The 115343-nt window shown below is 65.2% G+C and carries 86 protein-coding genes, 1 tRNA gene and 2 pseudogenes (2 of these 89 only partly in view); 28 read left to right on the forward strand and 61 right to left on the reverse strand.

From position 1 onward, the window contains the following. From IPM18_13345 to IPM18_13370, 6 genes are all read right to left on the reverse strand, one after another. Positions 1–631, reverse strand: partial view of a CHASE domain-containing protein gene (locus IPM18_13345; GenBank protein ID MBK9120565.1) — the beginning only. 3533 nt of this gene lie to the left of the window's left edge; 631 of the gene's 4164 nt are visible here — the first part of the coding sequence; the start codon lies at positions 629–631; its stop codon lies off the left edge, out of view. Between the two features lie 182 nt (positions 632–813). Then, positions 814–1200, reverse strand: a complete 387-nt coding sequence (locus tag IPM18_13350) for a DUF2237 domain-containing protein (protein MBK9120566.1) — start codon at positions 1198–1200, stop codon at positions 814–816. 167 nt (positions 1201–1367) lie between these two features. Continuing rightward, positions 1368–2384, reverse strand: coding sequence for a hypothetical protein (locus IPM18_13355; protein MBK9120567.1), 1017 nt, complete (start codon positions 2382–2384; stop codon positions 1368–1370). 77 nt (positions 2385–2461) lie between these two features. Further along, complete coding sequence (locus IPM18_13360; GenBank protein MBK9120568.1) at positions 2462–4360, reverse strand: hypothetical protein; 1899 nt, start codon at positions 4358–4360, stop codon at positions 2462–2464. Positions 4361–4513: 153 nt separating this feature from the next. Further along, positions 4514–4951 carry a manganese-binding transcriptional regulator MntR gene (mntR, locus tag IPM18_13365; GenBank protein ID MBK9120569.1) on the reverse strand — a complete coding sequence of 146 codons (438 nt, stop codon included), beginning with the start codon at positions 4949–4951 and terminating at the stop codon, positions 4514–4516. Positions 4952–5149: 198 nt separating this feature from the next. Further along, positions 5150–6721, reverse strand: a complete 1572-nt coding sequence (locus tag IPM18_13370) for a hypothetical protein (GenBank protein ID MBK9120570.1) — start codon at positions 6719–6721, stop codon at positions 5150–5152. 206 nt (positions 6722–6927) lie between these two features. Here IPM18_13370 and IPM18_13375 point away from each other — a divergent pair, with 206 nt between their 5' ends. Then, positions 6928–7479: a J domain-containing protein gene (locus tag IPM18_13375; GenBank protein ID MBK9120571.1), complete on the forward strand. Its 552-nt coding sequence runs from the start codon at positions 6928–6930 to the stop codon at positions 7477–7479. Between the two features lie 32 nt (positions 7480–7511). Here the strand turns inward: IPM18_13375 and IPM18_13380 are convergent, their stop codons facing one another. After that, positions 7512–9212, reverse strand: coding sequence for an AarF/ABC1/UbiB kinase family protein (locus tag IPM18_13380; protein ID MBK9120572.1), 1701 nt, complete (start codon positions 9210–9212; stop codon positions 7512–7514). Positions 9213–9414: 202 nt separating this feature from the next. Next, on the reverse strand, positions 9415–9768 hold the full coding sequence (locus tag IPM18_13385) for a hypothetical protein (GenBank protein ID MBK9120573.1): 354 nt from the start codon (positions 9766–9768) through the stop codon (positions 9415–9417). 277 nt (positions 9769–10045) lie between these two features. Here IPM18_13385 and IPM18_13390 point away from each other — a divergent pair, with 277 nt between their 5' ends. From IPM18_13390 to IPM18_13400, 3 genes are read left to right on the forward strand one after another with little or no spacing between them, the layout of a single operon-like run. Further along, positions 10046–11539, forward strand: coding sequence for a cytochrome ubiquinol oxidase subunit I (locus tag IPM18_13390; GenBank protein ID MBK9120574.1), 1494 nt, complete (start codon positions 10046–10048; stop codon positions 11537–11539). Positions 11540–11550: 11 nt separating this feature from the next. Next, positions 11551–12591 (forward strand): cytochrome d ubiquinol oxidase subunit II, encoded by a 1041-nt coding sequence (gene cydB / locus IPM18_13395; protein MBK9120575.1) that lies wholly within the window; start codon positions 11551–11553, stop codon positions 12589–12591. Positions 12592–12644: 53 nt separating this feature from the next. Further along, on the forward strand, positions 12645–13250 hold the full coding sequence (locus IPM18_13400) for a pyroglutamyl-peptidase I (protein ID MBK9120576.1): 606 nt from the start codon (positions 12645–12647) through the stop codon (positions 13248–13250). A gap of 24 nt (positions 13251–13274) precedes the next feature. Here the strand turns inward: IPM18_13400 and IPM18_13405 are convergent, their stop codons facing one another. Next, positions 13275–14675: a hypothetical protein gene (locus tag IPM18_13405; GenBank protein MBK9120577.1), complete on the reverse strand. Its 1401-nt coding sequence runs from the start codon at positions 14673–14675 to the stop codon at positions 13275–13277. A gap of 169 nt (positions 14676–14844) precedes the next feature. Between IPM18_13405 and pgmB the strand changes: the two genes are divergently transcribed. Together pgmB and IPM18_13415 are read left to right on the forward strand one after the other, a co-directional pair. Beyond that, complete coding sequence (gene pgmB / locus IPM18_13410) at positions 14845–15507, forward strand: beta-phosphoglucomutase (protein MBK9120578.1); 663 nt, start codon at positions 14845–14847, stop codon at positions 15505–15507. Positions 15508–15690: 183 nt separating this feature from the next. After that, entirely contained in the window at positions 15691–17091 is a 1401-nt protein-coding gene (locus tag IPM18_13415) for a right-handed parallel beta-helix repeat-containing protein (protein ID MBK9120579.1), read from the forward strand. A 153-nt stretch (positions 17092–17244) separates the two neighbouring features. Here IPM18_13415 and IPM18_13420 read toward each other — a convergent pair whose 3' ends face one another. Together IPM18_13420 and IPM18_13425 are read right to left on the reverse strand one after the other, a co-directional pair. Next, positions 17245–18774: a YifB family Mg chelatase-like AAA ATPase gene (locus IPM18_13420; GenBank protein MBK9120580.1), complete on the reverse strand. Its 1530-nt coding sequence runs from the start codon at positions 18772–18774 to the stop codon at positions 17245–17247. 150 nt (positions 18775–18924) lie between these two features. Then, positions 18925–18996, reverse strand: a tRNA-Thr gene (locus IPM18_13425). Between the two features lie 502 nt (positions 18997–19498). On the opposite strand from IPM18_13425, the gene IPM18_13430 reads away from it, so the two are divergent. Further along, positions 19499–21169 (forward strand): amidohydrolase, encoded by a 1671-nt coding sequence (locus IPM18_13430; GenBank protein ID MBK9120581.1) that lies wholly within the window; start codon positions 19499–19501, stop codon positions 21167–21169. A gap of 66 nt (positions 21170–21235) precedes the next feature. After that, positions 21236–22201, forward strand: a complete 966-nt coding sequence (locus IPM18_13435) for an ROK family protein (protein ID MBK9120582.1) — start codon at positions 21236–21238, stop codon at positions 22199–22201. A 95-nt stretch (positions 22202–22296) separates the two neighbouring features. On the opposite strand, the gene carA is transcribed toward IPM18_13435, so the two are convergent. The 18 genes from carA to IPM18_13525 form a co-directional block, all read right to left on the reverse strand. Beyond that, positions 22297–23514, reverse strand: coding sequence for a glutamine-hydrolyzing carbamoyl-phosphate synthase small subunit (carA, locus tag IPM18_13440; GenBank protein ID MBK9120583.1), 1218 nt, complete (start codon positions 23512–23514; stop codon positions 22297–22299). Next, positions 23511–27203: a carbamoyl-phosphate synthase large subunit gene (gene carB / locus IPM18_13445; protein ID MBK9120584.1), complete on the reverse strand. Its 3693-nt coding sequence runs from the start codon at positions 27201–27203 to the stop codon at positions 23511–23513. The genes carA and carB overlap by 4 nt, the downstream gene beginning before the upstream one ends. 47 nt (positions 27204–27250) lie before the next feature. Beyond that, complete coding sequence (argH, locus tag IPM18_13450) at positions 27251–28636, reverse strand: argininosuccinate lyase (GenBank protein MBK9120585.1); 1386 nt, start codon at positions 28634–28636, stop codon at positions 27251–27253. Further along, a complete protein-coding gene (locus tag IPM18_13455) occupies positions 28633–29742 on the reverse strand; it encodes a M20/M25/M40 family metallo-hydrolase (GenBank protein MBK9120586.1) in 1110 nt (369 codons plus the stop codon). The genes argH and IPM18_13455 overlap by 4 nt, the downstream gene beginning before the upstream one ends. Further along, positions 29739–30677 (reverse strand): acetylglutamate kinase, encoded by a 939-nt coding sequence (argB, locus tag IPM18_13460; GenBank protein MBK9120587.1) that lies wholly within the window; start codon positions 30675–30677, stop codon positions 29739–29741. The genes IPM18_13455 and argB overlap by 4 nt, the downstream gene beginning before the upstream one ends. Before the next feature lie 120 nt (positions 30678–30797). Further along, positions 30798–31832, reverse strand: a complete 1035-nt coding sequence (locus IPM18_13465) for an N-acetylornithine carbamoyltransferase (GenBank protein ID MBK9120588.1) — start codon at positions 31830–31832, stop codon at positions 30798–30800. Between the two features lie 71 nt (positions 31833–31903). Further along, positions 31904–32971 (reverse strand): N-acetyl-gamma-glutamyl-phosphate reductase, encoded by a 1068-nt coding sequence (argC, locus tag IPM18_13470; GenBank protein ID MBK9120589.1) that lies wholly within the window; start codon positions 32969–32971, stop codon positions 31904–31906. Next, complete coding sequence (locus IPM18_13475; GenBank protein ID MBK9120590.1) at positions 32968–34020, reverse strand: hypothetical protein; 1053 nt, start codon at positions 34018–34020, stop codon at positions 32968–32970. The genes argC and IPM18_13475 overlap by 4 nt, the downstream gene beginning before the upstream one ends. Further along, a complete protein-coding gene (gene argG, locus IPM18_13480; protein MBK9120591.1) occupies positions 34004–35227 on the reverse strand; it encodes an argininosuccinate synthase in 1224 nt (407 codons plus the stop codon). The genes IPM18_13475 and argG overlap by 17 nt, the downstream gene beginning before the upstream one ends. Before the next feature lie 45 nt (positions 35228–35272). Continuing rightward, positions 35273–35743, reverse strand: a complete 471-nt coding sequence (locus IPM18_13485; GenBank protein ID MBK9120592.1) for an arginine repressor — start codon at positions 35741–35743, stop codon at positions 35273–35275. Positions 35744–35923: 180 nt separating this feature from the next. Next, positions 35924–38029 (reverse strand): ferrous iron transport protein B, encoded by a 2106-nt coding sequence (gene feoB, locus IPM18_13490; GenBank protein ID MBK9120593.1) that lies wholly within the window; start codon positions 38027–38029, stop codon positions 35924–35926. A 130-nt stretch (positions 38030–38159) separates the two neighbouring features. Then, positions 38160–38477 (reverse strand): ferrous iron transport protein A, encoded by a 318-nt coding sequence (locus IPM18_13495; GenBank protein ID MBK9120594.1) that lies wholly within the window; start codon positions 38475–38477, stop codon positions 38160–38162. Positions 38478–38632: 155 nt separating this feature from the next. Continuing rightward, positions 38633–39718, reverse strand: a complete 1086-nt coding sequence (locus IPM18_13500) for a hypothetical protein (protein ID MBK9120595.1) — start codon at positions 39716–39718, stop codon at positions 38633–38635. Between the two features lie 40 nt (positions 39719–39758). Then, positions 39759–40178: a hypothetical protein gene (locus IPM18_13505; GenBank protein ID MBK9120596.1), complete on the reverse strand. Its 420-nt coding sequence runs from the start codon at positions 40176–40178 to the stop codon at positions 39759–39761. Between the two features lie 35 nt (positions 40179–40213). Beyond that, positions 40214–40846, reverse strand: a complete 633-nt coding sequence (locus IPM18_13510; protein ID MBK9120597.1) for an RNA polymerase sigma factor — start codon at positions 40844–40846, stop codon at positions 40214–40216. A gap of 179 nt (positions 40847–41025) precedes the next feature. Continuing rightward, positions 41026–42183: a type II secretion system protein gene (locus IPM18_13515; protein ID MBK9120598.1), complete on the reverse strand. Its 1158-nt coding sequence runs from the start codon at positions 42181–42183 to the stop codon at positions 41026–41028. After that, positions 42134–42487 carry a hypothetical protein gene (locus tag IPM18_13520; GenBank protein MBK9120599.1) on the reverse strand — a complete coding sequence of 118 codons (354 nt, stop codon included), beginning with the start codon at positions 42485–42487 and terminating at the stop codon, positions 42134–42136. Before IPM18_13520 ends, IPM18_13515 begins: the two co-directional genes overlap by 50 nt. Before the next feature lie 109 nt (positions 42488–42596). Further along, the gene (locus tag IPM18_13525; protein ID MBK9120600.1) at positions 42597–43949 is read right to left on the reverse strand and encodes a sigma-54-dependent Fis family transcriptional regulator; all 1353 of its coding nucleotides are present in this window, start codon (positions 43947–43949) and stop codon (positions 42597–42599) included. A 243-nt stretch (positions 43950–44192) separates the two neighbouring features. On the opposite strand from IPM18_13525, the gene IPM18_13530 reads away from it, so the two are divergent. Together IPM18_13530 and IPM18_13535 are read left to right on the forward strand one after the other, a co-directional pair. Continuing rightward, positions 44193–44717 carry a hypothetical protein gene (locus tag IPM18_13530; protein ID MBK9120601.1) on the forward strand — a complete coding sequence of 175 codons (525 nt, stop codon included), beginning with the start codon at positions 44193–44195 and terminating at the stop codon, positions 44715–44717. A 95-nt stretch (positions 44718–44812) separates the two neighbouring features. Further along, positions 44813–45637, forward strand: coding sequence for a prepilin-type N-terminal cleavage/methylation domain-containing protein (locus IPM18_13535; GenBank protein ID MBK9120602.1), 825 nt, complete (start codon positions 44813–44815; stop codon positions 45635–45637). Positions 45638–45741: 104 nt separating this feature from the next. Here the strand turns inward: IPM18_13535 and IPM18_13540 are convergent, their stop codons facing one another. Further along, positions 45742–46221, reverse strand: a complete 480-nt coding sequence (locus tag IPM18_13540) for a hypothetical protein (protein MBK9120603.1) — start codon at positions 46219–46221, stop codon at positions 45742–45744. A 404-nt stretch (positions 46222–46625) separates the two neighbouring features. Here IPM18_13540 and IPM18_13545 point away from each other — a divergent pair, with 404 nt between their 5' ends. Continuing rightward, positions 46626–48779 carry a hypothetical protein gene (locus tag IPM18_13545; protein ID MBK9120604.1) on the forward strand — a complete coding sequence of 718 codons (2154 nt, stop codon included), beginning with the start codon at positions 46626–46628 and terminating at the stop codon, positions 48777–48779. 424 nt (positions 48780–49203) lie between these two features. Then, positions 49204–49983, forward strand: coding sequence for an isoprenylcysteine carboxylmethyltransferase family protein (locus IPM18_13550; GenBank protein MBK9120605.1), 780 nt, complete (start codon positions 49204–49206; stop codon positions 49981–49983). Between the two features lie 373 nt (positions 49984–50356). On the opposite strand, the gene elbB is transcribed toward IPM18_13550, so the two are convergent. Both elbB and IPM18_13560 read right to left on the reverse strand, forming a co-directional pair. Next, positions 50357–51013, reverse strand: coding sequence for an isoprenoid biosynthesis glyoxalase ElbB (gene elbB / locus IPM18_13555; protein ID MBK9120606.1), 657 nt, complete (start codon positions 51011–51013; stop codon positions 50357–50359). Positions 51014–51179: 166 nt separating this feature from the next. Beyond that, positions 51180–53402: a hypothetical protein gene (locus IPM18_13560; protein MBK9120607.1), complete on the reverse strand. Its 2223-nt coding sequence runs from the start codon at positions 53400–53402 to the stop codon at positions 51180–51182. A gap of 219 nt (positions 53403–53621) precedes the next feature. Between IPM18_13560 and IPM18_13565 the strand changes: the two genes are divergently transcribed. From IPM18_13565 to IPM18_13575, 3 genes are all read left to right on the forward strand, one after another. After that, positions 53622–54449, forward strand: coding sequence for a menaquinone biosynthesis protein (locus IPM18_13565; protein ID MBK9120608.1), 828 nt, complete (start codon positions 53622–53624; stop codon positions 54447–54449). Further along, complete coding sequence (mqnC, locus tag IPM18_13570) at positions 54446–55645, forward strand: dehypoxanthine futalosine cyclase (GenBank protein ID MBK9120609.1); 1200 nt, start codon at positions 54446–54448, stop codon at positions 55643–55645. The genes IPM18_13565 and mqnC overlap by 4 nt, the downstream gene beginning before the upstream one ends. 119 nt (positions 55646–55764) lie before the next feature. Then, positions 55765–57666, forward strand: coding sequence for a hypothetical protein (locus IPM18_13575; protein ID MBK9120610.1), 1902 nt, complete (start codon positions 55765–55767; stop codon positions 57664–57666). Between the two features lie 81 nt (positions 57667–57747). Here the strand turns inward: IPM18_13575 and lysF are convergent, their stop codons facing one another. The 6 genes and pseudogenes from lysF to IPM18_13605 form a co-directional block, all read right to left on the reverse strand. After that, positions 57748–59712 (reverse strand): homoaconitase, encoded by a 1965-nt coding sequence (gene lysF / locus IPM18_13580; protein MBK9120611.1) that lies wholly within the window; start codon positions 59710–59712, stop codon positions 57748–57750. Between the two features lie 101 nt (positions 59713–59813). Further along, positions 59814–60998, reverse strand: a complete 1185-nt coding sequence (locus IPM18_13585; GenBank protein MBK9120612.1) for an isocitrate/isopropylmalate dehydrogenase family protein — start codon at positions 60996–60998, stop codon at positions 59814–59816. Positions 60999–61202: 204 nt separating this feature from the next. After that, the gene (locus tag IPM18_13590; GenBank protein MBK9120613.1) at positions 61203–61565 is read right to left on the reverse strand and encodes an endonuclease domain-containing protein; all 363 of its coding nucleotides are present in this window, start codon (positions 61563–61565) and stop codon (positions 61203–61205) included. Between the two features lie 215 nt (positions 61566–61780). Next, positions 61781–63242: pseudogene (locus IPM18_13595) on the reverse strand (RtcB family protein). A 247-nt stretch (positions 63243–63489) separates the two neighbouring features. After that, positions 63490–63909, reverse strand: a complete 420-nt coding sequence (locus IPM18_13600; protein MBK9120614.1) for an archease — start codon at positions 63907–63909, stop codon at positions 63490–63492. A gap of 28 nt (positions 63910–63937) precedes the next feature. Continuing rightward, the gene (locus tag IPM18_13605) at positions 63938–64948 is read right to left on the reverse strand and encodes a DinB family protein (protein ID MBK9120615.1); all 1011 of its coding nucleotides are present in this window, start codon (positions 64946–64948) and stop codon (positions 63938–63940) included. 189 nt (positions 64949–65137) lie between these two features. On the opposite strand from IPM18_13605, the gene IPM18_13610 reads away from it, so the two are divergent. Beyond that, positions 65138–66148 carry an FAD-dependent oxidoreductase gene (locus IPM18_13610; protein ID MBK9120616.1) on the forward strand — a complete coding sequence of 337 codons (1011 nt, stop codon included), beginning with the start codon at positions 65138–65140 and terminating at the stop codon, positions 66146–66148. Between the two features lie 17 nt (positions 66149–66165). On the opposite strand, the gene IPM18_13615 is transcribed toward IPM18_13610, so the two are convergent. From IPM18_13615 to IPM18_13635, 5 genes are read right to left on the reverse strand one after another with little or no spacing between them, the layout of a single operon-like run. Continuing rightward, positions 66166–67359: a hypothetical protein gene (locus IPM18_13615; GenBank protein ID MBK9120617.1), complete on the reverse strand. Its 1194-nt coding sequence runs from the start codon at positions 67357–67359 to the stop codon at positions 66166–66168. Next, entirely contained in the window at positions 67356–68771 is a 1416-nt protein-coding gene (locus IPM18_13620) for a glycosyltransferase family 4 protein (GenBank protein MBK9120618.1), read from the reverse strand. The genes IPM18_13615 and IPM18_13620 overlap by 4 nt, the downstream gene beginning before the upstream one ends. Beyond that, complete coding sequence (locus IPM18_13625; GenBank protein ID MBK9120619.1) at positions 68768–69721, reverse strand: glycosyltransferase; 954 nt, start codon at positions 69719–69721, stop codon at positions 68768–68770. Before IPM18_13625 ends, IPM18_13620 begins: the two co-directional genes overlap by 4 nt. Beyond that, positions 69718–70644 carry a glycosyltransferase gene (locus tag IPM18_13630; GenBank protein MBK9120620.1) on the reverse strand — a complete coding sequence of 309 codons (927 nt, stop codon included), beginning with the start codon at positions 70642–70644 and terminating at the stop codon, positions 69718–69720. Before IPM18_13630 ends, IPM18_13625 begins: the two co-directional genes overlap by 4 nt. Further along, positions 70641–71513 (reverse strand): FkbM family methyltransferase, encoded by an 873-nt coding sequence (locus IPM18_13635; GenBank protein ID MBK9120621.1) that lies wholly within the window; start codon positions 71511–71513, stop codon positions 70641–70643. Before IPM18_13635 ends, IPM18_13630 begins: the two co-directional genes overlap by 4 nt. A 182-nt stretch (positions 71514–71695) precedes the next feature. Between IPM18_13635 and asnB the strand changes: the two genes are divergently transcribed. Continuing rightward, on the forward strand, positions 71696–73651 hold the full coding sequence (gene asnB, locus IPM18_13640) for an asparagine synthase (glutamine-hydrolyzing) (GenBank protein MBK9120622.1): 1956 nt from the start codon (positions 71696–71698) through the stop codon (positions 73649–73651). Here asnB and glgP read toward each other — a convergent pair. Together glgP and glmM are read right to left on the reverse strand one after the other, a co-directional pair. Beyond that, positions 73627–76182, reverse strand: coding sequence for an alpha-glucan family phosphorylase (glgP, locus tag IPM18_13645; protein ID MBK9120623.1), 2556 nt, complete (start codon positions 76180–76182; stop codon positions 73627–73629). The genes asnB and glgP overlap by 25 nt on opposite strands. Positions 76183–76325: 143 nt before the next feature. Next, entirely contained in the window at positions 76326–77672 is a 1347-nt protein-coding gene (glmM, locus tag IPM18_13650) for a phosphoglucosamine mutase (protein ID MBK9120624.1), read from the reverse strand. Between the two features lie 201 nt (positions 77673–77873). Here glmM and IPM18_13655 point away from each other — a divergent pair, with 201 nt between their 5' ends. The 4 genes from IPM18_13655 (at position 77874) to IPM18_13670 (ending at position 81201) form a co-directional block, all read left to right on the forward strand. Beyond that, on the forward strand, positions 77874–78365 hold the full coding sequence (locus IPM18_13655) for a hypothetical protein (protein ID MBK9120625.1): 492 nt from the start codon (positions 77874–77876) through the stop codon (positions 78363–78365). Between the two features lie 290 nt (positions 78366–78655). Then, positions 78656–79321: an isochorismatase family protein gene (locus IPM18_13660; protein ID MBK9120626.1), complete on the forward strand. Its 666-nt coding sequence runs from the start codon at positions 78656–78658 to the stop codon at positions 79319–79321. A 198-nt stretch (positions 79322–79519) separates the two neighbouring features. After that, positions 79520–80116: a dual specificity protein phosphatase family protein gene (locus IPM18_13665; protein ID MBK9120627.1), complete on the forward strand. Its 597-nt coding sequence runs from the start codon at positions 79520–79522 to the stop codon at positions 80114–80116. A 62-nt stretch (positions 80117–80178) separates the two neighbouring features. Next, complete coding sequence (locus tag IPM18_13670) at positions 80179–81201, forward strand: DMT family transporter (protein ID MBK9120628.1); 1023 nt, start codon at positions 80179–80181, stop codon at positions 81199–81201. A 67-nt stretch (positions 81202–81268) separates the two neighbouring features. On the opposite strand, the gene IPM18_13675 is transcribed toward IPM18_13670, so the two are convergent. The 5 genes from IPM18_13675 to IPM18_13695 form a co-directional block, all read right to left on the reverse strand. Continuing rightward, positions 81269–82039: a hypothetical protein gene (locus IPM18_13675; GenBank protein ID MBK9120629.1), complete on the reverse strand. Its 771-nt coding sequence runs from the start codon at positions 82037–82039 to the stop codon at positions 81269–81271. A gap of 138 nt (positions 82040–82177) precedes the next feature. Continuing rightward, entirely contained in the window at positions 82178–83974 is a 1797-nt protein-coding gene (locus IPM18_13680; protein MBK9120630.1) for a PAS domain S-box protein, read from the reverse strand. 315 nt (positions 83975–84289) lie between these two features. Continuing rightward, positions 84290–84865: a GTP cyclohydrolase I FolE gene (gene folE, locus IPM18_13685; GenBank protein MBK9120631.1), complete on the reverse strand. Its 576-nt coding sequence runs from the start codon at positions 84863–84865 to the stop codon at positions 84290–84292. Positions 84866–84917: 52 nt separating this feature from the next. Further along, positions 84918–86420, reverse strand: a complete 1503-nt coding sequence (locus IPM18_13690; protein ID MBK9120632.1) for a leucyl aminopeptidase family protein — start codon at positions 86418–86420, stop codon at positions 84918–84920. A 155-nt stretch (positions 86421–86575) separates the two neighbouring features. Further along, positions 86576–88174: a sodium:proton antiporter gene (locus IPM18_13695; protein MBK9120633.1), complete on the reverse strand. Its 1599-nt coding sequence runs from the start codon at positions 88172–88174 to the stop codon at positions 86576–86578. A 218-nt stretch (positions 88175–88392) separates the two neighbouring features. On the opposite strand from IPM18_13695, the gene IPM18_13700 reads away from it, so the two are divergent. Beyond that, a complete protein-coding gene (locus tag IPM18_13700; GenBank protein ID MBK9120634.1) occupies positions 88393–89346 on the forward strand; it encodes a calcium/sodium antiporter in 954 nt (317 codons plus the stop codon). Between the two features lie 10 nt (positions 89347–89356). Here the strand turns inward: IPM18_13700 and IPM18_13705 are convergent, their stop codons facing one another. From IPM18_13705 to IPM18_13725, 5 genes are all read right to left on the reverse strand, one after another. Further along, complete coding sequence (locus IPM18_13705; GenBank protein ID MBK9120635.1) at positions 89357–91597, reverse strand: GreA/GreB family elongation factor; 2241 nt, start codon at positions 91595–91597, stop codon at positions 89357–89359. Between the two features lie 189 nt (positions 91598–91786). Next, a complete protein-coding gene (locus tag IPM18_13710) occupies positions 91787–94816 on the reverse strand; it encodes a VWA domain-containing protein (GenBank protein MBK9120636.1) in 3030 nt (1009 codons plus the stop codon). Between the two features lie 130 nt (positions 94817–94946). Next, positions 94947–95876: a hypothetical protein gene (locus tag IPM18_13715; GenBank protein MBK9120637.1), complete on the reverse strand. Its 930-nt coding sequence runs from the start codon at positions 95874–95876 to the stop codon at positions 94947–94949. 90 nt (positions 95877–95966) lie between these two features. Next, positions 95967–96425: a thioredoxin family protein gene (locus IPM18_13720; protein MBK9120638.1), complete on the reverse strand. Its 459-nt coding sequence runs from the start codon at positions 96423–96425 to the stop codon at positions 95967–95969. A 251-nt stretch (positions 96426–96676) separates the two neighbouring features. Continuing rightward, positions 96677–97306 (reverse strand): redoxin domain-containing protein, encoded by a 630-nt coding sequence (locus IPM18_13725; protein ID MBK9120639.1) that lies wholly within the window; start codon positions 97304–97306, stop codon positions 96677–96679. A gap of 109 nt (positions 97307–97415) precedes the next feature. On the opposite strand from IPM18_13725, the gene IPM18_13730 reads away from it, so the two are divergent. From IPM18_13730 to IPM18_13740, 3 genes are all read left to right on the forward strand, one after another. Further along, positions 97416–98327 (forward strand): GNAT family N-acetyltransferase, encoded by a 912-nt coding sequence (locus tag IPM18_13730; GenBank protein ID MBK9120640.1) that lies wholly within the window; start codon positions 97416–97418, stop codon positions 98325–98327. A gap of 278 nt (positions 98328–98605) precedes the next feature. Next, positions 98606–100003, forward strand: coding sequence for a chromosomal replication initiator protein DnaA (dnaA, locus tag IPM18_13735; GenBank protein ID MBK9120641.1), 1398 nt, complete (start codon positions 98606–98608; stop codon positions 100001–100003). Between the two features lie 204 nt (positions 100004–100207). Next, entirely contained in the window at positions 100208–101839 is a 1632-nt protein-coding gene (locus IPM18_13740) for a SpoIIE family protein phosphatase (GenBank protein ID MBK9120642.1), read from the forward strand. Positions 101840–101927: 88 nt separating this feature from the next. Here the strand turns inward: IPM18_13740 and IPM18_13745 are convergent, their stop codons facing one another. From IPM18_13745 to IPM18_13760, 4 genes and pseudogenes are all read right to left on the reverse strand, one after another. Next, positions 101928–102227, reverse strand: a complete 300-nt coding sequence (locus tag IPM18_13745) for a hypothetical protein (protein ID MBK9120643.1) — start codon at positions 102225–102227, stop codon at positions 101928–101930. Positions 102228–102369: 142 nt separating this feature from the next. Then, positions 102370–103062, reverse strand: a complete 693-nt coding sequence (locus tag IPM18_13750; protein ID MBK9120644.1) for a hypothetical protein — start codon at positions 103060–103062, stop codon at positions 102370–102372. Positions 103063–103133: 71 nt separating this feature from the next. Further along, positions 103134–104087 carry a hypothetical protein gene (locus IPM18_13755; protein ID MBK9120645.1) on the reverse strand — a complete coding sequence of 318 codons (954 nt, stop codon included), beginning with the start codon at positions 104085–104087 and terminating at the stop codon, positions 103134–103136. Positions 104088–104762: 675 nt separating this feature from the next. Then, a pseudogene (locus IPM18_13760) lies at positions 104763–105410 on the reverse strand (peptide MFS transporter). A 101-nt stretch (positions 105411–105511) separates the two neighbouring features. Between IPM18_13760 and IPM18_13765 the strand changes: the two are divergent. Next, a complete protein-coding gene (locus IPM18_13765; GenBank protein ID MBK9120646.1) occupies positions 105512–106390 on the forward strand; it encodes a 4-hydroxy-tetrahydrodipicolinate synthase in 879 nt (292 codons plus the stop codon). A gap of 100 nt (positions 106391–106490) precedes the next feature. Here the strand turns inward: IPM18_13765 and IPM18_13770 are convergent, their stop codons facing one another. Continuing rightward, positions 106491–107633: an exo-alpha-sialidase gene (locus tag IPM18_13770; GenBank protein MBK9120647.1), complete on the reverse strand. Its 1143-nt coding sequence runs from the start codon at positions 107631–107633 to the stop codon at positions 106491–106493. Positions 107634–107788: 155 nt separating this feature from the next. Here IPM18_13770 and IPM18_13775 point away from each other — a divergent pair, with 155 nt between their 5' ends. Beyond that, positions 107789–110758 carry an OPT/YSL family transporter gene (locus tag IPM18_13775; protein ID MBK9120648.1) on the forward strand — a complete coding sequence of 990 codons (2970 nt, stop codon included), beginning with the start codon at positions 107789–107791 and terminating at the stop codon, positions 110756–110758. A 91-nt stretch (positions 110759–110849) separates the two neighbouring features. Here the strand turns inward: IPM18_13775 and IPM18_13780 are convergent, their stop codons facing one another. Then, positions 110850–112256: a flagellin gene (locus tag IPM18_13780; GenBank protein MBK9120649.1), complete on the reverse strand. Its 1407-nt coding sequence runs from the start codon at positions 112254–112256 to the stop codon at positions 110850–110852. 376 nt (positions 112257–112632) lie between these two features. Here IPM18_13780 and IPM18_13785 point away from each other — a divergent pair, with 376 nt between their 5' ends. Beyond that, on the forward strand, positions 112633–115343 hold the 5' portion of the coding sequence (locus tag IPM18_13785; protein MBK9120650.1) for an alpha-mannosidase. It continues 415 nt past the right edge of the window; only the first 2711 of its 3126 coding nucleotides appear in the window; its start codon is at positions 112633–112635; the stop codon falls past the right edge of the window.

The raw sequence follows: 115343 nt of genomic DNA on the forward strand, positions 1-115343 counted from the left end.
TGGCCAGGATCGCAAGCAGCGCGAAGACGCACACAAGCCCACCCAGGCGTTCGCGCCAGAGAACCGCCGCCCAGCCGGCCGCCTCCACATCAATGCCGACGGCGAGGAGGATCTTGCCACAGTCTGGATCCCGCACGGACGCAATGGCCGACACGAAGTCGCCGTATTCGTCCGCGAAAGGCCCTTCCGTAAATCCGCAACCCGTTCGAAAGATCGCGCGAACTTCCCGCGATGGTTGTTGATAGATTGTACCCGGCGCGGACGCATGCGGATCGTCCCGCGGATAGGATTCCGGCCCGAATACCAGCTCACCATCGCGTTCCGCCAGTGTCCAGATGCCCCGGTAGCCCAACAAGGCCCGGTAACTCGCCATCTGCTCACAGAAACGTTCATAGACAGGGTTCGTGAGATCATCCGGCCCGAACGTAAGCGCGCGCGCGAACTCCGGATTGATCGTACGTGCGAGCGCCTCGGCCTGGTACAGAAGCACCGCCCGCCGATCTTCGTCCAATTGCGTCACACGCTGTTCGACCAGTACCCCGCCACCCACCGCCACCGCAACAAGGACAATGGGGATGCCCCAGCGTCTGAGTGCACCCTCCCGACCACCGGAATGCTTTGGGGTGCGCATACGAGGTACCGTGCTCCTCGGTCAGCGCACGCCATTCCCATGTGTAACAGCGACTCACTGGGCCCACAGTGCGAAGACCATAGGCGTCATCGACACGATGCGCAGCAGCGCACAGTTACACCTTCGGACTCGCCCCATAATCTCTGTGCTGTCCCCCCTGCTTTCCAAAGAAAAGAGTCCGATCAGTCCGCGTCTTCGGTCACCACCGCATGCGTGCGCAGGTCATCGATATTGACGTATTCCAATGCGGCCATGTGCGTCGCCGTGAGAACCACGGGCGGTGGACAGCCCCCTTCGAGCGCCTCCTGCCAGCGCTGGGCGCACAGGCACCAGCGGTCGCCCGGTTCGAGACCCGGGAAGCCGAATTCCGGCCGCGGTGTGGAAAGGTCGTTACCGCGTTCACGGGAAAAGGCGAGGAACTCGGCCGTCATCTCCGCACAGACCACGTGCACACCGAGGTCGCCGGGTCCAGTATGGCAATACCCGTTGCGATAGAATCCGGTCAAAGGTGCCGTACAGCAGGCCTGCAATTCACTGCCAAGCACATTGCGAGCGGGTCGCTTCTTCATCAGGTTCGTTCCAGTGTGGTTTCGCGGGTGAATTCGGCCAGTGTCCGTCTTGTTCAGGCGGCAACCGCACCAGGCGACTGCAGCGTTGTCTGCAATGCCTCTCAGGGGGAGTATAGACCTGTAGGAGCCGTACGGGCGTGTGTGGACCAATCCCCCCGTTTGTCGTCTCAACGACCGCCGTTGTTACGGAGCCAGTTCTCGAGTACCGGGCGCGGGAAACGGTACGTGCCCGGCTTGGCGTAGCCCTTCTGTACGAGCGGGTTGTCGGTGCCGAGGAAAACCGGGATCAACTCGTCACCCCGGCCGGAACCGAAGAAACCCTCGCGCCGCGCCGGCGGCACGGTGCCCGCACCGGGGTTGAGCGGCAGGGCATCACGCACGACGCTGCGGAACTCGTTCTGCGAGAACTGCGTGCTGAGGTTGATCAGCACGCTCGACCCACCCTGCGGATTCAATACGCGTAGGCCGCTGTTTTGGAGCGCGTTGAACGCCACTTCAATATCGCCTTGCCCGAAGATATCAGGCACCGGCACGTTCAGCCGCCGCGGTGCCGCATCCAGCCAGCGCGCCATCGTCTCATCGACACGCTCGCCCGGCAGTACGCTCCGCTCCACGTTGAGCTGCTTGCTGAACGCGTCCACGAGTCCGTCTTCGAGGAGGAAAATATCGAAGCGGTCCGTGCCGCGCTCGTAAAACAGGCCGAAGTTCCACGTACCGCGCTTGGAAAGCGTGGCCACCGGGCTATCGACCGTAAAGTCGCTCTTCAGCGTTCCTTCCGCCACACCCGCCCGCACCTGCCCATAGCCAACCTCGAGTCGGACACGCTTCGTGTCGGCGGTGCGCAGCAGCTCGCTGAGGTGTACACGACTGGCCGGCTCGACGATGACGGCCGTGTAGGTGTCATCCTCGCCGATCCGCAGCTTCACGGAGGAGCGCACGCCCGTGAGGATCTGCGTCTCGGGGGGATAGGTGTCGCCGACCTGGCACGGCTGCCACTGTGTCGAATCCAGCGGTGCGTGTTTGCTATCGCCGCGTACCTCGAGCACGCGCGCCAGCAACACGCCGTCCGCCGGTTGCGTCGCGGCCGGTGCAGCCGCGTCAGGGGCCGGTGGCGGAGACTCTTGTGCAGCGGCCATCGTGGACAGCAGCAACCAAGCCGCAACGAAGCTCATCCGGTAGTTCACGGCCGTATCTCCCTTTCCGATGGGCACGGGCCCGACAGGCACCCTCCGCAGGAGTATTCCCCGCGGAACTGCCCCGGTCAACTACCGGAGGTGGACGAATCCTTCTCTGCAGCACCCGAATGGGGGCTCCCGGAATCGCTTCCGGAAGCAGTTTCTGAACCACCCGAGAGCGGTGAAGCCGTGTCGGGCTCCGAGGTCGTGCCGAGGATCGGGGCGTAGGGGTCGTCCATCTCCTCGTAGTAGATTTCCTCGTAGTCAGTCGCGTCGACGTCGCGCCGCAACTGGAAGTACATGAGTGTCGCCCCTGTGAAGTAATAGCTTACCGCGAACGCGCCCAGCAGACTCACCGCGACAAACACCCAGCACATCATCAGGAATTGCCCCACGCCCTCAAGCGCGCCAAGCGGCCCGCCGGGGAACGTGCCCCACACTTCGGCGGCCTGTGTACCCGGGAGCAGCGCGAGGTCGGACCAGGCGGGCATGGTCCAGAGTGCGTCAAGGTTCATGGTGCCCCGTAACTGCCCGCTTGGGACCTGGTTCATCCCGAGGCCCGACAGCTTGTGCGAAAACTTCAGCGTCAACAGGACCACGAACCGCACGGCGAGGTAGGAGAACGCGCCGTAAACCAGCAGTGTCACGCTGTAGACAAGCAGATTCCAGAAGCGTCCAAAGACATAACTGGCGGCGTGCGAGAGCGCATCGTTGCCATCGGAACCCTCAACTGCGATGCTCGGCCACATCAGCGGAAAGCCGAAAACCAACAGGAACAGCGCCAGCGCTGCGACCAGGCCCCCGACCAGGGAGAGGACCCACAGCAGCCCGACGAAGACCTCGCCTAGCCCCCACGGTATCACGGCCCCCAGTAGTCCACCCATGAACATCAACACGGCGGACACCGCGATCACACCGATGGGCACCAGCGGCGCAATCAGAAAGCCGCTGTAACGCTCCCCGACGAACTTCAAGCTGGCGTTGACAGACTCACTGTCTTCGCGCGCGGCATGGACCGCAGCGCTCCGGCAGATCGCGCCACCAAACAGGGCAAAAACCACCAGTGCGAACAGTCCGAGCCACAACGTGAAGAACGGACGCTGCGTGCCGATCCACAGCACCCCCTGTACGGCTGACCCCATGCTCGCGGCCATGGAGGGCGTGGTGCTGTACGCACCGCCGCTGAATCCCAGTCGCCCGTTCACCGCGCCCTGGATCGCTGCAGCGAAACAGTGCTGCTGATGCTCCAGGAAGGAAATGAATGGGCCACGCGGCCGCCATTGCTGATACTCCACTACTGCCGTCGTCCGCTTCAGGACGGTGCGCAGATCGGCCAGTGGCTCCACCCCGGATTCCGCCGGCACCGCCGCAGCAATCCGCTCGAGCGCCTCATCGAGCCGGCCGGCCGCCGCAGCTCCGGGAGGTGTGGACATGTGTAGCGCCCGCTTCACAGTGTCCGCCGCCTGGTGCAGCGCGCGCGTGCGGCGGGCGCGTTCAGTGCGTGACAGCTCGCGGTTGTTCTTCAGGACCTGCACCCCGTCCTGTACACGCGAGTTCAACGCGGCGATCTGGGCGCGGATCTGCTCACGGGTCGGCCCGTCGAGCACCAGCGCCCGGAAGCCCTGGCTTTCGTAGGCCGCGCGGGCTTCATCCGGATCGGCAAAGAGACCAAGTCGCAACAGGGCTGCCGTGGCGAGCACACCAGGCGCCTCGCGCGCCTCGCGTACCCAGGCGACAAATTCGGCCTGCGGTAGGCGCGCAAACTGCTGAACTTCGCTCGAAATTGTGCCACGTTCCACTGCGACGACCACGCCCGGCCAGACTGCATCCAACAACCGCCCGGCGAAGTACACCAGCAGTACACACGCCAGCCCCAGCAGCATGCGCTTCGGCCCCAGGGCCATCCGCGTTGTGCGAAAGAGCCGGACGATCGGAAACGCGTCACTCCAGACGATCTGCCGCACCTCGGATCCCTGCTCTGGCATGTTCGGCTCCCAAACGAACCGCGGCACCACCCCCGGCCGCAGACTCCGTGTTCCGTGTCACGCGCGTGTAAAAGATTCAACTATCCTGCAGGCGGCCATTATAGGAACCGGTCCCGCCGCGACAAGGAACCCCCCCCCGCAACAACACTGCACTTACTTCCGAGCGTCGCACGATCGGCCACGCGCGTCTACGTATTGCTGGATTGCACGGATAGTCGCCTCGCTGACGTGGTGCTCCATCCCTTCGGCATCGGCTTCGGCGTCCGTGGGATTGACGCCCAGATCTCGCAGGAACCGGACCAGCAATTCGTGTCGTGCCGCAGCCCGTTTCGCGAGCGTCTGTCCCTCAGCGGTCAGAAAAATTGCGCGGTACGGCTCAGATCGCACCAATCCCTCTTTGCGCAGGCGGGCAATCGTCTTTGTCACCGTCACGTGTGATACACCCAGCCGTCGGGCGATATCAACCGTGCGCGCTTCGCCTTCCTCCCGTATGAGCTGTGATACCAGCTCAACATAGTCCTCGGCGATCTCACCGGCATGATCCTGCCGGGTGCGTGAGAACCTCGCGGCCTGTTTTTTCGCCGCGGCCACCTTGTCCGGCGTCCCCCCCCCGCGCGCCGCGTGCTCGGCACTGCGCGGCACCGTGGTGGTCTCCGAACGGGCTTTGCTCTGTTTCGCTCGCGGGCTCACGCAAGCTGCTCCTTTGCCACCAGTACCTCACCATTACCAATTTGCGAGTGTAACAACCTGCCAAGTAGCGCCCAAGCGCTGCCTCCGGAATCCACCAACTCAACTCGGGGCGGGTGCCGGCTCCGGTCGCCCCACGCGCGCCCACCGCAGCGCCAGAGCCAAACCAAAACCGGCCGTTATCAGCGCCACAGTCACGATTGCATCCCGACTGCGGCCGGTGAGCGCCGCCCCATGCAGGGCCGCCACCGGCAACAATCCCCCCAGACAGGCATCCACTAACCAGTCCGTGGCCGGGCGCCGCCCCGTCGGCCCGACGCGCGCCGCCAAGCCCACTGCGACGAGCGCGATTAGCACACCAATCGAGACGTGCGCACCGAATTCCTCCAGTACTTCCTCGGCCGGCACGACCACCGCGACCGCAACCATTACCGCCGCGGCGGTCGCAAGCACCGAATTGCGGTCCACCGCCAATCGCACCAACATCGAGGCGAATCCAAGCAACGCAAGCAGCGCAAGGTATGCGGTCCAGCGCGGCGGTCCCGCTGCAATCTCACCAATCATCACCCAACCGGAAGCGAGTAGCGCAACCGCACCGGCAGCGCAACTACCCAGCAACCGGGTCGCAGGAATAAGGGCACCCGCCGTGGTCCAAGGACGCTCGTTGTCAAGTTGCTGCCCCCAGAACCGGCCAAGCCAGAGCCACCACATGCCGGCGACCGCCGCACCGAGTAGGGCGTTCGCCGGCGACGCAGGCAACCAGGCGGTCGGTACGGTCGCGAGTGCCAGACCCGCCAGTGCCAAGCCGATACCCCCGCACAGCACCGAACCGAGCCGATGCCCAGCGTTCAAGCAGGCCCAGGATGCCAGCGCAACCGCGAGTGGCGTCAACGGAGCACTCGTCCATACCATGCCACCAAGGCCGGTTAGCGCGGCCAAGAGCACCACGGTACCGTTGAGAAGCGGACGACGGGGTTCGGGCCGTAACAGGTCTTCGGGGTTGTTCATCCAGGCGTTGCGACGCAGCTTCCACGTCCGCCAGCCCCCTGCAAGCACGACCAGCAGTGCCAGCGCACCGAGGACCGTGAGGATTCCCGAGACGGTCCAACCCGCGCTACGCCACGGTAGCCACAAATCAGCCGTCCCCGCCAGTAGCGCGCCCGCCGCTGCCGCCATCTGTCCGACGCGCGCCAGTGGATGGCGCCACGCCCACCAGGCGGCAATCGCGAAGAGCCAGAGCAACAGGAAGATCGTCAGTGCCATCGTGGGCGGCGGCGAAACGCCCCGCCAGAAGAGCGCCGGCACCGCCAGGAGCGCGCAGCTCACCGCCACATACTGCGCCAAGCCGATGCGCACTCCCCGTGCGGCTGATGGGGCCTCACCAGGCGGTCCTGCCCGGGCGGCGCCACGCTCTACCCATGTGGCCACGACGAGCCACATCCACGCCAGCCCCACCAAACTCGCGCTCAACAGGATGGCTTTGCCGCGCGCCGCCGAGACTGCGGCATAGTTATGCAATAGCAGACTGGTGAGCCCGGCGACAAAGAGCCCCTCCGACACTCCCACCGGGAGTCGCCAGCGCACCAGGAACGCCAGCAACAGTGCTCCAGGCCCGAGCAGCCACGAGACCGGCAGCCCCGAAAGGTCTGCGAGCACGCCTGCGCCGGGGGACACAAGCGGCCCTATCCCCGCCACGCAGTGCGCGACTTCGCTGGCATGCGGTGCAGAAATCAAGAGTGGTGGTCCTTCATGCCTGACAGCCGGCTTCCGGTGCTTAGAAAGAAGTGCCGCGGCGACACGGGAGATGATATAAAGATAGAGCCGCGAGCGTACGACTGCTTTCGAAAGAATTTCGCGGCAGGTGCCCCGCAGGAACCAAGATGCCCACGGACAAACGATCCGAAGATGAAGCGTTTCGTCGATTCTTGCGCCGGGTGTGGCAGGACGATGTCGGCCCCCTGCTACGCGATCGCCAAGCCGCTCAGCGCCGCCGCACTGCTCGTTGGGGCGGAAAATTCGCGGCCGCCGCCGGGCTGGCCGTTGATGGGCTCCTGCACCTCCGCGGGCGCCCGTTCACACGGATGCTGACCGTCATGGGTGCCACGGTAGGCGCGCTATTGCCCGATGCCTGGGATTGGGAATGGCTGCGCACTGCCGATTGTGCGGATCGTAACACCGTGGGCGCGCGTGTCGCGGCCCAGGCAGCGGCCCTTTCATGGGGTGACGCACTGGCGCTCTTTGGCCTGACCGAGCAAGCCACAGAAACACAACTCAAGCACGCCTGGCGCGAGATCTCCCAGCGCTGGCACCCGGATAAGGCCCGCGATGATGCTACCCGTGCCGAATACCATGTGCGTTTCGTGGCCTACCAACAGGCCTACGAGCACCTCCGCACGGCCTATGGCAGCGGACACCTCCCACGAGCCGTCTGACATTTCGTCCGAGAGCGACCACCCCGGCAGCCCTACAGCCGCCCGTGTCTCAGGATCGAAACCAGCAGGATTAACCCCATCGCTCCGGCCCCGAAATACCCAACCAGTCCGATGACCGGAACACCGTTCCACATCGGCGGGATGCGGGCATGCACCAGCAGGGACGACCCGACAATCAGGGCCGCAGCGACGATCGCGAACGACACCCGGTTCGCAACGCGTTCGTGGGCATCGAGCAGGCGCTCGAGCCCGCGATGCTCGAAGCGAATTTGCAGGTCACCGCGTTTTGCGGATCGCAGGACATCACGCAAGCCACCGGGGATGTCGCGCAGGAGGCCGAGCAAATCACCGCTTGTCAGCCACATTTCGCGCCAGAGGCGGCCCGGCTTCCAGCGGTCGAATTGCAAGGCGCGCAAGTATGGAGTCGCACCACCGATGACGTCGAGCTCCGGATCGAGACGTGTCATCAGCTTCTCGACCGTCACGGCGGCCTTGAGCATCATCACCAGATCCGGCGGGATGAACAGCCGGTGGCGTGCCACGAGATCCAGCAAGTCACGCAGCAGCTTGGCGAAATTCAGCTCGCTGAGACGCTGGGGCACATTGAGGTCAATGAACTCCGCCACATCCCGCTCGATCTGAGGGACATCCGGATCGTGCTGCGGCTCGTGCTGGGTCACGCGCAGCAGCGCAACGGCGACGGCCTTCGAATCGCGCCGCGCAATTGCATGAATCAGGTCGGCGAAGCTCTCCCGGGCTTCGCGGCTGAGCCGCCCCATCATGCCAAAGTCGAGCAGGCAGATCACGTTGCCCGGCAACACAAATACGTTGCCCGGATGCGGGTCCGCGTGGAAGAAACCGTGCACGAAAAGCTGCTTAAGTGTCAGGTCCATGCCACGCGCGGCAATGATCCGCGGATCGAGCCCCGCGGAACGTAGCGCGGCTACGTCTCGCACCGGGATCACATCGACAAACTCCATCGTGAGCACCCGTTGCGTCGTCAGGGCGCGGTACACCTTCGGCACGTAGATGGTGTCGTCATCGAGGAACTGGTTCGCGAACCGTTCCAGGTGAGTGGCCTCGGTCTGAAAGTCCAGCTCCCGCGAAACAGTACGGCTGAACTCCTCCACGATGCGGCTCGGGCGATATACCTGCCAGCCCTCCACGTGCCGCTCGAACAGCATCGCGAGGTGCAGCAGGATTTCGAGGTCGACGTCGAGCACTTCCTCGATACCCGGCCGCTGCACCTTGACCACAACCTCTTCGCCGGTGTGCAGGGTGGCGCGGTGCACCTGCGCGATGGAGGCCGCCGCGAGCGGCTGATCCTCGAAACGCGCGAAGAGCTCCTCCACGGGGTGTTTCAGCTCCGCCGCCAGGATCGTCCGCACCTGTTCGCGCGGAATCGGAACCCCCTCCTGCTGCAACTTGGTCAACTCCTCCACAAACACCGGCGGGATCAGGTCTGGCCGCGTCGAAAGCACCTGTCCCAGCTTGACGAAAGTCGGCCCCAACTCCTCGATCGCCATCCGCACACGCTGGGCATCACTCAGCCGCTCCACATGCTCGGCCTTCTCACGCGCGATCAACTGCCAGCCGATCTCGAGGTACTGGCTGATGCGCAGACTGTCGACCAGGTGTCCGAAACCGTACCGAATCAGCACCGTCAGTACCTGCCGGTAACGGTTCACGTGCCGATACGTACGGGAAACGATGCCGAGTTTGCGTATGGTCATCCTGCCTACTTCACAGGCCGGTCCGGCATCCCACGCGTCGCTGGGCAACTCGCTCGTGCCGCCGGCATTGCGGCTCAGAACCCAGGATGCACTCCCGGGCGCCCCTCCCTCATGGGAGGGGTTGGGGGAGGGTCGAGAAACCACTGGTGAACGCCCTACTCTCTACCTCTCCCCGCTGGAGAAAGGGGCATGGGGAGCACTTCTAGATCGAAGGAGTAGGCGGCTCCGTGCCAGCCGGCGGCGGCTTGGCCGCGGGTGGCGTCAGGCCTGCGGCCTGCTCAAGGCGAACTATGCGCGCCTGTAGTTCGTCGATCTCCACGCGGGTCGCCAGGTGCATCCGTTGCAGGATATCGGTGACGATGCGCTCCACACCTGATTCAAATTCGGCTCGGCCGCGCTTAGCGCGTGCCACGGCCTCGTCGACCAGTTCCTGGCCGCGTTCCTGTGAGAGTTTGGCGGATTCCGCAAACTCCCGGGCGGCTTCTTCGACCTTGTCCTTCGTCATCAGCGTCATGCCGATCACGGTCAGGAACCCCTGCTTGACGGTCTCAAACACAGTGATCCTCCTTATGGACCCCGCCGAGAGCGGCCGGGTCGCGCATTACCACTGAGAACGCACCACTGGAAGTGTAGCCGATCGGCCCCGGAATGACCCTCTGGCCCCTACCGCCGAGATGGGGGCGCTTGGCCGCAGCCACTTTTCGATCATTTCTGTCACTCGCTGAACTTCCGCCCCCACCAGACCTCGCTACCATGACCGCCAGTTTCGCCGGACGTGCCGTGCGGCGGCGGCCGGTTGCCGGCTGCCGCGCGACCGAACCCAGGTGCCTGCCATGGACGAAACCGCACTGCTTCTCTCGCGCATCCAGTTCGCGTTCACGATCGGTTTCCACTACCTGTTTCCACCGCTGACGATCGGGCTGGGCCTGCTGATGGTCATCATGGAGGGTCTCTTCCTCTGGACGAAAGAGCACCAGTACGAAGCGATGGCCAAGTTCTGGACGAAAATCTTCGCGCTGATCTTCGCGATGGGTGTCGCCTCGGGCATCGTGATGGAATTCCAGTTCGGCACGAACTGGTCGTACTATTCCCGCTTCGTCGGCGACGTCTTTGGCTCCGCTCTCGCGGCCGAAGGCATCTTTGCCTTCTTCCTCGAATCGGGCTTCCTCGCCATTCTCGTCTTTGGCTGGGACAAGGTCCGCCCGCCAATGCACTTCTTCTCCACCCTGATGGTCTCGCTCGGCTCAATCTTTTCAGCCGTGTGGATCATCATCGCGAATTCGTGGCAACAGACACCGGCCGGCCACCACCTCGTGACTTCCGCGTCAGGGTTCACGCGTGCGGAAATCGTCGATTTCTGGCAGCTCGTCTTCAACCCGTCCACCATCGAGCGGCTTACGCACACCCTGGTCGGCGCGTTCATTGCCGGCGCCTTCCTCGTCCTGAGTGTTTCCGCCTTTTACCTCCTGCGGAACCGGCATCAGGATTTCGCCCGCCGCAGCATCGCCATCGCGTTGCCTTTCGCGGCCGTGTTCTCGCTCCTGGCACTGCTTACCGGCCACTCCAACGGCGTCATGATTGCCAAGCACCAGCCCGGCAAGCTGGCGGCTTTTGAAGGCCACTTCACGACCCAGGAGGGCGGTACGCCCCTGTACCTCGTCGGTGTGCCCAACGTGGCGGAGCGGCGTGTCGACTACGGCCTCGCTATCCCCGGCGCACTCAGTTTCCTCGTGCATGGTGACTGGACGACCCCCGTGACCGCCCTTGACGACCCGGCCATCGTGCCGGGCGGTCTGCCCGCGGGCGAGGCGATCGAGGACTACTGGCCCCCGATCCACCTGAGTTTCCAGTCCTACCACATCATGGTCGGCCTGGGGATGTTCTTCATCGCACTGACGCTGTTCAGTCTGCTCCAATGGTGGCGCGGCAAGCTGTTCGAACAGCGCTGGCTGCTGTGGATCTTCGTCTTCGGCATCGCCGGACCACTCATCGCCAACCAGCTCGGCTGGATCGCCGCCGAGGTCGGGCGCCAACCGTGGATCGTCTGGGGGCTGTTGAAAACCCGCGACGGTATCAGCCCCACGGTCAGCGCCATCGATGTGGGCATTTCGATCGGCCTTTTCGGGCTGATTTACCTCCTGCTGCTGGCGGTCTGGCTGTTTGTGCTGGATAGCAAGATCCGCCACGGCCCCGAGGATCCTGCCGATCTCGAGCGCGAGTTCAAGGCCCGCCGTGGCTGGATTCTCGCGGCCGCCGCCGTGCGAACCGACCCTTCCCAGTCCTCGTACACCGATGCGCATGGGCCTAAGCCCGGTGACCCCCGCTAGGAGCCGCCTTCATGGACCTGCACCTGTTCTGGTTCGTCACGCTCGGCGTGCTGCTGGTCGGCTACGCCATCCTGGACGGCTTCGACCTCGGTGTCGGCATCCTGCACCTGGGTGCCAAGTCCGACACCGAACGGCGCATCTTCATGAACTCCATCGGGCCGCTCTGGGACGGCAACGAGGTGTGGCTCGTGACCTTCGGAGGCGCGCTCTTCGCCGCGTTTCCGCATGTATATGCGACGGCTTTCTCCGGCTTCTACCTCGCGTTCATGCTTTTGCTGTTCGCACTCATCTTTCGGGCCGTTTCGATGGAGTTTCGCAGCAAGCGCGAGGGAGTCCTCTGGCGGCGAAGCTTCGACGTGGCGTTCTGCGCCGCCAGTACGCTCGCGACACTCCTATTCGGCGTGGCCGTGGGCAATACGATCAAGGGCATGCCGATCGGGGCGGACATGGAGTATGCCGGTACCTTCCTGGATTTGCTCGGCCCGTACCCGCTCGTAGTCGGCATTTTCGCCGTGGCAATGTTCGCCATGCACGGCTCAATCTACCTGTACCTCAAGACCACCGGCGACTTGCAGGAGCGCATTCACGGCTGGATGTGGCACACGTTCGGCTTCTTCCTCGTAATGTACATCTTTACGACGATCTTCACGCTCGTAGAGGTGCCCCAAGCCACCCGCAACTTCCGCGACTACCCCTGGGCCTGGCTGGTCGTGTTCCTCAACGTGCTGGCGATCGCAAATATCCCGCGGGCGATCTACCTGCGCAAGCCGGGCTATGCGTTCCTCTCGTCCTGCTGCTCGATCGCGGCGTTCGTGTTCCTCTTCGGCATCGCCCTGTACCCGTACCTGCTCGTCTCCAGTCTGGACGTGGCCCCCGGGATGACGTTCAATCCGGTCTTCTCGCTGGACATCTACAACTCCGCCTCGTCGGAGAAGACGCTGCAGATCATGGCGATCATCGCGTTCCTTGGCATGCCGTTCGTGCTGACGTACACGGCGATCATCTACTGGACTTTCCGCGGTAAAGTTGAGTTGGGCAAGTTCAGCTACTGAACGGTCGTGGACGCACCCTTCCGGAGTCCGCCGTGTCGCAAGCGGTTCGACGCATCCTCCTCACCGGCTTCGAACCCTTTGGCGGGGAGAAGCACAATGCCACCATGGCCATCCTCGAACATGTGACCGCAACCGGCGTGGCCGGTGTCGATCTCGACTCCGCAGTACTACCGGTTAGAGACGGGCACGCCGACGATCATCTTTGCGACCTGCTCGACGCACTGCGGCCGCACGCGGTTGTCTGCCTGGGCCAAAGCCGCCGTGCCGCACTCGCGCTGGAACGCGTTTTCCTCAACCTGAAGGACTACCGCATACCCGATAACGGTGGTGCCCAGCCCCGCGACCTGCCGGTCGTACCGGAAGGCCCTCCCGCGTACTACGCGACACTCCCCCTGCACGCACTCCTCGCTGCGATCCGCGCCGCGGGTACTCCGGCAACGCTCTCGCGCGATGCCGGTGCGTTCCTCTGCAACCAGGTCGGCTACGCTTTGATGCATCACCTCGCAGAGCGTGGGCACGACATTCCGGCCGGCTTCATTCATGTGCCACCCCTTCCCGAGCAGATCGCGGCGCAGGAAGATCCCCCTCCCAGTATGAGCGCCGAGACTGCGGCGCGCGGCCTCGGCGCCGCACTCACACTGCTCGCGCAACGCTGTTGAAGCGCCCAGCGGCAACGCCTGCTTTCACCACTCCGACAGCAATAGATTCCGCACTACCATGAGTTCAGGCAGCCCACCACGCACCACCGCCGTGGCAGCGGCATAGTCCTGGCGCCGCGTATCGTGGTTCGGCAGCGCTACCGCGCAGCCGATACCCGCCGCACGCAACGAAATGCACCCCGGCTCCGTGTCCTCAAGCCCTACCACGAACGGGTACTCCGCCCGCGGCACCGACATCTGAAAAAGCGACAGGGCGTACAAATCACGGTGCGGTTTCAGGCGCGCCTCCCACGCATCGCTCGCGCACACGAAGCCATCGAATACAGTGCGGTAGTCGGCAAGCGCTGCACCGAGGCGGTCTTTCACCTCATCCGGCACCTGCCAGGACTGCACGTCCTGCGCGAGTACGGCGATGACTTCGCGCATGCACGCATGCGCCTCGTACGCAATCGACGCCGTTACGAGTGCGAGCTTTGCCGGTCGCTGCCGGAAACGCTCCGCCAGTTTGGCCAGCCGCGGACGGCAGGCATCGAGCTCGGCCGCCGTGTGGCCCAACTCCGGCTGCGCCAGCAGGTTCGCTCGCAGGGGCTCCCACAGTGCCTCGATTTCGGGTCCTAGCCAACCCTTGATCAACGGCACGAATACCTCGTACCCGGGCATCGGCTCGACCAGTCGGCGTCCACCCGCACCGAGCAGTTCCGCCGCCAGGCGGTCGCCGCGGCCGGCTTCGAGCTCCTGCAGTATGGCGTGGTAGCGCAGGTAATAGATGTCAAGTGCTGCCGCGACGCGCTCCGCCTCATGCCCCGGACGAAAGGCCGCTCCGAACCGTGCCACCAGTGGGCGCACGTACTCGGCGACATTGTCGGCGGTAACTCCGCCGGCCTTGACGAGTTGCCGGAAGTCCTGCTGTGAGAGCAGTTCCGCCAAGCCGCAGTTCCGTGCATTCTGCTCGACATCACGGCGGCGCTGGGTATCGGTCATGCACGCCAGCGTCCACGTCAGGGCCTCGAAGAAGGCCTGTGTGAACGCCGCCTGATCCAGCGCCGCACCATAACGCTGCAGGAGAAACTCCGTGTGGCGGAAATTGCTGTTGCCGATGACGTGCGGCAGATCGGCTTGCTCATCGAGCCCGGGCCAGTCCGCCGGCGTGAGGCGGCCTGTGATGCGTCGCACCATGTATTCAAGCGCGTGGAGCGCCAGTGGCTCGGTCGTCGTGCTGGTGCCGTCCATATCGACCGCGAATGCCGTGATGTGGTCGAGCGGCAACGTGGCGCGCGGCGCGAGCGGGTAGAGCTCGAATGGCGCAAACACGTAATCGAGATTGCGGACCTGGGCGAACTCCGTCACGCCCAGACCGGCTGCCATCTCCTGCAACCGCGCCGCGGCGGCGGCCACGTCGGGATAGTGTGCCAGCTTACCACTCATGCAACACTCCGCATCAGGGCTCGGGGAAAAGGGATCCGGGACCCGGGAGCAAGTCTCCGGGAGCGCGGTAAACGGGGCAGTCTCGCAGCGCCGCGCGTCTCTGGCAAGGCCCGCGGCGGGCGGCTACCCTGCCCGCTTTGTCCCTGGCTCAACCCCACTGGGAGCGCGCATGATTCGCGGCGTGATCTTCGACCTCGACGGTGTGCTCGTCAGCACCGATTCCCTTCACTATGTCTCGTGGAAAGAGGTCGCCGACCAGGAGGGGATCCCCTTCAACGAGCAGATCAATGCCCGACTGCGCGGGGTCAGCCGCATGGAAAGTCTCGCCATCATCCTCGAACGTGCTGCGCGGCCATACTCTGCGAAGGAGCGCGAGCAACTCGCCATCCGCAAGAATGACCGCTATCGAGAACTGCTCGCGACACTCGGTCCCGGGGACCTGCTCCCTGGCGCGACAGAAATCGTAAGTGCGCTGCGCCGTCGTGGAATCAAGACCGCCATCGGCTCGTCGAGCCGCAATACGCCGATGATTGTTGACCGACTGGGCATTCGTGACCTGTTCGACGCCATCGCCGATGGGAATGACATTCGCCACTCGAAGCCCGACCCGGAAGTGTTTCTGCTCGCAGCTAACCGCCTTGGCCTGCCGGCGACGGCGTGCCTCGTCGTCGAGGATGCCGCGGCCGGGCTGGAAGCGGCCAGGAGGGCGGGCATGGCGGTACTTGCGGTGGGTGCGGCCGCGGAGTTGCCGGGGGCCGACGCGCAGGCGCAATCGCTTGCGGAAACCTCGGTGGACCAATTGCTCAGTCTGCGACCCCGCGCGACCGAATAGCAGAGGACTCGCACAGGTAGTGTATAATCGGAGGACGCGCAGACGCTCCCGGGCACCGCTCCCGGCTATCGGACGTTCGCGGTTTGAAAATCCGCATGGAAAACACAGAAGTTGGCGCAAACGACCCTCCCGTGGTAGAATGAAACGGTTAATCCAATCCGTCCCGGCTTTCGGAAGGTATCAATGTCCGCAACAGCCCCACTCAAACCCACCATCGTTCCCACCGACGGCATGATTCTTCGCGAGGATACCCGTCTAGAACCCGGCGTCTATTACCTGCCCGCTGGCATACGCATCGCCGCGGATCATGTTACCCTTGACGGCAATGGGGCGGTCATCATCGGTGACAGCCGCACCGGGACCGGCGTCTCGGTGGACGGTCATGATCACGTCACGATCCGCAACGTACGCATCCGTGACTTCTACCACGGCATCATCGTCCGCGAATGCAAGCACCCGACGCTGGACGGCAACCAGATTTCGTCGACGGCCGAAGTGCCCGCGAACACAATCTTCCTGAACATCTGGCTGCCCGCAGATGAGGCCTATGGCGGGGGTATTCTGCTGGACCGCGTGGAAGGGGGTGAGATCGTCGGCAACGACCTGCAGCACCAGATGAACGGGCTGCTTTGTTACGGCTGTCGCCAAATCCACGTGCGGCGTAACAACGCCAGCTATTGCAGCGGCTACGGCATTCACCTCTTTGAGACTTCTGACTCGGTCTTCGAAGAAAACTGGGCCGACTACTGCAACCGTTACCAGCCCCGCGATATCAGCGATGCGAACCCGAACGGCATCGTCGGTCAAGGGAGCATCGGCCACATGGGGGCGGACGCGACCGGTTTCCTCATCCTCCAGAACTCGTGCCGCAACGTTTTCCGGCGCAACTTTGCCCGCTGCGGCGGCGACGGCTTCTTCCTCGCGGGTCGCAGCCCCGATGGCGAAGACGTCGGCTGCAACGACAACCTGTTTGAGTTCAACGACGGCTCTCTCAGCCCGAACATCGCGTTCGAAGCCACCTTCAGCTCTGGCAACATCTTCCGAAACAACTGGGCTGACCGGTGCAATTACGGTTTCTGGCTCGGCTACTCCAGCCGCAACGTCCTTGAGAACAACCGCATGCTTTACAACCGGCAGGCCGGCATCGCGGTGGAACACGGCGTGGACTTCGAGGTGCGCGGCAATGATTTCCAGGAGAACGGGCACGGTATCCTGATCTGGACCCGTCTCATTCCATCGTTCCTGGACGATGCCCGAAACAACGGCACTTCGCAGCGCTGGCTCATCGAGCGCAATCGCTTCTTCCGCAATGGCTATGGGATCGCGATCCGCGCTGATCGGGACCACGGGATCCGCCCCGTTGAACCCGAGATCGCCGGCCGTGTTGAGCTGCGGCCCGTCGATCACACGCTGCGTGAGAACGACATTCAGGACAACCGCATCGGCATTCACCTGCACAAGTGCGACCGCACCCGGATTGAGCGAAACAAGATCAACAAAAACGTTGAAGCGGACATTCGCGCCGAGGATGACGCGGACACCGTCATTGGTCACAACCTGGGCCTGCGTGGTGCTTACTTGTAAAGCGGCACTGCCCCAGCCGAGCTAGCGCGGACGCCGGAGTTGTGGGAACTGTGACCACGACACCGGCCAAGGTCAGCGGAACGGATTGGCTCTTGATCCGCAGCGGCAAGAGTCTCCCTTTGTGGGCCGCCTCTCACCACCCGCCGCTGAGCCCTACATTGTCCGATCCAGTCGCCGATACTGGATCGCCTCGGCCAGATGACGCGCTTCGATCTGCGCCGCGCCCGCGAGGTCGGCGATCGTGCGCGCCACCCTCAGCACCTTGTCATGAGCCCGCGCACTCAAGCCCATCTCGCTCACCGCTTGCCGCAGTAAACGCTCACCAGGACCGTCGATCACCGCGAACTTCCGCAACTCGCGCGACGTCATGCTGCCGTTCCGCGTCGTGCTCTCCGCGCCGAAACGTCCGCGCTGGATGTCCAGCGCTCCAACCACCTGCGCCCGCATCGCCTCGCTGCACGTGCCCCCTTGCAGGGAGCGCAACTGATCGATCGGAACGGCCGGCACGTCAATGTGAATGTCGATGCGCTCCAGCAGCGGGCCGGAAATCCGCGCCAGGTAGCGCTCGATCTGCGGCACCGAGCACTTGCACGGTTTTCGCGGGTCGGTCGCGTACCCACAGGGGCATGGGTTCATCGCCGCCACCAACATGAAATCCGCCGGAAACTCCACCGCGCTGTGCGCCCGGCTGATCGTAACCACCCGGTCCTCGATCACCTGCCGCATCGACTCCAGCACTGGCCGAGTGAACTCAGGAAACTCGTCGAGAAACAGCACGCCATGGTGTGCAAGCGACACCTCCCCCGCGGTCGGGATCGTTCCCCCCCCGACCAGGGCCGCTGTGCTGACCGAATGGTGCGGCTGACGTACCGGTCGTGTTGCCAACAGACTTGTTTGCCCGGAAAGCTTGCCCGAGGTGGAGTAGATGCGCGTCGTCTCCAGTGCCTCCTGCAACGACATCGGCGGGAGTATCGTGGGCAAGCGCTTCGCGAGCATGGTCTTGCCCGTACCCGGTGGCCCGATCATCAGCACATTGTGCCGCCCGGCGGCCGCAATCAGGAGTGCCCGTTTCGCATGCTCTTGTCCGCGCACGTCGGCGAAATCGACGTCGTATTGTGCCGCACGTCGAAACAGCGCCTCACGGTCCACCGTCACGGGCTCGAGTTCGAGCTGTCCCCCGAGCAGGTTCACGGCCTGGCTGAGATGCTCGACACCATAGACCTCAACATCATCCACCACACCGGCCTCTTCTGCATTCTCGCGCGGCACAATCAGGGCCCGAAAACCACGTGCGCGGCACAGCAGCGCCATCGACAGCGCCCCCTTCACCGACCGTACCCGGCCGTCCAGCGCCAATTCCCCTGCGATGAGATACTCGGCCTGTTGCTCAGTACGGAGCTGGTCGTCGGCGAGCAGCAGTCCGAGCGCGATAGGCAGGTCAAACGCCGGACCCTCCTTGCGGATGTCGGCCGGTGCGAGATTGACTGTAGTGCGCGTCTTCGGCAGCGCAAAGCCGGAGTTGAAGAGCGCGCTGCGGATGCGGTCGACGCTCTCCTTGACGGCGTTATCGGGCAGCCCCACGAGCGTCGGTACCCCAAACCCGACGCCGCTGACATCCACCTCGACTTCGCACGGATGGGCCTCGATTCCAGCCAAGGCCACGCTGTGCAGGCGGGCGAACATGGTCCGAATTGTAGAGGCCCCCCTGCGCTCCTGTCACGCGACCCCGGAAGCGCGCCCAATTCCACGGCAGGCCCTGGGGGGCATTCCGCAGGTCACCCGCTTACGTGGAGACGCTGGGGGCACCCTCCCCAGATTACAAAGTAGGGGAACAGCCGATGGTGGGAGTTGAACCCACAACCCCGGCTTTACGAAAGCCGTGCTCTGCCATTGAGCTACATCGGCGCTGTGACCGGCGGTGCCCGGCCACACGTAGCGGTAGCTTATGATGCCTTTGGCATTGAATCAAGCGGCTGACAAACAGAGTGCATACACATACGAACGTGCGCGCGCCACCCGACTCGAACCAGGGCGCAGGGAAGCACCTGAGGCCAACTGAGCGGCCAGGTTGTGGGGCTTGCCGCAATGACTGTGGGAGATTTCCCACACTTCTGGGGCATGTAACCCGCTGAAGTCCACCGTAATCGGACCACCACCTGCGAAGATCGTGTTAGAATCGCATTTTCTGGAATGCAACGAACTGGCACACTGTTTGCAACGTATGTAAGGCATAAAACTTGGAGCAGGCACAAAGCGGCGGCCTCCCCCCTCCCTTCGGCCCGAACACCCCGGTCGTCGCAGCCTGCTCCGGTTTTATTTTTTTATGCGCCCACCCCGACATCCCGGATTTCCATGCTCTCGCCTTGTAGTCTCGCCGACTTGATCGACCCGAGCTAAGCTGCTCGGCATGACCACCCCACCACCGCTCGTTGACCGGATCGTCCTCGCCGATCGCATTCATCAGGAATTCACCCCTCCTCCCACCTCCACGACGGGAAACCACCGCAAGCGACGCGTGCGCACGAAGCCACTCCCAAACGCCGTCGCATTCTCTGCCGACCGGGTGGTTGCGGTCGGGACAAAGGCCGACATCCTCGAGTTGCGCACACGAGGTACCGACGTGCTGCAACTCCGAGGCGCCACGCTCACACCGGGGTTGGTCGATAGCCATACGCACTTCTTCTACTGGGCACTCGGCGAGAGTCTGCTGATAGACGTATCCCCATGCACGTCCCTCGACAGCACGCTGCGAAAAATCGCCACCCGTGCCCAGCATCGCCGTATCGGTCCCTGGGTCGTAGCACATGGTTTCGACCATAACCGGTGGAAAAGTCCTCCACCGCAGGCCGCGGACCTCGACCGAATCCTCCCCGACATTCCCGTGCTCGTTCACAGCCGCGACCACCATACGGTATGGCTCAACTCCGCCGGTCTGCGGGCGGCCCGGCTTGACCGGAACACACCCGATCCCCCCGGTGGCAATCTCGAGAGGAACGCCGCTGGTGAGCTGACCGGCCTGATCCGTGAAACTGCGATCGAACTCTTGCCGGATCCCGTACGGCTGTTGGCGGGCGAGAATACCCCGGCAGCCCACCGGGTCATCGACCGGGCCCTGTACAGGGCCTACGAACGCGCCTGGGCACACGGGATCACCGCGGTCCATAGCATGGACGACGGCCTTTCGCTCACGCACCTCCAGCGACACCACGCGCGCGGCGCACTCGGCCTGCGAGTCGTGCATGCAATCCCCTTGGCGGAGCTGCCGGCCGCGCGGCGTCTCGGCTTGCGGAGCGGACTGGGTGACCGGTGGCTGCGCCTGGGCGGCGTAAAGATTTTCTCTGACGGCGCACTGGGCTCCCAGACCGCCTACATGTTCGAGGCGTACCCCGGGCGGCCGGGCTACTGCGGCGTACCGGTCATCTCCGGCGATACACTGCGAGCCGCAGTGGCCGAGGCCGTCGCCGCAGGCTGGTGCGTGTGGATTCACGCCATCGGCGACCGGGCCGTCAAAGAAACCGTCGATGCGCTGGTTTCCGCTCGCAGGGACAGTGGCGCTTCACTCCCGATGCCCCATCGGATCGAGCACGCCCAATGCGTACGCCCGGCAGACGCCCGGCGCATGGCCCGCGCGGGCATCATCGCGTCAGTCCAGCCCTGCCACATCCCGGGCGACATCGCGACCGCGCAACGCCACTGGCCGCGCGCTCAGAGGAATGCTTACCCCTTTCGCCGCCTGCTCGATGCGGGGGCGATCCTCGCGGCCGGCTCGGACATACCCGTAGAGTCCATTGACCCACGCCGCTCTTTACATGGGGCCGTGTGCCGCACAGACGAGTCCGGTCAACCCGCGGGGGGTTGGGTCGCGACCGAGCGGCTTAGCATATCAGAGACCCTCTGGGCATTCACCCGCGGCGCAGCCGCATCGGTGGGACTTTCCGAGCCCGCTGGAACGTTGCGGCCCGGCGCAGCGGCCGATGCCACTGTCTGGGACGACGACCCATTGGCCGCTGCGCCGGGGGAACTCCTGCAACTTGGGCTGCGCGGCACCATCGTGGCGGGGTCCGTGCACATCAAGTAAGCACGCGCGGCGCGCCGCGGTAATATGCGCAGCAAGTCGGGAATCACCCTCCACGGAGCAGTCACTGTGAGTGCCAGTCTGGCCATCGGCATCGACCTGGGCGGAACCTACATCAAGGGCGGCGTGTGCGATGCCACCGGTCGCCTGCTGCACAAGCAATCGCTCACCACCGAAGCCGAGCAGGGCTACAAGCACGTGCTGGGGCGCATGGCGCTGCTCGTGCATGAATTGCGGGCGCGGGTCGGAAAGGCAGACTCCCCGACCGTCGTCGGTGTCGGCGCCCCCGGGCCAATGTCACACAGCGCCGGCATGATCTACAAGGCGCCCAACCTCCCGGGGTTCGACCGCGTGCCGCTGCGCGACGACCTTGCCCGGCAGACCGGTTTGCCAGTGACGCTGGAGAATGACGCCAACGCCGCGGCTTACGGCGAGTTCGTTGCCGGCGCCGGCGCCGCGGTCTCCAGCATGGTGATGCTTACGCTTGGCACCGGCATCGGCGGTGGTGTCGTGCTCGACGGCAAGCTGTGGCGCGGTGCTTTCGACAACGCCGGCGAGGTTGGCCACATGGTCATCGTACCCGGCGGGCGCGACTGCCCCTGCAGCCAGGCCGGCTGCCTCGAGCGCTACGCTTCGGCCAACGCGGTGGCGGAGCGCCTGGCGGAGGCCGTCGCCGCTGGCGCGGCGTCCATCCTGGCACCGCGCGTGCATGCCCAACAGGATTTCGACGCGCGCGATGTTCTCGTCGCGGCTGAGTCCGGTGACGCTCTCGCGCAGCGCATCTGGGAGGAGGCCTGCCTGTACCTCGCCCTGGGCATTGTGAACCTTCAACACGTGTTGAATCCGCAGCTCGTAGTGCTTGCCGGCGGCCTCATCAATGCCGGCGACAAACTGCTGAAACCTGTGCAGGCGCACTTCAACCGCTTGAGTTGGACGATTGCCCCTGACCACCCGCAAATTTCGCTTGCCACCCTGGGCACCGATGCCGGAACAATCGGCGCAGCCATGCTCGCGATGCAGGAGGTGGCCGGCTGACGCCGCCGGATTGTTGACTGTGCACAGCCCCGCAGCGACGCGTCCCGTTGGATCACCAACCCTCACACGGGCGCGCTGCACCCGGTACCCGGCTGCTAACTTGTGCTTGCGAACACACTCGCATCGATCGGTTTACCGGCCGCCACGTAGTCGGCGAAACGTCGAAAGACGTAACTCGAGTCGTGCGGGCCGGGACTCGCCTCCGGATGGAACTGCAGCGCGCACACCTGGTTGTCGGGATGCACGTAGCCCTCCAGACTCTGGTCGTTCAGGTTGGTGTGGGTGGCGACGCCTCCCACGCGCGCCAGCGACTTCGGGTCCACCGCGAAGCCGTGATTCTGGCTCGTGATCTCAACGCGCGCCCCGGGTTCGTTGAGCACCGGCATGTTCGCCCCATGGTGCCCGAACGGCAGCTTGAAGGTCTTGGCACCCAGCGCGAGCGCCAGCATCTGGTGACCGAGGCAGATCCCGAAAATCGGGAACTCCCCAAGCAGCGCCTGCAGCGTCACAATCGTGCCTTCCACCGCGGCTGGATCACCCGGGCCATTACTGATCAGCAGGCCATCGGGTTGCAGGGCCCGGATCTCCGCAGCCGAGGCACTCGCCGGCACCCCAGTCACGCGACAGCCGCTATCCACCAGGTGCCGCAGGATGTTGTACTTGGCACCACAGTCAACGGCGACGATGTGGCAACGTGGTGCCCGCTCCGGTGGCGCGGCTACGGCGACCGCCGGTTGGTGGCCGGCAGCGCTGCCCTCGGCCGCCCGGGCGAGTTGCGGCCGCAACTCCGTCAAGCGGAGCAGCGACTCCGACCAGGGCTGCACCTCCGCCGGGGCCACCCGTGTGACGAGGTTCGCGCCAGCCATTTCATCGGCCGCGCGGGCCTGCTGTACAAGCGCCAGGTCGTCAAGCAGTTCGGTCGAGAGGACTCCGCGCAGGGCACCATGGATACGTAATCGCCGTGTCAGGGCGCGCGTGTCCACTCCGGCGATGCCCAACACGCCGTGAACGCGTAGAAACTCGGGCAGTGCCATCGTCGCACGAAAATTGCTCGGCCGGCGCGGCACCTCGCGGACCACAACACCGGAGAGATGGACCGTCGCCGACTCGAAATCCTCGGGATTGAGCCCGTAGTTGCCCATGAGCGGGAAGGTCATCGTGACGATCTGTCCGCAATAGGACGGATCCGAGAAGACTTCCTGGTAGCCGGTCATGGCCGTGTTGAACACGACCTCGCCAGTGCGCGTGCCGGTGGCGCCCAGGGCCTGGCCGGTAAATATCGTACCGTCTTCGAGGGCCAGCTTCGCAATCATCGCACACCTCCGGCAGCGAGGTAATCCTGCAAGGCGCCCGCCTGCATGCCACCGGAACGCAGCGCGCGAATGGCACCGACCGCGGCCCGGGCCCCTGCGAGCGTGGTAATCAACGGTATCCCCAGTTGGATCGAAGCCACCCGCCAACGCCCTTCCTCGGTGGCGCTGCCCGTGTGGATGGGCGTGTTGATCAGCAGGTCGAGCTGCCGGGCGCGGATCATATCGAGCAGGAAGGGATGCCCGGCGCCGTCATGCTTGGACACGATCTGCGATGGCACGCCATGGCTCGCCAGCGTTTCATGCGTTCTGATGGTTGAGAAGATCTCGAACCCCAGGTCGTGCAGCGCCCGTGCAATCGTCACCACCCGTGGCTTGTCAGGGTCGCAGACACTCACCAGCACACGCCCGCTGGTGGGCAGCTTCAGCCCGGCGCCGGCCAGCGCCTTCGCGAAAGCCAGCGGATAAGTCGCGTCAATTCCCATGACCTCACCAGTGCTGCGCATCTCCGGGCCGAGCACGAAGTCCACGGTGCCCAGCTTCTTGAACGGGAAAACGGGGGCCTTCACCGACACATGCCGCGGTGTGGGGACATCGCGCAGTCCGAGGTCACCCAGCGCCTCGTCCAGCGCCTTGCCCAGCATCACCTGCGTCGCCACCTTCGCCCACGGTACGCCGGTCGCTTTGCTCACGAACGGAATCGTCCGCGAGGCGCGCGGGTTGACCTCGATCAGGTAGACCACGTGGCCCTGAATTGCGAATTGCACGTTCATCAGCCCGCAGACACCGAGTCGCCGCGCCAACAGCTTCACCTGGTACTTGATCTCGTCGACCAGCGCCGGTGACAGTGAGTAGGGTGGAAGTACGCAGCAACTGTCCCCGCTGTGGATACCGGCTTCCTCGATGTGCTCCATGATCCCGCAGATGTCGCAGCGCCCCTCGGCCGCGTCGCGCCCCGGGTAGCCGTGATCACTGATCGCGTCGACGTCCACCTCGATCGCGTCCAGCAGGAACTTCTCGATCAGGATCGGATGCTGTTCATCGATGTTCATCTCGCGGTCGGTGGCCCGCAGTGCTCCGTCGATGTAGCGCACCAGGTCGGCCGCGTTATTGCACACCTGCATGCCGCGTCCGCCCAGCACGTATGACGGCCGCACGAGCACTGGATAGCCCAGCCGGTCGGCGACTTCGGCCGCCTGTGCACGCGAAAAGGCCACGCCGTTGGGGGGCTGGCGCAAGCCCAGCTCCTGCACGACCTGCTGAAAGCGCTCGCGATCCTCAGCGGTGTGGATGCTGCCGGGAGACGTCCCCAGGATCGGCACACCGGCATCGCTCAATCCCTGGGCGAGGTTCAGCGGGGTCTGGCCGCCATACTGGACGATGACACCGCGCACGAAACCCGCGTTCTTGCCGTTGACGCCGAACGCCCGGCCGTTGAGCCGTTCACAGATGTTCAGCACGTCCTCCTGCGTCAGCGGCTCAAAAAACAGCAGGTCACTCACGTCGTAGTCGGTACTGACCGTCTCCGGATTGGAATTGACCATCACCGTTTCGTAACCCATGTCGCGCGCCGCCATCGCGGCATGCACACAGCAGTAGTCAAACTCGATCCCCTGACCGATCCGGTTCGGTCCGCCACCGAGAATGATCACCTTCGGACGGCTGGAGACGCGTAATTCGTCATCATGTGACTCGACCAGCACGTGCTCCGCGTCCAGCGCCCGGTAACGATAGGGCGCATCCACACCAAGTTGCCGCAAAGCTTCCCCCACCGCGGTCTTGCTGCGGGTGGCCTGCCGCTCACGCAGCTCCTCAACGGCCGCCGGACTGCGCACCACGTGCGCCAGCGGCCGCTCGTGTGTTGAGTAGTAATAGGGCGTGTAGGCCTCGAACTCCGCTGCACAGGTATCCACCAGCTTGAACTTCGGGCGGTCAAGCTGCACCTTGAGCGCACGGTAACTGGCCGCATCGAGCCGCCAGACGTGCCGCAGCTGCACATCGCTGTAGCCGGCGGCCTTCGCTTCGAAGAACAGCTCCGCAATCTCCGGCGTGGCGCGCACGGGAGCATGGTTGCCCAGCGGCGCCCGCAACAGCCGCGCCTCCAGGTCCACCAGCTCCGCCAACTGGTCGAGGAACCAGATATCGATGTGCGACAGCTCGTGCAGCTTCTCCACCGACCACCCCAGCTTCAGCGCGTACCGGAGGTAATACAGTCTCCCCTGGCATGGCGTGCTGATCTTCTTCACCAGCACCGCTTCGGGGATCGGCCACGCGCCCCACGCCTCTTCGTACACGTCGCCGGGCGCCTCGCCGAGCGTCGTCCCGCCGAATACCGGCGGCTTGCCCGGGGCCTCTTCGCCGAAAGGATCGAGATAGACCGTGTCAGGATCCTCATCCGCCGCGAGTGCCTCGTGTTGCCGCGCCTCCCACCACTTGTCCTGCGGATGCAGTCCATACCCAGGCCGCTTGATCTCCATCGAGCGGATGCACTTCTGAAAGGCCTCTTTGAAGGTACGGCCGATCGCCATGGCCTCGCCGACCGATTTCATCGAGGTCGTCAGCGTCTCATCCGCCTCGGGGAATTTCTCGAACGCGAAACGCGGCATCTTCACCACGCAGTAGTCAATCGACGGCTCAAAGCAGGCCGACGTGACACGCGTGATGTCGTTGCGTAGTTCATCGAGTGTGTAGCCGATCGCAAGCTTGGTCGCGATTTTCGCGATCGGGAAGCCGGTTGCCTTCGACGCCAGGGCCGATGACCGCGATACGCGCGGGTTCATCTCGATGACGACCAGGTGACCATCCCGCGGGTTGACCGCGAACTGGATGTTCGAACCGCCCGTGTCCACGCCCACCGCCCTCATGATCGCGATGGCCGCGTCGCGCATGCGCTGGTATTCCTTGTCGGTCAGGGTCAGCGCCGGGGCAACCGTGATCGAGTCGCCGGTGTGGACGCCCATCGGGTCGAAGTTCTCGATGGAGCAGACCACGACAACGTTGTCGTTGCGGTCACGCATCATCTCCAGCTCGAATTCCTTCCAGCCGGTGAGATCCTCCTCAATCAGAACCTGCCGCACGGGCGACTGGTCCAGCCCGTTGCACACGATCGCTTGAAACTCCTCCAGGTTCCGGGCGCGCCCCCCACCCGTTCCTCCCAGTGTAAATGCCGGGCGAATCACAACCGGCAGCGGCACCGTCTCCAGCAGTTGCTGCGCTTCCTCCCAGGTCGTCACCGTTCCGGAGCGCGGCACATCCACTCCGACCTTGACGACAGTGCGCTTGAAGATCTCGCGATCCTCAGCTCGCCGGATGGTGTCCACGTCCGCCCCAATCAGACGTACGCCGTGTTTGGCGAGGATGCCGCCCTCGTGGGCCGCCATTGCGCAATTCAAACCGGTCTGCCCGCCAAGCGTCGGGAGGATCGAATCGACCGGCGCACCGCGCTCCGCTTCGAGCCGCAGGATCTCGTCGAGCACCTGCGGCGTGATCGGCTCGAGGTATGTCCGGTCGGCCAGTTCGGGATCGGTCATGATGGTCGCCGGGTTGCTGTTCAGCAGTACGACCTCGATCCCTTCCTCACGCAGTGCTCGACAGGCCTGCGTGCCGGAATAGTCAAACTCGCAGGCCTGACCGATGATGATCGGGCCGCTGCCGATGATCAGAACACGCTGAATATCCGGTGACTTGGGCATAAATCCTCTGCCTGGGTCGCGCTGCGCGTACCCGCTCTCCGGCCACGTTATGCGTGGCCGGGCAACTCCTCCAACTCCGCACTGCGCCGAAAGATCGCTGCCGGTACCGCCGCCTGCTGTTCCGCCCCCACCGCCGCCGCACGCAGTTCCTGGACTTCGTCCTGTAGCGCCACCCCATCGGCCGGCGCTACCCGGGCGGCCGCCTCGGCAGTCGCTCGCCACGGCGCTGCATCAAAAGTCCCGCGGCGCACTTCCTCCGCCACCCGCCGGTATGCCTCGCGGAACGGAACACCCTGCTGCACCAGCCCGTAGGCCGCCTGCGTCGCGTACAGTTCCGGCCGCAGTGCCGCCGCGAGTGCCGCACGCTCGAACCGCACGCCGGCAAGGGTGCGCGCGGCCACCGCCAGCGATTCACGCACCTCGACCGCCGTCCGCAGCGCCGGCTCCTTGGTAAGCTGGAGGTCACGGTGGTAGCTCGAGGTGAGCTTCGCTGAAATCCATTCCAGTTCAACCGCCCGCGCCCCACTCCGCGCCGCGCGCGCCCGCAGCAGTTCCAGCACGTCCGGATTCCGTTTCTGCGGCATGATCGACGAGCCCGTCGTGAGTGCCTCCGGCAATGTCACAAAGCCGAATTCCGCCGTATTGAACAAGATCAGGTCAGCCGCCAGTCGCGCGAGTGCCGCGGCAATGTCGCTCCCGACTCGTACAAAGTACTTCTCCAGCCGTCCGCGGCTGTTCTGCACATCGATCGGGCTGCGCTGCGGACGTGAGAACCCGAGCAAACGGGCCGTCAGCGCCCGATCCAATGGCAAGCCGACGCCAAACCCGGCGCCCGTGCCGAGCGGGCAACTGTCCAAGCGACCGAGCAGTTCGACCGCAGCGCGGCCTTGCTCCAGCACAGACTCCAGGTGGGCGTGCAGCCATTGGCCCACGCTGGAGGGCATCGCGGGCTGCAGGTGGGTATAGCCCGGCATCGGAACCGCGCCGTCCGCAGACAGTCGCGCTGCGAGCTCGTCGGCCAATTCCGCCAACCCCCGCAGCCACTCGGCCGTCGCATGCCGCAGATACAGGCGCATCGCCGCCGCAACCTGGTCGTTGCGTGAACGGCCGGTATGAATCTTCCGACCGGCCTCCCCACATCGTTCCGTCAGCGCAACCTCGATCGCCGTATGGCAGTCCTCCTGCTCTGGCGGAATCGGAAAGCTGCCCACCAGCGCAGCACGGTCGATGTCAGCCAGCGCCGCCAGCAGCGCATCACACTCGGCATCCGCCAGCAGACCTGCGGCGTGCAAGGTGCGCGCGTGCGCTGCCGAGCCGACGCAGTCCCAGTGCAGCAGATGCAGATCCCAGACCGGATCGTCTCCGACGGTGAAACGATGCACGAGCGCATCCAGATCGCCACCCTTGTCCCAGAGCCGGGTCGGTGTGCTCATGCCACTGCTCCTGGTGTTGCGCGCAGCGCCGGGCCCGCGCTGCCGGTCCGTGCGAAGTAAGCCCGCGCAATGCGCTCGTAGGCCGCGGCCCCGGCCGTCAGCTCGTCCACGGTGAGATACTCGTTCGGCGTATGGGACCGCCGCGTGTCACCGGGACCGATCTTGACGGCCGGCACGTCCGGGAGGAAGACCATGTCGCTCATCGCCGGGCTGCCGGCCGGGCGGACGCCGGGCAGAGCAGCACAGGCGGCCTGCACAATGTCGGCCGCCGCCGGCGTCTCGACCGGCCCGAGCCGTTCACTATGCACATGCACCGCGCTGCGCAGCGCGGCGCGCAACCGTGTAGTCAGCGCCTGGTGGCTCTCCGCAGGCGTTGTACGAATGTCGAGGAAGAACTCGCACTCGTCCGGTATCACGTTGCGTGCTACGCCCCCTTGCAGCATGGTCACGTGCCCATGGCACCGTCCCAGCAACGGATGCGTCGGACCCCAATCGAAAGTACGTAACCGCTGCACATCTTCGACCGCGTGCACAATCGCATTGTCGGCCGCCGCCGGCTCCGTGTTGGCCGGATGAGCCGTCGTGCCGCGCGCCACGCACCGCAGTATCAGGAGCCCGCGCTGCGCAGTCAGCGGCAGCAGCGCGGTCGGCTCCCCCACCAGCGCTGCATCCAGCGGAGCGAGGGCGTCCCGAATCGTGCCGAGCCCCGCGCCGCTGGTTTCCTCCTCCGCGGTCAGCGCGAGGACGACCGTGCCGCCCAGCGCAGCACCGGCCCGCAACGCCCGGTACAGCGCCAGAAACGCCTCCAGCAGGGCCACGACACAACCCTTCGCATCGTTCGCACCCAAGCCGCTCAGCCGCCCGCCCTCGAGCTGTGGCTCCCACGGATCATGTCGCCAACCTGCGCCCGGCGGCACCGTATCGAGGTGCGAATTCAACAGCAGCCGCGGCCGCGGAGCATCGCCGACCGCACACCACACATTATTGCCACGCCGCTCCGCGCGCAGGCCCTCGGCCGCCAGGTCGGCGCAGATCGCATCCGCCAGCGCGTCCTCGGCGCGCGACAAGCTGCGAATCGCGACGTAGCGGACGAGTCGCGCGATCATGGGGCGGTTGTCCCCGTCACCGGCGCACCGCCGTTGGCCGTACGCTGCGCCACGATCAGTGTGCCACAGCCCTCGTTGGTAAACACCTCGCTCAGCAGCGCATCGGGAGTGGTGCCGTTAATAATATGCACACGCGGAACCCCGCCACGCAGTGCATCCATGCAGGCCGCCAGCTTCGGCAGCATACCGCCGCTGATGGCGCCGGATTCGACGAGCTGGTTCAACTCGTCCACATCCAGGTACGATTGCAACGTGCTCGCATCGCGCGGATCGCGCATGACTCCGTCCACGTTCGTCAACAGGAAGTACTTGGCCGCACCGATCGCCGCCGCGAGGCGCGAGGCGATTGTGTCCGCGTTCACATTCAGGATCTGCCCTTCCTCGTCCGCTGCCAGCGAGCACACCACCGGTACGCAGTCCCCCGCCAGCAGATGCCGGAGGATGTCCACCGACACGCTTACGAGGTCTCCCACGAAACCAAAGTCGACTTCGCGCGTCTCGCCAGTGGCCGGATCCGATGCTCGCTGCACCGGGCGCTTCGTCGCAATGAGCAGCCCGCCGTCGATCCCGCTGATACCGATCGCCGGCACTTCCGCCCGGCGAAACGCGGCGATCAGGTTCGTGTTGATCGTGCCGGCGAACGCCATTTTCACCACTTCGAGCGTCTGGCCATCCGTGATGCGCCGTCCGCCGAAAAGGTTCGGCTGTAAACCCAGACGCAGGCCGAGGGCCGACGCCTGTTCCCCGCCGCCATGCACGACCACCAGCTTGATCCCCAACCGGTGCAGCAGCACGAGCTGGTCGATGATGTTATCGAGGTGCCGGCCGGGGTCGCACAGTTGCCCACCGAGTTTCACGATGAACACGCGCCCCCGGTACGCCTGAATGTACGGAACCGCCGTACGCAGTGCTTTCAAATTGCTTTGCAGATGCATGGCGCCTTCATTCGTTTGCAGTCCGACCCGAATCGGACACGGTTCTCAAGGTCATTCGTCCACACGGGCCTGCGCGGCCCTTCCTGTGCGGCATGCCCGTTTACACCGGGCACCGCACGCTTATGAGGTTGCCGGAACCGGTTCGTCCGGCTCTCCAGGCAGCAGGTGGCTCAGGATCGCCGCTTGCGCCCACATGCGATTTTCGGCCTGGTCGACCACGATGCAGCGCGGATCATCCAGCGCCGCAGCCCGAATCACCACGTTCCGTCGCACCGGCAGGCAATGCATCAGGTACGACCGCGCTCCAAGGTGCTCCGTGCCTACCTGCCAATCCGCATGGGCTCGAAAACTCTCGGTCTGGGCCGCCACATCGCCGTAGAACTGCGCCGCACCCCAGCTCTTCACGTACACGATGTCCGCACTGCGTGTCGCTGCGGGTTGCTCAGACGTGATTTTCAGGCCGGTCCCGGCCGCCGCACACCAGGCCCGGGCCTGCGCCAGCACGCCCTCATCCAGTTCGTAACCCGGCGGGTGGGCAATCGTCACCTCCATCCCCGCCGCGGCCGCCGCCAGCACCGCCGAATGCGGCACCGCCCGCGGCAGCCCCTTCTTCTGCGGCGCCCAGGTCAGCGTGAATTTCCGGCCGGTCGTCGCCCCAAGCTTTTCCGCCATCGTCAACCAGTCTGCAAGCCCCTGGCACGGATGCTCGATCGCAGACTCCATGTTGATCACCGGAACCGAGGCATACCGGCCGAAGCCCCGCAGTACCGGCTCGGTTGCATCCGCCGCTGCATCCTCCAGCGCCGCAAAGGTCCGCACGGCGAGGAGGTCGCCATAGCGGCACAGCACCGGTACCGCCTCGCGCAGGTGCTCGGCCGCGTCACCGTCCATCACCACGCCGTCACGATGTTCCAGCTTCCACGTATCACCGCCGACGCTAAGGCAGATGGCATGCCCGCCGAACCGCAACATCGCCGCCTCGAAGCTCGTCCGCGTCCGTAATGATGGGTTGAAGAACACCATCACGAGAATACGGCGCCGAATTCGCTCCGCCGCGGAACCCGCCTTGCCTGCTTTGAAGCGCTGCGCGAGCGCAATCAACTCAGCAAGTTCACCGGGGGTGTAGTCTTGAAAACTCAGCCAGTGTCGCATCATGTCTCTCCGCCGCGCAGCCCGTCGCGGTGCGACCTGCGCTCACGTAGTCCCGCAACCCGTTCGGCCCTGCTCTACACCGGCCGCAGCGCCGCACTCCATAGCCCCGTGCACTCGGACAGGCCGCACAGCAGGTTCATGTTCTGCACGGCAACGCCCGCCATGCCTTTGACGAGGTTGTCGAGCGCCGCCAGCGCAACAACCTGCCGGCCGCGCGCGGTCACGCTGACGTCGCAGAAGTTCGAACCGACCACGTCTTGCAGGGTGGGTGAATCCGTGACGACCCGCACGAAGGGGCTTTCCGCGTAGAAGTCCGTATAGCGCGCCCGGAGTTCGGCCGTTGTGGTCGGTGCCGCCAGGGTCGCGTGCGCTGTGACAAAGATTCCACGCGAGACCGGCAGACTCTGTGCCACGAAACTGGTCTCCACCCGCGTGCCACGCGCATCCCCCAGCGCCTGCCGGATCTCCGGTTCATGCTGGTGTGCCAGCACTTTGTACGCCCGGAAGTCGGCGTGCCGGGTTGGGTGGTGTGTGGTCTCGCGGAGCTGCCGCCCGGAGCCCGAAGAGCCGGTCTTGGCATCCAGCGCCAAGGGACCGCGCAGGTCTGCCGCCAGCGGGGCGACAGCGAGTATCGCCCCGGATGCAAGGCAACCGGGATTCGCGATGTGCCGCGCGTTCCGAACGGCCGGGCGGAACAGTTCCGGCAGACCATAGGTGAACTGTGCCCGGCGCGCAGCCAGCCACGGCGATTCCGGATAATGCGCAGTGTGCAGATCCTCATCCTGCAGGCGGAAGTCACCCGAGAGGTCGATCACCCGCAATTCGCCTTCTACTGTCCGCTCCGCCTCCGCAATACTGAGCAGACCCTCCAGCGCCGTGGCACTCGCCCCATGAGGCAGTGCGGAAAAGACGATCGCCGACCCGCGCCCGCGCAGCCGCGCCAGGTCCAGCTCGCGCTCCAGTCGCAGATGGTCGTAGAACCCCCGCAAATGCGGATGCACATCACCGACCCGCGCGCCCGCCTGCGACGTGGTCGTCAGCGCCACGACCTCGGCCGACGGATGCTGCGCCAGCAAACGCAGCAATTCCCCCGCGCCGTACCCGGTCGCGCCAAGAATCGCGACGCGAATCGCCGCACTCACGATGACACCCGCGTCGCGATGCGATTCGCCACGAATTCGCCTAATTGCGCCCCGTGGGTACGGGCGTTGATGGCCTCCACGCCAAGCTGCTCGCGCACATAGCTAGTGCCAATCGCGTTGTCCGTCGCTGGTCCACTGATCACGTCGATCTTCAGCCCGAAGCGTGCCTGCATCAGCTCCTTCGCACCCCACGTGCCGACCGGATCATTTGCACACATGACTACGACCGCCGCACGCTCCTTCAGCAATGGGTCGGAGAGAATCTCCGCCACCCCGTAGGCACCGAGAATCCCGTCGCCCAGTTCCGCCACCACCACCTCCGCCCCCGCGTTGCCGAGGTAGCGGATCAGGGTCTGGGCCACGGGGACGGCGTTCTCGCGCGTCGTCGAGACCACGCCCGCATCCGTGAATGACACCGCCCACATCGCACCGTAGTCGCGCATCTGCAGCGTATCGCGCCGCAGAGACACCCCCGTCAGCTTGCAGGCCCCGACCGCCAGGCCACGCTTGCCGAGTTGCCGGGTCAACTGGCACGCCGCCGCCGTTTTACCGGCGTTCATGCACGTGCCGGCCACGTACACCACGGGGACATCCGGCAGCGCGGTGCCCTCGGCGGTGATCGCGTTCATCCCGATGTGCGCCGGCACCCCTGAGCGGTTCTCGAAATCCGGAAAAACCTGCACGCTGCCAAGGATCTCCACGTCGAACGGCTTGCCGACATCGGGATTCACCGACGTACACCGCCCAATCACGCCGCCCAGATTCAGCATCTGGAGCCGGTCGCCGATCATGATCTCGCTCGGCACGTAGCCCGAGTAGCCGTGCAACGCATTGCGCTGCCCCAGCACGCCCACCACGATGTCACCATCGTGCAGCGTCACCATGCGACCGTGAATGTCCTCGAGCTGGTTGTAGGTGTTCTTCTCCCCGTGAATGCGACCGGCCACAATGTGCCCTTCGCGCGCCACGATCTCCGGCGCCAACCGAACATCGCGCCGCAGCGGTACGTTCACGGTCGCCGAAGCGATCTTGTCAACCCAGATGCGCATCGGCGGCTCCTTCCTGCCCCGGCGCCGCCTGTGCGGCGAGCCAGTCACCCAGCCCGTACAGCTTTGCAAATGCCGCCGCCTCCGCCCCGGTCCAGAGCCGGGTCCCCTCCCCGTAGGTCGCCTGCCGGCCGAGCAGCGCATGGGGGCTCGTCGCTCCCAGAACCGTGGCCTGACCCTGGAAAAGCTGCACCCGCACGACGCCGGTCACGCGCTGCTGAGAGGACCGCAGGAACGCTTCGATGTCCCGCATCAACGGGTCAAAGAAGCGCGCTTCGTGCAGCCCACCGCTGTAGACATCACCCAGCGTGCGTTTCCACTGCATTTGCTGGCGCGACTGCACCAGCTTCTCCAACTCGCGGTGCGCCTGCACGAGGACCAGCGCCGCGGGCGCTTCGAACGCGACCCGCCCCTTGATCCCGAGAATCGTGTCACCGACATGCATACCCCGGCCGACTCCATGCCGCCCCGCCCGCGCGTCCAGTGCGGCGATCAAGCGCACCGGGTCGAGCGGGGCACCGTCGAGCGCTGTCGGCACCCCCCGCTCAAACGTCAGCTCCAACGTTTCCGCACTGCTCGGCCGCTGCGCCAGCCCGGCCGTAAGGATGTAGGCCTCTTCGGGCAGGACGCCGTCGCTGCGGTGGGTCTCGGCACCGCCGATCGTCACACCCCAGAGCCCGCGGTTAATCGAGTACGTAGTGGTCTTGCGTGGTACCGGGACGCCGTGCCGCTCGAGATAGGCGGTCTCCTGCTCACGGGAAAGCGCCTGGTCGCGAATGGGCGTCAGAATCTCCAGTTGCGGCGCAAAAATGCGAAACGCGACATCAAATCGCACCTGGTCGTTTCCGGCGCCGGTCGAGCCGTGCGACAGGGCCTGGGCCCCTAGCGCGACAGCGTGCAGCGCGGTTCGCCGCGCCTGGGCCATGCGCTCCGCCGAAACGCAGAGCGGATACACCTCGCCGCGAAGCGCGTTCGCGAAGATCAGGTACCGCAGATAGTCGTCGAACAACTCTCGCCGCGCGTCGATGTTCGTGTGACTCGCGACTCCCAGCGCCTGCGCGCGTGCGGTCAACTCCGCGCTGGCATCCGTGTCGGGGGGGTCCGTCAGCACGGTGACCGTGTGGACCTCGTAGCCCTGCTCCCGTAACCAGACGGCGCAGTAGCTCGTATCCAGACCGCCAGAGAAAGCCAGCACGACTTTGGAGGGCATGCGCAGAATCTCCAACCGCGAGAGGCACTTCGCCGGGGCGACGGCTCAGGAGGTCGCCGCGCCCAACTCCGGCCGCACCATGCGACGCAGGAGGGAAACCACGCGGCCCTGGGCGCTGCGGCTGCGGACCGCAACAAAAATCGTGTCGTCACCCGCGAGTGTGCCGACCACATCCTTCGTCAGGCGGCGGTCGAGATCCACCGCGACGGCGCTGGCCGCCCCTACGGCCGTGCGCACTACAACCAGGTTAGCGCCGGCCGAGGCCACGTTGGTGATTAATTCATTCGCAGGCCCATCACTGCCGGGCCGCGCCTGCGGCCCCACCAGGGCCCCGGTCGGAATGTAGTGTCCGTCAACCTTGATCAGCCCAAGCTCACGCACATCGCGGCTGATACTGGCCTGAGTAGATGGAAATCCGCACTTTTTCAGCAGCGCCACCATTTCGTTCTGGTTGGACAGCTCACGCTCGCGCAGCAGTTCGAGCAGGGCAGCTTGTCTCCGGCGCTTCTCATTCATGGAGCCGTCTCTTTGGCTAAGTTGCAATTTGGTGAATAATATACATCACGCCCTCCGTGTCAAGAGCCCCGGCCCACCGCTCCCCGAAAAAACTCGTTTTGTCGCCCGCACCCCTTTCGGACGGCACCATACCACGACCCGCCCCCTGATGCCACACTCTCCCCCAACCTGCGCGCCCCGTTACCAGCCCAATGCCGTCGCTCCCGCCGCCGTGGCCCACGCGGCGCAGTACGCGATGGTCGTCATCCCGATGAACGAGATCACCGGCCAGGCGAACGAACGCAACTCGCGTCCCATCGTCACCAGCGTTGCCCCGCATTGCGCGCACAGCGCGAAGAATACCATGATCGAAAGGGCAACCGGCAGCGTGAACAGCGGGCGGTCGGAGTCCTCCCACGTCACGCGCGCCAGCAGTTCACGCAGGGCCACCGCTTCCTCGTCCTGCTCCGCTCCCAGGTTAAACACCGTTCCCAAGGTCGCAATGATCACCTCCCGGGCCGGAAACGAGGCGATCACTCCGACACCGATGCGCCAATCCCAGCCCAGCGGCGCCAGGGCCGGCTCAATCGCCCGCCCCATGCGTCCCAGGTAGCTCTCCCGCAGAAACGCGCCGCTCAGCGCTGCGTCGGTCTCGTCTTCGTCCCACCCCTCAGCCACCGCCACTCCACGCACCGCCGCCTCCGTCTGCGTGTGACGGGGAAAATAACCCAGCGTCCACACGAGCAGGTTGACCAGCAGGATGATGCTGCCCGCGCGCAGCACGAAGCCCCGCCCGGCGGTGTACACCCGCTGCCACAGGGTACGCAACCGCGGCCACTTGTAGCTCGGCAACTCCATCAGGAAACCATGCGCCGGGCCGCGAAAAACGAGCTTGCGCAACACCAGCGCCAGGGGAACCGCCACGACGACACCCACCAGGTACATCCCCAGCAGCACCAACGCGTCGAGCCGTAGCCATCCACCGGCCACCATCTCCTTCGGCACCAGTGCGCTGGTCAGAAGCACATAGACCGGTAGCCGTGCCGAACAACTCATGAAGGGTGCCAGCAGCACAGTGATGAAGCGTTCCCGCCGGTCTCCGATGGCGCGCGTTCCCATGATCGCGGGGATAGCACACGCAAAGGACGACAACAGCGGAATGAACGCCCGCCCGCTCAGGCCCAGCGGCCGCATCAGCCGGTCCACCATGAAGGCCGCGCGCGACAGGTAGCCGCAATCCTCCAGCATGGCGATGAACAGGAACAGGATCAGGATCTGCGGCAGAAAGACGAGGACCCCCCCGACACCGGCAATCAACCCATCTACCACAAGACTTTGCAGGAAACCCTCCGGCAACCAACTGCCCACCAGCACACCCACAGCTCCGAAAAATCGTTCGATGGCCTCCATCGGAATATCCGCAAACGTGTAGATCGCATGGAACAAGCCATAGAGCAGCGCCAGGAGGATCAGCGCCCCACCGAACCGATGTGTGAGCACGGCGTCCAGATGGTTCGTCCAGGTGCGCGCGTTGGGCAGCATCCGCTCGATCACACCGTCGAGCACCTGCGCAACCCACGCATACCGCGCCCGCACCTCGGCTGGTCCTGGCAACACGTTCAGCGCTGCGAGCCGGTGCCGTGCAGCCGTCAATGCCGCCGCTTGTCCGTGCCGCGCCAGAAAGGCCCGTTCTGCGTGCCCATCCCCATCCACCAATACTCGCAATGCTTCCGCCGGACCCAGTTCGATCCCGCCGTGTTCGCTCAGCCAGACGGCCTGCGCGCTCAGCGGCTCGGGAAGCGACGGCCGATTGCGCGGCGGCACCTGGTGCAACACCGCATCCAGCGCCACAACCAGCGGCGCAACTGTTTCGTCCCGCGTGGCCGTGACCGGCACCACCGGAACTCCCAGTCGCTTGGACAGCAAGGCGGTATCGATTCGCAGCCCCCGTCGCTGCGCAATGTCCATCATGTTCAGGGCGACGACGACCGGCAGCCCCAACTCGAGCACCTGGCTTACCAGGTAGAGGTTGCGCATCAGGTTGGTGGCGTCCACGACGACGAGTATTGCGGCAGGTGGCCCGGCCCCCATGCGTCCGTGGAGTGCATCGCACAAAATCTGCTCATCCGGTGAGACCGCAGCCAGACTGTACGCGCCGGGCAGGTCGAGCAGTTCAATCGGTGTTTGGGTTCCCCGTACCGGGCCCCGCCCCACGTCGACCGTTACCCCGGGATAGTTCGCCACGTGCCGGCGAAAGCCGGTCAGCGCATTAAACAGCGCACTCTTACCCGTGTTCGGGTTTCCCACCAGTGCAACTACAGCCGGTGTGCCGGCTACACCGCACGAGCGGGAACCGGAATGCGCAGCAGACCGGGGCGAGGAAGGTCCGGACAAAATCAGAGTGTGCTCGTTTCCAGGAAGGATTCAAGGGGGTGCGTCACGCGGCGGAGGACATCCGCGGCGACCGGGATTCCGCAGCGGACACATCGATCAGTGCCGCCTCGGTCGAGCGTAGTGACAGCTCGTAATCTCCCACGCGTACCTGCAACGGATCCCCCAACGGAGCCCGCCGCAGCACTTGCACCTCCGCGCCTTCAAGCAAGCCCATCTCCATCAGACGGCAGGCCAGTACATCGTCGCTTCGAATACTCGCGATCCGAAAACTCGCGCCCAAAGGAACGGAATCAAGCGTCATGCAAAGCTCTCCGCTTGGCACATCATGCAGGTGCTGCCACCATGAGCACCTGTTTGGCATACTATACAAAAGGTCGTCGTGGCCAGCAAGTCACTTGAGATATTTATAGATAAAATTATCCCCTACAAAGCGCTCGGCCACCCGCTAAGTTACTTGCTCATTCATTATGGGATGACCCATAGGACTCAACCACACCTAGTGCAGTCCGTAATGCTCTACGGCCGGGTTTCGCGGCGTCCCGGGCGCTCACGCTGTGGCTCACCTTCCCACGGGGGCGGTGGTAGACCGCCCTGAGGCCCCGTCCGGTCCGGACCGCCACGCCAACCGCCACTCGGAGGATGAGGGGGTCCGGGAGGCCGCTCCAGCCAGCGGCGGTTCCGCTCAAAGCGGTGCTCAATGGCTACTTCCAGATAGGTGCGTGCATCCTGAGCACGGCGCCGCAGCATTTCCACTTCGCCGCGCAGGTGATGTGATACCGCCGCATGCAGTTGTGCTCTCAGTACTTCGGCATCCGTCCCCTCCGCTGCACGTATCTCGGCCACCAGCGCTCGTATCGCAGGCGGCTTGTCCTCCAGAAATACCTCATCGCTCAGCAGAGCATGGACGCGCTCTTCCACATTCCGCTCAAACCGCTCTTCGAGCTGCCCAGCCAATGCGTCGAGCGCATCGAGTTCGATCGTCATCATCTCCGCGAGCAGAGGCCGTAAACGCACCACCTCCCGTTCATACGCGGGGCGATCGACCGCCCGCAATTCGCCCAACTCACGCCGCAACTGTTCCAGATCAAACATCGTGCGCGCATGACGCTCCAGCAATTCACCCAGGCGCGGACTCAGTTCATAAACCCGCTTCAGGTGCCGCAAGCGCGGCGCGGCCTGCTCCAAGCGAAAACGGAAGCGGTCCGGGCTCCGCTCACGCAGCCCCACCATCGCACGGTAAATGCGCGGTGCCCGCTCTCGCGCGAACTCCAGCAATGCGTCGGCTTCTCCAGCCCGTAGCGGACCACGATCCTCCGGGCTCGGTAAAAAGACGCGCCCCGCCAAGCGCTCTATGCCGACCCACCCTTCCCACGCACCCGGCCCGACCGGACCAGGACCCGGCCCCCACGGCGGCGACCCCGGCTCGCGCGGCTCACCGGGCATTCGGCCACTACGTCCATCCCCACGGTGTGGGCCCGTGGTCGGGGGCTCAGCCCACGCAAGCGCTGCGCCGAGTGCGAGCAGCAGCACATAAGCGCCGCCAAGAGCGTTGCGTCGGGTAGGAACGCAGCCGGCCCACTCATGCCCCAATCGCTTGCTCATCATGACCTTCTTTGGCTCTGGGGCGTTATCCGCCACACCCTCAGAGCGGGTTCAAAGCGTCGAAAGATTGTTCCAGTGTCCAGAACAGCAAATCAAACTCATCATCCAGTTCCGCCGCAACGTAACCCTCGCCGTTGGTCGCAACCTCATTGAGCCACACACCGGATGCGTCGAACGCAAGACCCCAGGCGTCCAGCACGGCTTCTGTTTCGGCCGCCGTCATGCGCGCCGCACCCGGACCCAATCCCCAGCCGATTGCCAGCACCAGCGCCGCGGCCACACCCACCCATTGCCGAAATGCATACCACCGGAGGGTCGCCTGCCGCCGTAACGCTGCGGCCCGTACGGCTTGGCGCGTACGTTCCACAGCGGCCGGACTCGGACGTGCCGTCGGCAGCGCACGCAGGATCTGCAGCTCGCTTTCGACGTTCTGCTCCAGCTTGTTCAGATCTTTATGCATCACGTCCATCCCACGGTACCCCTTCAGGTACCGTCTTACTCATCATTCATCACAACCCTGAGTCGCTGCAGAGCACGATGCGCCCTCGCAAGCGCCGTTCCCAGCGGAATCCTCAAGTGCTCTGCAATCTCACGGAACGATAGCTCCGCATAATGCCTCAGCAGCAGGATTTCTCGATCCATTGCTGAAAGTTCAGCCATCCGCGCCGCCAACCGCTCTCCCAATTCCTGAGACACCACCACATCGCCAGGATCGGCCGGCGCGTCCCGACCGGCATGATGCAACGGGACCGCACCCGGCGGGGCCTCGCCGAGCGAACTCGCCACTCCGCGCCGCCGTCGCATCCGCCCCGCATCGCGCGCCAGGTTGGCGGCGATCCTGAACAACCATGCTTCAAAACGCCCGGTGTGCTCATAACTCTCAATCGTTCGAACCAACCGCAGGAACGTATCCTGCATCAAATCCTCGGCCAAATCGCGCGACCCGGTCAGTCGAAACAACAGACCAAACACGCGGTCGCTGTAACGGTCCACCAACTCGGCCAGCGCATCAGGATCCCGGACTGCCGCGCGCCGGAGCAGGTCGTCCAAGGCCGCATCGCTCACAGCTTCCTCATCCCACAGGTAGAACGTCTCAGCCGCCGGCCGATTGCATGGTTTTGTCGCCACAACGACCGATAATGTAGCGTTATGATTGTCGTTGGAAGTGTCGACGCCAGTCGTTTCCACCCCATTGGAATGTCCGTGCCACCTCCGTTTAGGCGGCAGCAAGGAAAATCAAGGGCTCACGCTGCCGCCCAGTGTGCGGCTGGCGCCGGACCGTCTTACAACCACTCGAGGCACCCGAACTACTGGATCAAGTCGTTGGGGCGAACGTCGGAGTTCATTCCTTCAGCCGTCCGCACCCGCGCGCCCTTCGGGTACCAGAACTGCGGATTGCGCGAAGCCCGGTCTGTCAGCCGCAGAACCGAACCATCAAAAAACATCGCGTTGATCGTTCCGCGGTTGTCGGGGCCGGCTCCCGAGGTCGAAACCCGCGCACCGCCATGCCGGTAGCTCAAGGGAAGATTCGCACCGTTCGAAGGACTTGCGCGTGTCACGGTCCGGCCGTCGTAGGTGCGGGTCCCGGCGCGCACGCCGTACGATGTGTCACCGAACCACCAGGCCCCAGAACTCCCGAATGCACCGAAGAAATAGGGTTCCGGGCTCGGGTCGAAGTCATTCAACCCCCCGGCGTCGAGGTAGCGGTGACCGTCGGCCGCCGCGATCTTGCGGGCCGGGTTACCAATCCGGTTAAGTTGCGACTTGTAGGTCTCGTGCTGAACTTCCCAGGAATTGGGCGGTGCCGTGAGCGCCAGGATGTGGAAGGCGGTGTTGCGCTCATGACGTGCCAGCGTAATTCCGTTGGTCGGGCTCATGGAGTTGGAATCGTTATAACGCGTGCCCCAGTATTGGAAATGGGACGGCATCAGGTAGCTGCACGCCGACCAATCATTCGGCGTCGCTACGAAATCGGCGCGATCCTGCGACGCGGCGAGACCGGCAGGATAGAACACCGTCCGCACGGTCTTCTGCGAAGGACAGCGGAAGGTATTGAACATCTCGCGGAAGCGATCGGCACGCTTCGCGGGCAGCTCGAGACTGTTGGCCATCGACGGCGTCATCCAGTCCCAGCTCTGCACCGGGAGCTTGGAGTCATTGAAGGCGCCCGGGACGCCGATCTTCGCGCGGATCGCCACACCGGAGGTGTTGATCCCGGGAATCCAGTCTTTGTTTTCGGCAAAATAGGCCGCCATGCCGGTGCCGAGGTCGCGCAACCGCTGACCACACACCACCGCCCGGGCCTGTTCCCGCGCCATGCCCAAGCTCGGCAACAGGATGGACATGAGCAGCGCAATGATCGCCACCACGACCAGCAGTTCGATCAGCGTGAACGCTGACTGCCGCGACGGGGCGCTAAGGTTGCCGCGGTTCCTTGAGCACTTCGAACGTGTTGGGGTCGACATACTTGTTCACCTTGGCGACTTCGGGATCCCTGAGGAGATGGTACGCGTGCCGGCGAGCCGCCCGCAGTACCCCGTTATCGTCTTCGACCGGAAGCAGGGTCCGCTCTCCGGTCGCCGGATTCTCACCTGGAAGGATGGTGGGAATCCGCTCGTATGCAATCTGGACGATCTTGCCCGTGGAGATGTCCACGTAGCGGATGCTTGACGGTAACAGTGACGGCTGGCGTACGAAGAAAAAATAGACCGCCGCAGCCCCTGTCAGGAGGACGATTGCCAGCACCAGTTTGCCTGTCTGAGGGCTCATCTCGCGCTCTCGTCCCTTCGGACCACCATCGATCAGAAGAACGGTGCAGACGATGCAAGTGCCTGGCGAATCAAAGCAGTGCGGCGTTCGTTCCCTCACTGCACCGCTACTATAGTCCATACTCCCGGATTTTTCGATACAAGGTGCGCGTCCCAATGTCGAGCATTTTGGCCGCCTGCTCCCGGTTGCCGTTCGTCGCCTGCAGGGTCCGCTCGATCATCATCCGCTCCACCTGCGCCATCGTCAACCCGACCATGCCGGTTGCCTGCACCGGGACGATGTCTCGCGAGCCACGAATACGTTCCGGCAGGTCATCCAGCTCGATCGGCCGGTCCCGCACCTCCACGACGAGTGTCTCGACTAAGCTGCGCAGCTCACGGATATTCCCGGGCCAGTAATGTTTTGTGAGTGCCGCTAACGCATCGCTTGCAATTCCCTCACAATCGGTGCCATGTTCTGCATTGGCAGCACGACGAAAGTGCTCTGCCAGTAACGGGATATCCTCCCGACGCTCCCGCAAGGGCGGGACACGAATCTCGGCCTGATTCAGCCGGTAGAGCAGATCCTGCCGGAACTGCTGCACCTCGACGCGTTGATACAGATCCACGTTGGTCGCGGCCACCAGCCGCACATCCACCCGCCGCACCTCGGTCGAGCCGATGGGTGTCACTTCCCGGCGGTCGAGCACGCGCAGGAGCTTCACCTGCATGTGCAGCGGCATTTCCCCGATTTCATCCAGGAACAAGGTGCCGCCATCCGCCGCCACAAAAAACCCTTTGTGGTCACGCACCGCATCGGTGAATGCTCCGCGGACATGCCCAAAGAGCTGGCTTTCCAGCAGCGTTTCCGGAAACGCGGCGCAGTTGAGCGCGATGAACGGCTTATTCTTTCGGTCCGAGCGTCGGTGAAGCGCCTCCGCGACCAGTTCCTTGCCCGTCCCGGTCTCACCCAGGATCAGCACCGTAAGCTTGCTAGGTGCAACTTTCTCGATCCGCCCAAAGATCGTGCGCATCGAGCGCGCCGCCCCGATCAGTCCTTCGAACGGCGCTGCATCCTGTCCGGCCAGGGTCTCCTGCAGCAACCGCGATTCCCGCCGGCTGATCGCCTTCCGCGCCAGCTCGTCGATGGTGCGCAGTTTCTCCTCGAGGGGCGCGCTCGCCGGCAGGTGAGCGACCGGTATCCGGGCACTCCACCCGGCCGGGGACTCCCCCACGATCAGCAGCGCAGCATCTCTGGCCACACCGTCGAGCAACCCTGCGAGCGGTTCGCCAGCGGGCTCGCCTCCCACGGTTGCGCGCGTCACGACGACATCCGGTGCCCGGGTCCGAATCGATTCCAACGCCGCGGGGACGCTTCCGACGACGCTCGCGAGGTGTCCGCTACGACTGCGCAGCGCCTCTCGCAGGCGGTTGCCCGCGTCTTCGTCTTCCGTCACCAGCAGGATAAAAGCCGTTTGAGCCATACTTCGCTGTTGCACTCGGCCCCCGGCGGGCACCAACCAGAATACTACGCGACCCGCAGGATCGGCAAACCGAGTCCGGCTTGCAACCCCCGCACCCCCACGGGCCTGCCCCCCGATCCGGACGGCCGGTATTATGCCGCAACCGTAACAACCGAGCCGCGGTGCCCTACACTCGAAATATCGTAGCCGGCTGAGCGAATCCATGTGGAGCGGCCCGTGTCGAGGGTCGGAGGAGACGGACCCGTGCCCCACTTATGCCTCTTTGGCGGAACCGTCAGCCGCCTCGATACCCAATCCAGCACGTACTTCACCGTCTTCGGCGGCACGGAAGTATTCCGTCCCCCCACTGCTCGACTGCTCGCGGACAAACGCAAGGCCGGATCGGCTCCCCGCGCCCGCCACCTGTTTATCACTTTTTGCGGCGGCACCGATCTGAATTGGCCCACCCTCGCCGAGGAGTACATCGCCCTGCGTGATACCCTCCAATCGGGCGCGCTCACCATCCATGACTGGGACCGATTGATCGGCGAAGTAGGCGGTGACGGAGGTATGCAACTCTCATCCTTGACACTCATGGGCGCCTTCGAATCCGATACGATCCCCAGCGAATCCGCGGAACTCGATGCACTCTCGCTGCAGCGTCACCTGGGCCACATCCCCGACGCCGCTGTGGATGTCCTGATCCTCGCGATCGGCTCCAAGGGCATTCAGCGACTTGCGGCCGTGCGCAGCGCCATCGGCACCACGCTCAGCACCGTTCGCCGCTGAGCCCTCAACCCTTCCTGAAAAGCAGGTTTTCACTACGCGAGACGGATGGCGCGCGTTATCATGCCGCCCGGCCGGCCCGCTGGAGTCCGAATGTGTTGTGGTACCACGCCCGCCGGCGCCGGGCGTTTACTTTGATCGAGCTGCTTGTCGTCGTGGCGATCATCGCCCTGCTTGCGGCTCTGCTCCTACCCGCGCTGCGTGGGGCGCGCGATGTCAGCCGCCTCACTGTCTGCGGCAGCAACCTGCGACAGCTCGGGTACGGCATCCTGCTCTACGCCCAAGCCGAACGCGGATTCATCCCCCGCGGACCCGACCCGCAGCACGAATTCGATTTCACCGGGCACTCCATCGCCACCAATCAACTCTGGATCGGCGCCGGCCCGTACGATCCTGTGCCGAATCAACGCCGCTACCACGGTGCGGCCGCGATGATGCCTGCCGCACTGACGGAAACCAAGACGTACTTCTGCCCCGCCGATGACAGCTATAATCTTGCCAACACCGCGCCCCGCATCGGTACCCACGAGCCCGCTTACGGCTCGTACGTGTATCGTCAACTCGACCAGCTCCCCCGCGCTGCTGCCGCTGGTAAACTCGACAACCTCGGCGTGAACATCGTCGCGGGTGTGCGCGTCTCAGTGGAAGTGCTTCTGCTCGACACCAACAGTCTCGGGCCGCAGCCCGGCTACTACCACACCAACCACGGCGGCCGCACGGCCAATCTCCTGTTCCGCGACGCCTCGGTGCGGCGCTACCGGAATCGCGACCATGCCCTCGCGATCCCACCGGCCGTCTTCGCCGCACTGCCCAACCCGGCACCGCTGACGCGCGCCTTGGACCAGTTGCTGGTGAATGCGGACTATGCCTACCACGCCGGCCCCCCGGAAACGGCCCCGCGCCTCACCGATGACGCGCACTGAATTCCGGCAATGCCTCTGGCTTCAGCCCCCACCCAATGCAAGGCGGCCGGGCATTTCTGCCCGACCGCCCGGCGAAGCTTCTGAGTTGGGGTGCAGGGAACCGCCTACGGACAGGTGCTCACACAGGGCGGCGGCGGCGCCTTGATCAAGGCGATGAACGGCGAAATATCGGAGAAGTTCACCACGCCATCACCGTTCGTATCGCTGTTCAGGTACGGCCCGAAGCCACCGGCGAGATTGCAGGTCCACGCGCCTGCGTTCCCCGCTTTGATCGCCGCGATGAACGGCGAAATATCGGCGAAGTTGACGAGCCCATCCCCGTTCGCATCGCCCACACACGTCACCGGCGGAGCAGCCGCCCCAATGGCCCAGAAGCCCCCCACGAGTTCGTAAGACCCGCCTGTCATGGCCGCACCGGCATCGGGCTGGCCAATCGTCCCGGAAAGCTCGTACGCGCCACCCATGGTGAACATCGCCCCACCGCCATCCACGGTCCACCAGTTGATGTCATATTGGGCTGCAGCGGTCCCGACCACGACCATTGTCAGCCATCCAGCCAGCACAGCGCGAAATGCGGTTGGCATTGTCGCCTCCTTCATCAGTAGTTCATCTTCGAATTGGCCTTCGGTCCTATCTATCAGTGTAAACGTGAAATGACGGCCCCAACAACCAAAATTTCTTCGGATTTCTTCCTATTCCCAACCTGCGGTGTGATTCCCGGACAGGGAATGGCTCCGGGGGTGGCCATCCGGGGCCGCGGTTCACCCTGGCTGTTGGCGTGCACCAAGCAGGCCCCCTGCGACGACCGAGGGGGTACTGTCCCGGTTGGCAGAGCGCGCACGATTCCGGTGCCGCGGCAGAACCCGGGCGCAACAACCCGCTGGCACACTCCCCGCACCCGCACCCCCGCCACCGCTTCCGTGTACAATTTCGACGACGGTGGCCGGGGGACCGTGCGCCGTGGGATCTCATGGGTGGAGGAACAACAATGCGCGGTGCAAAGCGTTTGGGAACCCGGCTGGTCTGCCTGTACGTTACGAGTATCCTGACGGCTGCGGTCACCGGACAAACCTCGCCGCCCGCCGCGGCCCAGGGGACCGAGCCGCAACAGGCCGCTCTGGACGTGCGCCGCATCGCACTCTTTTCCAGTGGCGTCGGCTACTTCGAGCGCGGGGCGACCGTGCATGGCAACGCCGTCGCCGACCTGAACTTCCGTACCGCGCAGATCAACGACATCCTCAAGTCCATGCTGGTGCTCGACCGTGACGGCGGCACCGTCGGCACCATCGGGTACGCCTCACAAGACCCGATTGAGCGCACCCTGCGCAGTTTCGCCGTCGATCTCACTGGCAAGCCCACCCTCGGCCAATTGCTCGACCAGCTTCGAGGTGAGCCCGTCGAGATTACTGGCGCCCGTGCGCTGCGGGGCACCATCGTCGGCGTCGAGACCGTCCAGAGTCGCACACCCGACGGCGACGCCGTACAGACCGTCGAACGCCTCACACTGCTTACCGAGAATGGCCTCCAGCAACTCGACCTCCACACGCTGGGCGGTGTGCAGCTCCTCAGCGCGCGGATCAGCGATGAGCTGCGTCGCGCCCTCGCCACGCTGGCCGGCGCACGTGACGCCGACCGCAAGACCGTCCGGGTGCACTTCGACGGCACCGGCGAACGCCGTGTCCACGTGGCCTACCTGCTCGAAGCGCCAATCTGGAAGACCAGTTACCGGCTAGTGCTCTCCGACGACGAAGCCCCACTTCTTCAGGGCTGGGCCACGGTCGAGAACGCCACCGAAGAGGATTGGAACGACGTCCGCCTTTCGCTCATCTCCGGCCGGCCGATCTCCTTCCGCATGGATCTCTACACCCCGCTCTACGTCCCGCGGCCAATCGAGCAGCTTGAACTGTACGCATCGCTCCGGCCCCCGACCTTTGAGGGTGACCTGGCCGGTCTCGCGGTCAAGGAAGGTGCCGCGCTTGAAAGCCGGGCGCGCATTGCTGCTCGTCGTCCCGCCCCCCCGCCCGCAGCCGCACCTCGGGAGCAAGGAACCCACGCATTCGACGCCGGTCCTGGTGGGGGCGGGCTCGGTTACAACAGCACAAATAGCTCAATGGAGTTCGAAGGAATTCCCTGGGACGTCGCCATGAGTGGCCTCGCGACCCCGAGCGTCGCCGAGGCCGCGGCCGCGGGCGAACTCTTCGCATACCACATTGCAACGCCGGTCACGATCCCACGGCAACACGCGGCCATGCTCTCGATCGCGCAGGAGCGGATCGAGGGCCACAAGGTCAGCATCTTTAATCAGGGGGTACATCCCAAGCACCCCCTCAACGGGCTCGAGATGAAGAACACCTCTGCTCTGCACCTGATGCAGGGACCGGTTACGGTCTTTGACGGCAACACTTACGCCGGCGATGCGAAGCTGCCCGACCTCAAGCCGAACGAAACGCGTTTGATCGCCTACGCACTTGACCTCGGCACCGAGGTGGCCGTGGAGGACCAGCCCGTCCCCGAGCAGCTTGTCTCGCTGCGGATCGCCAAGGGCACGCTGATTCGGACGCTGCGCTATGCCGCGACCCGCAAGTACACCGCCCGCAACCGCGGGGAGCGCCCCCGCACGCTCGTGCTGGAGCACCCCAACCGAACCGAATGGGAGTTGGTCGAGCCCAAGGAGCCCTATGAGCGGACCCGCGACGTCCTGCGCTTCAAGCTCGACATCCCGGCCGACGGGACGATGACGCAAGTCGTGCGTCAGGAGCGTACCGCCGAGAATACGGTCTATCTAAGCAACATCGATAACGACACGATTCTCTTCTTCCAAAGCAGCACCGTGACGTCGCCGCGCCTCCGTGAAGCACTCGAGCGGGTGATCGTACTGCGTGCTGCGCGCGACAGGGCCAGCGAAGAGGTGCAGCGGCTCACGCAGACCCGCACCGAAGCGGAGGCCGCCCACGCCCGCATCCTCCGGAGTCTCGAAACGCTGGACCGCTCCACCGATGCTTACCAGCGGCAGCTCCGCAATTTCGATGAAGTGGATGCCAAGCTGGCCGAACTCACCGCGACCATCGCGACGGCGCGCGACACCGAGGTCCGCCTGCGAGCTGAGCTGGACAACTATCTACTGAACCTAGAAGTCGAGTAACCCGCCAACACCCGAAGCCCCTGGCCGGCGGTTGTCCCCGACCCGCAAGGTCTCCCGGCCGCGCACGGCGTAATCGTCGGCCGGAGCGCGGCACGTGCGCAGGTACGCACTTCACAACCAGCTCGAAACCGGGCACGGGACACGTCGCTCGAAAAATCCTGCAGAAATCCTGAGCGTGCCCCACCCTGCTACTGTTTCTCTCCTGGAACAGTTGCACGAGTCTGTGCCGACCGCCGAAGGGTCGCCACAACGGGGCCGCTTTTTTTCATCGGCCAACACACACAACCTGATACGACACCGGTTGCTTGCGCACCCCATTGCAGCAGCCAACCATACACCGGCCGTCGACTGAATCGGGGCTAACCGCGGAACCTGTGCCGCGACCCGCCGTACGGCAGCAGCTATTACCCACTGGAGACCAGACATGCACCGTATCGCCGCTTTTGTCTACGGGGTTTTCTGCTATCTCGTGTTCTTCGGAACCTTCCTCTATGCGATCGGCTTCGTCGGCAACCTCTGGGTGCCGCGGTCCATCGACGTTGGACCGGCGGCCCCGCTCTGGCTCGGTCTGCTCATCAACGCCGGCCTGTTGGCAATTTTTGCGCTCCAGCACAGCATCATGGCGCGACCTGCCTTCAAGCGCTGGTGGACCCGCTGGATTCCCGAGCCCGTCGAGCGCAGTACCTACACCCTGCTCAGCAGTCTCGCGCTCCTGCTGCTCTTCACGCAGTGGCGACCGCTCGGCGGCGTGCTCTGGGACGTGCAGCACCCGACCGGGCGCGTCATTCTGTACACGCTCTTCGGGGCGGGATGGCTCGTGGTGCTCATCAGCACCTTTCTCATCAATCACTTCGACCTGTTCGGACTGCGACAGGTCTGGTTGTATCTGCGTGGCCGCGCATACCGCCCTCTGAAATTCACGATGCCCGGACCTTATCGTTATGTTCGGCACCCCATGTACATCGGCTGGCTGCTTGCCTTCTGGATGACACCGACGATGACCGCGGCACACCTGCTCTTCGCTCTGCTCACCACCGCGTACATCCTGGTCGCGATCCAGTTTGAAGAGCGCGATCTTGTCCGGCACCATGGCCGTACGTACGCCGAGTACCGGCGCCGCGTGCCGATGCTGGTGCCGCGCCTGTCGCCGGTCGATCCGACCCACCTCGACGATGAGGCGCGGACCGCAACCACGACCGCCTGAGCGCAGGTCGAATCCGCGCGGCGCGCGAAAAGATTTTCGCGGAAAACTCTTGCACAAGTGCGGCGGGTTCGCGCAAGATAATCGTGCGTGCGGTGCAGTCGATGATTCGCCGCCGCAAACGATCGCAAAAAGTCGACTCCTGCGGGAGTCGCAATCGCAGATGGAAGGTTTCAGGCGCGCCACGGCTAGACCTTCCATCTCTTTTTTTATCTCCGTTGTGGTGCGCTTTTCCCCCGCAGAAATCCCCGCAATACTAGCTTTTTTTGCTTGCCAACTCCCGCGTCGCGCAGCTCGGCGGCCGCCCACTGCGCAGTTGCTGTCGCAGCGCTGCGCGGGCGGCCGCCCAGCTTGTCTCTGCCGCGCCTGTCGATGGTCACACCATCGCGAGCACCTGCTCCACCAGCTTGCGGATGCCCTCGCCCACCGCGGCCGGACCCGGACCGAGCATGTACGCCGGCGTACTGACGATGCGGTGATCGGAATCAATCGTGATCCCCGTCACCGGCTGGTTCTCGTGGAAACAGCCCATCGCGACGATCGCGGCGGCTGTACCCGCGTCGTGTCCGATCGTTACCTTGGCCTGCACCTTGTGGTTGGCCGCGATCCGGGCGAGCGTCGCCGGCGCGATGCAGATGGCGCCGATCGGCTTTCGCGCCTTGAGGCAGTCGACGACCAGGCGCTCGACATCGGGCTGCACCTGGCACTCGGCGCCTGCCAGCGCGAAGTTGCTCAGGTTCTTCGCGGCACCGAAACCGCCGGGCAGGATCAAAGCGTCAAGTTCCGACGCCTGCACTGTGGCGACATCCCGAATCTTCCCACGGGCGATGCGGGCGGCCTCACGCAGGACGTTCCGCCGGGCCCCGGTCGGTTCACCCGTGAGATGGTCGATCTCGGGCGCGTCCACATTCGGCGCACAACACACCACTTCGGCCTTTAGCACATCAAGTGCGTGGAGCGTGAGGACCGCCTCCTGAATCTCCGCTCCGTCGTACACGCCGCACCCCGCCAGCAGCACTCCAACTTTCGGCATGGCACACCTCCGTGGTTGGTGGTTTCCTGATTCTTAGCAGCCCATGGACGAATCGCCGCGAAATCCGCGCCGCGTTCCGACCTTGCGACAACGCTCCATCATCGTCGCCGCGACCGACGGACCATCAGCGTCTTGCGCATTCAGATTCCGCAGCAAATCAGGCGGGCTACATGCCCTCGCCGCGCGGCGCAGGACGTGACGGCGGTGGTGGCAGATACACCTGCAATTCAGTGGGAAAATCCTGCCCGCGTCCGAGTCGGAGATACGTGTCACGCACCGCGGCCGCAAAGTCCGGCAAGGCCATCCAACTGACATGGCCATCGACGAAAAGCACCCATGTGCCCTCGTTGCCGAACACCTTCTCATACCCGAGCACGGTCTGCGAATCGCCGCGCAAGTCGACGCCCGGCACGAGCACGTAACCCATTGGCCCACCGCTCGGGTCGCGCGGCGACTTCAGTGTGCTCGAAGTGATGTAGCCCTTTTCCACCAGCTCCTCGAGCGATGCCGGGGTGACACCGTCGCGCTCGTTGGCAAAGACCATGTACGCGAGCCCGATCTGACGCAGATTCGTCGCTGACGCAACCTGCTTGGCACTCTCTCGCGCGCGCGTCAACGACGGAATGGCCACACCCATCCCGGTACCCAGCCCCACGCTCAATCCGGCGAGGACCTCTGTTCCCGCCCCCGAACCCACCACCAAGACGCCGTCCGCATCCTCTGCCGTCACCAGCACCAGGTTTGTCAGATCCGGAAACGCCTCCGCTAGCACCGGCCACAGCGCCAAGTCGAGCTCGGCACCCGCCCGCCCAGCCATCGACACACCGAGCGTATACCCCCAGGTCACCAACGGGTAAAGCAGACGCACCAGTGACTGTGAGTTCACGTACAACAGTCCGGTTTGCTGCGCGGGCAGCCGTGGCGCCGCCAACTGCCACTCGGGGTGCTCCAGCAGACTCCCTGACCGTGTCGCGGGATCGACCTGCCGCGCCGCCGCCGCCACAGTCTGCGGATGCAGCGCGAAGATCAGGCGATCTGCGACAACTGTCCACGCCGGGGCTACCGGTGACGGCACGCCCGCCAACAGCAGGTAGTCGATGATGCGGTCGCCGTCACGCAGCTCCAGATGCTTGAGCTCGAACGCATCTTCGTCAAAGGTTCCGGCCCGGACGAGCTGTACCACCGACTTCAGCATCTCGCGCATCCGTTCCGCATCGCGCAGCTCCACGATCAGCGTCACACCCGTCCCGAGTAAACCACCGTGCGCCGGCGCATCCACCAGAATCCACGTGTCTCCCAGGGCCGGCAGAAAGTCCGTCGTGAGCGAGAACCCGAGCATGGTCGACGCCATCGCGAGCGCTCCGCGCGTCGGCGGCAGCGCCTCCGGCGCCGCTGCGTTCATGATCCGCTCCACTTCTTCCCATAATGCTTCCAGGTCCAGGTTGCCCGCGTAGGCCCAATAGGCGTCCTTCGGGATGAGCTGCAAGTCCGCCGGCGTCAGTGGCTCCTGCGCCCACAACTGCCACAACCCCTTCCGCGGTCCACTCGTATCGACGTGGGCGAACGCCCGCAGTTCCGGCCGCCCGCCCACCTTGCGATAGTGTGCGTACTTCGCCTTGAACTGCGTCAAGCCGAGCTCCTCCAGCCAGCGCGTTACCTCCGGCGGGACTACACCTTCTTCCTGCGTCCACAACTCGAGGACACGCGTCCGCACCCGGTCCACATGTATGAATGCGTCGAAGAATTCCCCTTCGTGATTCGGCTGAACCTTGCGCCGCGTCGTCACCAGCGCCGCCTGGTCCGCCAAGGTACGCCCCTCTCCGTCGAGACACGCGAGGACGCGCTCGGCCGTTCCTACACCCGACGCGAATACGAACCACTCCTTGTGAACCCCCCAAGTGAATGGAAACGTGTCCGCGGCCGTCGCATTGCGCATGGGCGTGCCACGCACCGTGACCGTCGAGGCGTTTTGCAAGAACGGTACGCGCTCCAGTGCGGCGGTGAATTTCGCACCGGCTTCGGCCGTGGTCACCAGTGCGAACTGCACGTCGGGAGTACCGTTCGCTTTTTCGACGTTGATCAGCCCTACCGCCGTCGGCGCGTAGCGGAGCGCATTCGCCGCACCGAGCACGGGCGCGATCCACTGCAATTCTTCCGATCCCGGCATGGACGAACCCACGATCCTCAGCATGGCCTCCTGCAAGCGCCGCTCGGCCGCGGCCTTGGCGGCATCCTCCAAGGGGCGGAAGTGCCAGCCGAAGTAAATGGCCGTGTCCTCTGGCAACCAGCGGGCCGGGTCCGTTGCTCCGGTCCACGGTGGCACCGCCACCACGAGAGCAACCGCAAGCCAGCAGAACCGTTTGCGAAAGCATCGCTGAGTGGACAGCATCTCAAGCTCCCTCATTTTCACAGGGGCCCTGCGAATGCGGGTGCACCGGCCCCACGACCGCACCACGACCGCGCAACCTTAGCACCAGCGCGACATTCCATTTGAAAGTTCAGAAGAGATTGACCACGTTGTAGGTCCCGTCACACGGCGTCATTATACTTGGATGTTGCGCCGCGGACAGACCGCGGCCCTTGCCGCCCTCCTGGGAGCGTACACGGCGTGTTTCGACTCGGTGTGGTTTCCTTCCTCAACTCGCGTCCACTGATTGCCGGTCTCGCCGCCCAGCGTGACGTCCAACTTCGGTACGCCGTTCCGGCGGCCTTGCCTCAATGGCTCGACACGGCCGCGGTCGACGTCGCCCTAGTCCCGGTCGTTGATGTGCTGCGCAGCGGGGGGGCCTACCAGGCGGTTTCCGATGCCGGTATCGCCTGCGACGGTGAGACGATGACCGTGCGGATTTTCTCCCAGCAACCACCCGACCGCATCGACACCCTGTGGGTAGACAATGATTCCCACACGTCTGTCGTCCTCGCCCGCGTCTTGTGGCGTGAACTCTACGGCCGGGCGCTCCAGATCCGCCGGTTTGACGCCACCTCTGGCGCGGCAGCCGAATACCCGTCCATCCTGCTGATCGGCGACAAGGTGGTCGACCCCAAGCGCGGCAGCTTCGCTTTTGAGGTTGACCTTGGGGGCGCCTGGCGCCAACACACCGGGCTTCCTTTCGTCTTTGCATTGTGGGCTGCGCGGCCCGCGCTCACGCCTGCGGATGCACTGGCCGAGTTGGCCGAGCGGCTCTCCGCGGCCCGTGACCGCGGTGTCAGTCAGATCACCGAAATTGCCGCCAACGACGGCGCCCGGGCCGGGTGGCCCGTGGCACTCGCTGAACGCTACCTCGGGCGTTGTCTGCGTTACCGTCTTACCGCGCGCTACCGGGCCGGGATGGAGCACTTCGCAGCCCTCGCCGCCGCGGCGGACCTTGTTCCCGCTGATGCCCAGGTGGCGTGGGCGGCCGGTGGTGAACTCACAACGGAGGCCTGCTTCCCATGAGCGCCGGAAGTACGAGTCCCCTGCCCCGCACCGCCCCCTCCGCCACCCGGCTCAGCGATGCTGACGCCCTCGCGATGTACCGCGAACTCTCGATCCACGAACTCGGCCGCCGGGCCTTTGCGCGCTGCGCGGAACTCCACCCCGAGCCCTACCGCACCTACGTCGTGGACCGGAATATCAACTACTCCAACGTCTGCACGGCGAAGTGCATCTTCTGCAACTTCTACCGCAAACCCGGCCACGACGAGGCCTACATCCTCAGCTTCGAGGAGATCGGGCGGAAGATCGAAGAACTGCTCGACATCGGCGGCACGCAGATCCTGATGCAAGGCGGGCTCGTACCGGACAAGACGCACGCCTCCGGCCACGGCCTGCCGTTCTCCTGGTACCTCGACCTGCTGCGGTTCATCCGGACGAACTACCCGACCATTCACATTCACGCCTTCAGCCCACCGGAGATCTGGGCTTTCCATCGCATTTATCAGATGCCGCTGCGCGATGTTCTCCTCCGCCTTCAGGACGCCGGCCTCGCGACGATCCCGGGCGGTGGCGGGGAGATTCTCGTTGACCGGGTCCGTGCGACCATCGGACAGGGCAAATCGCTCGCTGATGAATGGCTGGCCGTCATGCGCGCGGCACACCTTGTCGGCATGCAGACCAGTTGCACGATGATGTTCGGCCACATTGAAACCATCCCCGAGCGCATCGAACATCTCCGGCGACTGCGCGACCTGCAGGACGAGACCGGGGGGTTCACGGCCTTCATTCTCTGGACCTTCCAACCTGAGAACACTCCCCTCGGCCGCTGGAAGCGCCCACCGCAAGACTACGTCGGTGAACCCGACGGCCAGCGACTTTTCCTCGCCGACGCCCATGACTATCTGCGGATGCTCGCGTTATCGCGGCTTTACCTCGACAACATCCCCAACATGCAGTCGAGCTGGGTCACGATGGGGCCCAAGGTCGGCCAGCTCGCGCTCTTCTATGGCGCAAACGACATGGGCTCGGTGATGATGGAAGAGAACGTCGTGTCGGCCGCCGGTACCACCTTTCGGCTGGACGAGGCCGAAATCCGGCGCGTCATCACCGACTCGGGCTGGACCCCCCAGCAGCGCGACCAGTATTACCGTCCGGTCGATTCCCGCCGCCGCCGCACGCTGCTGCCAATGCTGCCGGCGGCGCGTCACGCCACCTGAGATTGGCGGCCCCCTGCGGTGGAACGCGTGCGAGTCGTGCGCTCGTCTGACGTAAAGAACTGTATGACCGATCCCGGAGGCGCCTGTTCGAATTGAGTCCGCGCGCCTGCCGATCTACCATGATGGTGGTCGGTGCCGGAGTACCCGGCCCCGCCATTCATGAAGGTGAAGCCATGTCGCGGCTGGAGCAACAGGTTCGGACAGCGCAAAAGCGCCTCACGGGCAATCTCTTCTTTGAGCGTCTCGCGGTCACTGTCCTGCTCTCCGGGGGGGCCTGGTGTACGGCCATCCTTGTCGTGCGCCTGCTGGGCAGCGATCTGATCCTTTGGCATGGTGCCTGGATCACGCCTGTGCTGGCGATGCTGATCGCGGTCTTCTGGACCGTGGCACAGAGGCCGGCCCCGCTTGTAGCCGCGCTCACACTCGACCGCGCTGCAGGGACGAAGGAGCGTCTCAGTACGGCCTTCGAGTTGTTGCGGTTGCGCTCTGCGGACGACTTCGCCCGGGCGGCTGTCGCCGACGCCGAGCGCACCGCTGCCAAGCTGAGCGTGCCCGCGCACATTCGGCGCGTGCCTCCGCCGCTCTGGCCGTGGTCCGCGGCGGTGCTCGTCGCCGGTCTCATCCTGGCACAGTTCCTGCCCGCCTTCGATCTTTTCGGCCAACAGGCCGCCGCAGCCGAGCAGACCGACGCCACCCTTGTGCGACAGGAGCGCGAATCCATCAGCAACCTGCTCACCGAACAACTCGGCCGGATGCAGGAACGGGCCGAGGAGAACCCCCATCTCAGGGATCTCGTGAACCAGATCGAGCCGCTGGAGTTGCCCGATCACCCCGGCCAGACGCCAGAGGATGTCCGTCGTGAAGCGGTCAAGAAGATTGACGAAATCGGCGCCAAGCTCGAACAGGAACTCGCCCAGGCCCGCGACAATCCCGCCAACGACCTGAAGCGCATGCTGGCGCAGCTCAACACGGCGGGGTCTTCGCAGCAGAAGAAAAGCGAACTCGAACAGGCCCTCGCCGCCGGCGATCTGCAGCAAGCCCGCAATGAGCTCGAGCGGATGAAGGAAGAAATGCAGGAGGCCGCGAAGAACGCCGAGGATCCCGCGGCCCAGCAGCGCCTCGATCAGCTCGCTCAGCAGCTTGAGGAGTTGGCCCGCCGACTCGAGAACATGGATACGGCCCTGCACCTGCAGAAGGAGCTTGAGAACCGCGCCGGCCTCTCGGCCGAGGAAGCCCAGAAGCTGCTCGAAGAGGCCGCGAAAGCCGACCCCAAGGAACTGGAGAAGGCCCTGCAGCAGCAACTCGGCGACAAGCTCAGCGCGGAACAACTCCAGCAGATTGCGAAGAAGATCCAACAGAACCAGCAGGCCCAGAAACAGCTTCAGCAGCTCGCCCAGCAGCTCTCCCAGGCCTCGCAGGCCTGCCAGCAGTGCCAGGGCGGCGGCGAGTCCGGCCAGAACGCTGCGCAACAAGGCGGCAATGCCCTTGGTCAGGCCATGGGTATGCTTTCTGACCTCGAACTGTCCGAACAACTCATGAACGAGCTCTCCGCCCAGCTCTCCGACCTGGATCAAATGCGCAACCGCATCTCACAGGGGGAGCAGGGGCGTAACCCTCTGCAGCGGCCCTCCGATGCGGAGATGGGTTCCATCGGTGAGCAAGGTCCGAACGAAGGGCTTGGCTATGGTGAGCGCATCGGCAAGGAAACCGTCCCCTACCGCGCTGACCCCACCAAGGCCCAGACCCGCTTTGACAGCGGCACCGTCATTGGCCAATTGCTCTTTGACGGCCCGCAAGTCGCCGGCGAAGCCCGCGCCGAAGTCCTGGGCGCCGCGGCCTCTGACGTCCGCGTCGGCCTCGATGCGATCGAGCGGCAGTCGATTCCGCGGCAGTACCATGCCGCGCTGCGCACCTACTTCGAACGATACGCCGGTCTCGTAGCGGAGCGTGGCGGCACGCTCGATCTCCCCCCGCCGCCAACCTCGGAAAGCGGCACGAACGACTCCTCCCCACGGGATTAACCCGAATGATCCGCCCGTCTGCCCAGGGGGATGTGCGGTGGCGGACGTGTAGGGCTGGCCGGGCTCGCGGAGCGGGCGGACCTAGGAAAGGGTCCGCCGCAACACGGCCTCAAATCCACCCGCCACGATCAGCTCCTGGGCCACGATCCCCAACGGTGGGTAGCGAAACACCTGCGCGCCGGCGGCCGTCACGACACTCACTGCGGAGGCCCCGAAATCGACCGTCGCCTGCCAGCCCGTGCGGAGGGTGCGCTCGTTCCGGACACCGAACGCCTGGCGGAGTGAATCGACGAGCGCCGGACACTCCAGACAAATGAAGCCGTTGTTGAACGCGTTCCGGCTGAACGTCTGTGAGAACGAACCCGCCAGCACCAGGCCGATGCCGCGAAATTTCAGGGCGGTTGCCCCCTGTTCGCGCGACGAACCACAGCCGAAGTTGTATCCGCCCACCAGCAGGTCGCCGGCCTGCGCTAGTTCCTGGAACTCCGGGTCGTAGTTGCGCATGACCACCGCGGCCATCTCCTCCGGTGGCAGTGTCTTGTAGGTGAACTCCTTGCCGTAGATGCCGTCCGTGTTGAGGTTGTCTTTGGGCACCCACAGCAATTCGCCCCGGATCACCCCCGGAAAGCCCGCCAGCAATTCTACACGCTGCGCCGGCTGGGCCGGCCGCGGCACGCTACAGATGCGGGGCGTGAGCTCGTCGCTGGTCGATACGCTGTTTCCCGCCCACTGCGGTGCGGCGATGTACCCTGCTGCTGCCGACGCCGCCACCACGGCCGGACTCGCCAGGTACACCTGGCTTTTGCGCGAGCCCATGCGGCCGTCGAAGTTCCGGTTGGTCGCGGAGATGCCCACCTCACCATCCGTCAGCACCCCCGCTCCGAGGCCGATGCAGGCCCCGCACCCGGCCGGGAGAAACTTCGCCCCGGCCTCAGCCAGCACCTGCCAGTCCCCGCGCCGCCGGGCCTCCTGCTCAACCTCGCTCGAAGCCGCAGCCACGAACAACTGGACGTGCGGCGCCACCTGCCGACCACGCAGCTCCGCCGCGGCGGCCGCGAAGTCGTCGGTCCGGCCGTTCACACAACTCATCAGGAACGCCTTGTCTACCCGGATGCGCTCTGCCGCGAGCTCCGCCACGCTGCGTGTTGACTTGACCTCATTCGGGCCGGCGACGCGCGGCCGCACCAGCGCCAGATCGAGCGCGAGCACCTTCGCATAGTGCGCATCGGGATCGGCACACAGGGGTGTGGCCGCCAGCTCAGTCAGCACCTGCGGCGCGAGGCGCTGTGGGCGCGGGCTGCGCTGCTCCAATACCTGGACCCGCGTGCGCAGGTAGGCCAATGTGACCTCGTCGCACGGAAACACCCCGGCCAGCGCACCCCACTCGGTGGTCATATTGGCGATGGTCATCCGCTCCTCCATCGCCAGTGCTGCGACCCCCGGACCCGCGAACTCGATGCACGCGTTGAGCACCTCGTCGCGGCAATAGAGTCCGATCAGCGTGATGATGACATCCTTGCCGGTCACGCCGGGGCCGAGTCGCCCTTCCAGGTACACCTGCACAATCTCGGGCACCTGCCACCACGTCCGCCCGGTGGCCCAGATCGCGGCCGCGTCGGTCCGGACGATGGGCGTACCGAGCGCACCGATGGCGCCGTACATGTTCGCATGCGAATCGGAAGCCACGACCAGCGTGCCGGGCAGCACGTAGCCCTCTTCGATCAGCACCTGGTGGCCGATGCCGCGGCCAGCCGGGTAGAAGTCGATGCCCTGTTCGCGCGCGAACGCCTCGATCGTGGCGTACGTCGCAAGGTTCTCCGGCGCGGTGTTCTGGATGTCGTGATCCAGGCAGAAAACCGGCTGGCGGGGATTCGCAATGCGCGTCGCGCCCATCGATCGGAACTTGGGAATCACGGCGGCCGTATTGTCGTGTGTCATGCAGTGCGCCGGCTGTATGGACAGGAAATCCCCGGCTCGGACGCGGTGTCCGGGGGGCTGGCCGACCGCGTAGCGCTGGGCGATCTTTTCGATCAGCGTCTGGGACATGGTTGGATTCCTCTGCGGTCCGCGACGAAGTCGCGCGCCTGGCGGTGTCGATCACGAGGGGCCGACGCCACGGCGTGGTTGCTGCAACGGATCACCGCGTGCTACAACCGCGCGATGATCGCATCCGTCATCTGCGTGGTCGTGGCCGCGCCTTGCGAGATCACCTTCGGCCCGCCGGTGAGTCGCAGCATGTCGTAGGTTCGCACACGTCCCTCGGCCACCACCGTCGCAATGGCCGTCCGGATGCGTTCCGCGCGGTCCACCTCGCCGATGTGATCGAGCAGCATGCAGGCCGACAGGATCATCGCGATCGGGTTTACGATCGGCGGATCGAGCTCCGCGTACTTCGGGGCCGACCCGTGGGTCGGCTCGAACACGGCCACCTCGTCACCGATGTTCGCGCTGCACGCAAATCCCAACCCCCCGACCAGTCCCGCGAACGCGTCCGACACGATGTCGCCGAACATGTTGCTGCACACGACGACCCCGTAGTCCTCGGGGTTCTTGGTGAGCCACATCATCTGCGCGTCAATGTTCGTGTCCCACAGCGCGATCCCGGCGAAGTCGGCAGCCACGCGCCGGGCTTCGGCCATGAACAGCCCACTGGTCTCGCGCAGCACGTTCGGCTTCTCGCACACGGTCACCGAACGGAACCCGAAGCGCCGCGCGTATTCGAAGGCCGCCCGCATGATGCGGTGGGTTGCGTTCCGCGTGATGATCCGCAGCGAAATCGCCAGGTCCTCCCCCGGTACGGCGCGGAACGCCGCCATCTTCTTGTGTGTCTCCAGCGCTTTCCGCACTTCGGCCGGCGGGTTCGTCCACTCCACCCCGGCGTACAACCCCTCCGTGTTCTGCCGGAATACCGCCACATTCACCGCCGGCTCCTCGAACCCCCCGTCCGGGCGGCGGCGGATGAAGTTCAGTGGATTACCCGCGTACGAGCGGCACGGTCGGATGCACACATCCAGGTTGAAGTGCTGGCGCAGCGACACGATCGGGCTGAAGTACACGAGTCCGCGGTCGCGCAGCGCCGGCGCGAGCTCCGCCGCCGCCTGCTCCTTGGGCTTCGAGGTGATGGCCCCGAACAGCCCGAGCTTGTGCTCGGCGAGGAGCTGCACGGTCCGCTCCGGCAGCGCGTTGCCCTCCCGCACCCAGCAGTCCCACCCGATCTCCGCAGCGATCGTCCGGGCCTCGAAGCCGGCCGCCCGCAGCACGCGCAGCGCCTCCGGCAGAACGACTTTGCCAATTCCGTCACCGGGCATCGTGATGATGGTCCGTGCACCCATCGCGGTCTCCTGCACACCGGGTCGACGTGCCACTGCACTGCCCCACGGCCGCGCCGGGGGCACGCAGCGGATAAGTACCTCCTAATTTACCCGCCCGCGCGCATCCGTGCCAAGGGAAGGCTGGTGCGCTGGGAGAATGCCGATCAGGGAATTCCGAGAACCTCCCCTCCCTTGCAGGGAGGGGTTGGGGGAGGGTTCGTCCGGCTAGGTCTCGAGCCCGCACTCGCAGGCAATGCGAGAGACGACTCCCTCCACGTTCTGAATGACGTCATCGTCAGTGAATCGAACGACGCGCAGGCCCTGCGACTCAATAAAGCGCGTCCGCTCCGCGTCGTACTCTTCACGATCATCGTGACTCATTCCGTCCAATTCAATCACGAGCCCAGCGGCGGCGCAGTAAAAGTCTGCAATATACCGGCCGATCGGATGCTGTCGGCGGAACTTCAACCCTCCGACTTGTTTGGCGCGCAGGCGGTTCCATAACAGGCGCTCCGGAAACGGTGCTGCGCGTCGAAGACATCGGGCACGTGCTGTAAGTTCCGGGTCGATTCGATAGGATCGGGCCATACGGAAGAACCCTCCCCAAACCCCTCCCTGCAAGCAGGGCGGGGGGTTAGGTTGTCCTGATTTATGCGGTGCGGATCGCGTGTATAAAGCGGCGTTGCGCATGGGATCACGGCGGCCGACGGAGGAGCGGCTTTCGAGTCGCCCCCACCCCCCGGCAGTGCAACTACCGACTGCCGCAGGACTACCTCCCGGATGTCGCCACACTTCGCCGCGCTCTACCCCTTGATCACCCCGATCGGCCGCAGCCGCGCCACTTTCGCCGCCAGACCCGCCGCGTGCACTGCGGCCGCCACCTGGCTCACGTCCTTGTACGCGTCCGGCTGCTCCTCGGCCAGCCCCGTCCAGCCGCGCGCCTTCGCCACCACCCCCCGCGCCAGCAACTCCTCGTCGATCCGCCGGCCCTGCGCCGCCCGCACCGCGGCCGAGCGCGACATCATCCGCCCGGCCCCATGACAGCAACTCCCGAACGTCTCCTCCATCGCCCCCGGCCGCCCCACCAGCACCCAACTGCTTCGCCCCATGTCACCCGGCACCAGTACGGGCTGCCCAACCTCCCGATACGCCTTCGGCACTTCCGGGTGGCCGGCGGGAAACGCCCGCGTCGCCCCCTTCCGGTGGACGCACAGCTCACGCATCCGACCGCCCACCTCGTACTCCTCCATCTTCGCGATGTTGTGCGCCACGTCGTACACCAGGCGCAAACCAAGCTTCTCCGGCCGCTGACCAAAGACCTTGCTGAACACGCGCCGCGCCAGGTGCATCATGATCTGCCGGTTCGCCCAGGCGAAGTTCGCGGCCGACCGCATCGCCCCGAGGTATTTCTGCCCTTCGGACGACTCCACCGGGGCGCACACCAGTTGCTTGTCCGGCAGTTCGATCCCGTACTTCACCGGTACGTGCCGCAGGTCGCGCAGCGCATCCTCGCACACCTGGTACCCCAGCCCGCGCGACCCCGAGTGGATCATCACCACCACTTGCCCCGTGTGCAGCCCGAATGCCGCGGCCGCCGCCTCGTCGTGAATCTCCTCCACCACCTGCACTTCCAGGAAGTGATTTCCACCCCCCAGCGTGCCGCACTGGTCCCGGCCGCGCTTCAGGGGCGCTTTCCCTCACCAGCGACGGATCGGCGTCCGGCAGTCGGCCACGGGCCTCGGTCGTCTCCAGGTCGTCATCCCAGCCGAAACCTTCGTCGATGACGTAGCGCGAACCCTGCGACATCAGCCGCCGCAGTTGCTTAGGCTCGAACTTCACTTCCCCGCCGTGCCCCGGCCCGGTCGGGATCGCCTCGAACAGCCGCTTCACCAGTTCGTGGATCTGCGGCTCCACCTCCGTCCGCGTCAGGTCCGTCCGCATCAGCCGCACGCCGCAATTGATGTCGTAGCCCACGCCGCCCGGACTGATCACGCCCCCGGCGGCCGGATCGGTCGCGGCTACACCCCCGATGCAGAAACCGTACCCCCAGTGGATGTCCGGCATCGCGAGCGAGTAGCGCACGATCCCCGGCAGGCAGGCGACGTTCGCGACCTGGTCCGGGGCCTTGTCGTCCCGGATCGATGCGATGAGATCCTCATTCGCGTAGATCAGCCCGTCGACGCGCATCCACGGTTTGTAGCTCTTCGGAATGCGCCAACGGCACGCATCGACGCGTTCCAGTGGGATTTCCTGTCGTTCAGCCATGCACTGCTCGCACTTCGCGCTTTGGCTCCGCACCCGCGCGCCAGCCATAGTGGCGCGTCCCTCCCGATCGTAACCCTTCTGCCGATCGCTCTCAAATCGGGGCATGCGAGCGAGGTAGAACCGTTCCAGAGGCGTGGTTCATGCGACCTGGCGCAGCCCGACAGGAATCGGTATGGGGCCAAGGCTCCGGCAGCGCGCCCGGCCGATCGTCGTCACCGCCACCCGCCGCTGCTCCTCAACGCACCGCTCAGATGTCCACAATATAACGAAACTCGCACTGCGCGGGCGCGATCCATAGCTCCAGTTCGTGGTACGTCACGGCCTTCACCTCCCGCAGCAGCACGCTAAGCTCACGATCGAGCGGCCGCTGCACAACGGAAACCCGCAAGTCCGCCCCGTCGAACTGTACAACCTCAACATCCGTCAGCACGCACGCCTCGGTTTCCAAGCGTAGCAGCGCATCCGCGAGGAAGTCCCGCAGCAGCAGTGCCGCCTCCCCGCCACCATAGCTCAACTCGACCCGTGGCCCCTGCTCCCCCGGCACCACCTCACCCAATGCCGCGTACAACCCCGCCAGGGCCGGCCGCAACAACCCCGCCGGGGTCGCCGCCCAGACGCGCACACCAAGATCGGCTGTGTGGTCAAAAAGTTCGAAGCCGTCCGCCATGCTCAACTCCGCGCCCTCCGGCCCAGCGTCAGCCACGGGTCGCCGTCCACCAGGTCACCCCATCGAGCGCCGGGGGTTTCGCGCCGCTCCGTCGCAGGATGTTCACCGCCTGCGCTCGGTGGTGCGTGCCGTGCGTACAGAGCTGGATGGCACTCACCCCCAGGGGGAACGTCTTCAACACCTCCGGCGCGACGCGCGCCGCCACCGGCCGCAGCAGATCTTCCGGCCCAAGGCCACCCAGATGTGCCCCGCACGCCGCCCACGTGGCGCGCATGGCCTCGATCAGCACTGCGAACGGCGTATCGGCCGGTAAATCGGGATACGGCTCCTCCGGTCCCAGCGTCCAGTTGTTGACCCACCACTGCTCCGCGAAGCGCAGATGCAGCAGCGTCGCGCGCAGCGTGCCCAGCCCGATCGGCCAGCGGACATCCAACGCCGAAGACGGTAAAGCGGCTGCAGCGGCCAGCACCTGCTCGGTCGCCCATTGGCCGTATTCAAAGTAAGTGCGCAGCGCAGGAAGCTCCGGTACGACCGGGTGGCCAGCCTCGAGCTTCCAATACAAGTAATCCAGCCCGGGCTGCGGCACTTCCCCGCCCGCGCACCGCAGCATGTGCAACGCCTGCGCGCGGTGGTGCACACCGTGATTGCAGACGTGCAGCATCAGTACTCCCAGCGGACGTTCGAACCGCGTGCCGTCCAGCCGTTGATACACCACCGGTCGCAGCAAGCCCGCCTCACCCACTCCTGCCAGCAATTCATCACGCCGCGCCGCCAGGTCGCGATACGTATCCCATAACGGCCGCATGTCGCGCCGGACCGTACCCTCCTCGAAGGCCCCTGGCGACCGCCCGCACCAGCGCTCCAGCCAGATCCATTCGGCATCGTAGAGGTGGCTCAACGTCGCGCGCAAGGATCCCGGACCGACATCGAACGGACGATCGAGCTCGGCAGCCGAGAGCTGGGCGGCCGGCGCAAAGAGCCGATCGCGTCCCCAGTCGTTGTAACGGAAGAGTTCTCGCAGCAGTTCGTAACCAGGCACACCGCCCTCCAATCGCGGACTGTGTTGTCACCGCGTTCTGCGAGTATATCCACGCACTAAGGCCGCTGAAAATGCTGAGCCATCTGGCACCAAGCACCCGCGACCCTACGATGGGTGTATCGAACACAAGAAGCGGTAAGCCCGCGTGGCTGGAGTGCTGGCGTGACTCCACAACACAGTAAGGCAACTATCGACAAACGGCGGGCCGACAGCAGGCCCATCGGTGTCATCGGCGCCGGAATCGCAGGCCTCGCAGCCGCACGGCTGCTTCACCAACAAGGTTGGTCGGTGGAGGTGTTCGACAAGGGCCGGGGTGTCGGCGGGCGCTGCGCCACCCGGCGAACACCCGACGGCTCACAGTTCGACCACGGCGCGCAGTATATCACTGTGCGCAGCGCCGCGTTCGCGGCCTGTGTCGAATCCTGGCGTTCGGCCGCGGCCGCGGCACCGTGGGAGGCCCGCATCGTCGCGCTGGCCGATGGCCAGATGACGCCCACCACCAGCACGCTACTGCGCTACGTCGGGGTGCCCGGGATGAGCGCCCTTGCACAGCAGCTTGCCGTGGGTTTGCAGGTTCACTGCGGCGTGCACATCGCAGCGATCATCCCGGAAAAGCAACGCTACCTGCTGCGCACCATGACCGAAAATCTGCTGGGACCGTTTGACGGGGTCCTCGTCTCGGCCCCCGCACCCCAAGCCGCAGCACTACTCGCAGCCGCCCCGCACCTCGCGGAATCGGCGGCCACCGTCTCGTATACCCCCTGCTGGGCGGTGCTCGTCGCGTGGGACCAACCGCTCGAAATCCCCTTCGAGGGCGCCTTTGTGCATGGTTCGCCCCTCGCCTGGATGGCACGCGACAGCGACAAACCAGGCCGGCCGAGTGGCGACTGCTGGGTGCTGCACGCGACACCCGCCTGGTCGCGGGAACACGTCGACGACAAACCGGATGCCGTCGCCACCTTGTTATGCGAGGCCCTGCACGCTGCCCTGCCGCGCGAAGTTGCCACCCCGATGTCCGCGCCACGACTCCTGCGCGCGCACCGCTGGCGATTCGCACAACCCACGACGACCACACCCGAACCCTGCCTGTTCGATGAGGACCGTTGCCTGGCGGCCGCCGGCGACTGGTGCGGCGGGCCGCGCGTCGAAGGGGCGTATCTCAGCGGGTGCGCGGCAGCCGAGCGTTTCCTCGCACTTTGAACACCGTGTGCACGTTCTCAATCCCCCGGCAGCAGCACCCAGAGGTCCGGGCGACCCGCGTTGCAGTGCACGGCGCGACTGAGCAGGCCGCCGCATACCCAAGACAAGGGCAGCGCCATGCGGGCCGCATGCCACGCACCGAACGAACCATCGGCGAAAGGTGGGCTGACAGCGCTGGTGGTGGCCATCGTCCGGGTCTGGGTTAGCGTTGCCAGTCGCCGCTGGACGGCTGGCACGGGGTGAAAGATCGCTTCAATCCATGCCGGTCGCGCGGGCTCGTCCTCTTGCCAGCGATCGAGCGTCTGGATCACGGCCGCCACGCCTTCCGGATGGGCGACATGCTCCTTCGCAAAGCGATCCGCCTCGATGACTGCTGAACGGCACAGCGAAGGCAGGATCAGCAGCCCGAGAAATGACCACAGCACAAATCCGCACATCAGGGTAACCAGTGAGGCGGCCGTGACCGCATCCGCCCCAGTCACCAGCCCACTGACCACGACACCCGCGGCATTCCAAGCGATCGCGATCAGCAGGCCGCGCGTGCGGCTGCCGGTCTGAAGCACGCCGGCACGCCGGACAAGCTGGGCACGAAGCTCCGTCGGCGACAGCTCTCGCAACCAACGCACGGGCACGACGACGGTCTCCCACCCGGGAAGACCGGTGATCCCACCAACGAAGCCCTCGTCCCGATGCGTCAATACACGAATGCGGAGGCCCTCAAGCCGCTCGCCGCGGAGTGCGGCCTCCAGCACGTCGTGCCCCTCCCGAGTGACGGCCTGTCCGCCGACAAGTTGCGCGAGTTGCCGCTGGAAGCCCGCGATAACCGCCATCAACGCCGCGGCCGTGAGCGCAGCACCCTCGATGTCGTATGTCCGAGCCGCCCAGATCAACACAACCCCGGCGAGCGACATCACTGCCACCTGTACGGCCACCCCGCGTACCCAACGAAGCAGGTACGTAAACAGCGGGGGCGTTGTGCGACCGAAACGGTGCGGCAGGACTACCCCCCCCAGCAGGTCAAAGGGCAGACTCACAATCACGTACGCACCAAGCACAGTCAGCAGGCGCAGCCACTCCCTGACAAACCCGGTTGGTTCATTTGGGAGTAGTGCCTGGGGCCAGCCACCTGCGAGCGCCGCAGACGCGAGCACGACGAACGTTCCTACAGTGCTGATTCCGAGCCACAACCTCGCCCGCGCGTACGTCATCAAGCGCTTGCCGCCTCTCCACCAGCCCCGCATAGTTGTGCGGATTCTAGCACAGTCGTGTGCGCCCGGTACTGCACCCCCCCTGTCCCCCGTTGCGCCGGGAACTGTTCAAATGGTCCGATCGTGCTCTCCCGAGTCAAACGGCGCGTGTCCCGCGCATGCGGCCGCTTCCGGGTCACGGAGTCGTGGAACACGGGACACGACCTCCACGGGTGAGTACACTTGTGCGCGTATGGCTTCGCAGCGCCCCCGCCGATTCGATCGGATACACCGCATCGGAACGTGTCGTCAGGAGGCGCAGCGCACACTCCGCGTACCGCGCCCAGGTGAAGTTCCGCGCCGGCGAACCCGGCGGCGTTCTCGCCCAGGCGGGCCCTTACAGCGCTGTTCCCGAGTACCGCCCAGAGCGCCTGCCCCATGCCCTCCCGGTCACCGCGGCGGTACGTTCCACCCAGCGCGAAGTCCTCGACATGTTCGGCCAACGGACTCAGGACCGCGCCTGGCTCATTTTTCGGAACCACCACCGGTAAACCCGCACAGAGCGCCTCCGCGATGGCCTGGCCAAAAGTTTCGTGCCGACTCGCGGCCACGAGCACATCCGCGGCCGCGTACCAATCCGCCACGCGGTCCACGCCGACAAACAGGGTTCGGTCGGCCATGCCCCCATCTCGGAGCGCAGCGCGAATCGCCCGCCCGCCGGGTCCCTCACCGATGATCGCCCACCACCAATCCGGGCCGGCATGCCGCGCCAGCGCTTGGGCGATCAGGTGCTGCCCCTTGTTCTCATTCACCAGACCCACAGTAATGAGCAGTTTCGCCCCGACCGGAACGCCGAGTTGCGCGCGGGTCCGGACCGCACCCAGCGCGTGGCAGGGATCGATGCCGGGCAAGGCGATGCCGAAGGGACCACGCTGCCGACCATAGAGCCGCACGACGACCTCCCGCACGGCGGTACTGCGCACAAGGACCGCATCGGCGGCGTGCAGCGCGCGACACTCGAGCCACTGGTAAAGGGTTGGCCACCGGTGTGGATGCTCGACACGATCAAGAACGGCCGGAGCATAGACCAGCGGCAGGCGGGGGCGGGTCCAAGCGGTCGCAAGTGCAGGAGCGGGCGACAAAGCGACAACAGCATCCACATCAGAGGTGCAGCGGCGCACGGCACCGCACCAGTCTCCGAGCGCACCGACCTGTCCAAGTCGCCAGAGCAGGCGCCGCGGCCGCACACGGCAGACATGCCATGCAGCATAGCACGCAGGGCCAGACGCGGCCGCAACGCCTGTACACAACACGGTCGTACGAATCCCGAGTTCAGCGAAGCCGCGCGCGAGGTTACGCGCATGGCGCGGCCCGCCACCCGGAGCGTCGGCGGGCGCTGCGAGCTGAATCTGGACTGTGCGGATGCGGTCGGTCATCCCTTGGTTCTCGCGGATGAGCCGCTCCCAGTCAGAGCCGCAATTGCTGCTTGCCCGAACGCTGCGGCTGTGCGTCCCCATTCCCAGGCGGGGCGCCCGGGGGCGTGCCAGAGCACTTGTACCCCGTAGCCCGCCGCCGTGGAAAAGCTCCCGGAGCGGTAATGCAGGTCACGTGCCGTCGCGAGCCGTCGTACCAGCCCGCGGTGCCAGGCCATGCAGTGGGGTGGTGTTGTCATGGAAACGCGTAGCAGGTGATGGGCGTGCAGCTTGGCGTCCATCATTGCAACCAAGTCGCACGAGAGCCGTTCATGCGTTCCGATCGTGTACTCGGCCAGTACAGCGTCGAGGATAACGCCGGGCCCGCAAGTGGCCACACGCCCCCACATTTCATAGTCCTCCGCCCTTCGCAGGCCATGGCGAAACGGCCCCACGCGTTCGACTGCCGCCCGACGGATCATCACCGTCGGTACGCATACGAAGTTGTCTTCCATCAGGTGTGGGACAAAGTCAAACGGTGCCTCGAGCGGAACCCCCGCCAGCGGACGCGGCCGCAATTCGCCCTCCGACGTGCGATCCAACGCGCGGCCAGCGATGATCACAGCCATCGGCCAGCGCGCGAAGGCCACAAGTCGCCGCTCGACCGAATCGGGCATGAGCAGGTCGTCGTCGTCGAGAAAGGCGATGAATTCGCTGGTCGTCGCGGCGATGCCCGCATTGCGCGCCGCGGCCAGACCGGCGTTGGCCTGGCGCACATAGCGGATGCGATCGCCGTAGCGGGCCGCGACCTTGGGTGTGTCATCCGAGCTGCCATCATCCACGACGATGATGTCACACTGAGCTACCGCGGTCTGTGCCAGCGCGCTGTCCACGGCGCGCGGCAGTAACCCGGCGCGGTTGAACGTCGGAATGACCACGGCCACTCGACCGGCACTGCAGGGAGCTGCGCTCATGGCACAAGCCCTCGGGGTGAAGATGCAAAGAGCGCCCGCAGCCCCGCATCGAGCAAGCGTCCCCACTCCCAGCGCGCCCGTCCGCGCGGCGCCGCCACGATCGACTCGAGGGCATAGCGGGCTGCGGCCGCGAAACGGTGCTCACGAAAGGCGCGATCGCGGAGCACGTTGAGGTAGCGGACCAGCCCGCGTCGCCAGGCCGGGCGGCAATCCGGACGATGCCGCAATTCGGCCCGCGCAAAGCGCAACGCACGCAACGCGGCGCTGAGCTGGGCCCCCGACGAACTGGACAGACTTTCCTGGGCCCCGAGTGCGTACTCCGCAACGAGTCGGCCTTGCAGGATACCCGGCGCCCGGCAGGCCATCCGCAGCCACAGATCATAATCCTGCGCCCAGCGCAGGCAGGTGCGGAACAGGCCCGTCCGCGCGAGCAGGGCGCGGCGTACGAACATCGCGGGGGTCGCGAATGGGTTGCGTTCAAACAGAAGCGGTCCGAGATCGAGCGGCACATCGCGCCGCAGGCCCACCCAATCGCGTGGCACGATCGTGCCATCCGGCCGCACGCCCCGGGCTTCGCCGGCGACGAAACCGGCCTCGGGGAAACGCGCCAGGGCATCGAGTTGTGATTCGACCTTCTCGGGTAGCCAGCGGTCATCGGAATCGAGGAAGGCCACGAATTCGTGGTGACATGCTCGAATGGCGGCGTTACGGGCGGCACCCGCACCCCGGTTGCGCTGCCGGAGACAGGTCACCCGCGAACCATAAGCCGCGAGCACCTGGGGCGTGTCATCTGTGCTGCCGTCGTCGACTACGAAGATGTCGCACAGGTCGGCCTGGGTCTGCTGTAGCACGCTGTCCAGTGCCCGCGGTAGCAGCGCGGCGCGATTGTACGTGGGAATGATGACGCTGATGCGTCCCTTCATGCGCGGGCTCCGGCACTTTCGGTGGGAGGTACGGCCAACAGGTTGCAGTTTTCCAGCGGTGGCTCCGCAGTGGGTGTGAGCATTCCGCGCGGGCCGATCCGCTGCAGTGTGTAGCCGGCTTCCTGTAGGAGCGCAAACAACTCGGCGGCACTGGCGCCCAGTTCCCGCAGGTACTGGTCGTTCATCTCGCTCACGATGAATGGTCGATCGCGCTCCACAAGTCTGCGCATGCCGCGCAGCACGCGCACCTCCGCGCCCTCGACATCCAGCTTCACCAGGCGGACCGGCGGCAGCCGATCCAGCAAGGCATCCAGCGGCAGGGTCGGGACGCGATAGGTTCCGGAGGCGTCTGCGATCTTGCGCAGCGAGGACAACCCGGTATGCGTCGGGGGTGCCGCATGAAATTCCGCCTCACCGTGTTCGTCGCTGACTGCGACCCCGTGGATCTCGACCGGTGCCGACCCGTTCAGCGCGGCGTTCGCGCGCAGCGCCGGCAGCATGTACGGTGATGCCTCGAAGGCCGTGACACGGCCGTCCGGGCCGACCAGATGCGCGGCGGCAAAGGTAAAGTAGCCGATATTCGCGCCGACATCGACCACGTGATCGCCGGGGCGGAGGAGCCGTACGAACTGCCGCGAGATGCGCTCGCGCGGGTCAAAACCGTGGAGATAGACAAAGCGGCCGTTCTCGTCGCGCGGATCAACGCGCAGACGCAGGTCCCCCGCAAAACGGATCGTGCGCGGTGGCAGGTCAGAGAAATCAACGGCATGCTCTTGGACCCAACGCACCAGGCGCCAGCGCCCGGGAAGGCGGTGGAAGTTACGCGTGGTCCAGCACGCCGCTTGCAGCGGGAGGGTCGAAATCGGCACCGGTAACTCCATTGCGTGGCAGACGGCGGGCACCGCAGCGCGCGGCGCCCCTGGAAGTCTTATCGGGGGTGTGCCGTGGTTTCCGCACCTGCGAAAGCTCTTCGGGGAAGCGGCGACGACGGCGCCACCTCATCTCCAGCAACCGGCCGCAATCACCCGATACCGAACCCACGGAGGCGCGCATGTGCGGGATCGCCGGGATCGTCAGGTGGCAGGGCGCACGGCCCGCCCCGGACGAGATTGAACGGATGACGGCGGCCCTCGCGCACCGCGGGCCGGATGGGGCCGGGACGCTCCTGCGCGGTCCGATCGCCCTGGGGCACCGGCGCTTGTCCATCATCGACCTGGCCACCGGTTGCCAACCCATGGGCAATGAAGATGGTCAGGTCCAGATCACCTTCAACGGCGAGATCTACAACTATCGTGAGCTCACGCAGATCTTGCGCGAGCGTGGCCACACCTTTCGTACAACCAGCGACACGGAGGTGATCCTCCACGCGTACGAAGAATGGGGTGACGCCTGCGTCGAGCGGCTCCGCGGGATGTTCGCATTCGGACTGGTGGACTTCCCGCGGCGGCGTCTGCTGCTGGCGCGCGATCCGGTCGGCATCAAGCCGCTCTACTACCGGCGCGGCACGGACTACTTCGCCTTCGGGTCGGAACTGTCGGCGCTGCGCGCTGTCGATGCACCCCCGCCGCACGGACGGCTCGATGCGGTGGAGATGTTCCTGCGTTTCCAGTACATCCCCGCGCCGGCGACGATCTTTGAGGATGTCTGGAAGCTGCCGCCGGGACACCGGCTGGCGGTGAGCTTTGACGGGCAGGTGAGCGCTCCGGTGCGCTACTGGGAACCCGATTTCTCGCCGACACGCGGGGTCAGCGAGGCCGAGTGGCTGGAGCGCTTTGATGCAGCGCTGGCCGAAACGGTCACGGCCCAGCTTGTCGCTGACGTGCCTTTTGGGGTGTTGCTGTCAGGGGGGATCGACTCGACGCTTGTGGCACTCGCCCTCAGCCGCCAGCACGGGCCCGGGTTGCAGGGCTTCACGATCGGGTTCGAAGAAGAGGAATTCTCCGAACTACCCTACGCCCGGGAAGTCGCAGAGGCGTGCGGCTTCGAACTGGTCCACGAGACGGTGCGGGATGACTTCTGGGAGTCCCTGCCGGAACTGGTGCAGCACTACGGCGAGCCGTTCGGGGACAGTTCCGCGATTCCGACTTGGGCCGTGGCCCGGCTTGCGCGTCGGCACGTGCCCATGGTTTTCTCAGGCGACGGCGGCGATGAGGCCTTCGGCGGCTATCGCAGCTACCAGTACTGGTGTCGGCCGGATTTGCGACCCTACCTGCGGCGTCTGCGCTACACGCGGACACGCGCAGCGCTGGCAACCCTCCTGTGGGCCGGCGTCCGTCGTTGGGTGAACCGCGGCGTGGGGGATGGACGCGAGTGGGAACGGCTGCAGTACTGGTGCGGCGAATCGCTGCGGCAAAGTCTGTGGCGGCCGGATTGGCGATTCCTCGTCCAGGTACCCAGCGTGGGATTCCACAGCGCGCACGCACGGGCCCCCCGGCACGACGCTCTTGCTTACGCGCAGCAACTCGACTTTCAGACCTACCTGCCACAGTGCATTCTGACGAAGGTGGATGTGGCCAGCATGTTCCATGGGTTGGAAGTGCGTCCGCCCTTGCTCGACCGGCAGATCGTGGAGTTGGCGGCCACCCTACCGGCGAAGCTTCGTCTGCGATCCGCGCCGACCGGACCGGTCGGAAAGTACCTGCTGAAGCAGACACTCTGGCGGGAGTTCCCCACCGAGTTCGTCCACCGTCGCAAGCAGGGCTTCTGCATCCCCCAGGCGCGCTGGCTGCGCCCGGGTACGCGTGGCGCCGAAGTGCTCCGCGCACTGCTGTTAGGCACCGACTCTCCGCTGCACACCTGGTTTGAGCCGGCGGTGCTGCGCGATCTCTACGGGCAACACGCCGCCGGGCGCAACAAGTCCGCCCCCCTGTGGCTGCTGCTGATCCTGGGGCTCTGGCTACAGCAAAATCCGGACATCCGCTTCAGCCGCGCGCCCGCCGCACCGCGTTCGAACGCCCGCGTACACCGCGTCCGGGCGAACCCTCAACCCCAAACGACCAGTCCCTGATCGTACCGATCCCCGAGTTGGGGGTGGTTGGGTACGACCCGGATCGCGTAGCCGTTGCGGCCGCTACGGGCACACGGCAAAGCCCCCTTGAACCAGTGGTCGCCATTCGTACCCGAGTGGGAGAAGGCGAGTCCAACCGCGACACCGTGGTGAATGTCGCCGTCCGAGGTCAGCGCCCCGTGGTACACCTCGACATGCACATCCTCCGGCCGGATCGGGCCGAGATGCACATGGGCCTGCAGTTCGAGCGCATCGCCGACCTTGAGGACCTGGTGGGTATCGGCGATCACCTCGCCGACGCGGACCTCGTGCCAGTGCCGGCGGAGCTGATCCTTCCAGGCCGCGAGGTTCTTCGCCACCGCGAAGTCATTGGCCGCCAGTTGCTGCATCCGCTTGATCGAGGGCAGATACATCTTTTCAGCGTATTCGCGCACCATGCGGTAGGTGCTGTACTGCGGAACGATGGTCTTGATGGACTCCTTCATGCGCGAGATCCACTTGCGCGGCACATCGTCCATCGTGCGTTCGTAAAAGAGGGGGATCAGTTCGCGCTCGAGCAGGTTGTAGAGCGACTCCGCCTCGACGTGATCCTGGTAGCCCAGATCCTCGTACACGCGGCCGTCGCCGATCGCCCAGCCATTCCGGCCGTTGTACGCCTCGGGCCACCAGCCGTCGAGACAAGACAGGTTGAGACCACCATTGGCAGGAACTTTCATCCCGCTGGTGCCGCTCGCTTCGTGCAGGCGGAGCGGGTTATTGAGCCAGACGTCAACGCCCTGCACCAGCACGCGGGCCAGTGACATGTCATAGTTCTCGATGAAGACGAGGCGGCGGCGCAGCTCCGGGCGGTTGCATACCAGGGCGATCTGCTTGATGAGCTCCTTGCCGGCACCATCATTGGGATGGGCCTTGCCCGCGAAGACAAACTGCACGGGACAACTGCGGTTGTCGAGCAGCGCGCGGAGACGCTCCATGTTACGGAAGAGCAGCGTGGCGCGCTTGTACGGCGCAAACCGGCGGGCGAAGCCGATCGTCAGGGCCTCGGGATCCAGCACCTCTTCGGCGGCCTTGATCTCGGCAGGGGGCGCGCCGCGGCCCTTGTACTGGTCGCGGAGTCGGCGGCGCAAGGCCGCAATCATCCACTCCCGGCGGCGCTCGTGCACGCGCCAGAGCTCAGCGTCGGGGATCTCGTCCACCCGCTGCCAGATGGGATCACGTTCGTCCGCCTCAGCCCAGCCGGGGGTGAGGTACTGATCGAACAGATCGGTCATCGCCGGGCTGGTCCAGGTGCGCGTGTGAATGCCGTTCGTGATGTGGATGATGGGCACTTCTTCCTGCGGGATGCCCGGCCAGTAGCCACGCCACATCCCGCGTGCCACGTCCGCATGCAGCTTGCTGACGCCGTTGCTGCGGTAGGAGAGGCGCAGCGCCAGCAACGGCATGCAGAATTCCTCGTCCAGGCGGTCCTCGTGCTCACGCCCCAGGGCGAGCATCTCACGCATGCTCACACCGAGAGTCTGCGGCATCCACGCCAGGTGCTGCTCCACAAGCTTGGGATCGAAGCGGTCGATGCCCGCCGGCACCGGTGTATGCGTCGTGAAGAGATTGCCGCCGAGCACGGCCTCGCGCGCCTCGCGGTACGTGACGCCATAACGCTCCATCGTGAGCCGAACCCGCTCCAGTGCGAGAAACGCCGCGTGCCCCTCGTTCATGTGACAGGCCGTCGGCTCGATTCCCATGGCGTGCAGGGCACGCAGGCCACAGATGCCGAGCAGAATCTCCTGCCGAATGCGCATCAGACTGTCGCCGCCGTACAGCCGGGCGGTGACAGCGCGGAATTCCGGCGGGTTCTCCGGCAGGTCCGCATCGAGCAGGAAGAGAGTGACACGACCCACCTGCACCCGCCAGACGGCCGCCCGGATCTCCTGCATCCCGTAATGCACACCAATCTTGAGTTGCTCATCCGGCCCGGCTTGCACCGGGGTCGCACACCACTGGTGAAAATCGTGGGCCGGGTAGCTCTCGAGCTGCCAGCCGTCTTCGGTCAACTGCTGCGTAAAATAGCCCTGACGATAGGCCAATCCCACGCCCACGAGCGGCAACCCCAAATCCGACGCCGACTTCAAATGGTCGCCCGCCAGCACACCCAGTCCGCCGGAGTAGATCGGCATGCTCTCATGCAGCCCGAACTCGGCCGAGAAGTACGCGACGGTTGCGTCACCCACACTGCCATGATGCTCCTGGAACCAGGTGCGACTGTTCATGTAAACGTAAAAACTGTCCATGACCCGGCAGACCTGCGCAATGTACGCATCGTCGCGGGCCGCCTGTTGCAAACGCTCCTGGCTTACCCGCCAAAGCAGGGCAACCGGGTTGTGTCCAACTTGCCGCCAAAGATCCACATCCAGTCGGCGAAAGAGGTCGGTCGCGGCCGGATTCCATGTCCACCACAGGTTGTAGGCGAGCTGCCGCAGTGGCTCGAGCACTTCGGGCAGGGAGGGTACGATGACGAAGCTACGCACGTGTTTCATATGCTCACCTTCCGCGAGGGGCATTCTCGCGGCGATAACTTTGATTTTATCGGCGCCGCCCAGCGGCTACATAGCCCCCTCCAGCGGGGCCACCTGCAACCTATCGACGATCACCGCCGTCGGGGTGCAACCGCACATCGAATTCAAATCGGCTGCAATCCGGCGGCCACGCGGACTTCCGTAAGCAGCTTGTCTGCGTCGGCTGGGGTTCGGCCCTCGACGATGATCCGAAGGAGCGGCTCCGTATTCGAAGCCCGCAGGTGAATCCAGCCAGCTTCGAAATCCACTCGGACGCCGTCCGACGTGTTGGGCCGGCGGTCAGAAAAGGCCCTGGTGACGGCCGTGATCGCCGGCTCCGCCTGGCTGCGATCGGGCAGATCGAGCTTCTGCTTGATCGAGGCATACTGCGGCAGTTCCGCCACGAGCCCGCTGAGCGACTTGCCGGTGGCCGCCAGCAGTTGCAGCACCAGACTCATCGCGGACAAACTGTCCCGCACGTAACAGATCCGGGGATCGATCACACCGCCGTTGCCCTCGCCACCGATGATGCACACATTCGCGAGCATCGCACGGGCCACATGCGACTCGCCCACCGGTGTGCGGAAAACCCGTGCACCATAACGATTCGCAACCTCGTCGACCATGCGCGAGGTGCTCAGGTTGGCAGCCACCGGGCCGACGCGGCGTGACAGAACCGACCAAACCGCCAAAGCCAGAGTGTACTCTTCGCCGATGTAGGTGCCATGTTCGTCCACGATGGCAAGACGGTCGGCATCAGGATCCTGCGCAAAGCCGACGTGGGCACGGTGTTCGCGAACAGCGGCGCAGAGGTCGCCGAGGTTCTCCCGGATGGGTTCGGGACGATGGGCGAAGCGACCGGTGGGCTCGCCATTGAGGTGGATCACCTCACACCCGAACGAGCGTAGCAGTGCGGGCGTGTCGGCGCACCCCGCGCCGTTGATGCTGTCGAGCACGACCCGCAGGCCCCGCAACCCAGCCCGCTCGACCTCCACCGCGCCGAGCACCGCGTCGACGTGGCTGCGGCCGGCGCGGTCGTCGGTTCGTGGCGCATGAAACCCCGTCTTGATCTGCTGGAACTGCTTGGATTCCCGCAGCTCGACAATCTGCCGAGCTTTCTGCGGATCGGGCGCCACGCCCAGATCATCGAGGAACTTCAGGCCGTTCCATTCTTCCGGGTTGTGGCTGGCGGTGATGATCATCCCACCGTTCATCTGGCCGTCCTGGATTGCACGACCGACCGTTGGGGTCATCGCCACGCCAAGCTGAGTTACCTCGCAGCCCGCTGCGAGCAGACCGGCGAGTGCAGCCGCCTCATACAGCGGACCGCTCGGTCGGGTGTCGCGGGCGAGTGCCACACGGCCGCCATCCAGTAACGTTCCATAAGATTGTGCAAACTCGAGCGCCACGGCCGGCGTAAGCGACTGGCCCACCAATCCGCGAATTCCGGATACGCTGATCATCAAGGACATCGCACCAACCTCGTCGGCCGCAGCCGGTCTTTGTCAATTGAGCGCCGCCGGTAGTCCGAGTACACTGCAGATAACGGGTTCCGGTGGCGTCTCGGCCGGAGAGTATTGGGCACCACCGCGGGTCCCGCAAGCGGCTCACCACGGACCGCGTGTGCGGCCCTTGGTCGTGGCAGCAAGATTTCGGATGCCAAGAGGTGAAGCATGATGCGCAGGATGCGCTGGACCGCCCTGTTCGGGTTGCTGCTTGGGCTGGCGGGTTGCGACGGCCTGACGATCACACTGCCGGATGGATTCGGGGATGGAACGTTCACGCCGACACCAACACCTCGCAGTGTACGGGTGGTGGTTATCAATGATACGAACCTGATCGTGGATCCGGGCATCCGGTACGACGCGGAACGCCGGGGCTTTTTCTCGTTCCTGCAGCCGGCGCGGACCCTGACGACTGGTGACCTGGAGCCGGGTGACTCGATCGAGTTCAACTTCGCGTGTGATCGGCTCGGCATCATCTTCAGCGATCGGGCCGCGCAGTACTTCTTTGGCGACGAGGAGCCGGCCGCGATAGCGCGCACCACCCTGGTGCTCGTCCGCAGTGAAGACTTCGACTGCGGTGATACACTGGTGTTCCAGTTTCTTGGCGATGGGTTGGCCTTTGGCGTGGTGGTTTCGGTGAATAACCTCGTCGTCGATTGAAGTTCCGCAGGAAAGGGGAGGCGGGGGGGACGCGGAGGACGCACGCCGCCGGTGAGGGGGTTCCTATAACTATGTAAGCTCGTGCTAGCGCGGATTTTACGTTGCTTTCTCCTGGAATGCGGGGCTAGAATCCGCCGCGGAGGAGGAGGAAAGTGGTTCGCACGTCTGCTGGACCCAACTGGTCGTAATCATGTCGCGGATTCATAGCGGCGCACCCTAGCGCTGCGAATCGGCATTTCCACTGGCATCGGCGACATGCGGCAGCAGCTCACTCTCGGAGGGACGAGGCCGTGCGAAGTGCGCAGATGCAGGACGTCTTCGTAGACGTCTGCTCGCAGCGAGATTACCTGTGTGTGGGCGGGGCGATGACGTGTGCGAATGCAGCACGTGTCGCGCCCAACTTGAAGCGGCTGATGGCGTTCGCGCGCTGGGCCCATGTTCCCACGCTCTCATGTGTCGATGCCCGCCGTCCGAATGATGTGCGCGGCGTCTATCGCGCCAGTTGCGTCCAGGGCAGTCCCGGTCAGCGCAAGCTGACCTGCACGCTCCTGCCGGATCGCGTCTGGGTGGATTCGGACAATTGCCTGTGCGTGTCGCTCGATCTGCTCAACCAGCATCAACAGGCAATTTTCGCGAAGGACCATCGCGACCCGTTCACGAATCCCAAACTCGACCGACTGCTGACCGAGGTGCCCGCCCGCCGTTTTGTTCTCTTCGGTGCTCTGCTCGAAGAATGTGTGCGTTTGCTCGCACTTGGGTTGCTGCTGCGGCACCGCCAGGTGACGGTCGTGCAGGATGCCTGCGCCTGGCAGGACACCGAAGCCGGGGATATGACCCTCCGCCAGCTTTCCGCCAAGGGCTGCGAAATGGTCGCTACCTCTCAGCTCATCGCCGCGTGCCTGGCCGAACGCGGCCGGGGCCGCCTCCGGGCCTTGCATCGGCTTTCGGTGGCGTGATCGGCCGGGGGGAGCGGGCAGCGCCAGCGGATGACGTTTCGCCCGGGTCTTGGGGGGGGAACTGCGACGGATCTCCCAAGTGAACTGCCCAACTGCGGGCCCAGGGCACACGCACCCGGACGCGGTTGGCCAGGACACAGGCGCACGGCTACGATCCGCCGTACAGTGCGCGGAGCGCGCTGCTGGAGGGCTCTGCGGATGCAAACATGGCGCGTTGGGATCATCGTGGTCACACTGGCACTCGTCATGCCACTGGGCGGGTGCGGACTCGGCGAGGCGGACGACTTCGCACCGCTCACGCCTTTTGACAACTTTCGGGTCGTCAGCCCCGGTGCGGTGTACCGTTCCGCCCAGCTTGACCCGACGACCTTCGACCTCCTCTTCCGAACGTACGAAATTCGCACGGTGATCAACCTGCGCGGGCCCAACCCCGGCGAAGTCTGGTACGACCGCGAGCGCGCGGCCACGCAGGCCGCGGGCGTGACACTGATCGATATCCCGATGAGCGCCAGCCGCATGCCCTCGCGCGAAGTCCTGCTGTTGCTCTTTGACGCGCTGGAAAACGCTGAACGGCCGGTACTGCTGCACTGCCAGTCCGGCGCCGACCGCTCCGGCGCGGCCGCCGCGATGTGGCGCATGATGCAAGGTGCGACACGCGACGAAGCGCTGCAGGAATTGACGCTGCTCCAGGGACATTTCGCGGGCGCGCGGCCGGCGATGACCCGCCTGATCGCGATCTTCGAACCCCGGCGCGAGTGGATCGAGCACACCTACGGCGCCGGCACCGCACCCTGATGTTCTTCCGCAACCCGGCTGCGGCCTGACCGTCAACCGCCATCGCAATCTGAGGTCCTCGCATGCCGGGCGTGCTGGTCGCAGCCACCGAGTTCAACCATCTGATCGGCCAGTCATCGGCACTGATGGCCGCCGTCACCTGGGCGACGGCGCTGGTCCTCTTCAAACGTAGCGGCGAACATATCGAGCCCATCGCCCTCAACCTTTTCAAGAACGCGATCGCGCTCGTCTGCCTGACGGCCACCCTCGCGGTCGGCCTGGTCTGGGCCCCCGCCGGTGCGCTGGTGTGGCAGGGACCTGCGGAAAGTGCCCCGGAACCACTCCAGAATGGTGAGATTGCACTGCTGCTGCTTAGCGGTATCGTGGGGATTGCACTGGCCGACACCCTTGTCTTCGCCGCACTGCGGTTGACGGGCGTGGGACTGCTGACGATTGCCGAGTGTACCTACACACCATTCATGGTGCTCTTTTCGTGGGTGCTGTTGTCGGAGCAGCTCGGGTGGGTGCAGGGCGCCGGCGTCGTGCTGATTCTACTAGCCGTTCTGGTCGCCTCACGTCATCGCCCCCCCACCGACCGCACCCCGACGCAGATTGCGCTTGGCATTGTGCTGGGAATCGTGGCCATGGGCACGATGGCCTGGGCGATTGTGGTCGTCACGCCGCTCATCCGTCGCTACCCACTCGTTCCCATCACCACGCTGCGCATGGCCGCCGGATTGGGGGGGCTCGTCCTCTTCATGCTGCTTTCCGGCTCGCTGCGCACACACCTCGGGGTGTTCCGCCCAACGCGCGTCTGGCGTACGGCCGTACCCGCCGCCCTGCTCGGGACCTACTTCTCCATTCTGTTCTGGACGGCTGGGTTCAAGTACACCTACACCTCCGTTGCAGCGGTGCTCAACCAGACTTCGGCCATCATGGCCTGCGTTCTGGCGGCCATCTTCCTGCACGAACGGTTGCTGCTGCGCCACTACCTTGCCTTGGCGGCCGCCATCTGTGGCGTGCTGCTGGTGCAATTCGTGGACCCCGCCCAGCAGGCGGCTTGGCAGCAAGCGCTGCAAACCATGCTGCGACCTGAACAGCCGTAGACTTGCGGCTGGGTGCAGACATGCTGGCAGGCACCGGCCGCAGCGAGTGGTTGCCGTTTGGCATATCTCAACGTCGCCGACACCATGTGGCCAACCACACGCTGCCCCACAGCAGCCAAGCGGAGGACGGTTCTGGAACAACCGTGGCGGCCGTGTCGCGGGCGTCGATATACAGCCGCAGCCGCTCCGAGGGGTTGTTGCCGCTGAGGGCCGACAAGGACGGTCGCACCGCGCCGCTCAGGGTCCAATTCACCGAAGAGAGGTCAAAGTCCGCCAGCACGAGCGCCGACCGCAACTCGGTCGCAGTTCCGACGGGCGAACTGACGTCCAGGTCACTGAAGCTCCCCAGGATGGGAATGGCCCCTGCTGTAAGGGACAGGTTGCGGACATCGAGATCATACCCAGCCGACGCCGTGGAGGTCGCCCGCGCTTCCAGGTTCAGCGTGTTGAACGAGCCCGGCAGGGTGCCGCTCCAGTTCACCAGTTGCTGGCTACCCGTGCCGGTGTTGACGAGCGCGAACGAGAAGCCGCTGCCAACGTGGTAGTCCAGTGTGAAATTGAACCAGGTGGAATGCATGCCACTGTTGTTGCCCAAGTGCAGGGTGCCGAGATCGTTGCCGTTACCCGGTGTGCGATCTCGGTCCAGCAGCGCGTCCCAGTTGTTGTGGTCCACCCGATAGCGGGCATGCGCGGCGAGCACGCCACTGAGGGGGTCCCCGGTGACCTTGTCGGCAGCCGGGTTGACCCAGATAACGTCCCCACATGCCACGGTGGACAAGAAACCAGCGACGGCTAGGAGCAACCAGCCGGAGGTTGAACGCGTGAATGTGTGCTGCATCGTGCTCCTCCGTGGACGTTGTGACTGCGGCTGCACTGTCCGCCAGAGGAAGTATGGCAATGATCGACATTACCTCGCGCCTGAACACAACGAAACCACCCGGCTTTGAGCCCATGCAGGGAATCGGGACTGCTGTGCTTATCGGGCTGGTTGCTGAACCAACCGCCGGTCGAGGATTTCCCGGACACTCTGGAGAAGCACGCGGGGCACAAACGGCTTTTCGAGAAACCTGGCGTTGTGGTCACCGAGCGCTCCGGCGGCCAGGATATCGGAGGTGTAGCCCGATACATAGAGCACCGCGAGTTCCCTGCGAGTCGCCCGCATCCGCTCCGCCACCTCGCGCCCATTCATTCCCGGCAACACGACATCCGTCACCAGCAGGTCGATCGTGCCCCGGTGAGCCGCAGCACGGGCCAACAACTCCTCCCCATGCTTCGCGTCAATCACGTGGTAACCGTGACCCAGCAGCGCTCGACAGGTCAGGGTACGCACCGAGTCGTCATCCTCGCACACGGCGATCGTCTCCGTGCCATGGAGCACCTCGCTGGGGACCGGTCCCGCCGCACCCACCGGCTGGTCCTTCGGCAGCGCCGGCAGGTAGATCCTGAACGTCGAACCCTTGCCCGGCTCGCTGTTGACCGAGATCTGTCCCCCGCTCTGCTCGACGATGCTGAGTACCGTCGGCAGTCCCAGGCCAGTGCCGTGCCCGGCCCCCTTGGTGGTGAAGAACGGCTCAAAAATGCGGTCCCTGGTGGCCGCATCCATCCCGATCCCGTTGTCCGTGATCGCCAGGCAGACATACATCCCGGGTTGCAGCGGGGCCAGGTTGACGACATCCGCGGCTGCCAGCGTCTCGTTGCGGGTCTCGATGATGAGGCGGCCGCCACCGGGCATGGCATCGCGGGCGTTGATGGAAAGGTTCAGCAGGATCTGCTCGAGCTGGGTCGCGTCGGCGCGCACGGACCAGATTTCCGGGGCGAGTTGCTGGATCAGCGCCACGTTCTCCGGGATCAGCCGTCGGAGCATGGGGGCGAGGTTCTCGATCACCCGATTGGGCGACAGCACTTCCGCGCGCACGACTTGCCGGCGACTGAAGGCGAGCAACTGCCGCGTCAGCAGGGCCGCGCGCTCCGTCGCGGTCATGATGTTGTCCACATCCGTGCAGGCCGCCGCGGTCACCGGGACGCCCGGGCGGAGGTCGGCCTTGAGCAGCTCCGCGTAGCACATGATCGCCGTCAGGATGTTGTTGAAATCGTGCGCCACACCTCCGGCCAGTTGTCCCATCGCCTCCATCTTCTGCGATTGCCGCAGCCGCTCCCCGAGTTCACGCCGCTCGGTCACGTCTTCCGCGACCACCAGCAACTCGGTTACCCCGACCTCCTGGCTCTGCACGCGGTTGACCGTCCAGCGCATCCAGCGCCGACCATCGTCGCGCGTGCGCGCCTGGCAGTCTGTCCCCATGACATTTTCACCCTGCTGCGCCATACGCAGGCGGCGCTCCGCATCGCTGCGCGCCGCGGCGGGTATCAGCAGCTCCAGGAATTCCTGCCCGCGCGCTTCCGCCGCCGGCCAGCCGAAAAGCTCTTCCGCCGCACGGCTCCACTGCACGATCCGCAGGTCTTCATCGAGCGTGATGACTGCGTTGGGGCTGGCTTCGATGATACGTCGCAGCCGCGCTTCACTCTCACGTACGCGGCGGTGGGAACGTTCCAGCGCGTTCGAACTCCGGGCGATCAGGTAGTAGGTGAGCACAGCGGTCAGCGCTACAAACAGAATCCCCTTCAGCGTCTGCAGCGGTGCCGGCCCACCGGTCACAAGCTGATCCGATACGATGATGTAGACCGTGGCGAGGACGAAGTACAACACGGCGGACCGCAGAGCGGGCTGCTGCGAAACGGTCCACGTGCGTGCATCCGGCGCCGAAGATTGGGCCATGGCATCACTCTCGAGCGTGGGGCAGCCATGACACCGCCCCGTGCAGCACGTTCAGCAAGGCGGATTGCAGCGGTGTGTCGCCACATCAAGACGCCAAGCGCGCCCGTGCGGTGCGACATTGGTATCGGCTTCGAACACCCTGTCATGGTAGGTGGGTCCGCTCCGACTGTCCAGCCAATCCCTTTCGCGCAGACCTTGTGCGGGGGCCACATGGCCAAAGTAACCCATGAACTCAGGGGAGGCGGCCCCCCGCCCCATCCTCCGGGTCATGGCGTGCGCTACTCACCCCTGTACCGCAGGACCAGGCGGACCCAGTCAGCGCTTATGCAGCAGCGAGAGGACCTCCGCCCGGGTCGCCTCGTTCGTGTGCATCATCCCACGCAGTGCCGATGTGATCATCACACTACCCGACTTTTTCACCCCCCGGCATGTCATACAGGTATGTACGGCCTCGAGCACCACCGCACAGCCCCGCACGTTGAGCCGCTCTGCCAGCACATCCGCAATCTGCGACGTCAGCCGTTCCTGCACCTGCGGCCGCAGTGCAAAAACATCCACGATCCGCGCCAGCTTGGAGAGGCCAAGCACCTTGCCGCCGGGGATGTACGCAATGTGGGCCTTGCCCTCGAACGGCATGAGGTGGTGTTCGCACATGCTGTTGAAGGCGATATCCCGCAGGACGACCATCTCGTGGTGGTCTTCGTCGAAGACCGCCTGCAAATGCTCGTCGGGGGATTGTCGCAAGCCGGCGAACAACTCCGCATACATGCGCGCGACGCGCGCGGGTGTATCCCGTAGTCCCTCGCGCGCGGGATCCTCGCCGACTGCTGCAAGGATTTCACGCACCGCCCGCTCAATGCGCGGCAGATCCATCTCCGATCCGGTCTTCATCGCACTCGGCTCCCTCTCGGCAGCGCCGGCAGCGCGCCTTCCAAGCGACCATCTAGACGCTGCGGCGCCGCAGGTACTCGATCAGCAGGCGCACACCGAAGCCCGTTGCCACCTTTCCGCGGCCGTTCTCCTCCGTCGAGACCGCGGCGATATCGAGGTGGGCCCACGGGACGCTCGGCCGCACGAATTCCTTCAGAAACATGCCGCCTACGATGGCATGCGCATCACGCTTGCCGGCGGAATTCTTGATGTCCGCCTCGCTGCTCTTGATCAGTTCGCGGTAATCGTTCCACAGCGGTAGGCGCCAGAGACGCTCGTGCGTGCGGCGCCCGGCCTCGCCGAGATCGGCGGCGAGCTCATCGTCGTTGCTCATGAGGCCGGCCGCCGCCTTGCCCAGCGCAATGCCGACACCGCCCGTCAGCGTTGCCAGATCAATCAGCACGGTCGGTCGTAGTTTCTCCTGCGCATACGTCAGCGCATCCGCGAGCACCAGGCGTCCCTCGGCATCGGTGCTGATGACTTCCACGGTCTTGCCACTCATCATGCGCAGGATGTCACCCGGCCGATAGGCCCGGTCGGAGATGGCATTCTCAGCCGCGGCGATGAGCCCAACGAGCTGGCACTTCAGTCCAAGGTCCGCGGCGGCCTTGAGGATGCCCAGCACAGTCGTGCCGCCGCACTTGTCGAACTTCAGCCCTTCGAGTCCCTGCGCCGGCTTGATCGAGTAGCCGCCGGTATCAAAGGTAATGGCCTTACCCACCAGGACGGTCCGCGCCCGGATATTCGCTGCGCCACGATACTCGAGCTGGATCAGGCATGGAGGTGGCTGCGCCCCCGCACCCACGGCCAGCAGGCCCCCCATCCCCATGCGCTTGAGCTGGTCGCGATGGAAAACCGTACAACGAATCCGCGGGTGCTTAGCCAACTTCCGGGCCTCGGCCGCAAGTGTCTCCGGGTTCAGCACGTTGGCCGGCTCGTGGGCGAGCCGCCGCGCATAGTTCACGGCTTGCGCGAGCGTCACGCCCGCCTTCATCTCCGGCAGTACTCGGGCCGCATGCCCCGCCTCGCCCGAGCGCACTTCGAGCGTGATCGTGTCCGGAGTTTTTCCATCACTCTCCTGGTACAAGTTGAAGCGGAAGCCCGCCAGCACCATGCCCTGCGCCCATTCACCGGCGTACGGCTCCGATCCCGCGGTCGACAGCGCATCCACCCAGAGTGACGCCGTGCGGATGCCTTCGGCCATCAGCCAGCGTGCTGCACTGGCCGCGGCCCGGCGCACCTCGGCGGCCGAGAGGTTGGCAACGTCCCCGAGACTGACGAGCAGTACGCGCCGCAGCGCGGCTCCGGTAGTCGCGTGCGCGACGTGGCCCACTTCGTCATGCAACGCATGCACCGCAATGAGCTCCGCCACCGCTCCACCGCAATAGCGGTCCAGCGCCGTGACCATCTGCATCGGCGGCTGCGGTTGCACCAGCAACGGCACGACGAGCACCTCGCCCCTGGGCGCCCCTTTGCCCCCGCTCTGGAAGATGAAATCCGTTCCGGGTGACGGCATGCGTATCCTCAGCTTTCCCTAGTTCGCGCCCTACCGCCGGACCTCCCGGCCACGGACGCCGCCGGGGCGTTGAACCATACCGGGAGCGTACCACGAATGGCGCACGCCGTCAGCGCGGCCGCGGACCTGCGGAGCGCGCCAGACGAGGTGCCGCTTTAGAGGAAGAAGAGCACCGTGAGGAGAATGAACAGGGGGATGAGGGTCAGCCCCGAAAAGAGCATGTACCCGAAGAAGCTGGGCATCTTCACGCCGGCCTGCTCCGCAATCGCCTTCACCATGAAGTTCGGACCGTTACCGATGTACGTGTTGGCGCCCATGAACACCGCCCCGAGACTGATGGCTTGCAACAGCAGCTCCGGCAGGTTGCGATTACCGGGCAAATGCACGATGGCGTCACCCGGCAGGCCGGCCAGCGTCTGTTCCAACGGGAGGGCCACAGCCGTCTCAAAGTAGACGACGTAGGTGGGGGCATTGTCGAGGAAGCTGCTCAGCACACCGGTGGCCCAGAAGAACTGCCACGGTTGCGTGAGTCCCAGGGCGGCGCCCTGCGCATTCAGAATCTCGATCGGCACCTGCATCGTAATGAAGATCCCGATGAACAGGCAGGCCACCTCGCCGATGGCCACATAGTTGAACTGGTTCTCGATCCGCAGGGCCTTCGCGGTCAGAAGCAGCGAGAGACCCACCATCGCCAGTTGCACCATTTCCCGCAGGTACGGAAACGCCCGCAGCGGCCGACCCAACAGCATTTCCGTGCCCGGAATATCCTTCGACGGATCGAGCAGCGCCACCGCCAGCACGACGCCGAGCAGGAATACGATGTTGATCAGTCCGGCCACGCTGAGCGGCTGGTACTGGTACGCATCACGGCGCAGCGAGGCCTCCGATTCATGCTTGTAGGCCCAGGTGTCCCACAGGAAGTAGATCACCAGCAGCGCGATCAGCATGAACAGCCAGGGCTTCCAGAGACGCAGCGTCCAGAGGAAGTCGACGCCGCGCAGGTAGCCGAGAAACAGCGGCGGATCGCCGATCGGCAACAGCGTCCCCCCCACGTTCGCGGCGATAAAGATGAAGAAGACGACCGTATGCACCTTCCGTACTCGCTCCGAATTGGTCTTGAGCAGGAAGCGGATCAGCACCATCGCGGCGCCCGTCGTGCCGATGAAACTCGCGAGCAGGCCACCCGTTGCGAGAATTGCGGTGTTCGCCAGTGGCGTCGCGCGCACGTCACCCCGCACGACGATGCCCCCAGTGATCACGTACAGACTGAAAAGCAGCGTGAGAAAAGGTACGTACTCGGCGAGCACCGCAGCGCGCAGCACCTCCACCACAGTGGGCAGACCCCGCGCCGTACGCGCCGCTGCGTGGTGCGGGGACGCCGGCAACTCCGGGTGTGAGGCCTCTGCATGCTCCCCAGCCGGGCCCCCCGCAACCTGACCTTCCGTGTCGTCCGGCATGGTCAGCGGCGGATGCGGCGGATCCCCTCCAGGAGTGTCGTGGGGTGCGCTGTGGGCAGCAGCGCTGCCGTCATCGTGGCTCCCATGGGGAACCACGCCCTGCTCACGCAGGCCGTAATACACCAGCGTCACGGCGGCGAGCAACAGCGAAACCAGCAGCTTGCTGCGGTTGTGTTCCCACCAGTGATGCGTCGGCTTCAGCAATGGAAAGAGGGCGATTGCAAGCAGCAACGCAGCGAACGGCCACACCCAGACAAGAGACGGCACGTAGACCGCCTCAGCCAGCAGCGCGAGCATCAAGATGAATCCTCGGTCCGTGGCCGCCACCAGACCGCAGGCGGCAAGCCACTCCCAATGGCACCCATTGTATCGGCCGACACCCGGACCGCAATTTCGCCAGGGTGCCGCCGGGCGCGTACAATCCCGTCCCCGGCCACGCGAGCCATTGGCCCGTGCGGAGTGCGCGCGGGCCGGCCGTGGCGCTGCAGCGACGAGGTGGAATGCCTACCTGGCTCTTGGATACTCTGCTCATAGCAGGCGGCCTGGCGCTGCTGGCAGTGAGCGGTGAAGCGCTGGTACGCGGCGCGGCGCGCCTCGCGGCCGCTTTCGGCGTGCCGACCCTCGTGATCGGGCTGACGGTCGTGGCCTTCGGCACGTCCGCCCCCGAGGCCGCCGTAACCATCTACGCCGGATTGACTCAGGCCGCAGACATTGCCGTCGGAAACGTGGTCGGCAGCAATATCGCGAACCTGCTGCTGATTCTCGGCGTTGCCGCCGCCCTGCAGCCCATTCCGATTTCCCGCAGCATCATCCGTTGGGACGGTCCGGTGATGCTCGTCAGTTGCCTTGCCCTCGGCGTGGTGATGGTCCTGGCCGAGGAGGTGACCCGGTCGATCGGCATGGTCTTCGTACTCGCCCTGATCGTGTATACCGTGCTGGCCTACCGTCTCGGCGGTGAACATGAAGTTCCGCCGCTGAACCCGCACGCGCATTGGTTGCGCTCGCGCTCCTTCAACGTCGTTCTGGTCGTGCTCGGAATCATCGGCCTGGTGGTCGGGGCCCGGTTGCTGGTGACCGGCGGTACGGGATTCGCTCGGCTGCTGGGCGTGAGCGAGCACATCATCGGGCTCACGATTGTGGCCGTCGGCACAAGTCTGCCGGAATTGGCGACCACGATTGTGGCCGCGCGGCGGCAGCAGCCCGACATCGCCCTCGGCAACATCGTCGGCAGCAACATCTTCAACGTGCTGTTTGTCACCGGACTGACCGCCGTGATCTCGCCCTTGCCGATTACGCGGGCCATTGCGCACTTTGACGGGGCGGTCATGATGGGGGCGTGTGTGATCTTCTGCCTGGTCGGATGGACCAATGCCCGCACGATCACCCGTCGACAGGGTTGGTTGCTGCTCGGACTGTACGCGGGCTACCTGCTCTGGACGGGGGCCCATGCCATGCCGCCGCACAGGTAACCGTCCCTGCTCAGCGGCGTTCGGCGAGACTGCTCATGCCAGCGTCGCGCCGCTCCCGCAGCGCATTGACGATCTGCACGATCTCGAACTCCACCTCTTTGCCGTCCAACGGGAAGCGCACCCGATCGCCGACACGTGTCCCCATGATCCGCTGGGATACCGGGGCCTGGTAGCTGAAAATGCCGCGATCGACGTCAGTATCGAAGGGCCCGTAGAAGGTCATCCGGCGCTCGGCGCCCGTGGACGTATCACGCAACGTCACGCGCGAGCCGATGCCGACGCTGTCTTCGGGAACCGCATCGGGCTCCAGCGTGCGGGCCCGCGTCACGTCATCATTGAGCTGTGCTAGCCGGGCGCGCAGCAGGTCACGCTCCTCGATCGCAAACTTGTATTCCGAGTTCTCGCTCAAATCGCCGAGTTGGGCCGCTTCTCCGATGCGCCGCGCGTTCTCCGGCATCTTCACGTTCAGGACCTCGTCCCGCTCGGCCAGGCGCATTTGGAGCCCCTGGGAAGTTGTCCAGATCGTATCGGGATCCTGCCACATCTCGACCCGGCGGGCCTTCACCGCCCACAGGTGCGGGTGCACATCCCGCAGCAGGTCGAGGAGCTTGGCCGGCGTGTTCTCCCCCAGGCCCTCCAGCCGGTCGAGCTGCCGCCGAACCGTGATGGCTGCTTCCGGGCTCATACGCTGCACGCTCGCCGCGACGCGCGCGTAGCTGCGCAGCGCCAGGGCGGCCTTGGCCCGTTGGCGGAACTCACGTACGACCTCCGGCGCGGCCGTCACGGTCCGGCCCAAGCCGCTCAGGGTATCGAGAATCAGGCGGAAGAGCTCGTCGTCGCTCGGCAATCGCAGGGCATCCGCCACCTTGGGGCCTTTCCACAGCCAGTAGATCAGTTCGGGGTGGTGCGGCGGATCGCTCAGCCCCGCATCGACGAAGCGCTGAACCGCCGGCACATGCCCGGCCTCAACGATGCCCGCCGCGAGCTTGTCGAGCAGACCTGCCGGTGCCGTCGACAGCCACGCTATCGCGATCTCGTGCCAGTCCGCAGGACGGGTCGTTTGCAGGGACTGCAACCCCAACTCGCGCAACCCTTCGTGCGGCACTCCGCGCAGCAACAATCCGGGATCAGCGGCGTTACGAAGCACCGTGACCGAACGCGGTTCATCCGTGCCGGCCGAAGGCACGCCTTTCTCCGCCAGCCGTTCAAGCAGCAGCGCGCACGTCAGCGCCTCCGCCGGCCGACGCTCCACCACCGCGGTGAAGTATTTCTCCACGTGCGCGACAAACCGCTGCAGCAGGCCGGCATCCGGCTGTTCCTTGCGGGCCGTGGTCTCGCGCAGGTACCCCTCAATCGTCGTCATCCAGTCGACGGGTTCATTCTGCCCCTCAAGCGCCTCCCAGACCTCCTGTTCGAGCGTGCGCCCGGCCGCCGAATACGACAGCAGCACCGGCGAACGGCCTTCCATGATGACATGCGGGGAGCGCTTGAGGTGGTCGCGCGCCCGGGTCCACCACTTCGACCAAGCCTTTGGGTCGATGTACCGCGGCACAAGGTCGGCCTTCAACTGATCCGAATCGATCATCTCGCCATGGGCGTGAATCAGGCCGATCACAACGGCGACCGGATCATTCTGAATCTGCTGAAGCAACTGGTCGGGATGCAACTGCCGCACGACCCGGAAGTCATCCGCGGCGATGCGATCGTACTCGCGAACCACTTCCGGCGCGGGTAGTGTCGTCGTCCGCCCGTCGCGACGCAGCGTGAACAACCCATTGTCGCGATCGATCTCCGTCACCTCGACCACGCGATCGTCCATCCGGCTGATCAGCGTATCCCCCACCTTCAGCGTAAGGCAGATATCCAGCAGTTTCAGCGCCATGCGGACCGGCCGACCACCGGTCAGGCCGGAGGCCTCCAGCACCAGTTCGAAACCGGGCTGAGCACCATACACGGCGCGGTACAGCTCAACGGCCTGGGCCCGCAGCGCATCATTTTTGGGTGACGCCACCAGCGCCACCTTCATGAGCGCGAGTGCGGCCTTCGGGTGGCTGTCGGCACCCGCGGTCTCAACGGCCATCTGGGCAAGAGTGGGCAGCCGCTGGGCTTCGCCCCGCCGCTCCCAGTGTTCGAAGGGTACGACCAGTTGGGGTAGTTCGAGCTGGCCGGTCTCAAGCAATTCCAGACAGCGGGTCTCAAACTTGCCAAAATCTCCGCTGCGCGCCAGCTCCAGCAGTTCGGTCGCACCCATAGAGGCCTCGCCAAATGGTGTTGCAATCCGGTGATCAGGCCGCGCCATGCCGCGCGCCACCGGCTCATTTCGACAGACCCCTTATCATAACCGATTTCCCACTCCCCGGTCAGGTCCGCTCCCGGCCCCTTCCAACCCCCGCCTGTGGCCCCGCGGCCGGACCCCACACTCCTTGCCGACACCCCTGCATCAAGGGGCGTTTTCATCGCTTCTCTGCTCCAAGTCCTCCCGGACCCGTTTCTTCGCTTTCAGCAGCCGCGACGTATAGTCCCCCTCGCTCTGAGCCGGTTTTTTTCCGGTGGGACGCGCTACTACCGGCGCATCCTGCTCGGTTGCCCCCCCCAGCGCTCGACTCAGATCCTCCGTGGCCTGGTGGTCCGAGGCGGGTGGCATATACCGGGCCGAGCGGTCGGGGGGCGTCCCAGCTTCGAGCGGCACAGCGTGGGCCGCGCGCTCGTCCCGTACGCGCTCCCGCGTTCCCTTGAGTGTGCTCAAGACTGTCTCACTCTGGGCGGTAGGCCGCTCGCGCCCAGCCATTTCCGCGATGAAGCGACGTAAACGCCGCGCTACCTCCGCAGGATTGATTGCAATTCGACGAATGGCCACATCGATCAGAAACAGCAGCAGCATCCACCGCAAAAGCGTCTCCCACATGGCGAGGCGCGCCTCGGCCCGGGGCAGGTTGGTTCGGTCGAAGGCCGTCGCGCCCTGCTGGATGTCAAGCACCCGCCCGCGCGTACGCTGTGCCAACTCCTCGAGCAGGGGGCGATTTGCCTGCAACTGGCTGTACTCAGGCGAGTAGGCCACCGAAACGCCCGTACGCAGAGAGCCGCTGACCGCACTCTCGCCCTGCCCCATGAGGTAGGACAAGTTCACGATGAAATTACCACGCTCGCGGGCGTCGAACTCGGCCTCGTAGCGTCCCGGACCCGTTTGGGTCAGGCGCAGCGGTGTGGCCGCCTGACTTGGGTTCACGACGACTCCGGCGACCTCCATAAAGTTGATGACATCCGCGTTCTGGTCAAGCGCGTCGATGCGGATTCGTGCGGTGCCCCCGTAAACGGTCGTCGTCACGTCGAAAGCGGCCGCGTCGGATTGGCGCGAAACCCACCGTACCGTCTGAGCCCAGAACTTACTGAACATGTCCCAACCAGCCCAGTCGGAGCCCCAACTTGGCCACTCGCCGCTGGTGAAGGCCACCGTTTTGCCGAGTCCGACCTGCCAGTGCGCCAGAACCGGGTCGTCACCATCATCGCCCGGGCGAACAATCGGTATCTCGGCGAGCGGCTTGGCCGTCGTCAGCACGAAACCTTTGAGGTCGGGCAGCCCTGTGCCGGTCAGCCCGGGCGTGAGCGGCGAGGTGGGTCCCACCAGTCGCGGCGTGAAGCGGACCTCCTGGATCAGATCGCGGCGAATCTCCCGCGATTCCTTCACGAAGATCTGCGGCAGCTTGTCGAAGTCCCGCGTCGGGTAGCAGCGTCCGCCGGTGCGCTGCGCAATTTCGCGGGCCTTGGCTTCATCGACGAAATGCCCGCCGTAGCCGATGGGAATCGTTGAGCACGTAATGCCGTGCTTCGCCATCAGGTCCAACAGGTCATCGCGCGGTGGGGCCGGGTCGAAGTCCGAAATCACGATCATGTGCTTCGGCCCGACATCCTGGCGCGCGATCATGGCCTCGACACCCGGCCGCATCATCGGATCGAGATCCGGTGCATCCCCCATGCTCATGGTGCGGATGGCGTGGATGATCGCACTGCGATCGCCCACTTCCTGCAAGGGCACCACCCAGTGATGCCGCGTGTCGTCGAACCAGCGCCAGGCCGTGATGCCGATCAGGTCGCGGCTACTGAGGGTCTTGACGGCCTCGATTGCACAGCGCTCGCCAATGTAGTTGCCACGCTCGATCTCACAGGCATGCATCACCAGCACGAGCGCGCCCTTGATGAACTGGCGCTTGTGCTTGATGTCAAAACTGAGCGGCATCACCTCTTCCACCGGCGAACCCATCCAGCCACCGGCGCCGAAGGACCCGGCTCCACCGAGCATGATGAGCCCGCCGCCCAGCTCGCGGACGTATGTCGCGAGCACCTGCCGCTCACTCTCCCGCAGATCGTTGGCCGGCACGTTGGCCAGTACCACCGCCGAGTACTCGAGCAATTCCACCTGGTCGAGGACGCGTTCGCCGGCGGCCTCGACCTCGGCAACCACGCGTTCCCGCATCAGCGCCTGTTGCAGAATGCGGGCCGATGAGCCCGCCACATTCACTTCGGCGGCAGGCGCCAGAATCAGGATGCGACCCTGCCCGGAGACAAGGGTAAAGGCCTGTCCCGTGTTGTTGGCGATGATCGTATCGTCGGCCGGGTTATCCGGGACGAACTCCGCCTCGAAGCGATTCGCACCCGCCTCGACCAGTTCCTGCTTGAGCACGAACCGGTTGCGGCCGGCATCGAGCTGTACGCGGTACCCGGCGTCCGTCGGGTCGCCGGGGTTGAGGTCGAGCACGCGCCCGTTGTGCCGCAGGAGAATTCGGCCAGTGGTCGGTCGCTGCGACTGCACCACGATCTGCAGGTTGACCGCTTCGTCCGTCGCTGCGAGAGGCGGCGCCTTGAGACTCTCGAAGACGATCTCGTTGGTGTGCTCGTAAAGAATCGGTACAACATCGATCGGCACACCGGCGGCCGCCAGACGTTGGGCTTCCGAGAGGATGTCCCCGGCGTTCTCGTTACCATCGGTGATGAGGATGATGCGGCCCGCGGTGTCCGATGGCAGCAAGGCGAGGGCCATGCGGACCGCACCGGCCAGGTTGCTCTGATCCGGCGCGACCGGCGGACTGAGCGCCTGCAACGCTACGGTCCGCATCGGCGTCTGCTCCACATCGGCCGTGCCGTCGAATGCAATCACCCCGACGCGATCGTCGATCGGGCGCCATTCCCCCGCCGCCCGCAGAAAGTCCAACGCGCGGCGCTGCCAGTCATCCGGCACACTGCGTGAACGATCAATCAGGAAAACCACCGTGAGGTTGTCGAGCCGCTGCGTGCGCTGCACGCCTGCCAAGGCGAGGATCATCGTAAGCAGTACGAGGCACCGGGCCGTGATGGCAAACCAGCGCCGCACCGGCCCCAATCCAGCGAGCGAACGCACGGACAAGGCCACGATCAGCGGCAGCAGCGCCAGCAGCGCGAGATAGCTGGGCGTTTCAAAGTGATACCACGCCAGCATTGTGCTTCCCACTCAATGTTCGTAACGGCTGGTTCAGGCGTACCTTGCGTCCACGCAATGTACCACGCTCCGCCGGGTGGTAACACCCGGGCACAAGTCACAAAGCAATCGGCCAAGAACTCCATGGCCGTTACGGCCGTTGCCAGCCGGCACCACTTGCACCCTTCAGAACCTGCACCCGATTGTTCCCGGAATCGAGCACGAAGAGCTGGTCGCGCGGCCCGACACTGACGGACCATGGGTATGCCAGTTCACCCGGCCGGCGACCGGCAGAGCCCCAGGTGCCAAGTGAGCGTCCCGCCCGATCGAAGCGCTGAATGCGGCTGTTCCCGTATTCCGCCACCACGAGTGTACCGTCCGCGAGCCAGTCGAGCCCATAGGGAAAACGCATTTGTCCCGGTGCCCGGCCGCTCTGGCCAAAGGCGGCGAGAAACTCGCCGCTGCGGGTGAAACTGCAGATCCGATGATTGCACGAGTCCGCCACCCAGAGCACCCCCTCCCGGTCGAACACAAGCGCTTGCGGCCGTTGCAACTCGCCCGGACCATTACCCGGCTGCCCGAAGCTGAAGAGGTAGTCCCCCTCCGGGCTGAATTTACTGATGCGGTCATTGCCGCCGTACTCGCCGACAAAGATGAAACCGTCGGCATCCACGGCGACATCCGTCGGCATGATGAACTGACCCGGACCACGGCCGCGTTGCCCGCCCATCATGCGGACGAGCGTGCCGTCCGGCTCGTAGATCGCGACGCGGGCGTAGTGCGTATCGGCGATGTAGATGCGCCCGTCCGGCCCCATGCCGAAGCCCGTCGGCTTGCCGGCGGCCACCTCCGGCATGGTCCACTCGCGCACAAACTCCCCGGTGGCGGTGAGTACCTGGATTCTGCCGACCTTATCGACCACGTAGTAGAGGCCGTCGAGTCCAACGAACGACGCCCGGGGATAGCTGAACTCTACCGGTCCGAGTCCGGTGCGCCCGAAGATCCGGAGCACCGTGCTCGCGCCGGGCGACTGGCCGCGTTCTTCGCAGCCGCCCACCATCCAGGATGCGGCCAGGAGCAAGGCAACTCTCAGACCGCCTCTGAACCGCGACATTTGATCCAGTCCAATGGCCATGGGACACCGCGCACGCGCCGACCCACATTGCGTCGGTTATGTGCCAGGCAGACGCGGCAGCGGCAGCTTCAACCCGGACGGGCTGCTCTCCGTGCCGTACACCTTGTCCCGCACGCGATGGATCGCGTCAAGCAGCGCCTCCGGGCTGATCGGAGGTTCCAACCGTGCGAGCAGTTCGCCGCTCGGCCCGATCAGCACGATCGCCGGAACCAGGTCGACACCCCACTGCTCCGCAAATGGCAGGTAGGCATCGTAGTCAAGTTGGACACACACCAGACGGTCGGCTTCGGCGCGTACTTCCGCATCCGCCAGCACTCGCTCCTCAAACCGCGTGCATGCCACCGAGTACCAGCTTCGGAAATACACCAGCGTGATCGCACTTCGCTCACGGGCGCGATAGTGTGCTTCCTGGTACGGCCGAGGGTCCCACTTCGGGCCCGCCGTGCAGCCAGCAAGGCCGATACAGAACAGGCCGGACAGCAGCAAGACTGCCATCCGGCCCAGCGTACGTCGGTCGTGAGAGCGGATCAGCGGAAGCTCAGCAACGCATGCCAAGGCGGGGTTAGCGCTTGTTCTCGCAGCGGCGAAGAACTTCACTCCCACCTCCCAGCGTCGCACCGTACTTCAAAACCATCCCCACTTACCCTGCCCCCTGGTAGACAGGCCGGGAAAGGGGCGTTCTGCAACGGAATCTCAACCCGCCCCCCTACCCCGCCCTGACAGGGAGGGGAGGGTCTGGGAAACTCCTAGTACTTGACCGTGCAACCCCAGGGGCGCGTCTCGGCCACGGGTACTTCCTTGCCGTCGAGCGCGGCCTGAATCGCGTCATCCACGTAGTTCCGGACTTCGGAAGCTTCCTTGTTTCCGTGCTGGTCGTTGTGCAGCGCGCCGGCGTACACGAGCTTGCCCTTGGCGATCACGAACACATGCGGCGTGACCTTGGCGTCATAGCGGCGGCCGACCGCGCCATCATTGTCCATCAGGATCGTCTTGAAGGGCAGTTCCTTGTCCTTGATGTACTTCACATTCTCTTCGGCCTTCCGAGTACGCGTGCTCTCGATCGGCATCCAGATCACGTCCTTGTCGGCGTATTTCTTCACCAGCTCCTTCACGTGCGGAATCGACCGGATCACCCACGGGCACTCCTGGTTGGTCCACTCGAGCACGACCACCTTGTCCTGATGGTCGGAAAGCTTCCATTCCGTGCCACAGCAACCCTTTAGCGTGAAGTCCGGCGCAGCTTCGCCCACCTTCGCGGTCTTCGGCGCCTCATCTTTCTTCCCATCGTCCTTCTTCGCGCCTTCCTGCGCGAACACGACCCCACCCGCCAGCAACCCAAAGGTCAGCAGCGCCAATAGCTTACGCTCGATTTGCATGGAATCAGTCTCCTCACCAAAATGCGTCTCGGCTCAAGGTCGATTGTAGCCCGCTGCGCACACATCGCCAGTGCGGACCGTCGATCTCACCGCTGAATGGGCTGAGCGCATGTGCACTTTTGACTCCGTACCCGAGAGTGAACTCGCTGAAGCGCTGCCGCTGCTGCTCGCACCACCCGAGATCCCCGGCGGCGCCCCCGCGGCGGCGGTGCGGCAGTTCCGCACTTACCTGGCTGACAGTCCCATGACGTGGTGGGGCCTGCGCTGCGGTCCTTCTACCGCACCGCGGGCGATCGTAGGCGCACTGCTGTTACCCGGCCGGACTGCCATCCTGCTGCTGCCCCAGCCCCACGCGCCCGGAATCGCTCCCAGGTTGCAGTCGAAAATTGTCCACGCGGCCCTCGAGCAGCTTGCCGCACACGCATTGCATTACGTCCAGGCGTTGGTCGAACCGCACTCGGCCGGACGCAGGGAGTTGCTGGTGCAATCGGGCTTCCGTCATCTGACCCGGCTGATCTACCTGGAACGCGACGCTACTTATCCGTGGGTCGACGAACCTGATCCGGCCCGGGCGGAGTGGCAGAACTTTACCCCCGCCGCGGCCACGGTATTCACCGAGGTCATTCAACAGACATACGAAGCCAGTGAAGACTGTCCGGAACTCTCAGGGCTGCGGCCGATGGAGGACGTACTCGCCTCGCACAAGGCGTCCGGGCGCTTCGTGCCCGCACTGTGGGAAATCGTGCGTGTCGAGGGCGCGGCGGCCGGCTGCCTCTTGTTGGCGGAACTCCCGCAGGCAACCGCACTTGAGGTCGTGTACATGGGTGTCGTCCCGTCGTTTCGCGGCCGCGGTGTAGGCGACCTGCTGCTGCGCCGTGCGCTGGCACAGTGCCGCGCACGCCGTGTGCGGCAACTCACGCTGGTCGTCGACGCCCGCAACACACCCGCAAGGCGACTGTATGCGCGCTTCGGTTTACAGCCCGTGACAGAGCGCGACGCGTGGCTCAAAACGTGGTCGTAAGCGGCGCGCGGCGCCCGCCGGTGTCCGACCTGTGGACGCTTGCCGGGACAGACTGTGGATAAGCTGTGAATGACGGATTTTTTTGTGTGCTTCAGCGATTGCGAATACGCGGCTTACGCGCATGTGTGTCTACGCAATGAGAACCGGTCATTGCGTCGTTCTCGGACGCGCGGTATCATGCCCCTCACGATTGTGTTAGCGGGAAAGGCAACGCTCGATGACCGCCGCTTAACGTTTCGTTTTTCCGTTCGATAGAAGCAGGCGCCCCGAGGTGAACCGTGGAAGAACCGGTGGTGGAGAAGGTCTGCGCCATTCGTGAACAAGTCGCCCAACGGGTCGGTGCCAACCCGTACCGCACGTGGTTCGGTGGCTCGACGCACTTTCAACTGACGGGGGACCGCCTCGATGTCACCGTCGCCAACGCCTTCATCGGCAATTGGATCACTTCGCGCTTCATGAATGACCTGGTCGCGGCTACGCGGGATGTGGTGGGCGGCGATCCGAGTGTCGCCATCTGCGTCGCGGCCGACAGCAGCGCGGGCGCTCGCGACGCCCCCGAAGGACCGGCGAGCCCTGCGCCCATGATGCGCGCGCATCCACCCCCGACGGCCGAGGTCATACTCCGGCGGGAACTGGAGGACTTCGTCGTCGGCCCCTCGAACGAGCTCGCATTCTCGGTCGCCAATGCCGTCGCGCGCGCCCCCGGCGAGGCCTTCAAGCACCTGGTCATTCACGGCGGCTCCGGCCTCGGCAAGACACACCTGTTGCAGGGGCTCTGCAATGCACTCACGCGCCGGCACCCGTCGCTGCACTGGTGCTATCTCTCCGGCGAGGAGTTCACCAACGAGTTCATCTACGCGGTCAAGGCCAACCGCCTGGACGCGTTTCGCAAGCGCTTCCGGCAAGTGGACCTGCTCGTCATCGACGACATCCACTTCCTGGCAAACAAGAAAGGCACGCAAGACGAGTTCCAGCATACCTTCGACGCCATCGACGCCTCGGGGAAGGCCGTCGTGCTCTCGTCTGACACGCACCCGCGCAGCATCAGCTCGCTCAGCGAGAAGTTGCTCGATCGCATGATCGCAGCCATGATCGTGCGCATCGATCCGCCGGATTACCACACCCGCCGCGAAATCCTCCGCCGGCGGGCCCGCAGCATGCTCGTGACGCTCCCGGACGACGTGCTCGATTTCGTCGCCCGGCACGTAACGCGCAACGTCCGCGAGCTGGAAGGGACGCTCTACAAGCTGGCCGCGATCGCATCACTCATGAAGGAGCCCCTCGGACTCGACCTCGCACGCCGTGCCGTCGAGGATTACGTGTCGGCGATGCGGCCCACCGATGCCCCCGCAATCGAGCGGATGGTAGCGGCCCATTTCGGGGTAACTCGCGATGCGCTGCATTCCCGTTCACGTGACCGCAACGTGACTACGGCGCGCAGCATCGCCATGTATCTGATCCGGAAACACACGCGTCTCAGTCTTCCTGAAATCGGGCGCCTGCTCGGCAACAAGCAACATTCCACCGTGTTGATGGCCGTGCGACGTATCGATGAACTGCTGAACCGTGATGGCGCGGTCGCGTGGAAGACGCCGGCCGGGCCACGCAGTGTGCCGGGCCGCGAACTGCTCGAGGAGCTTGAGCAGCGCCTCGCACTCGGGCCCGACGCGCACTAGCGCGCCCCCGGCGTCAACGGCGGCGGCATGGAGGCCGCCGACCGTTTCCTTCCTCCCCTGCCCCCCCGCGCTACCCCCAACGACACGAATGGACAGAAGCCGACGAACCCACCCCGCACTTGGGCAGCGCTGCGATATAATGGCGGAGTGCACCTGGAAACTCGTGCCGGTGCACGGTGACCGACGTTCAGGATCGCTCGGGCAATGACACCCAATCTGGTCGTACGCAATCCGGATGGCTCGACCCGTTCCATCCCCGTGTCCCGCAAACCGATCACGGTGGGACGCGCGGAGACGTGCGACATCGTGCTACCCTTCGATCATGAGGTCTCGCGTGAACACGCGCGGGTCTGGCTTGACGAACAGAGTCGCATCCTCGTCCAGGACTACCGTTCCAAGAACGGCACGCGCGTCGACGGCGGCGATCCGTTCCACAACGCGGTCCGCGCCGCCCGGCACAGTATCCGCATCGGCGAGTACGAACTCGAAATCGTCCACCCTAAGCCGTGGGTGCGCCACGAGTCGGAGGGCGTGGCGTTCACCCCTGACACCGCTACCGACAATACGCAGTTTTTCCCCTCGACGCGCGGCCTCGACCTCAACCAGCAGCGCCTTGCCCTGCTCATGAGTCTCACCGAGCGTATCGGCGGCGCATTCGAGCTCAAACAAATGCTCGAACAGGCCCTCGATGCCTGTTGTGAGGCACTCGGTTTTGAACGCGGCCTGCTCGCGCTCAAGACCCAGCGCGGCGAGCCCGAGCTGCCCATCACCCGCAACGTGCAGCGCGATGAAACCGGCGCCTTCAAGATCAGCCGCACGCTGATCAACAAAGCCCTCGTCGAGGGTCAGCGCGCCGTCGTCAACAACCCCGCCGTGGACCTGGCCGACAATCTCAGCGAGAGTCTCGTCCGCTTCCCGATCTGTTCCGCCCTGTGCGTCCCCATCATGCACCGGGAACAGATTCTCGGGGTGGTTTACGGTGATCGCACCACCCACGGCACCACCTACAGTGGTGAAGACGTCGACTTCCTCGCCGCCATCGCTCGCCAGGTCGGTGTGGGGATCGAGAACCTGCGCCTCTTCCAGTCCCAGCTTGACATGGAGCGCATGCGCCATGAACTCGCGCAGGCGCGCATCATCCAGCAACGGCTGTTGCCGGATTCCCCGCTCCTCGCCGGACGCATCGCCCTCGCCGGCCACAACGAACCCTCCGCGGCCGTTGGTGGTGACTATTTCGACTATTTCCCGCTGGCCGACGGCCAGATCGGCTTCACCGTCGCCGACGTCACCGGCCACGGACTCGCCGCCGCTCTCATCATGGCCAACCTGCAGGCCGCGGTGCGCGTCGCTCTTACGCCCGACGCACCGCTCCCCGAGATCGTTGGGCGCCTCAACGACCTGATCTGCCGCAACACCGAGGCCTCGACTTTCATCACTGGCATCTTTGGCCGCATCTGTGCGGAAACCGGGGTGGTCGAGTACGTCAACGCCGGACACCCGGCCCCCCTGCTCATCCGCGGCCAGCGGGTCGCCCCGGATCTCGACGGGTTTGCGCTGCCGCTGGGCATCGAGCCCGACGAACGGTACACGCTGCGCCGCATCGAGCCCGACGGCGAGCTGCGCGCCGCCCTCTTCTACACGGATGGTCTGATCGAAGCGCAGGATGCCCAGGGTGCCCTGTTGCATGTCGAGCCGGTGGTCGAAGCGCTCGCCGGCCTGCGTTCGTGGGCACCCGACCAGCTTCTGCGGCACACGCTCGGCCTGGTCAAGCGACACCTGGCCGGCCGAAACAACGCCGACGACCTCACCCTGCTCGGCCTGCAGTACAAGACCTGACCCGGACACCCCGTTCTACTCTGCGAGGTTCCCCGGCGCCCCCCCGCCGTTTGACCCAGGAGCGCGGTGCCACGGGGTCCGTTCACACTCAGGCCGCCGCGGGGAAAGCCAGCCAGTCTCTCCGGGGATCGAAGATGCGCTGGCCACAGGTGGCACAGTAACGCGGGCGGGTGGGGCCACGCTCGGCAGGCCAATGCCCGCAGTTCTCGCACCGCTCGGGCTCCTCGGTGTTGCGCATGAATTCCTCGTAGCGCCATCGCTCCCTGCGGTCGGCACGCTGGAGCAGCCAGGTGAGCAAGCTCCCAACCACAAACAGGAGCAGGATGCCGCCCAGGTAGATACTCATGACGACGATGACGGCGTACAGCCCTTCGGAGATGGCTAGCATGGACCAACTCCCCATTACCTGTACCTGTCAGATTAGCAGTCTCGTGGCCGCCGACCAAGCGGATATTCCCCTGGAATGTCCGGAGCTCCGCCCGGTTATGCCGTGGGCCGCAGGCGTCGGCGCACCATGGACGCCCAATCACTTAACCTGCGTCAGGTGCAGCACTTCGCCGCGTGACGCCCAGCAGGAACCCCAGGACAATCGCGAGCAATGCTGCGACAAAGACGCGCCACTCCGGAGGCAGCGAGTAGTTGAACGTCTGTGCCGCGGTCCAGAACAGCAGGGTCTTCGGCAGGAACAGCAGCAGAAGCTGGGTGTCCGCCTGGCGTGCATAGGCCCCAAGACTCCAGGTCCGACCGCCGTTGGCAATCACGAAGTCACAATAGTTGTGGGTGACCATCATGCCCCAACCATACATCCCCAGGCCGTTGAGCCAGAAGCTCTTCGAGAAAGCCAGCCAAAGCGCCGACGAGACTCCCGGGACGTGTTGCGCCCAGAGCCCCGCGGCGACCAGCCCCTCCACCGCGAACGAGAACGCGGGAAACGCGACTGCAAACCACAGGCCGAACAGGCCCCAAACCAAAGCGCGCGGTAGCGGCCGTCCGAGGTGCCAGGTACCTGCGGTCAGACGCTGTTTGAGGAGTTCGCCGAAAGTGCCGAGGAAGAAGAGCTTCACGAAGCCAGCGAGGAACGGATGCGCCCGCGTCAGTTCGGCGAACAAGCCGGGCCAACCCAGCGCGAACGTGACGACGGCCACCGATCCCGACAGGAACACGCCAACGGTCGCCACGCTGCCACGCTGCACCGCACTCGCAGACCGCCTCCCAGCGCTCATCGCCGCTCGACTCCACTCTGTTCGCAGCCACAGCGCCACCGCGCAGACGACAGCACGTGCCTGCCGCGCCGTCAGCGTACGCCATGCATCATCGCCACCAGCCGCCGCGCGACCAGGAAGCACGCTGCCGACACAATCACCAGCACGATCGCAATGGTCAGGAAGTACTGCCCGGGATCGATCGAGCCCCACTTCTCCCCTGCGAGACCCGCCACGTAGTTCCCGAAGAAACTCGTCAGCAACCACATGCCCATCAGCATCGTCTGGAACCGCACCGGCGCAAGCTTGCTGACCATCGAGAGCCCGACCGGCGAAAGGCACAACTCACCGAGCGTGCACAGGATGTAGAACCAGACCAGCCAAAGCGCGCTGACCTTGAACTTCGCCGAAACCACGTACAGTTGATTCAGCGCAGCCCGCATCTCCGGATCAGCTCCCGCGAGCAGCAGCATCTTGTAGTCACGGTCAGCCAGTGGTATGGCTGTGGTCAGGGTGCGCGTCTCCTCGTCGAAGTACACATCCGACGGCAGGAAGCCCGCGAAACGCAGCTCGAAGCCCGGTGGGATCTCCGGCAGCACCACGGTGGCAAGCGGGACGCGCGGGGTGCTGGCCGACTGGCCGCGGGTTTCCAGGGCGAGGTCGCGGATGGCGGCGAGAAAATCGGGACGCACGGTGGCCCGCAGCAGCCGATCGCGATCGGTGTCGGACAGCACCCCGGTGATGCGCAGTGTCGTACGGTCGGCGCCGCCATACCAGATTCGGCCACCATGCACGACCGTGTTCAGGGCCTCCGCGGGCGGGTCGGCCGTGAAAATCCCGGCGTCGCGCGCGGCGCGGTCGAGGTCAGGAGCGTCACGGAAGACTACCCGGAGCCCGCCGCCCGGCCCTTCCTCGACGGCCTGTGTGGCAACTCCGGCCGGCAATCGCGCCAGTGTCGTCTGGGAGGGCTGGCTCTCGGCCCGCACCGCCCAGATCATCAGCGCGAAGGCCAGACCCTGCAGAAAGATGCCGATGGCCATTTTCATCGGAATCGAAAGCACCACCCCGCGGCGGGGCAACCAGACCCACAACCACGCAAACAGTGGCGCGAGCAGGAAAATCGCGAGCGGGTTGATCGACTGGAAACTCGCCGTGGGGAACGGATCGAACTTGACAAGTTGACGGAACGCATTGCCGATCTCGGTCAGCACCCCAGCCGAGGCGCCGGCCTCCTTGGGCAGTGGTGGATAGATGTCCGGCTCGGGCGCCGGGCTCAGCACGTAGCGGTCGGTGGTCTTATCCGCGAAGACGTTCATCGCGTTGCCGGCCTGCTCGAACGCAGCCCAGAAAAAAGTTGTAAAGACACCGAGCAGGATGATGACGAGCACCCGGTCGCGGACCGCCAGCTTGATCTGCGCGGTGATCCAGGCGGCCAGCAGGGCCGAACCGCCCCCCCCCAGACTCAGCACAAGAGCCGAATCCCCCGGCAGCCGCCCACCCAGCCACGCCAGCGGAGCACCGACCAGCGCGAGCATCCCGATCGCGCCGAGCAGCACGGGCGCCGGGTTGGACAACCACGGCAGCGCCGAGGGCGTGGTCACCGCCTCCGTTTCCGTCATGGCATGTGCCGCCCGTGGGGCCTCCACGCTGGCTTTCGCACCGGCGGGCTGCGCTTCCAAGGTGCCGGGCTCATCCGGCATCTCGTTTACCCACGGCAGACCGATCAGGTAGGTTACGAGTCCCAGCACCATGCCGATGCCTGCCAATGTGAAGCCCGCGTGGTAGCTCCACTTCGTACCCTCAGCCAACGCCCCACAGAGAATCGGCGCGAGGAATGCACCGAGGTTGATGCCCATGTAAAAGATCGTGTAGGCGGCGTCGCGGCGCGGGTCCTCCCGGGAATAGAGCCGTCCCACCTGCGTGGACATGTTCGGCTTGAAGAACCCGTTCCCGAGTATCAGCAGCACCAGCGCCAGGAAGAAGATGGAGTGGGCCTCGAACGCCATGCAGAAATGACCAGCCGCCATCAGCGACGCACCGATCACGATGGCCCACTTGTTCCCGAGGTAACGGTCCGCGAGAAAACCACCCAGCAGCGGTGTGAGGTACACGAGACTCGTGTACCACTTGTAGACGTTGGAGGCCTCCTCCTGCGTCCACTTGAAGTAGTTCACCATGTACAGCATGAGTAGCGCCCGCATGCCGTAGTAGCTGAAGCGCTCCCACATCTCGGTGAAGAACAGGATGAACAAACCGCGCGGATGACCCAGGAACTGGTGCTGTCGACCATTCGCCACGGGCGCCTCTCCGAAAAGGGGACCAGGGACCGATGCACGGACGTATGAACACTCGCTCGCGGCGCGGAGCATACCGCATTCTGAACTCCGCTACGACGGTCACCGCTGAGACGTCGCCGCAGCCGCCCACCGCGGGTAGGATGATGCCAAACCCGCGACCACCGAGGTGCACCATGAAGAAGCTGCAAGGCACTTGGACAGCCCTGATCACCCCTTTCCACAGCGGCAAAGTCGACCTCACCACGCTCGAGCGGCTCGTCGAGCATCAGCTTGCCGCCGGGATCGACGGCTTGGTCCCCTGCGGCACCACGGGGGAGACGCCAACCCTCACCTTGGCCGAGATGCGCTCGATCATCACACTCGTCGCCAAGCGCGCTGGGAAGACCACGCCTGTCTTCGCGGGCGCCGGTTCGAATGACACGGCGAAGACCCTCGAACTCGTCCGTCTGGCCGAGGACTGCGGCGCCACGGGACTGCTCCTCGTCGCCCCGTACTACAACCGTCCCCCACAAGCCGGGCTCTATGGTCACTTCGCCACCATTGCCGCTGCAACGAAGCTGCCCATCATGGTTTACAACATTCCCGGGCGGGCCGGGGTCGAGCTCAGCGTGGAGACCCTCGCGCGGTTGCGAGCGGAGTTCCCCGGCATCGTGGCGGTCAAGCACGCGACCGGCAGTGTCCTCGGTGCGGCGGACCTGGCGGCGGCCACGGATCTGCCGATCTTCTCTGGCGACGACCCCCTGACGCTGCCGCTGATGGCCTTGGGCGCAGTGGGTGTGGTCAGCGTGGTGTCCAACCTCGCGCCGCGCACCGCACGTGCGATTACCGCAGCCGCCCTGGCGGGGGACTGGGAAGCGGCCCGCGCCGCCCATGCCAAGCTCTACCCACTGGCTCGGGCCCTGCTCGCACTCGACACGAACCCGATCCCCGTGAAGACCGCCCTGTCACTGCGCGGACTCGGCGAGGCGGAGTTCCGACTGCCGCTCTGCCCGATGGCGGCGGAAGGTGTCCTGGCGCTGAAGTCCCTGCTGGCAGCGCATCCGCTGGATTGACCGCGCACCGCTACGCAGCAGATTTCTGCACAGCTCCGCGTCGGCGAACAGACCCTTTCCATTGGCGAAGTACATCCGGCGCAGCGCGTTTGTCAGCCGGTTACTCCGGTATCCCAGCCGCTCCGCCGAGTACCCAAGCCAAATTGAAGATCACGTGCCCGATCGTCCGCCGATCATGGGAGTACACCATGTGGATCAGGCCGGCCCCATCCTGCACCAGTGCCGGGTAGGCGTATGCACCGGCGCCAGCCACCACGGTGCGCGGCGCGGTCCACGTCTGTCCGCCGTCAGATGAATAGGTGACGGCCAGCGGTCGGCGCGCCGCCTTGTCGGGATTGAGCGCCAGCAGCAACTCCCCGCTTGCGAGCGTCAGCAGCGCGGCCGGGCTGCCAGGGTTTTCCCAGCCGCTGCTCACTAGACCGGTCCAAGTGCGGCCGCCGTCGCCCGAAACGGTCGCCCACAACCGCTCGCCGGCCGTGTCGCGCAGCAGTGCGAGCACGCGGCCATCGGCCAGCACTGCTACGGTGGGCTGTATTGCGGCGCCGGCCCCCGTCGGGGGGGGCAGTTCGCTGCGCAACACCCACTGCTGACCTTCCACACGGCCAAAGAAGAGCGCCCGCTGCACGAGATCGTCGTACGCCGGCAACAGCCATGTCCCGTCGATCAACCGGACCGGACCACCGCGGACGTTCGTGCCCAGCCGCGGGGACAGGGATTCGGCGGGCGACCATGATGCTCCGTTGTCATCGGATGTTCGCAGGAATGTGCGGGCCGTACTCCAGCCGGTGCCCGCCACGCGCGCGAAGAACAGCCAGACGCGATCCCCATCAGTCGCAAGCATCGGATTGCCCACGGTTCCCGCTTCTGCAACAAGTTGTAGCGGATGCGACCACTCTGCCGTTTCGGGCTGCCAATAGGCGGTGAAAAGCTGCGCTCCATCTAGTTCGCGCGGGCCTTCGTATGCATACCACGCGGCAAGTAGAGTGCCGGCCGCGGTCCGCGTGATGGTTGGGGCGTGACAGCCCGCCGGCGCATCGACGGGCGGAAAGACTGCGCCAGTGATAAAGATCGCGGGCTCTGCCGTTGCTTCTGCCAACAACCCCACTTCCCGCAACAAATCCGTGGGAAAGGGTGCGGTAGGAAGGCCGCAGCCGGGCGGTCCGGCCGGAAATCCAGCGAGGAGCAGCGCGGGTGCCAGGGCGCGCAGACAGCGGAGGATGTTCGGCCGGCTGTTGGCGTTCATGCCGGGGCATTGTGGCAGCTGGTCATGGACGAGTCCATCGGTACAAGTCAGCCCTTGCCGACGCGTGGGCGCAGCGGGACAATCCGCCCCATTCACGGCGCACCGGCATATCGGCCACATCGCACCGCCGAGCGCCGTTAGGAGAACGTCCCCATATGGCCACCCACAACCCGCCCCACGGTGAATCCGGTCCTCCACCCTTCGACCCCAACAACCCGCACCATGCCTACGACCCGCAGCAGGATCCGCTGCATCTGGCCGTGCATGGGAGCGGCGACCCTGATGCGTACGTGCTGCCCGTGGCGGGGTTCAAGGGTACACCGGACGAAGTCGAGCGACAGTGGTTCGAGCAGTGCTATACCGGACGCGGCGACACGATGTGGCAACTCACGTGGCGCGCGGTGCTGATGGGCTCGGCCCTGGGCGGCGTGTTGTCGCTGACGAACCTCTACATCGGTCTGAAGGCCGGGTGGGGTTTTGGTGTCGCCATCACGGCTTGCATCCTCTCGTACGCCATCTGGACGACGCTGCACCGCGTCCGGTTGGTCGGCACGCCGATGTCGATCCTCGAGAACAACTGCATGCAGTCGACGGCCAGCTCGGCCGGATATTCGACAGGCGGCACGCTCGTGTCGGCGTTTGCCGCCTACATTCTGCTGAACGACTCGACCATCTCGTATCCGGTACTGCTCGTCTGGGTGTTTTTTCTGGCGCTGCTCGGCGTCACGATGGCCATCCCGATGAAGCGGCAGATGATCAACGTCGAGCAGTTGCGCTTTCCCAGCGGCATCGCCGCAGCCGAGACGCTCAAAGCCCTGCATACCACTGGCGGTAAGGGGATGCGGTCGGCCCGGGCCCTGGGCTTGGGGGCACTCTTCTCGGGGCTCTTTACTTTGTGGAATGAGCTGGGAACGGTGCTGGGAGTATTCGGCGCCAAGGCGATCGCAGCGTTCACCGCCGGGTTGACACCCAGCGTCTGGCTGGAACGCCTGAGCGCGGTGGCCTTCGGCCCGGTCCCGATGAGTTTCACGACCAAGCTGGTGCTTGATCCGATTTTCCTTGCCGCCGGCATCTTCACCGGCATGCGGGTATGCGCCAGCATGCTGATCTCGGGAACGCTGTGCTGGGCCATCTTCGTTCCGATCATGCTCGCGCAAGGCCACATCGTGCTGACCACCGACGAGCCGCTCAACGCGTTGCCGGCTGGCGTCAACCTGGTTGCCTTGAATGAAGGCGACGGCCCGCTCAAGATGCCCCCCGACGCCGGGGTGAAATACCGTGTCGAGGGGGATCGCCGGTTCATACGCTGGTCGAGCGTGATGACGCCCGAGCAGCGCGACATCCTGCTGGCGCAAAGCGACGATCCGGAGTACCGGAACGCCATTGCGCGCATCTACGTGCGATCGCAGTATCGTGCCCGCATACCCGCCCCCGGACTCCCGCCCAACCTCCAGTTCCCCGACATAGTACAGGGACAGAAGTGGCATCGTAACGCCCGGGCGGTGTGGTACGATCATGGCACCGGGGAACTCGTCAGCGAAAAGGCGCTCTCGCGGGAACAGCTCGCCGCGGTGCGCGCTCTGAACGCTGCGCCGGAGTTCCAGGCAGCGGTCGACGAGTTGGAAGCGCGGTCCGTCTTGCCGGTGTTCGCGCCGCGCTGGTCGAGCACCCTATTGGACGAATTGCCCAAGGACGAGCAGCAACGCCCAATCCGGTTTCCGCGTGAGTTCGTGAACCTGGTCGAGCATGATATGAAGGAGGGGCAATTGCTGTGGCGCGGCCGGATGTCACCGGAACAGGCCGAAATCCTCAAGGGCCTCAGCGCGGATGAAAACTACCAGGCCGCCGTTACGGCCCTCTTCGCCGGCGCGAACGACATCCCGGCAGATTTCCCATTGCCTGCCTCGGCGGCTGACGTGATCAGATGGGATTCCGTCGCCGGCGGACTCCGGATGCGTGGCCCCGTGCCCGAGACGCTCGCGATCGAACTCACGGGATTCAGCCCGGACCCCGCGTATCAACGTACCATCGGTGCGCTGTTGGCGGCGGGTACCGCCGGGCGCGCCGTAGCGAACTTCCGAGACCTCGTCAGTCTCACCTTGTGGGCCGGGACCGCTTGCATGGTGACGTCCGGTTTGCTGTCCTTCGGACTGCAATGGCGCAGCGCATTGCGGGCCTTCAGCGGTCTGGGGGCCATGTTCCTGCGGCGCCGCAAAGTGCAGAGCGACCTCGAGCAGCGCATGGCCGCGATCGAAACACCCGCGTGGTGGTTCTTCGGCGCCCAGCTCATCGCGCTGATCGGACTCGCATGGCTGGCACACGATGCGTTCGGAATGCCTTATTGGCAAAGCATCGTGGCCGTGGTGCTGGCATTCCTGCTGGCGCTGGTGGCCTGCCGTGTGACAGGTGAGACCGACACCACACCTGTAGGCGCCATGGGTAAGATTACGCAGCTCGTGTATGGCGGGCTGGCGCCGGCCGTGGACAGTACCGCCGCTGCCACTACGCGGGCCATGAACATCAACCTCATGGCAGCCAATATCACGGCCGCATCCGCCGGCGGGTCGGCCGATCTGCTCACCGACCTGAAGAGCGGCTACCTGCTGGGTGCGCACCCGCGGCGCCAGTTCATCGCCCAGTTTGCCGGCATCTTCGTCGGGACATTCGTTACGGTGACGTGCTTCAGCGCACTCGTTCCGAGTGCTTCGATCCTTGGGAGCGATACGTTCCCGGCTCCTGCGGCGTTGACCTGGGCCGCCGTGGCCGAGGCGTTGAGCGTGGGGCTGCACAAGCTCAGCGACGTGAAGATCATGTGCATCGCCATCGGAGGGGGCGTGGGGTTGATCCTGCCCATCCTGAGCATCCTGATGCCGAAGTATGCCCGGTTCATGCCCTCGGCGGCCGGCGTCGGTCTCGCGTGGACGTTCCACTGGTACTACAGTCTCATGTTCTTCCTGGGCGCCACCATCGGTTTGTTCTGGCAGCGCAAATCCCCGAAGTCGAGCGAGGAGTTCAGCTTCCCGTTAGCAGCCGGCGTCGTTGCAGGCGGTTCACTGGTCGGCGTGGCCTTGATCCTGTTAGAGAACGGTCCGGAGATCATCACTCGCCTGCTCTACGGCGGCTAGCCCGGATAGAGGCGGGCCGGGCGGCAGATGCCACCCGGCCCGGACTCGACATGCAGATGTGATTCGCTTCGCGGAAGCCGGTCGGCGCTGCCTACCGCAGCAGCGACAACACCTGGGCACTCTGCTGGTTGGTCAGCGAGAGCAATCCGAGGGCCGACTGCATCAGGATGTTCTGCCGATTGAGTTCCGCGCTCGCCTGGGCGTAGTCCAGGTCGCGCACGACACTCTTGGCCTTTTCCAGACCCTCCCGCGCGCTGCTCAGCGAGTCGATCGCCGTGCGCACCTGGAATTTCTGGAATCCACCGATCCGACCACGCAGTGTCGCGACCTGCTGAGATGCCAGATCCGCAACCTTCGCGGCCTGGGCCGGGTCCGAGACCAGCGAGTTCGCACCACCGCTGCCGAGCGAACGGAGATAACCGTCCGCGGCCGTACCGAGCTGCGCCGTGTAGGCCCCGTCGATACCGAGGGTCGCCCGCGTATCGGCGTTGGTTCCAAGCTGGAACGTGGCTCCGCTCTTGCCGTTGCCGTCGGGTTTCACGAGGATCGACGCCGTACTCGTCAGTGTGCCGACTTCGAACGACAGACTGATGCCACCGCCCGTGTAGGCGACGTGCTTGCCGTCGACCGACGTGGCCTGACCGTTGACCGTCACGACCGCGTCCTTGCCGCTGTCGCTCACGTCGGCGAACCCACCGCCTTCGATCAGCTTGGTACGCACGAACGCATCCGCACCGAAGTCCGAGCTGTAGACACGGATGGCGCTGGTGCCCGCGGCGGCGCTGGCATACACACCGGTCTGTGCGGTGGCGGCGTTCACCTTGTCACGGATGGCCTGCCACGTATCGTTGCTGGCGATTTCGATGACGGCGGCGCCCTTCTTTCCCTGCACGGAGAGCTTCGCAGTCACACCACCCGCACTACCGGTCTTGATGACCCCGCCCGAAGCCTGCTCGGCCGCGGCGGTCTGCGCCACGGTCAGTGTGGTTGCATCCGTGGTGGCCTTGCGGCTGAAGATACGCACATCGGTGAGACTGTCACCGGCCTTGACGGTCGTGTTGTGCTGAATACCCAACGACCCGTCGAGCATCTTCTTGCCGTTGAAGTTCGTGCTGTTGACGATCCGGTCGATCGAAGCGAGCGCATCGTCAATCTGCGACTGATTCGCCGCCACCTCATCCGCCGACAACGCCGCGTTGTTGGCCGACTCACTGGCAAGCCGTTGGATTTCCCCGACCAGTGTGCTGATCTGCCCGAGAGCGTCGTCCGCGACACTGAGCATCGCATCCGTCCGCTGGTTGCTCGCAATGCCTGCGTTCACCGCGGTCAGCTCGGAATCGAGCTTGCTGAGTGCCAATAGACCAGCCGGATCATCCGCGCCGCGGTTGATCCGGTAACCGGTTGTCATCTGGTGTGTGACGGCATCCTGGGCCCGCTGGTTCTTATTCAGCAATGTCAGGATGGAAAGTGTCTGAAGGTTGTTGACTGTCAGTGCCATGTCGGTCTTCTCCTGTTGCAGCTTTCGCGAAACGGAACCTGCAGCAAGCCTTCAAAACACCGTGCGCGAATGCCAAGCACACTGGCCTCACGGCGCGCGGGACCAGTAATCGCGGTGACGGCGAGCGGTGGTGACGGGAGGGCGGTGCCGATGCTGCGAAAAAATCGTTGAGGTCCGCTTGGACCAGCGGCGCAACGGCGTCTGCACCGGCCACGTCCGGCCCGATAAGGCCCGGCGGGCCCACTGAATGTCCCCCCGTTGCTGCCGACTGGCCGCTGTCGCTATGCTCACCCATCAACCGCGCCGCCCCGGCTGAGGGCCGTTGTGTGGAGCGCGGCGCCGCCGTCCCTCAGGAACCCGCTGGAACACCCCACCGATGTCGCGTGAGCTGCAGGCCGCCGTGCGGCGCTACACCGTCTTCGCCCAGGAAGTTCTGCAACCGGCCAGCTACGACTCCGCCGTGCCGCTGGAGGCGGCCGTCTGGCAATCGCCCGAACCCGTGACGTTCGACGTGGCGCGCGCGGCCGCCTATCTCCCCGTGACGCCGCCGTGGCATTGGGGTCCGGTGTGGTCCACGGCCTGGTTCCGCCTGCGCGGCCAGGTCCCGACAACCCACCGCGGCCAATCAGTGGCCCTGCGCTTCTCCAGCGGCACGGAGGCGTTGCTCTGGCGCGATGGTGTGCCGCACCAGGCGTTTGATCAGAATCGCGACGCGCTGGTGTTGTGGCAGCCCGCACAGGGGGGCGAATCCGTGGAGGCCTACATCGAGGCGGCCTGTAACCACGCCTGGGGCATCGTGTCCTACGCTGCGCCGGCCGATGGTGCGACGGCCCGCTGGAACACGAACACCCCCGGTCACCTCAGCCGTGCCGAATTGGCGGTGTATCACGAAGACGTCTGGCGTCTCTGGGTGGAGTACGAGTTCGCACGACAGCTCCTCGCCAAGTTCGACGAGAACACCCCGCGCGCACACGAGATTGACACTGCGCTGCGCCATGCGACGCAGCTCGTGCGCGACGATGATGTGGCCGGTACCGCTGCGGACGCCCGCACCGTGCTGGGGGAGCTCTTCGCGGCCCATGGCAGCACGCCGGCGTCACGCGCTATCGCGACCGGCCATGCCCACATCGACACCGCGTGGCTCTGGCCGTTGCGCGAGGCACGCCGCAAGTGTCAGCGCTCTTTTTCGAACGTCTTACGACTGATGGAGCGCTACCCGCAGTTCACGTTTCTGTGCAGCCAGGCCCAGCAATACGCATGGATCGAGCAGGATGCACCGGGGCTCTTCGCCCAGATCGCGGCCCGTACTGCTGAGGGGCGGTGGGAACCGGGCGGTGCCATGTGGGTCGAGCCGGATTGCAGTGCACCCTCCGGCGAATCGCTCGTCCGCCAGGTCCTGCATGGCACCCGCTTCTGGGAAGCGCGGTTCGGCTCCGCGGGGCGGCAATCCTTCCTCTTCCTGCCCGACACGTTCGGATTTCCACCCGTGCTGCCGCAAATCATGGCCGGCGCCGGCCTGCAAACGTTCATCACGAACAAACTGTCGTGGAACGACAGTAACGAGTTTCCGTTGGGGGCGTTTCGCTGGCGCGGCCTCGACGGTACCGAGGTCCTCGCCCATTGCACCCCGGCGTGGGACTACAACTCACAGAATACCGTGGAGGAGCTGCAACGCGGCGAACGGAACTACGCCCGGCTGGATCGTGGTCGCACACGTCTCTGGCTGCACCCGTTCGGTTTCGGGGACGGTGGCGGCGGTCCGACGGCGGAGATGATCGAACGCGCCCGTCTCGCCCGGGGGAGTGTGGGGCTGCCGGCGGTCGAGCTTGGAACTACCACGCGTTTCTGCGAGGAGCTGCGCCAGCGGCGCGCAGCGCTGCGCGCCGCTGGACAAGACCTCCCCGTCTGGGATGGTGAGCTGTACCTTGAAATGCATCGCGGAACATACAGCACCCATGGCTGGCTGAAACGTGCGAACCGCGTTGCGGAACAAGGTCTGCGCATGGGCGAATGGCTGGCGTTTGCCGGCCCCGCGGCCATGGTACCCGCAGCGGCAAGTGCGTGGCGATCCCGTCTCGATGCGACCTGGAAGCTGCTCCTGCTGAACCAGTTCCACGACATCCTGCCCGGTTCCTCGATCACGTGGGTTTATGAAGACGCCCGACGTGACCATGCCACGATCCGCGCTGCGTGCGACGAGTTGCACGCGGCCGGCATCGCGGGGTGGAAGGTGGGCTGCGACACGCACGGCGTGGACGATCCACTGCTGGTCTTCAACCCCACATCGCAGACCCGCTCGGGGGTGGTGTCCACCGGTGACACCGAGTTGTTCGTAACCGCGGTGCCAGCCCTGGGCGCCCGCATCGTCAGCCGCAGTGCGGCTTTGCCCCCTGACGTGGCGCCAGCCACCGTGATGGGACGCACCCTCGAAAACCACCTGCTGCGCGCCACGTTCGATGAGGAAGGACGGATCACCGCGCTGGTGTGCAAGTCGACCGGCCGCGACCTGTGCGCCGTGGACGCAAGCGGTCGGCCGCAACCGCTTAACCAGCTCGCGCTCTACGAGGATCGGCCGCGCGATTGGGAGGCGTGGGACATCGACGCAACTTACCGCGACAAGCCGGTTCCCCTCGGCGGGCCGGTGGATCGCTGCGAAGTGCTCTCGGCCGGCCCCTTACGTGCCATTCTCGAAATAAGTCGACCGCTCGGTGCTGCCAGCCGCATCACGCAACGCTTCATCCTGAGCGCCGGCTCTCCGCGGCTGGACATTGAGACAGAGGTGGACTGGCAGGAAGATCGCCGGCTGTTGCGCGCGGATTTCCCCGTCGGGGTCCGTGCCCGTCGTGCCACCTACGGAACCCAGTTCGGCCACCAGGAGCGCCCGACGCACGAGAACACGAGCTGGGAGCGGGCCATGTTCGAAGTGCCCGCCCACAATTGGGCCGACCTGAGCGAACCGGGCGCCGGGCTGGCATTGCTCGACAACGGCCGCTTCGGCCATTCCTGTCACGGCCATGTGCTGGGACTCACGTTGCTGCGCAGCCCACGCGCGCCCGACCCCGAGGCCGACCGGGGCCGCAACATCTT

The sequence above is a fragment of the Phycisphaerales bacterium genome, assembly GCA_016716475.1.
GTDB lineage: Bacteria > Planctomycetota > Phycisphaerae > UBA1845 > Fen-1342 > JADJWG01.

What these genes read in the sequence shown, in the direction of transcription:
- IPM18_13350 (MBK9120566.1), bottom strand. Translation starts at nt 1,200, where the DNA reads ATGAAGAAGCGACCCGCTCGCAATGTGCTTGGCAGTGAATTGCAGGCC.
- IPM18_13360 (MBK9120568.1), bottom strand. Translation starts at nt 4,360, where the DNA reads ATGCCAGAGCAGGGATCCGAGGTGCGGCAGATCGTCTGGAGTGACGCG.
- IPM18_13375 (MBK9120571.1), top strand. Translation starts at nt 6,928, where the DNA reads ATGCCCACGGACAAACGATCCGAAGATGAAGCGTTTCGTCGATTCTTG.
- IPM18_13380 (MBK9120572.1), bottom strand. Translation starts at nt 9,212, where the DNA reads ATGACCATACGCAAACTCGGCATCGTTTCCCGTACGTATCGGCACGTG.
- IPM18_13390 (MBK9120574.1), top strand. Translation starts at nt 10,046, where the DNA reads ATGGACGAAACCGCACTGCTTCTCTCGCGCATCCAGTTCGCGTTCACG.
- cydB (MBK9120575.1), top strand. Translation starts at nt 11,551, where the DNA reads ATGGACCTGCACCTGTTCTGGTTCGTCACGCTCGGCGTGCTGCTGGTC.
- IPM18_13405 (MBK9120577.1), bottom strand. Translation starts at nt 14,675, where the DNA reads ATGAGTGGTAAGCTGGCACACTATCCCGACGTGGCCGCCGCCGCGGCG.
- pgmB (MBK9120578.1), top strand. Translation starts at nt 14,845, where the DNA reads ATGATTCGCGGCGTGATCTTCGACCTCGACGGTGTGCTCGTCAGCACC.
- IPM18_13415 (MBK9120579.1), top strand. Translation starts at nt 15,691, where the DNA reads ATGTCCGCAACAGCCCCACTCAAACCCACCATCGTTCCCACCGACGGC.
- IPM18_13420 (MBK9120580.1), bottom strand. Translation starts at nt 18,774, where the DNA reads ATGTTCGCCCGCCTGCACAGCGTGGCCTTGGCTGGAATCGAGGCCCAT.
- IPM18_13430 (MBK9120581.1), top strand. Translation starts at nt 19,499, where the DNA reads ATGACCACCCCACCACCGCTCGTTGACCGGATCGTCCTCGCCGATCGC.
- carA (MBK9120583.1), bottom strand. Translation starts at nt 23,514, where the DNA reads ATGATTGCGAAGCTGGCCCTCGAAGACGGTACGATATTTACCGGCCAG.
- carB (MBK9120584.1), bottom strand. Translation starts at nt 27,203, where the DNA reads ATGCCCAAGTCACCGGATATTCAGCGTGTTCTGATCATCGGCAGCGGC.
- argH (MBK9120585.1), bottom strand. Translation starts at nt 28,636, where the DNA reads ATGAGCACACCGACCCGGCTCTGGGACAAGGGTGGCGATCTGGATGCG.
- IPM18_13455 (MBK9120586.1), bottom strand. Translation starts at nt 29,742, where the DNA reads ATGATCGCGCGACTCGTCCGCTACGTCGCGATTCGCAGCTTGTCGCGC.
- argB (MBK9120587.1), bottom strand. Translation starts at nt 30,677, where the DNA reads ATGCATCTGCAAAGCAATTTGAAAGCACTGCGTACGGCGGTTCCGTAC.
- IPM18_13465 (MBK9120588.1), bottom strand. Translation starts at nt 31,832, where the DNA reads ATGATGCGACACTGGCTGAGTTTTCAAGACTACACCCCCGGTGAACTT.
- IPM18_13475 (MBK9120590.1), bottom strand. Translation starts at nt 34,020, where the DNA reads ATGCGCATCTGGGTTGACAAGATCGCTTCGGCGACCGTGAACGTACCG.
- argG (MBK9120591.1), bottom strand. Translation starts at nt 35,227, where the DNA reads ATGCCCTCCAAAGTCGTGCTGGCTTTCTCTGGCGGTCTGGATACGAGC.
- IPM18_13485 (MBK9120592.1), bottom strand. Translation starts at nt 35,743, where the DNA reads ATGAATGAGAAGCGCCGGAGACAAGCTGCCCTGCTCGAACTGCTGCGC.
- IPM18_13495 (MBK9120594.1), bottom strand. Translation starts at nt 38,477, where the DNA reads ATGCCAAACAGGTGCTCATGGTGGCAGCACCTGCATGATGTGCCAAGC.
- IPM18_13500 (MBK9120595.1), bottom strand. Translation starts at nt 39,718, where the DNA reads ATGAGCAAGCGATTGGGGCATGAGTGGGCCGGCTGCGTTCCTACCCGA.
- IPM18_13505 (MBK9120596.1), bottom strand. Translation starts at nt 40,178, where the DNA reads ATGCATAAAGATCTGAACAAGCTGGAGCAGAACGTCGAAAGCGAGCTG.
- IPM18_13515 (MBK9120598.1), bottom strand. Translation starts at nt 42,183, where the DNA reads ATGTCGACCCCAACACGTTCGAAGTGCTCAAGGAACCGCGGCAACCTT.
- IPM18_13520 (MBK9120599.1), bottom strand. Translation starts at nt 42,487, where the DNA reads ATGAGCCCTCAGACAGGCAAACTGGTGCTGGCAATCGTCCTCCTGACA.
- IPM18_13525 (MBK9120600.1), bottom strand. Translation starts at nt 43,949, where the DNA reads ATGGCTCAAACGGCTTTTATCCTGCTGGTGACGGAAGACGAAGACGCG.
- IPM18_13540 (MBK9120603.1), bottom strand. Translation starts at nt 46,221, where the DNA reads ATGCCAACCGCATTTCGCGCTGTGCTGGCTGGATGGCTGACAATGGTC.
- IPM18_13545 (MBK9120604.1), top strand. Translation starts at nt 46,626, where the DNA reads ATGCGCGGTGCAAAGCGTTTGGGAACCCGGCTGGTCTGCCTGTACGTT.
- IPM18_13550 (MBK9120605.1), top strand. Translation starts at nt 49,204, where the DNA reads ATGCACCGTATCGCCGCTTTTGTCTACGGGGTTTTCTGCTATCTCGTG.
- elbB (MBK9120606.1), bottom strand. Translation starts at nt 51,013, where the DNA reads ATGCCGAAAGTTGGAGTGCTGCTGGCGGGGTGCGGCGTGTACGACGGA.
- IPM18_13560 (MBK9120607.1), bottom strand. Translation starts at nt 53,402, where the DNA reads ATGCTGTCCACTCAGCGATGCTTTCGCAAACGGTTCTGCTGGCTTGCG.
- mqnC (MBK9120609.1), top strand. Translation starts at nt 54,446, where the DNA reads ATGAGCGCCGGAAGTACGAGTCCCCTGCCCCGCACCGCCCCCTCCGCC.
- IPM18_13575 (MBK9120610.1), top strand. Translation starts at nt 55,765, where the DNA reads ATGATGGTGGTCGGTGCCGGAGTACCCGGCCCCGCCATTCATGAAGGT.
- lysF (MBK9120611.1), bottom strand. Translation starts at nt 59,712, where the DNA reads ATGTCCCAGACGCTGATCGAAAAGATCGCCCAGCGCTACGCGGTCGGC.
- IPM18_13585 (MBK9120612.1), bottom strand. Translation starts at nt 60,998, where the DNA reads ATGGGTGCACGGACCATCATCACGATGCCCGGTGACGGAATTGGCAAA.
- IPM18_13590 (MBK9120613.1), bottom strand. Translation starts at nt 61,565, where the DNA reads ATGGCCCGATCCTATCGAATCGACCCGGAACTTACAGCACGTGCCCGA.
- IPM18_13600 (MBK9120614.1), bottom strand. Translation starts at nt 63,909, where the DNA reads ATGGCGGACGGCTTCGAACTTTTTGACCACACAGCCGATCTTGGTGTG.
- IPM18_13620 (MBK9120618.1), bottom strand. Translation starts at nt 68,771, where the DNA reads ATGACCGACCGCATCCGCACAGTCCAGATTCAGCTCGCAGCGCCCGCC.
- IPM18_13625 (MBK9120619.1), bottom strand. Translation starts at nt 69,721, where the DNA reads ATGAGCGCAGCTCCCTGCAGTGCCGGTCGAGTGGCCGTGGTCATTCCG.
- IPM18_13630 (MBK9120620.1), bottom strand. Translation starts at nt 70,644, where the DNA reads ATGAAGGGACGCATCAGCGTCATCATTCCCACGTACAATCGCGCCGCG.
- asnB (MBK9120622.1), top strand. Translation starts at nt 71,696, where the DNA reads ATGTGCGGGATCGCCGGGATCGTCAGGTGGCAGGGCGCACGGCCCGCC.
- glgP (MBK9120623.1), bottom strand. Translation starts at nt 76,182, where the DNA reads ATGAAACACGTGCGTAGCTTCGTCATCGTACCCTCCCTGCCCGAAGTG.
- glmM (MBK9120624.1), bottom strand. Translation starts at nt 77,672, where the DNA reads ATGTCCTTGATGATCAGCGTATCCGGAATTCGCGGATTGGTGGGCCAG.
- IPM18_13655 (MBK9120625.1), top strand. Translation starts at nt 77,874, where the DNA reads ATGATGCGCAGGATGCGCTGGACCGCCCTGTTCGGGTTGCTGCTTGGG.
- IPM18_13665 (MBK9120627.1), top strand. Translation starts at nt 79,520, where the DNA reads ATGCAAACATGGCGCGTTGGGATCATCGTGGTCACACTGGCACTCGTC.
- IPM18_13670 (MBK9120628.1), top strand. Translation starts at nt 80,179, where the DNA reads ATGCCGGGCGTGCTGGTCGCAGCCACCGAGTTCAACCATCTGATCGGC.
- IPM18_13675 (MBK9120629.1), bottom strand. Translation starts at nt 82,039, where the DNA reads ATGCAGCACACATTCACGCGTTCAACCTCCGGCTGGTTGCTCCTAGCC.
- IPM18_13680 (MBK9120630.1), bottom strand. Translation starts at nt 83,974, where the DNA reads ATGGCCCAATCTTCGGCGCCGGATGCACGCACGTGGACCGTTTCGCAG.
- folE (MBK9120631.1), bottom strand. Translation starts at nt 84,865, where the DNA reads ATGAAGACCGGATCGGAGATGGATCTGCCGCGCATTGAGCGGGCGGTG.
- IPM18_13690 (MBK9120632.1), bottom strand. Translation starts at nt 86,420, where the DNA reads ATGCCGTCACCCGGAACGGATTTCATCTTCCAGAGCGGGGGCAAAGGG.
- IPM18_13695 (MBK9120633.1), bottom strand. Translation starts at nt 88,174, where the DNA reads ATGCTCGCGCTGCTGGCTGAGGCGGTCTACGTGCCGTCTCTTGTCTGG.
- IPM18_13705 (MBK9120635.1), bottom strand. Translation starts at nt 91,597, where the DNA reads ATGGGTGCGACCGAACTGCTGGAGCTGGCGCGCAGCGGAGATTTTGGC.
- IPM18_13710 (MBK9120636.1), bottom strand. Translation starts at nt 94,816, where the DNA reads ATGCTGGCGTGGTATCACTTTGAAACGCCCAGCTATCTCGCGCTGCTG.
- IPM18_13720 (MBK9120638.1), bottom strand. Translation starts at nt 96,425, where the DNA reads ATGGCAGTCTTGCTGCTGTCCGGCCTGTTCTGTATCGGCCTTGCTGGC.
- IPM18_13725 (MBK9120639.1), bottom strand. Translation starts at nt 97,306, where the DNA reads ATGCAAATCGAGCGTAAGCTATTGGCGCTGCTGACCTTTGGGTTGCTG.
- IPM18_13730 (MBK9120640.1), top strand. Translation starts at nt 97,416, where the DNA reads ATGTGCACTTTTGACTCCGTACCCGAGAGTGAACTCGCTGAAGCGCTG.
- IPM18_13740 (MBK9120642.1), top strand. Translation starts at nt 100,208, where the DNA reads ATGACACCCAATCTGGTCGTACGCAATCCGGATGGCTCGACCCGTTCC.
- IPM18_13745 (MBK9120643.1), bottom strand. Translation starts at nt 102,227, where the DNA reads ATGCTAGCCATCTCCGAAGGGCTGTACGCCGTCATCGTCGTCATGAGT.
- IPM18_13750 (MBK9120644.1), bottom strand. Translation starts at nt 103,062, where the DNA reads ATGAGCGCTGGGAGGCGGTCTGCGAGTGCGGTGCAGCGTGGCAGCGTG.
- IPM18_13755 (MBK9120645.1), bottom strand. Translation starts at nt 104,087, where the DNA reads ATGAAAATGGCCATCGGCATCTTTCTGCAGGGTCTGGCCTTCGCGCTG.
- IPM18_13765 (MBK9120646.1), top strand. Translation starts at nt 105,512, where the DNA reads ATGAAGAAGCTGCAAGGCACTTGGACAGCCCTGATCACCCCTTTCCAC.
- IPM18_13770 (MBK9120647.1), bottom strand. Translation starts at nt 107,633, where the DNA reads ATGAACGCCAACAGCCGGCCGAACATCCTCCGCTGTCTGCGCGCCCTG.
- IPM18_13775 (MBK9120648.1), top strand. Translation starts at nt 107,789, where the DNA reads ATGGCCACCCACAACCCGCCCCACGGTGAATCCGGTCCTCCACCCTTC.
- IPM18_13780 (MBK9120649.1), bottom strand. Translation starts at nt 112,256, where the DNA reads ATGGCACTGACAGTCAACAACCTTCAGACACTTTCCATCCTGACATTG.